The following is a 115,343-nucleotide window of genomic DNA, read 5'->3' as shown; positions in this document are numbered from 1 at the left end:
AGTAAAGCCTTTTTGGGAACGCATCCGAGAAATGTTACTCAACAGCCCCCGAACCTCATTCCAAGGCGCTGAATAAACGTCGCTCAAGCTATTTTGGCGTACGGCTTCACGAAACAAATGAATAAACTCTCGGCATTCCTCGCGCAGCTCTCCTTCCTTAAGCAGCCCCCGCCGATGGCTGGCCGTGATGACTTGCAGCCACTCTGTTAGTAGCTCAGCCCCATGCTGGTCGAGAATGTCATGAATTTTGCTACCCATTCCTCTTTACCACCCCATCTCCAGTGACAACTCCATTCCAGGTTTTAACCTAGCTCCTTGAAGCAGCGACTGAAGAATAACGAATAGGCCTGAACTAAAATTTGACTAAAATTTTGAGTCCTATCGTTTAGTCCTTGAAGAAGTGGCCTTCGTTAGGGGAACTAAGGTAGCTTGATGCAACATCAAGCCTCACTCATTATAGAGGAGCTAGGTTCCGCTCAGAGTGACCCTCGGTGCTAGAAATCTTAAGCTATTCCCTATAGACGATTTGTCTGTTTGGTAATTAGGCAGAAACTATACCTTTAAGTAGAATTAAGCCGCCTCTACTGTAAATTTTTGCGATCGCCACTTATTTGGCGTAGCGATCGCTTGGACACAGTTTTACTCAGGGGTTCACTATCCGAGCGATATTGTGGCGGGCTGAATGGTTTCCATGAAGTATTGGCTACGCAGGAATGAGCTTTAGCGTTGTTTGGAGGGTGGATTAGCGGCTGGAATAGATTCTAAAACTGGGGCTGGGTTGTTAACACCGTTACCGTTGCTCAAGCGCTCTTCTAGGTAGCACGCTAGGGAAACTAAAGCGGGCAGGGAGAAGTTAATGGCGATCAATCTAACTAAATGACCCGCTGTGACAATCTCAACATCGTGATGTAAGACCAGAGCAATCCAAATCATTTCTGGAGAGCCTCCCGGAGCCGTCACCAACAGGCAAGTGAGCCAATCCCAAGGCGTCAGCAACATGGCAATTCCTGCTGAGAGCAAGCCTGCGAAGAAGGTCAATGTCACAGGCACTAAAGCATAGGCAATCGTAGCACGGCTAAATTTGGGATTAAGTCCCCAATATTCCCCAATTGTGATCCCTAAAAGGATTTGACCGATCACCTTAAATAAAGGTGAAAAGCTGAAGTCCATTTGGGCAGTTAGTGGCAGAGCAGTAAACGAGAAATTTAGAGCTACACCCACCACAATTGAACCCAAAAAAGCAGCTACAGGAATCTTTAGTTTACCTGCCGCAGAAACAACCAAAGCTGTTAAATTGAGCACCAAAACTAGGAGAAGTAAGTAAGTTAAATTCAGCTTAAATAGGTCTTGAGTGAGAGTCGCGATCGCTGTATGAATGTCATAGGGATGGGAAACGTTAGCAATAAGCGGAATCGTTGAAATTAAAGTGGTGAAACGAATGAGCTGTACTAAAGAAACAAGGGCAGTGCTTTTGCCATAGTCTGCTGCTAGGCTCGCCATAATCCCAATGTTGCCAGGTACAGTGGCTAGGGTGGCAGTGAGTAAATCTGTTTTTTGTAACCGAGAATAGATATAAGCAATTAAGCCTCCGCTAGCTAACAAAAATAAAGCAAGAAAGACAAAAACTGGTAGCTGAGCTGTAATGGCTTCTAGGTTATGCGGCTGAATCGAAAAACCCACCGTCAAGCCGACAATCATTTGGCCCAGCTTTCTTAAGTTACGGTTAGGCTCTATGCGATCGCTGAATTTTGCCCGGTAAATATAAAAAGCTAGGGCTCCAGCGGCAATTCCGCCTAAAATCCAAGCTCCACCACCAATGCCTAAAGCAATAAACCCAAAGCCAGCCGCGAAAGCCAGAATCGTTTCAACTAAGACTAATGAATAAGTAACAATATTTTTAGTGGTTATATTAAATTTGGCAGCAATTACTTCTGTCACGAAGGCTCTCTTAACTTTATTTTTAAGCCTATCACTTCTCCCAAAAAGTGCTAAAGCCAAGAGATAGATTTATGAGGATTCAATGAGATTAAAATTTCATAAGCTCGCTTATTGCTTAACTAACATACTTGCTATATAAGTTACGCTGTCATTATGAACGGCGCGATCGTCCAACTTGAAGAATTATTAATGATTGATGACGGAAGAAGAATTATCGCAAGTTATTGAACAAGCTGCTATACACAGGATAACAAAGTTAGATCTCTCTCGGAGAGGCTTAACGTCTATACCTAATAGCTTTGTTCAGCTTCCTTATCTAAAAAGGCTCGATCTCAGTCGTAACCGTTTAACAGACCTACCTGAATCAATTTCTCAGTTATCTAGTCTAACTGAACTTTGCCTCGACAATAACCAACTGGTGACGTTGCCAGAAGTAATTACACAACTCTTTAATCTAAAAGTGCTTGATCTGAGCTATAACAAATTAACAAAATTGCCAGAGTCACTTCAAAAGCTATCCCTTATAACAGGTCTTTATCTAAATAATAATCAACTGGTTACATTACCAGAATCTATTAATCAACTCTCTAACTTAAGGCTGTTTAATCTCAGTCACAACCGATTGACGGCACTTCCAGAAGGAGTTATTCATTTTTTAGAACTCAAAGTACTTGATGCTAGCCATAATCAACTCACTTCACTACCAGAAGGGCTAGGTAAGATTCCTAAAGCAAGCTTGTTGCTGCCTAACTTGATTAGCCTCGACCTGAGACAAAATCAGCTGCCTATTCCCCCTGAAATTCTTAAGACAACAGATTAGCCTCTCACTATCATCAATTACTATCTACAACTCCAAGCAGGGCAGAAAAAACCGCTCAATGAGGCGAAAGTACTGTTGGTTGGGCAAGGCAGTGTAGGCAAAAGCTCTCTGGTTGATCGACTAATTTACAATCGCTACGATCCACACAAACCTAAGACCGAAGGTATCAATATTCAGAATTGGCAGATTCAAGTCAATGATCAGCCTATTCGATTAAATGTGTGGGACTTTGGTGGCCAAGAGATTATGCACGCTACTCATCAGTTTTTTCTCACAAAACGCAGTCTTTATCTACTAGTACTAGATGCGCGAGTAGATGAGCGGCAAAACGAGCTGGAGTACTGGCTGAAAATGATCCAGAGCTTTGGAAACGATTCTCCAGTTATCATCGTTGGCAACAAAACTGATCAACACCCTTTAGATCTAGATCGGCGGGGGCTTCAAAATAAGTACGCCAATATCGAGGAAATTATTGAGATTTCCTGTGCGACAGGAAATGGTGTAGAGCAGCTTCAAACTATCATAAGCAGAGAAATCAATAAGCTAGAACATGTATATGATTTACTCCCTTTAGCTTGGTTTGAAATCAAAACCTGTTTAGAAAAAATGGAGCAAGACTACATTCCATACAGTACATATGAGCACTTATGCCAAGAGGAGGAGATTACTGATACCCTAAGCCAAACTACACTCATTGAACTCTTACACCAGCTTGGTATTGTCTTGAACTTTCGCGATGACCCTCGTTTAGAAGATACTCATGTCTTAAATCCAGAGTGGGTTACAAACGGTGTGTACAAGATTTTGAATGACAACCTGCTGATCACTCAATATCGAGGCATGTTAGATCATACTCAGCTCAATCGGATATTAGACTGTAGCCAATATCCACGGAACAAGCAATTATTCATTGTTGATATGATGCGAAAGTTTGAGTTGTGCTTCCCTCTCGAAAATAACACTAATGATCGCTTCCTCATCCCTGATTTACTCCCCAAAGAGGAACCTGCTACAGGTGAATGGGATGACGCTCTGGCTTTTCAATACCACTACAATGTCCTCCCCGGTAGCATTATTTCTCGCTTTATTGTTCGTATGCACCACTTGGCAGATAAAAGAACGTGGTGGCGGAGCGGTATTGTACTGAAACACCGAGATAACCGCGCCTTAATTAGAAGCGATCGTGAAGATAAAAAGATTTTTATTTGGATCAGTGGTCCCCAAGCTACCCGTCGAGAACTCCTCGCCATGATCCGCTCTCAGTTTGATGCCATTTACCAAACTATCAGAGGCATCGTCGCTGACGAAAAAGTACCCTTGCCCGATTACCCAGAAATCGTGGTGGACTACGAAAACTTATTAGATCATGAGGAAATGGGAGAGCCTTTCATCATTCCTCCAGGATTGAAGGCCAAGGTTAGCGTTAAACAACTGCTCGATGGCATTGAACCTGAACCAGATCGGCAAAAGCGGCATTATACCTACGAAAGCGGCGATATAACAGAAATTGCTAAGCTACTGGCGTCTAGGCCTGTCAATATCAATAATCAAAATACTCAGGAGAATCAGAATTCTATGTCAAGCATCAACCAGTACGGTTCTGGTGACAATATCGCAGGTGACAAGGTCATGCATGATAAAATTGGCACTCAAATTAATAATTCGAACAACCTAGCTCAAGCTGCTACCGATATTAAGCAACTTCTCGATCAACTTTCGCAAGACTATCCAGGTAATACAGATATTGTAGGTGCTAAAGCCGTTGAAGAAATTAAGCGCAATCCTACAGTCAAACAACGATTAATGAATGCGCTCAAAGAGGCAGGGGCTACTGCATTAGAAGAAGCTGTTGATCATCCTGCAATCAAGATAGTGGTTGCAGGAGCAAAAGGACTTATGGATGCCTAATATTCATCCGAGAGCTACCTTTGTGGCTCCGAAGAGCTAGCGGTCCCAACTTCAAAGCCTGCCGGTTTGGTTGCTCCAGAATTGAATAGGCTGTCAAACCTTGTACCTCTAAAAGGCCAGAGGCTGACATAAACTGAACTGCTATCTTGGCTATTACTGATGCTGGCATCCTATGCAAAAATTCCTATATGCCAATCTGTCTACAGATAGAGAGCTCTAGCCCAATTTTGCTGGCTTATTTTTATCTTTGAAAGTTGATTTTAACCTTAGAGTGATATGAGGAATGGCTAGGAAGCCCGACAATACACCATAGGAAGGCTCTCACATTTCAACTTCTCACCCTCCTCTAAAGCGGTCAGCCAAAGGACTCAGCCAAAGCTATGAAAATGGGACAATGGATCGGCTTAATTGCCCTGCTAGTTTCGATGTACATCTTATGGCAGATCCGGCAGGTGCTGTTGCTGGTCTTTATGGCGGTGGTGTTTGCGACCGCTTTGAACCGTTTAGTGAGGCGATTGCGGCGATCGGGAGCGAAGCGAGGGTTTGCAGCTTTGTTAGCTATCACTTGTTTCGTAGTCTTCTTCATCGTCTTTGCTGCGGTGACCATTCCACCCTTCGTTGAGCAGTTTCAACAACTGACCGAACTAGTTCCACGAGGACTAGAACGCCTGCGGATCTGGGTAGAAGCTTTACGAACCCAGTTACCTGGTCAGCCGCTGAGATACTTGCCTAGCGTCAATGACTTGACCCGCCAAATTCAACCTTTTGCTAGCTGGGCCTTTAACAATTTCTTTTCACTATTCTCAAATTTCTTGGCGATTCTGTTGAACCTGCTACTGGTAATGGTTTTGACCATTATGCTACTGGTCAATCCTGCTCCCTATCGGCATGGATTTGTGCTGCTGTTTCCTTCGTTTTACCGCAGACGTGCCGATGAGATTCTGTCAAAGTGTGAAATCGCTCTAGTCAATTGGATGGGCGGCATTCTGATTAATATGGTGGTCATTGGTTTAGTCAGTGCTGTGGGTCTGTGGCTTTTACGAGTGCCCCTAGTGCTAGCCAACGCCGCGATCGCCGGACTCTTGGAAGCCATCCCTACCGTAGGCCCAACGCTGAGCTTGATTCCCCCAATGGCGATCGCGCTTTTGGATGCTCCTTGGAAAGCAGGAGCTGTATTAGCGTTCTATGTGGGGATTCAGCAGCTAGAGCAGTTTTTACTGGTGCCATTTGTCATGTCCAAACAGGTGGCAATCTTGCCTGCTGTGACGTTACTCTCGCAGGTAATTTTTGCCATCTTCTTTGGTTTCCTCGGCTTGTTCCTCGCCATTCCCTTAGTCATTGTGGGTCAGATTTGGGTAGAGGAAGTTTTAGTTAAGGACGTGCTTGACCAGTGGGGCGCAGAGTCTAAATCTAGTATGGCTTCAGCTCCTGTAGAAGTGGTTAATGGTCCAGCAGAAGTGATTGATCATGCGGCGGAGTCTTAAACTTCAGTTGCATGCAAACTCGTGTTTCAATTGTGATTCCAACCTTGAATGAGGCCAACAGTCTAGAGCGCACGTTGCGTCACTTGGCCTTGTTGCATCCCCCTGCCGCCGAAATCATCGTCGTAGATGGCGGCAGTGAAGATGAGACAGTTGCGATCGCTGAAGCAGTCGCAGTATCGGGTTGTATGCCTCCTGGGACGCAACTACACCTTCTAGAAACCGAGCAACGAGGGCGATCGCTGCAAATGAACTTCGGCGCGGAAGCGGCTACAGGAGATATCCTTTGCTTTCTCCATGCCGATACTTGGGTGCCAGACGACTTAGTTAAAGTCATGAGCCATACTTTGGAAGATGCCCAAATCGCCTGTGGTGGATTTGTTTGTTTATTGGCAGGACCGCAAACCACCCGCTGGGGCATCTCCTTACATCACTACCTCAAAACCTATTACGCACCACTATTATTTCGCCCCCGTCTCTTCTTTAAGGGATTACGTCTTTTGTTTGGCGACCAAGTTATGTTTTGTCGTCGCCAGGACTTTTGGGAATGTGGCGGCTTTGATCCAGCTTTACCCATCATGGAAGACGGTGATCTGTGTCTCAAATTAGTCCAGAAAGGACGTATCTGCATGGTCAACCGAGTCGTGCAAACTTCCGATCGCCGGGTAGCCCATTGGGGTTCACTGAAAGCCACTGCCATTTATTCCTACATTGGCTTTCTCTGGGGATTGGGTGTTTCAGCGACCTATCTCAAGAAGTTTTATGCCGATATCCGCTGATTCAGTTGCCAATCGTAATCCAGATATTGGATTGGAGTTTCAGCATCCAGAGGTCGATCTATTTGGAGATAACGACGGATGTAGTCTGGAATGGAAGGGGCCACCTGGAGAAAGTCTTGCCGATACCACTTGAAAATTTGACTGCAATATAGCGTTTGCGTTTGCGAGTCGTAGTGCACCTTATCCTCGTTGTTGATAAAACGGCTGACATCCGCCTCCAATTGCTCCTCCACGCGATCGGGCCAGTAAGCTTCATTGCGTAGTAAGGGACAACCAATCGAGGCACAAACCAAGGCAAAATGAATCCGGGGTTCCTGGAATTGCGATCGCAGAACTTTATGTTCAATATCTGCCAAGCTGTAGCGCTTCCCTGCCACCACATGAGCGGGACGAGAGAAAAACCACAGAAAAGCGGCCCAGTTCGGTAATCCCAAAATCTTCGGTTGAATCGATGGAATCGGGTAACGCTCTAAAATTCGCGCGATCGTAAAGGCATTGTAGAGATTAATCCACAATGCCAACTGCTGGTCTCGTGGCAACTCCAGACTGAAATCAGGAGATTGAAAAGTTGAGAGCCATTGATTGAGGGTATCTGGCTGTTCCTGCTGCCAAGTGCGATAGTCTACTCGGCCCTGATCATCCACATATTGCTTGAGTAGGGCATCCCAAGGTGCAAAAGCGATCGCGACCATAATCTCCTAGAGATCTATTACCTCTATAGGTTAAACCCTATGCTCTGGCTCCAAAGCACAAGCTTGGCAAGAGTTAACCGTCTCAATTTGCAGCGTCGTATGCTCAATGCCGAAAAAATCGTGCAATTCCTGAGCCATTTGAGCTAAGAACGCATCTCCAGGATGTCCTTGTGGCATCACTAAATGCGCCGTTAAAGCGGTCTCCGTCGTGCTCATGCCCCAAATATGTAAGTCATGAACTTGAGTCACCCCTACCCGCTCAGTTAAATAAGTCCACACCGCCTGCTCGTTAATCTGGGTGGGTACAGCATCCATGCTAAGGCTAAAAGCCTCCTTAAGTAATTGCCAAGTACTTGTAATGATGATTGCACTGACCACCAAACTAAAGGCAGGGTCTAACCAAAACCATTGAGTCAGCAGAATTGCTAACCCCGCCAACACCACACCCAAAGACACGATCGCGTCCGCCACCATATGTAGAAATGCTGCTCGAATATTGAGGTCATGCTTACGACCTGCTAAAAATAGAGCCGCTGTAGCACCATTAATCACAATTCCTAAGGCCGCTACCCCGATCATGGTGCTGCCTGCAACTTCCGGGAGCGGCGCTGAGCGAACCAAGCGGGCGATCGCCTCCCAAGCAATGCCACCTGTCACGACGAGTAAGAAAATTGCATTAAAGAACGCCGCTAAAACCGAAGAGCGCCGCCAACCATAGGTATACCGTCGCGAGGGTTTCCGCTGAGCTAAGAGACTTGCTCCCCAAGCCAAAGCTAAACCCAACACATCGCTTAAGTTGTGCCCCGCATCGGCAAGTAGAGAGACAGAATGGGCTAAAACTCCAAACACAGCCTCCGTTAGCACGAAGCCCAGATTTAAGCTGAGGCCAATGACAAAGGCGCGGTTATAGTTAGCCAGGCGATGATGATGGCCATGAGAGTGGTGATGACCGTGATGCCCCTGCTGCTGCTGATGGTCGCGATCGCGATGGCGGGAAGTATGCTCAGACATAGCACCATGATAAACATTCAGACTCTAGGAACCCACCCTAAACAGGACCCAGTTCGTAGGCGATTAGGATAACCAATTGGTTTTAAGGAAATGAGTCAGTCGTCCTTGCACTTGGCTCAGGCATGCTTCCGCGTCCCGTCGTAGATTTGCCAAATTCTCTGGGCTAGCATTATCAATGCCTTCCTTTGAGTAATTCAGTTTGGGCTGAATTCTCAAGTAGTGGTCGTCAGCGGTAATTTGCTGGGAGACGTAGGCATGAATGCCGGAAGGGGCATCCATCGTCACACCAATAATGCGGGCGTTCCAAGCCCAACGCAGTATCCCCCACTGTCTCGCTTCCACCCAAGGAATTGAGCCTTCAGGCTGCCCAGTGCCAATAGAGAGTACCTGAATATCTTGTGGCGCATGACCTAATCTTAGAGCTTCCGCGATCGCACAGGCAGTCGGATTATTGGCTCCCACTCCACCATCAATGGTAGAAAACTCACCGATCAGACGGTACGTAGAAGTAGCATCGGGCACCACAGACCAAGGCTGCGCCATAGTTGCCGTCTGGGTGGCAGCAGCATAGCGCTCGATTGAAGCTCTTTGCCCTTTTCCTGGCCCTGCCAAGATTTCAATTTGCATCTTGTAATAATCATCTGCATCTTGCCAGGGAGTCGCTGCTAAGGTAAGCGTCTGAGGAGTGGCACCTTTAGCAGTTCCGTCTGCCCGTACTAGGAGACGATGGGCAGGAAAGTAGGAGGGGGCGGAAGCAGAGCAAGCACAGATCTCCCATAAGGGCACGTTGGCATACCACTTGTCATGCCGCCAACTCTTGAACACCAGTGGCATGCGCCGAATTGTGTCGTAGGTCGTGACCAATAATTTTTGAGATTCGCCATTAGATTTCTGGGAAGAGCTGATTTGGCAGAATTTGCGATCGCCTAATTCTGTTTGCAGCACTTTCAGTAAGCCTGCATCAGAAAACTTGGGCACAGAGAGAGAAGGGGGGAAACTGGTCAAACCATATTGCGCGATTAATTTTAACCGCTGCGGCATCAAATAGCCCCACCAATCCCCATAGGGAAAGATAGTTTTGCCGCGCTCTTGATAAAGATTGATTAACCTCTCACTGCTAAAGCCTAAAGTTACACCAGCGGCCAAGAGTGAGCCTGTGGAAGTTCCAGCGATTAAATCAAAATGCTGGCTCAGAGGGCCGCCTAACTGCTGCTCCACTACTTGCAGAATGCGTGCTGCAATAACTCCCCGAATCCCGCCTCCATCTAAGCTGAGAATCCGAAATGTCATAAAAATTTCCCTTAAAAATCCTAAAATCTAATGGCAGAGTACTACCTGCCTAGCCTGTCAGAGTCCGGAAAGTGAGCCTTTAACTTTAGATTCACTCGCCGATCTCCGAAAGAACTTTAACTTACAATCAGGCAATATTTTGCAGTTCTGCTGTTTAGCGGGCTAAACCTATGATTCGGGTATGGCTCCAGCGTCTACTATTTGTCACCATGTCGGCTGCAACCCTAGCCTAGATGTCCACTCCATAACTGAGCGATCGCAACCGTTGCAGTATGAACTACAAAAAATGGGCAACTACTATGTCTTTGGCTACGGTAGCCCAGGCAATCATTTCTACGACTTCAAACTTCGAGTAAACTAGCTAAACCATATGTGTATCAACTGCTACTACGTCTTCGGAGGGGCAAATCTCCTTTCAACGGGGGATGTTCGAAAAAGAACATGTTCGCTAAGGCAGATGAGCAGCGAGTAGAAAGCAGGATAAGGTCAAGATCCAACAAAGAATATTAGAGCTAAGAGCGCAACGATCCTGTCAGAGGCTGGCTCCTGTTTTCTGTTGGCTAACTTTGTGGCTGACCGACTTAACGAAAATTATTTAACAAGTATAGTCATGCTTTCAACAAAACAACCTACTGCTCAGAACAATCGCTCCTATATTCTGCTGATCTGTGGAGCGGCGGCGCTGGGTGGCTTTTTATTCGGGTTCGATACTGCGGTCATCAATGGTGCGGTTGCGGCTTTGCAAGCTCACTTTCAAGCAAATAGTGTGTTGATCGGCTTAGCAGTTTCTTTGGCACTGTTAGGTTCTGCGATCGGAGCTTTCTTTGCAGGCCAAATCTCGGATCGCTTTGGTCGAGTCCGAGTCATGATCATTGCTTCAATATTATTCACAATTAGCGCGATCGGCTCTGGCTTACCATTCGGCATTTGGGATTTTATTTTTTGGCGAGTTTTAGGCGGTGTAGCTGTTGGCGCTGCCAGTGTGATTGCCCCAGCCTATATTGCTGAAGTCTCCCCGGCACATTTACGAGGGAGAATGGGCTCTTTGCAGCAGTTGGCAATTGTGGTCGGAATCTTTCTGGCTTTGCTTTCTGACTACTTTATTGCTGTTTCTGCGGGTTCTGCGACTGCCCCTTTCTGGTTTGGCATTGCTGCTTGGCGATGGATGTTTTGGACAGAAATTCCTCCCGCTATTCTGTATGGTGTGGCGGCATTAAGAATTCCAGAGTCTCCCCGTTACTTAGTGGCGCAGGGGCGAGAATCCGAAGCGGCGGCTGTCTTTGCCAAGGTAGATAGAACCATTGATGTAAGAACCAAAATTCAGGAAATTCGCGATACAGTGCTTCGCGATCGCACTGCGAAATTCTCTGATCTTTTGAGTCGTAGAGGTGGTTTAATTCCGATTGTTTGGTTGGGGATGGGATTGTCTATTTTCCAGCAGTTCGTGGGGATTAATGTCATCTTCTACTACAGCAGTGTCCTGTGGCGCTCGGTTGGGTTTAACGAGGCGAGTTCGCTCTGGATTACCGTGATCACTTCAGTCACCAACATCGTCACCACTCTAGTTGCGATCGCCTTTGTGGATAAATTTGGCCGCAAACCCCTATTGGTTTTGGGGTCCATTGGCATGACACTGACGCTAGGCGCAATGGCAACTGTCTTTAGCAATGCGGCGGTAGATCCAGCGGGCAATCCAGTACTGGCAGGCTCTCAGGGCATTATCGCGTTATTGGCCGCTAACCTATATGTGTTTTGCTTCGGCTTCTCTTGGGGGCCTGTGGTGTGGGTGCTACTGGGCGAAATGTTTAACAACCAGATTCGTGCGGTTGCCTTGGCAGCTTGTGCAACGATTCAGTGGGTAGCCAACTTTCTTGTTTCAACTACATTCCCACCCTTGCTAGAATCCTTTGGCTTGGGGACTGCGTACGCTCTCTATGCTACAGCAGCAGCCATGTCTTTCTTCTTTGTGCTCTTCCTAGTCAAAGAAACTAAAGGCATAGAACTAGAAGATATGTAATCACGCAGATACTACTCAAAGGAGCAGGCAAACGCAAAGAGATTTGAAATAATAGAAGTAGGGAACCATATGAATCGGCCCTGTCTACAACTTCAAACTTTTTCGATGCCTGAGGCCAACTGATGCAACGTTTAATTGCTGGCGTATTAGTAGTTTTGGGGTTAGAGCTATCCAGTGCTGCAGCGGTTCAGGCTCAGGCTGCCATTGATAGATTGGGAACTTTTAACTTTCCCAATACCAGAGACAGTCAACCTAACTACCCCAATAGTGCCCGAGTTTATTCTAATGGTGCCATCCGTTCTCCACGGGGCCAAGTGGCCTCTCCTGCCGCAACCATTAGACACAGTGACGGGTCTACGAGTTTCTATTATCGTGATGGAACTCAGATTAGGGTAGACAAAAAGGCGATCAGCCCCGTTGGCACTCCTTTGAGGTCAAGTGTGATCAATGAAGGAATGAGGAGATAGAGGGCGATCGCTCTATGTCTCAGGTGGCGCGTTCTGAAAGCATCCGATCGAATTGCGATTGCACCTAGAGGGCGGATCAGAGAGCCCAAAGCGATCGAGCAGGATAGCCACCCCAACTGCTAGAACCGCTCCAATGGACAGACCAACGGCAAGCAAGATCAGGTAAAGGCGCTTAAAACTTTGTTGAGTAGCGCGGAGCCGTTCTTGCTTCGCCTGTTCCGCTTCTGGTTCTACTAATGGGAGAGTTTCTGGTTCTACTAATGGAGGAGTAGGCGGAATAGGTGTTGGTGGTGGCATTTTCTGGCCTGAGCCATTATTGCCATTGAGATGAGAATCGGACGGGTCGAAGGGATGCTGGTTCATACCCCTGTCTTGCGTACTCCCTGATGTGGCATTGTCGATCACTAGCCTCAGTCTAAACCCTTTCAGCGATGCCATAATTAAACCCATTTCACCGGATCGAGTTGATAGTAGTGTTGTAACTGCTCGTAAAGGGTAGGATGCTTTTTCAACAATTGCTGGGGTTTTTCAAAAAAGGTTTCAGTTGCTACGGCAAAAAACTCAGCGGCATTCAGAGTGCCATAGCTATCCATCACCGTTTTGGCTCCTCGTTGCACATTCTGGCAGAGTTGTTGATACTCCTGCGTCATCACCTTTGCCCAGACTGCATAATCTAGATTTTTGGGCAAAAACGGTACTCCCTCGGCGTTGCCATCCTCTTGATCTAGCTGGTGAGCAAACTCATGCAGCACTACATTATGTCCGTCTCGCCAATTACTCGCGTCCCGCTGCACCTGCTCCCAAGACAACACCACTTGGTCACGGCTCCACGACTCCCCTAGCCGCGCGGCTCGTCTTTCCTCCACCACATAGTTACCCTCGATCGCAGTTTCATTCACAAAGTAAGTGCCGGGATACACCAGAATCGATCGCAACTTGAGAAAATAGGTCCCTCGCTCATTCAACAACAGCAAACAGGCCATTGCTGCGATCGCCACCTTCATCTCCTCTGTGACTTGCAACCCCCCACAGCCAATAAACTGCTTCTCTTTCAGAAAGACTTGGATATGTCCCTGTAACCGTCTCCTTTCACTTGCAAAAAGACGAGGATAAATAGGGAGATAATTCTCTACTACGGCATCCCAAAGCGGCGGAAATGGGCGTTGCTTGAGGCGATCGCGTCGTTGCTTGACTAAGAGCGGACTGGCAAAAATCCCAACCACAACGAGGCCGATCGCCAGAAGAAGAATAACTGCTGCAACCATGTACTGTCGCGATCGCTTTCTCTGCTGCGAAAGTCCTCCAAGTTAAGACAAATTTTCTGGGGTGCTTTGCGGCGTTCTGAAACGAGAGAAAAATCGCCACAGTTTCGCGATCGCCAATCCCAGAAATGTGATCACCACAATAATGGCAACAACTGGCAAAGTGATCGCTAAGATCGAGAGCGCGATCGCTATTACTAATTCCACTGTCGCTACGATTGGATTCGCTAAACCACCAGAAGTTGCAGTTGAGGTAGCTCGTAACAGATTCGTCAGGCTTTTGGTGATGCCTGCCGCTCCTCCTCCCGCTACCAGCGCTAAGGTCCATTGCGCTACTGGGTTTAGATCTGGAGCCAGTGAAGCTGTGACGATTGTACCTGCCAAGATTGCCGCTGGGGTTGCCACTACATCTAAAAGATGGTCAAACCAGGGGATGTAGTAGCCACCCACTTCTAGAGTTGAGGCGATCGCAAACACAGCTAAAGCCTGGGGACTTTCAATCCAGTCAAAGTCAGTGGGTAGGTTGGCATGACCCAGCACAGCCGCAGCACTGAGCGTCAGGAGGGGCACAAAGACTCGGAAGCCAGAAGCCGCACTCAAACTCACGCCTAATAAGATCTCGATTAAAGTGTTGAAATTCAAGAGCTGATCCACACGCTCCTCCCCTATTGCTGCATCTAGCCCCTAAATTTAGGATAACGTTTGCCCCATATCCCTAGCCTGAGTCTAAGGGTGGTTATCAGAACTATCTAGCTTTTAGGAAAGTGAATGTGAGCTTGTGTATCTATAAAGTCGGTAGAATCAGACCTCGTTTTAGAGATTCTTCCCGCTACTTGGGGATAACTACAGCCAAGGAGATGCTCACCTAACTTCTATGCTAGAACCTGAACAAGTTCTCCACATTCGCCAAGGAACGCCAACTGAAGCGCACTACCGACTGAAACAAAAACTGGGGCAAACGGCTGGACGGCAAACTTGGCTGGCAGAAGATTTAGCAGCGCAGCCTCCAGAACTAGTAGTGATCAAGCTCTTGGCATTTGGCGACCAAGTGCAGTGGGATGACCTAAAGTTGTTTGAGCGCGAAGCTCAGGTGTTGCGGCAACTCAAGCACTCGCAAATTCCCAAGTACCGCGATTATTTTTCCATTGACGATCGCCTGCTTTGGTTCGGCTTGGTGCAAGACCATATTTCTGGCGCTTCCTTGAAGCAACTAATCGCTGGAGGTCAACATTTCAGCGAGCGGCAAGTGCGGCAGATGGCGGCGAATCTGCTGCATTTATTGATTTATCTTCACGAACTCAGCCCTCCGGTATTACACCGTGACATCAAGCCCAGCAATTTGATTTTGGGCAAAGATAATTACATCTACCTAATTGATTTTGGTGCGGTTCAAGATAAAGCTGCGGCTGAAGGTAGCACGTTTACAGTTGTGGGAACTTACGGGTATGCCCCGATGGAGCAGTTTGGGGGCCGAGCCGTTGCTGCTTCTGACCTGTACGCGCTGGGAGCAACCCTAATTCACCTCCTCACAGGGGTATCCCCAGCAGAGTTACCTCAGAAAGATCTGCAAATTCAGTTTGCCGATCGCGTCAGCTTAGACCCTGACTTTGTCTGGTGGGTGGCTAAACTGGTACAGCCTGACGTAGCGAAACGGTTTCAAACGGCCCGACAAGCGCTAGGAGCTTTGCGATCGCTAGAAGCCAGTAAAGCCTCACCGCTCTCGATTTCCTCCCAACAGCCTGACCCATCTCGTGAGCGATCGCCAGCACTTCAAAGAGAGCGAGCAATAGTCCCACACTTCGACACCAGAATTCAGTTGCACCAAACTGCTGATGAGCTGCTGATTCAAGTCCCTGGGGCGAACCCTTGGAATTTACTCTACTTAATTCCGGTTGCCATTGGGCTAGCGATCTTCGGTCAGATATGGGCACCTGTGATGGCTAGTATGAGCTGGCAGTTTGGCAATACTCTCTTTTTCTTCTTACCAATCGTGCTGCTAATTGCTGCTTCGACCTATTGGGATTTTCTACCAACTTATGTGCAATTTACTCCAGAGAAATTTGCAATTTACAAATCTCCCTTTGGCTTCTCCTTGACAATGATTCAAGGCTCAAATGCAGAAATTCACAATATTTTTCATACCCTGAGAGCCTTCCGGGCGGGCAAGCAAACTTATGAAAAAAGGGTGGTCACGATCCAGACCTACAGTAGCGAAAGTTTCTTTGCTAAAGGATTTAGTTGGGACGAATGCAACTGGCTGGTGAAGGTGATTAAAGAATGGTTACGGATGACTTAATCCAGCTGACTCTTCACAATTTGTTAATTATCTTGTTTAGCATTTTGCTGTTATCCTACCTCTTCCTCAGGGCAGAATAGAAGTGTAAAGCTCGACACATTTTACTCTCGATAAAAACATCACGCGATCGCCCATCCCGCTTACTGTCGAGAGCCCCCCTCAACTCCCACATTCTGCCCGAAGGAAGGACAGCAAAATGGTTCAAAGTCTCAATACCACTGGTGTTAGCAAATTCACAGCAGGGGATTTAGATCGATTTGCCGAAGTGCTTAATCGAGATGGAATTTGTGTCATTCCCGAACTCTTCGATCGCGAGTTGGTCCAAGAGTGGGCAGCAGCATTTGATGCACTCTTTCGAGAGCGTCAGCAGCGGCCCGGTGGGTTAGCCCCTCGTGAGAAAAACCGTTATTATTTGACTCTGCCTTGGGTGCAACCCTTCGCAAATACGAAAGTATTTGCCAACCCCACGATTTTGGGTGTGCTCGATCGGGTCTTTTTTCAGGAATACCGCTTGGTGCAACTAGGAGCCGATACGCCCTTCCAAGACTCTGAATACCAAGAACTGCACCGGGATTTCCGTCCTCTCTTTACTGATCAGATTGTCACGCCACTCTATGCTCTAGCGGTTAACTTTCCCCTAGTCGAAGTGACGGAAGACAACGGCCCCTTCCAAATGGCTCGTGGCACCCACGTCATGCCCCGTGAAGAAGCATTGGTGAAGATTAGAGCAGGTGAGATTCCCGTTGAGTCTTTCCCCATGCAACTGGGTGATGTGATTATCCGATCGCCTTTGGCAATCCACCGGGGTTCACCCAACATCACTGCTCAACCCCGACCAATGGTAGTGATGGGTTATGTGATGCACTGGTTGCATACCCCTGTAATGGATTTGACGGTTCAGAAAGATTATTACGAGAGCCTACCGCAGCACCTCCAGGAAATGTTGCGCTGCAATGTGGTAGAGCAGCTACCAGAGAATAAGACCGAAACTTACATCAATTTTAAGTACTAAACCTTAATCCCAGAAGCTTACTCCAGATAGAGGATGATTGAACGCCGATCGCTAACGATCAAAGTTCCATCCTCTATTTTTTTGCTGCTTCATTTCCTGGTGATGAGGATGGATTGCAGTGCAAGGAGTGATGATGACTCAATCTGAAGCGAGATCTGGATTAGGCCCCCAAGCAAACGCAGAAAACACAACTTACACTAACCCCATTTATCCTCATTATTTTGCCGATCCATTTGTTTGGCAGCATCAAGGTATTTACTACGCGATCGGCACAGGGCCAGCAGAAGCCGCCGGAGAAGTAGAGGAAGCTGGGCAGAGACGAGTTTTTCCGCTATTGCGCTCTGACAACCTGATCAATTGGGAATTTGTGCAAAATGCCTTGGTACGGCCTGACCCCAGTTTGGGAAATAACTTCTGGGCACCGGAGGTCGCTTACTGCGACGGCACCTTCTATCTCTATTACTCGGCGGGGCATGAAGATAAAAACCACCAGTTACGAGTTGCTACCAGCCAAGATCCGCTAGGCGCATATCAAGATGTGGGCGAACCGTTGTTAGATCCGCAGTCCTGCCCGTTCGCGATCGACCCCCACGCCTTCCGTGATGACGATGGTCAATGGTACTTATTCTATGCCCAAGACTTTTTAGACACTAACGAAACTACTCGTGCTGGCACTGCCCTAATGGTCGATCGCTTGGAAAGCATGACCAAACTAGCAGGTGAAGGCAAAGTCGTCTTGCGGGCCAGATCCGATTGGCAAAGATTTCTCACCGATCGCCCCATGTATGGCGGCATCTACGATTGGCATACTCTAGAAGGCCCTTGTGTCCGGAAGTATGGCGATCGCTACTATTGCTTCTACAGTGGCGGGCGCTGGGAAACGGATAGCTACGGGGTGGATTATGGCGTGGCGGATCACGTGATGGGGCCATACTCAGATGTAGGCAATGAAGCAGGCCCAAGAGTTTTGCGATCGCATCCCGGTTACGTTCTCGGTCCGGGTCATAACTCAATCACGGTCGGTCCAGATAGCGAAACTGATTACATCGTTTACCACGCTTGGGATACAGGCATGCAAGCCCGCCGTATGTGCATTGACCCTATCAATTGGACAACCGAGGGGCCACGCTGTCCTGGCCCGACTTGGACACCACAAAGTATTGCTATTAGCTCCAAGTAGCTCAGTTAGATCGAAGGCTGGGGGTTGCGTTCCGCATACAGGTAGTCGCAGTAAAGTGCCCAGGCTGCACCGGATAGAGCGGCTAGAGATCCAGCGATCGCGGCAGTCGCTCCCCAACCTAGAGGGCCGAGCCAATTGATAAATTCTTTCAAAATTGCGGTGCTACCTTTCGCCACAATGTACGCAACGCCAGTTGCAGCCACGGTCACTAGTCCCACCTGGGTCAGCATTTCCATCAAATTGCTGTGGGACAAATCCTCTTCAAAGTAAATCTTCCAAATTCTGGTGTACATCAGCACGTCGGAAGTACTGAGCAGCACTTGTTTTGGCAGTTCTCCGCCGAAAGTCGGCACCGCCACTGCTGCACCGCTGCCCACGGCGTAACCCGCGATCGCCAGGGCTACATCCAACCGCTTTTTCTCTAGGTTGCTCACGCTGTTCTCTCCTTAGGGTTGTCTTAGAAGACCACTAGTAATTTTGGCAGTTCTGCGAGCTATCCTAGCTTGAGACCCTAATTCCTCCCCACCCAGACTTGCCTTGAACCCGATAGCTGCCCCTCTTGCCGATCGCCTGCGCCCCCGCACTTTAGATGAATTTGTCGGGCAGGAGCATATTGTTGGCCCCGGACGACTGCTGCGCCGTGCCATTCAAGCTGACCAGCTCGCGTCTGTGATTTTTGCGGGGCCACCAGGTACAGGCAAAACGACGCTGGCACGGGTGATCGCCAACAGCACTCAGGGGCACTTCATTTCGATTAATGCGGTGTTGGCAGGGGTGAAAGAAATCCGCGCAGCGGTGGAAACGGCTCAAGAACGGCGCGATCGCCACAATCAACGAACCATTTTGTTTGTGGATGAAGTGCATCGCTTCAATAAGTCGCAACAAGATGCACTGTTGCCTTGGGTAGAGAATGGCACCGTGATTCTGATTGGAGCCACGACCGAAAATCCTTACTTTGAAGTCAACAAAGCCCTCGTTAGCCGTTCTCGAATTTTTCAGCTCAAGTCGCTCACCGCGGCTGATTTAGTTGGAGTTGTGTACCAAGCGCTGACGGATGCCGAACGAGGCTATGGCGATCGCGCGATTCAGCTTGATCCAGAAGCGCTAGATCATCTCGTTAATGTGGCGAACGGAGATGCTCGCAGTCTCCTCAATGCGTTGGAACTTGCGGTTGAAACCACAACTCCTACTCCTACGGGCACAATTCACATTGATCTCGCAGTTGCCGAAGAGTCGATTCAGCAGCGAGCGGTTTTGTATGACAAAGAGGGAGACGCCCACTTTGATATCATCAGCGCCTTCATCAAAAGTCTGCGGGGCAGTGATCCAGATGCAGCCTTGTATTGGCTGGCTCGCATGGTCTACGCCGGGGAGGATCCGCGATTTATCTTTCGCCGCATGTTGATTTTAGCGAGTGAAGATGTGGGACTCGCAGATCCGGAGGCTGTCGCCAGAGTCAATGCCTGTGCCGCCACATTCGATCGCGTGGGCATGCCCGAAGGTCGCTACCCGTTAGCTCAGGCGGCTCTGTATTTGGCAACCGCCCCAAAATCTAACAGTGTGATGGGCTTTTTTGATGCCTTAGCTGCCGTGGAGCGAGAACGCGAAGCGGATGTGCCCTCCCATCTCAAGGATGCCAATCGAGATAAACACAGCTTTGGACATGGAGCTAACTACCTTTATCCTCATGCCTACCGCGATCATTGGGTGGCACAGCAATATCTACCAACGGCGCTGCAAGGCCAAGTATTCTACCAACCTTCGGAGCAAGGATTTGAAGCAGGCATTCGTACCCAAGTCGAGCGTCGTCGGGAAGCCCAACTGGCTGCGATCGCCGAAGGCTTAGATGTAACGGCTCCAGAAATTCTCACCTACAGCCCCACTAATAAAGCTCAAGAACGTTGGCTACAACGCACGCTATCTCAAACTGGAGAACGCTTAGCACAGGTCCGCGATCGCCTGTTTGAAATGGCTCAACCCCAGCGGCACCACACAATCCTAGAACTCAATGGTGGCAACGGTTTACTCACTTGGGAAGCACTGCGCCGAGTCCCAGAAGGTGGTGTCTACGTACAGGTGCCAACCTCAACAGACGTAGAACGCTTACAAGCTCAAGCAGAAGCTTTGCCAGAGTTGCTACGACCGACAATTCTGCAAGGCCCTGTGCAACAACTACCCGCTTTATTAACGGCTCAGGCACCCGAGATTAGGTTCGATCATATTGTGGGCCGCAACGTCTTAATGGTAGCAGTAAATAGACCTGGCCTAATTCGCATCTGCGTATCTCTCTTACAATCTGGAGGCAAAATCACACTAGCGGAAACAATGCCACGCCATAGCCAACGATTGTATCGATTGCTAGACCCGGCTCACGTTGAGCCTGATCTGTATCAACGATTAGTGACTGCTGAAGAAGCCATCTACGCAGACACAAGCGATCCTAAGATGAGTTGGGACCACACAGACCTGAAGCTTGACTTTGAGCAAGCAGGATGTAGAGCTCAAATCGAGACAATTCAAACGATCGCGGAAATGTATATCTCTGCCACTTTAATCGAGCGATGGTTTGCGATCGCAGCTCATCCGCCTACCTATGCCAATCACCTCAGCCATTACCTGTCAGAATTAGAGATAAATTGGGTCGGCAAGCTGTTTCAGCGCTACTTACAAGAGAAAACTATATCCTGGGTAAGCACAATTGCGTTTGTGCAGGCAGAGAAATCGCTTACTTGAAAGGCCTTTGGCGATCTAAACCGTTGTACATCATGGTCATCATGGGATCGGCCTCAGAGCGAGAGTTGGACTGATAGCGCTCTGCTTTAATGAATTTTTGGCTCAACATGAGACCCAGGAGCAAAGCCACCAACTGCAATTGCCAGGGTGCCAGAATAAGACCAAAAAGGACGCCTGTAATGGCTGCAACCGCTGATAAAATAGCGATCTCATCGCAGGATCGTTCGTAGATGAAAAATGCAGTAATTGCAATTCCCAAAGGAGCTAAGAACAACCAAGACATAGTCAATACGTTGTAAACACTGCTAGTTAAGGTGACTTAACTATTGAATCAAGTTAGCATAATATTTGTTAATCTCTCTCCGTACAACGAAATAAGTTTCAAGGTAGAAGCGGTCTAGAAACTCAAAACTCGCTCTCAGTCTGGAGGAAGGGCTTGTCGGCTTTACTAAACACTAAGAGCAACAATAACCCTTGTACTACTAAAAAATTTGTTACCAGGAAAAATGTCGCTTCCTCAATAGGTAGCCCAAATAAATGCAACCTAGTGGTATACACCTCTGATATGCTCCAAATGCCTTGGCCAATGGCAATGCGATCGGCTATCCAGAGGTACAAAGTGGGGACTAAAGTGGCGGTGAGCCAAAGACGTTTGCGAACCCAAAGCTGTGCTCCGCCCACCAACCATTGCAAGGCTAGGATCGGGCTAGCCCACACCAAAATCAGCCCCAGATAAACGCCAAAATCGCGTTGTAGTAACCAACCACCCGCGAGACCTAAACCTGCCCAGATAATCGCTCCTCCTATATTGGCTGCGGGAGAAGATTTGAGTTCGCTGGGTTCCTCGGTATGAGCTAACAACCGATATAGCCATAACCCGGTCAGAATCGGCTGTAGCACAAAAAATAAATACTCTTCGATGGGGACATAACCAACGGTACCCATTACGCGATCGCGGCCATAGTGCCACACATCGCGCCAAATTAGATAATTGTCCCAAGGTGTCGTGTAGATAAACGCTACAGCAGCAATCAAGAGCAGAGAGAGCGCAGCTTTACGACCTCCCACGCCTGCTAGGGGTTGCGGTTGCTGCAAGGCGAGCAACAAAATGGGCGGCAAGATAAAAATCAGGTGAAACAGTGAGTAAGTCATTTTTATGAAGTTATTTTTAAGGATTAGTCAAGCTCATAATAATTTTCAGCCAGGGGTATCAACAATAAATTCCAGCGGTAGAGCGGTCGTTCTATTAACGAATGCATTACCGAGTTTATTGCTGAGTTCCGGTCCTACATTAAGCGTGAAATGTTCTAGCAGCATCCTTCCAGAGGCTTGAATCGAATTAAATATCACTAGTTAAAATAAATCGCCAGTCGCTTTGCATCCCATGACTCACAACACTAGCGGTTGCACTAGGATATACTTCGAGCCTTGACAGTTCTGTGGCTAGAGCATCCTCTGTAGGAGCACAAAACATATGAGTGTATCCAGGTTGGGGAACTGCGATCGCCCCTACTTTGCCTTCTCCCCACTGCACATGGAGTAGAGGCAATATTTGGCCTGTGCTCTGCAAGCGGAGATCTTTAACTCCTTGGAGGGAGAGATAAGTAATAGGTCCACGATGCTTATTTAGTATCGGCTCTAGCTTCTGCATAGTCATGGCATCACAGCTATAGATACCAAGTGTCGTTGCCCGACAAAAAGCAATTTGATCAAATCGCTCTAGAACGCGAACCCAGCGACTGGCACTGCCATCTTCGGTATTCATGGAGATGGTGTATCCTGTAACACAAGTTGGCAACCCATCCGCGATCGCATGGCTAAGAATCCGCATCGAGAGCTGCTGTCTCTGGTAAAGGGGATGAACCTTCAAATCACACAGATACCAAGCTGGCTGCAAAGCTTCTGCCCGCCGAGTTTTTACCTGTCGTAAAACTCCTGCCCCCACAGCCGCTACGCGATCGCCATCCAGCGCCACATAGTAATTGACAGATCCTAAGCGGTCAAAAAAGGCGAAGTAATCCGATCCGTGGTCCAGTTGAAAAAAGTCATTTCCCAAAGGGTAGCTAGCTATCTGCTCAATAGCAGCAATACCAGATTGCCACAGTGGACGCTCCTCTAAGCTCAGGCGATGAAATTTCATAGTCGCACTCCTGCAACCACCTCTCGGTAAAAATAGGAGCGATCGCTAGCCAGTAATTCAGCGCTGAGCTGCCGATCAACTGCAACATGCTCAGCCATCATTGCCGCCAAATCATGATCACCGTTCAGACGCCTGCCCAGCAATATCCCTCCTGGTCGCAAATTTGTCGCTGCTGTAGATAGCATTTTGTGTAGATTAGGAATCGGCATCCAATCAGAAATATTGGAGAATTGAATCAAATCGTAAGCATCTTGCTGAATCAGCCTTAATAAGACTTCTGTAAAAGGCCCCAGATGCAGTGCCAACCGTGAAGTGCCTAACTGACGAATTGATTCTTGCACCGCAGCTTGGAGATAAGGCGGCACACCGTCGGAGCCAAGCGCATAGCGATCGCGCCATACCTGCGTCAAGAAGTAGTTCTGATTAGGGGCAAATCGTTGCAAAGCTTGAGCAAACACATTCGCAAAGTGCTCGCTAAAACTCCGATCCATAGAATAGCTCACCGCTGCGGGGCCAAAAGTCTGCATTAGTTTGTCTCGCTCGAATACAGCTGCAAACACAGCTGACCAGTGGGGATGAGCCATTGCCGCTTGGGGGTTATGAAGTGGGTCTATTCCCAGTTCAGCAAAGCGAGTTGCTAGCTCCCTAAAAAGTTGCTCAAACTTGCCAATTCGATTCACTCCAAAAGCGATCTGGTCCGGACGAGCATCCCAAAAGAGACGTGTTGCTTCAGGGAGGTGAGTCTGTAAGCGTTGGTATAGTTGGAGGCGATCGCTTGCTGCTGCCTCTAGTTCAGATATCCCTGCGGCATCAAAAAACTCAAGAGAATCGGATGCTGCTCCTAACAACTGTAATTGCTCTGGTAGAGAGAGATGTAATAAAGCTGTCAGTTTGAGTGTAACTAAATGCAGTTGAGCAGGGTTAAGATCGACCGCATCAATCTGCGCGATCGCGGGATGGGCTAACAAACTCAGCGCTGTACAGCCTCCAGAAGCAACCAACAAGATCCGTAATGGCCGTTCCTGCTGTTTCGCCAATCGCTCCACCAGTTGCCATTCAGTCAAAGGATCTTCTCGGACTTGGGAGAAAGCAATTTCAGAGGGAGGGCAGCAAATCGGCATATAGGCTCCAAAAATAATGTGCCCCTAATAGCAAGGCTTGAGCTAGAGACAGACGAGATCGAGCGTCTTGCCAACCAGGGCTCGCTAATTGCAATAAGTCATGAGCATGTTCAGTATCTAGCTTTTCATGTACGGCATAGTGCGATTGGCTACCTGGCGCAACCCATGCTCGCTGGGTCAGGGTTCGAGCGATCGCGGCACTAATGCCCACATACAGATATTCGATCATCCCTAGCATCGCTGCTCCTACCTCCGCAGGTTGGGTAAGACAGTAGTTCAGGATAGCCTGATTGAAAGCTAAAACAGAGGTAGGGCAGGGCTTTGTCAATCCAGTGCTGGTAGCCCCCAATGCCTGGAGATACTGCTGGAATGTGTATTTGTGAGACCGCCAGCGATCGCCATGCCCATGTTCTTCAGCTACATTCTCTGCGATCGCCAATCGCATTTCTAAACTGGGAATCCTAGCCAGGACGGCTGCTAGCGCCTGAGAGAAGGACTCTACAGCAAATCGGAACGGCAATTGGCTGTTGCAGAAAGCCTCTCGACTAGTCGCGGGGGCTACCATCCAGCAGAAATAGGGATGACGTTGGAAATCATATGCGGCTGCAACCTGGGCAACAGCAGCATCTAACGTGGTGAACTGGATCAGATCTTCGCAAACCAATATGGGTGCAGATGGTATTAGGGAAGACAGCGTTGACAGTTTGGTCGGTAGCTCTAGCATGACTGCTTTTCTCCTTGCGTTACCAGCGCGACGCTACCCACAGAAGTCCGACGAATACTAGCAACCACAAACTCGCGAACAAAAGCAAAGTATGAAGGGAGATAAGGTGCATCGCGAGATTCTAGTTCTGCGTGCAGCTCTTGGTGGAGTTGAGGAAGATGATACCAAGGGACAGCGGGATACAGATGATGTTCCAGGTGATAGTTTTCATTGCACATAAAGAAGCGAGTGACAGGATTGGTTAGAAGCGTTCTCGTGCCTCGGATTAAGTCAGTTTCATGTTCTAGTAAGGTGTGTTGGCTCATGCCTCGAATATTGACCATCCCATTGATCAATAACATGGGTATGAGCCAGCCATGTACCAGGAGCGATCGCGGGATAGGAGAAAGTACCACACCTGCAATCAGCAGTCCGAGCAATAGAACTTCTAACCCAATCCACAGGCGATCGCGACGATTTCCCTGCCAAAACCCCAACAGAGGAATTGCGACAATATAAACGGAATAACCCACTAATAAACGTCCCCAGTGCATCAAGAAGACTAACCAACTCCAATGGGTATAGTTTTTATAGTGGTCAGGATCACCCTGATCACCCAGATGCTTGTGATGTTTGAGATGCAATATCTTATAAGCGGCATAATTCTGCAAGACTGGCATCGCACAAACCATACTTAGCCCACGATTCCAATGGGGATGAGGAGACAGGACACTATGCACTCCTTCATGAGTAAACAAACTGATGCCATGCAGAGCAGCAGCAGCCAAAATATAGAGTGGCACACAGGCCCAGAGGCACCAAAAGCTACCCCAGTGAGTCGCCAAAACCCAAGCCGCAGCCGCAGCAAAGCTATAGAGGCCCATAAAGACCCATAAACGGCTATGGTGTGTTGTTTCTAGAACATGCAGCGATCGCAGCAGATCGAGAGCAATTTTAGGACGGTCGCGATCGCTCAACGGACTCTCTACCGTCAGTTCTGTAAAAGTTAATTTAGGTACTAATGACTCGACGGTCATAGAAAAGTCACATAAAGGGGTGGATTAATTTCTACTATGGCTGTCTTGAGAAGTTTTCTCTCACTTGCATGTGTAGGTTCATAGACTGAACAGCGGACAGAGGCGATCGCAGTCTCAACCTAGAACCATCAACTTCAGGGTTCTCTGCCAGCAGCAGGTTTGTCGTAAGATAGTCATTGGTGTATGTGAAACCAAAAGCCGCTTGAACAGCAACTCGACCATTCTTCAGCAAGCTGCCTTGGCAGTGCTTGAGCGCTCTCGTCAGCGTCCCACTCCTGAGCAGGTGGTTCAGGCACTGTTAGCTGTAGAAAAAGCGAACAAGCAGCAAAAAATTCGTTACTCCTTGAACGATATTACGGGTGACTGGCGGCTTTGCTTCATCACAGGTACTCGCAAAACTCGGCAGCGGGCTGGAGTCGTGCTAGGAGCAGGTCGCTACGTACCATCTTTGATCACGATCTCTCTAGCTTATGCCGCATCCCCTTTAGCTGCATCTCCTTCAACTGCGACAGATAACGCGTCCTACAGTGCATCTTTTGAGACAGGTAACGTCACCAACCGAGTTCAACTGGGTCAGCTTCAAATGGCACTGTCAGGCCCAACTAAGCTGTTGAGCAAAAACAACATCTTGGCGTTTGACTTCACAAGAATCACTTTGCAACTGTCTGAATTCTCCCTATATCAGGGTACAGTCCGCGGTGGAGAAACCAGTGAAGCTAAGTTTTATTCGGCGAGTGTGGGGGTGGAGAAGCAAGCTTTTTTCAACTACTTCTTAGTGCAAGAAGATATCATTGCAGCCAGAGGTCGAGGTGGGGGACTGGCTCTGTGGGGACGACAAGCATGAAGTCCTTTTTCATTACTTTTCTGTTGCTACTCGTGTTGTCACTCTTCCCTGTTTCACCAGTAGAGGCAAAATCGTTTTGTCGTTTGCTTAGCGATCGCACCATCTGTATCCTTAGCATCAAACGCAGCGCCAAGAATTACTGGGAATACAGAGCTGCTGTGAGTGTTGATGGAGTGGCTAGACCCACTGAAGTATATAACTGCCGCGATCGCCTGCGAGTTCGTCAAGATGGAAAAGTAGTGCCATTTGAGCCGGAAGGGGTAGGAGAAGTAATCTGTAATCTCATGCAACGATGAGAATGGAATTAGCGACATGAGGCGTGTAGGAGCACAATCAATGAACGACCAATTTTTGCTATCTGCCAATCACTGGCAAGATTGGGCGACAGTACTAGGTTACTTAGCTTTTACTCTCTTCATCGTCTGGCGTGTGCTTAGTCCTCGGTAGCCAGCGATCGCTTTCATGCGTTTTGCTCAGCAGGTACGGGATTCCCATCCCTTCTACGCTAATCCACCCTGTTTCTCAACTTAAAGGAAATATAAACTGGGAGAGCATTCAGTTTAGTGAAGCGATTCTCGTCTCTGTCCTATCACTCAAGTTACTAACCCACGTTGCTCCAGGAACTTCCTTATGCCTACCAGAGAAGACATCTTACAGAACTTTAATCCCAATGATATTGGCCTCGACAACGGTAACTTGTTGGGTCTCCCTTTCAACTACGAATCTGCCCAAACCATCGTATTCGGTGTGCCCTGGGAAGTGACGGTCTCGTATGGTGCGGGTACAGCCGCAGGCCCTCAGCGCGTCCTAGAAGCTTCTCGCCAACTAGATATCTACGATTTCGATCATCCAGAGGGTTGGCAGCAGGGCATCTTTATGGCTCCAATTCCAGAACATATTCAGCAGAAAAATGAGAGTCTACGGCAGGATGCCACTCGCATCATTGCCCACATGGAACAAGGAAGGCAGATTGAAGCTGATCCAGACTTGGCAGACCTACTGCAAACCGTGAATCAGGAATGTGAAGCGGTAAACCAATGGCTCTTTGAGCAAGCTAAAGCAGCAATGGCGCAAGGAAAGCAGGTCGCAGTGATTGGCGGCGATCACAGCGTTCCCTTGGGCTGCATTCAGGCCTTGGCTGAGCGTTATTCAGAGTTTGGCATCCTCCACATTGATGCTCATGCTGATTTGCGCCAAGCCTATGAAGGGTTTCAGTACTCCCATGCCTCCATTATGTTTAATGCCCTAAAAGTGCCTCAAGTCTCAAAGCTGGTTCAAGTAGGGATTCGTGACTTCTGCCATGATGAAGTTAGTTTAATTCAGCAGTCAGGCGGGCGAGTCTCCACCTACTACGACCCTCTACTGAAGCAAAAGCTTTATGCAGGCGTGCCTTGGCTAGAACTCTGCAAGCAAATGGTGGCCGAGCTGCCCCAACATGTTTACATTAGCTTTGATGCTGATGGCTTAGACCCCAAACTTTGTCCTCATACCGGAACTCCAGTGCCCGGTGGTCTGGAATTGGAACAGGCATTTTGCTTGTTCCGTGAAGTGGTCAATAGCGGTCGGAAAATTATTGGTTTTGATGTGTGTGAAGTGGGGGATGACGAATGGGATGGCAATGTTGGCGCTAGAGCTGTTTATAAGCTTTGTAACTTGATGGCCTTATCACGATCTGCTTTAGCTACCTCAGTGTGGGCTTAATGCTAGTTGGTCAAGAAAATTAACCGATTGAGCATACTAAGGCAAGCTTTGATTTTGCCACCTATTTTGAACAGGGGGTACGGGGTTGCCTTTTCAGACAGGATAAACCCCGACAACCTGTTCAAGTATTAAAAAGGATTGTTGTAGCAAAGAACATATAATCCAAAGTCCCACTCAGCGAGAGGGTACAGTGAGGTTTTGCCAGTCAACCTTGCCAGCATGGACTTTGACCGTCTCAATAGGGATATCCTCGGGAAGTAATGTTGTGAGAACCTCATCATTTAGGGATGTCAGCACAGCCAATCGATTCGCTTGTTGCTCGATGCTCTTCTCAAACAGATTACGCGCGACTCTAGCATTGCCAAACGTTGAGTTTCGGTTCGCATAAAGCTCTGCAAACATCGTTTGTAGTTTATCTTGCGTGGAAGGAGTCAAGTGAAAATGACTTTTGCCACACATCTTTTCAAAGATGGCAAGCAGTTCCTCCGGTTTGTAGTGGTTGAAATAAAAATAGCGATTGAAACGAGATTTCAAGCCAGGATTGGATTCAATAAAAGTGGTCATCTCATCGGTGTAGCCTGCCACAATAATCACTAGGCGATCGCGGTAGTCTTCCATGCGTTTCAGTAAAATATCGATCGCTTCCTGACCAAAGTCACGTCCTGCTTCTTTAGGCACTAGGGCATAAGCTTCATCAATAAATAGAACGCCATCTAACGCCGAGTTAATTAATTCATCTACTTTCTGAGCCGTTTGACCGACATAACCCGCAACTAAACCTGTGCGATCGGTTTCTATCAAATGTCCTTTTTTCAGAAATCCTAGACCGTGATAAATCCGCCCCATCAATCGCGCCACGGTAGTTTTGCCCGTTCCCGGTGGCCCACAAAACACGGCATGGAGTGACACTGAAGTTTGAGCTAAACCCCGCTCAGCTCGGACTTTCTGAATTTTGAGAAAGTTGGTCAGGGTTTTCACTTCTTCTTTAATATTTTCCATCCCAGTCAAATCATTGAGTTCAGCTAGTGCTTGCTCTAAAATCTCTTCTGGCTGCTCTGGGGCGGGAGTTGCAGCAGCTTGTGGCGCTACTCCAGAGTTTGTACCAGGATTTGATGTGGGACTTGGTGTGGTGGGAGCAATCTGAGAGACAGCTTGTAATCCTGCTTGATAACTCTCTAGTTTCTGATAGGAATGCAGCAGTTGCCAAATCAGAGACAAAGATTCCAAATCTTGTAAATCCACCGTGTCGTCTGCTTTGATGATGACTTGGGCAAACTTGTAGATGGCATTGATCACATCTCCTAGATAATTGGTGCCCTTTTCCTCATCCAGTTGATTCAAAATTGAGGGTAATATCAACTGCTCAGGTTTTTGGTCTTTGGTGAAATCTAAAAGAAGCTGCAACGTGATTTTTTGATACTGCAACTGCACTTCCGAGGAAGCTTCCCAAAGATTAACAGCAGCATTGAGTTTCTCTGCATCTTGCTTAACCAGAGCATAAACCACTAGATAGGCCATTAGTTCAGCAGAGCTTAACTTCCCAGTGCTACGGCCACAGAGCTGCACAATTTTGGCTAAATCGATCAAGATTGCATCCGCAAATCTAGCATCTACGCTTAGCAGTGGCGAGAGAGACTTATAGAGCAGATTAGCCTCTTTTCGCAGCAGTCGGAAATTCACAAAGTGTTTGAAATCCACAAAAGGCTCCTCTATGGCGATCGCGGGGCAGCTAGCAACGCTTCATGCTGCTGAATTTTAATCTGTTTGGCTTTGGGTGTCAGCTTCACTAGGAACGAATATCGCTCAGTTTTGAATTCGCTCACCATTAAATCTCACCCGGTTGGATGATCTATTTGGGTCGTGACGCCACCTAACAATCTTGCCTATTCTAGATGCATCAATTAATCATTCAACCTAACTCAGCGAATATTCATCCTTAGGAGGCACTTATGCTACATCATCTTTCTGTTTCCGTTAAAAACCCTCAGCACGTTGCCAGCGTCTTAGCAGAAGTTCTCCAGGGTCGGATGATGCCATTCCCTCCTAACCCTGGCAGCTACATTGTTTTCGCCGCTGATGAATTCGGGACTGGAATTGAGCTGTATCCTTTGGGCAGTGAACTAATTCCCGATGCTTGGGAAGGGCAGGCAGGCTTCCAACTCAACGAACAGCAGTCTTCTCAATACACGCCTGTCCATGCTGCTTTTTCTGTATCCCTCAGCTTAGAAGAGATCGAACGCATTGGTGAGCGGGAAGGCTGGCGGGTGCTTCCAGCCAACCGAGATGGCTTATTTGACGTAGTTGAGTTTTGGGTAGAAAACCGCTTGATGCTGGAATTCTTCACACCTGCGATGGCCCAAAAGTATATGGATGTCTTTAGCCCAGCAGGCATCGAACAGGCTGCCCAGCAATTTGTCACGACCGCAGAAGCCCGTCGATAATAAGTTTTTCTCAGGCGATCGCGTTTCGGTAGAAGGTCTGCATCTCTGTAAACCATTGCAGGCGCGAGTCATCCCAACTATAAAACATATGTCCACCTTGGAAATGTTTTAGCGTCAAGTTGGGGCGGATCTCAGGGTCGAGCTTCATGAGATCCGCTAGGTGATTGGACGCAAAGTAGGGAGTCACCAGATCAAAAAACCCGTGGGTGATATACACCTGCATATAAGGATTCAGTGTCATTCCTATACGCAAATCATCCACTGCACCAATAAATCCTTGTTTCAGTTCTCCTTTGAGATCAAACTGCCAAGCCTTAAAGGTTTCCAGATTCAGGAGGTGGTAGGTCAAATCTGTTTCCAGACCCAAGGTATCGCGCAAGTGGCTGTTGATTGCTCCTGTAAACAGGCGATCGAGTCCATCTAGCGTCGGGTCAATCCCTTGATAAACGGTGCGATCGGGGAAGGGATCGATCGCGGTGATTGAGGCATCATACAACCCTACAATCCGCTGGCGATCGCGCAACAGTTCTCTCGAAAAAACTTCAATATCAACCCGCCCAGCCTGTCTCTCCACCAAAGACAGCGGCAACCCAATCAAATTTGCGATCTGTTGATAGGCTGATTGGCGTTCCTCAGAAGTTAGCGCATCTCCCATCGCCAGTAGTGGAATCAGCGTCCTACGGGCAAAGAGTTCGGCTGCGACCATATGGGCAGATAGATCTCCGGGTTCCCCAGCCCACTGAGCGCGTCCATGATGAGCTGCTGCCGCGGCCAAGGAGGGTAGCAATGTGGCCCAAGAAGTGAGGTTGTAATCATTTCCACCCAGCAAGCTGAATTCTAAGGCGGGAGAGATTAAAATCGCTCCGGAAAGACCAATGCCAAACTCCTGTTGCAGTTTGCGAGCCAACTTAGCAACCCGAAAGCCACCATAACTTTCCCCTGCAATAAAGATAGGAGATAACCAGCGTTTGTGGCGTGAGAGAAATCTTTGGATAAACTCTCCCAACGCCTTTAAATCCCGCTCCACCTCCCAAAACTCTACTTCCTTGGGTTTCTCTGCTTCCGTGCTGCTAGGTGTCTCACTCGATTTGTCCTGCTTGTCTTTGTCAGCTGGCAAACTACGGCTAAATCCCGTTCCGATCGGATCAATAAACACCAAATCTGTAAAACTGAGCCAACTTTCGAGGTTGTCGACCAATCGCACCGGAGGTTTCGGCAAGCCACCATTGGCATCAAAATAGATCCGTTTTGGCCCTAGCGCACCCATGTGGAGATAGGCAGAAGCAGCCCCAGGTCCACCATTAAACACAAAAGTCAGAGGGCGAGTCGTTGCTTCATCTGTTTCAGCTAGATAGGCAACGTGGAACATTTCTGCCACAGGCTTTTCTTGGTCAAACAGCGTTTGCCACTCCGCTGAGGCGGTATAGCGAATCCGGCGATCGCTCAGCGTCAGGGCATGCTCGGTGATACTGGATTTGCGAGCGACGGGGGAATTAGGGGTGTCAGACATAAGTTCAGGTTGGGCAACAGCTTAGATAGAGGTAGTTCTTAAACTAACATTCAGAATAATTCCTGAAAATCGGCAATCATCACTGCCTCAAGTATCAAGAGAGAGATCAGACTAACCCAGGAAAGACGGTTGCATAACTGGCTTGGAGCACGTTGCCGTCCAAGCCTTAGGGCTAAGCTACAAATCTGTAGGATTGCAGCCAGGAGCAACAACCCTAGTAGCCATAGAAGTCCGGGACCAGGACCATAAAGCAAAAAGCCAGTGAAGCCCAGCGGTTTGACTCCCGGTGCCATCCCTAGAAGAATGAGGGAAAGAATCAGTAGACTGCCGACTAAAGCCAGCAACCAAAACAAAATCCTGATGACTAGATTCATAGGCTAAGTAGCACGTTATCTGGCAGCGCAACGATAGAGTTGGTAAGGCACACCAATACGATGGTAGTTTTCTTCATCGCGATCGCAAGCCACCGTCTCCCCTCCCGACTTAGCTTGGCTCGGTAAGCTGAGCTGCTCTGGAAATTCTCTTTGCCTCAAACCACTGCCAACAATCCACAAATTAGGTGGAGTGGAGACAGGCGGTTGCACGTTGGCTAAATTCTGCCAAAGTTGGCTGTAGGTGGGTTGGCGACTCAAGAAACCAAAGGAGATGTTTTGATTTAGTTCTGGAGAAGTGAGCGATTGCCGATGCACTTCCAAGTCGAAGCTTAACCCTAGAGCAACTTCCAAGAGTGTGTCATAACCTGTCACCACCATCAGAGGTTTAGTGGGTTCCAACATTAAATTCTGAGCTACCTGTTGCGGCTGGTAAGGTTTCTGAAAGATGAAACCCAGTCCTAAAAAGATACAGCTAAGGAGACCAACCACTAAGACGCTGATCTGGACTCGGTAAGCACTCCAGTAGTGAGGCCAGGACATTCTAGGAGGCAGAGAGCTGTTTTGAGATAGCTGGGTTAGGCTTGCTCCTAATAAAGCACAGACCGCTGGATAGTAGACAAAGTTATAGCGCGGCACTACCGTAATGTCTTTGCCTAACACATAGACAATCCCCAAAAATTCCAACAGCACACACAGAATAAAGCTGGTCAAAGTGATAGTTGCTAAATGAGTCTCTGGCTGTACCCAAAGCTGCTTCAAGCCTCGGATGACGTGGCGCATAAGCCAAATTGCAAACACCAACATCAACAAAGCCGCTGGAATAGCGATCCAGAGTGGCTGATTCTCCACAGGGAAGGAGATCACCATGATCAGCCAAGCCGCAGGTAGTTGATAGAGCGGTGCTAGCTTGTCGAGCCAACTGGATTGAAAGGGAGATAGCCAATCGATTTCTGGGCGGCCTGTGTGGCTGAGTAATGTGGGCAACCAAGGGAGATAGCTCAAAGCCACGCCAGAAATAGCTAGGGCGATCGCCCCCCAGTGATAGCGGGAGATTCTGGAACGTTGCCAAACTGCAATCCCCACTAAGGTAACGACTTGCCCGACAAACGCCAACAAGAAAAAGTAGTGGATATAGAAGCCAATGCCATTGACCAACATCCAACCGAGCCAAGGCAGCGGTCTGAGCCGTCGAGATTGCCACAAGTCTTGCTGCATTTGGACTAAACCCAACAATGCCAGCGTAATCAGCAACATTGGCAAGGTATAGTGACGGGCCTCCTGCGAGAGATACACCGCAAAAGGAGACACCCCCATCAAAGCTGCTGCCATCAAGCCTGCCTTGCGAGAAAAGGCAACACGATTTAGTCCATAAATAGCCACGATCGCTGCAACTCCAAACAACGCCGGGAGCGATCGCAGCTTCCACACCCAAGACTGGGCAAATGGGTTGATCCACTGCAACCAGCCATGCAGCAAGCAGAAGAACAGCGGCGGATGCACAGACTCAGTGCTAACAGTTTGGGCGATTTGCGGACAACTAACACCCGATTTGAGCGTGAAGACCTGATCCAGCACCGTATGGGAAAACAGCATATTTAGCGGCACATCGTAGTAGCTGCGACCAAAGCTAAAAATTGCCGTAATCACTTCATCCAGCCAGAGAGGTTTGGCATCCAAGTTCCAGAAGCGTAACGCTGTGCCCAAAGCGATCGCCCCGACCAAAGCCAAGTAGTGTAAACGTTTCATGCGCCCAAAATCTCGTCATCCACTGAAAAATCTACTGCCGCTGTGTCCCGACCGGAAACGAGATAATCTTGGTGAAACGAGTCTTTCAGCCCAGAAACAAGCTCGAACTTAGGGTGCCAGTTGAGTTCAGCGATCGCCTTCTGCACCGAGGCAAAGAAGTGTTGGGTCCGCAGGGGAAAGGCTTTGCGCTTACCGAAATCAAATTGTTTGGGGTCGTAATGCACAATCTCAACTGCATCCGCAGATTTTCCTGCAGCCACGGCACAAGCGCGAGCTAAGCCATCAAATGTAACATAGCGATCGCTGGAAATATTGTAGATTTGCCCGATCGCTGTCGGATTACCCAACACATTTGCCATTGCTTGAGCTAAGTCTTGCACATGCCCCAATTGCGTCAGGTGCAGACCATGACCCGGAATTGGAATCGGGCGATCGCGAACAATACGATCAAAAAACCAAGCTTCTAAGTCGTTGTAGTTTTGCGGGCCGTAGATATAGGTAGGACGAATTGCAGTAAAGGGCAATCCCTGCTCTGCTATATAAGCTTCTGTTTCGTGCTTTCCACGATGCCGACTTTTGGCGTCTACCACATCTCCTTCCATATGCGGCATCTGATCCGATTTCAAATACACTCCCGCAGAACTTATGTAGACGAAATGTTGTACTTTGTCTCGGAACAGATCTGCTAGCGGTTGAGTGTCGCTCAACTCCCGACCGTTGTTGTCAAAGATGGCATCAAACGTCTCTGCGGCTAATTTGTCTTTGAGTTGAGCAGAGTCTGTGCGATCGCCCTGAATCTGCTGCACACCCGCCACCGGAGCAGGTTTATTTCCCCGATTAAACAAAACTACTTCATGCCCTTGCTCAACCAAAATTTGGGTCAGGTAAACCCCAACAAATCGGGTGCCACCCATAATCAGAATTCGCATACCCAGACCTCCTCACAACCCAGCTTTATTATCTTAGGACCTGGGAGGGAAGAGGTAAAAGTTAGGAGTCAGAAGTTAGGGGTCAGAAGCTAGGAGCCAAAAATCAACAGTTAGTAAATAATAGTGAGGATTCAGGCTAAGGGCGATCACTGTGGAAAAGCGATCGCCCTTAGCCTGAATTTATAGCCTGCTCTATGCGTTTTGAAGTCTGCCTGTTTCAACCAGGCGATCGAGGGCAGCTTTGACATCTTGTTGGGGGTAATTGAGCTGGTAGGCAATCATTACGACACTCCAAACAGGACGCCGCCGGACTACATCAAAGACGCTTTGCTCTAAGTTAGTCATTGGAATTTCTCCTCTGCAAAACTTTGGGCTATCATTCTCCCTACGTTACCTTTGATGAGGCATTCAAAACTCCGTCAATGAGCGCAAATTTTGTCACCCAAAAAGCCTGATCACCAAGGTTAATCTACCTTAAGGAAGGAATAGGTCATAGATGGAGCTGCGTCACGGCAATTTTGCCAGAGAAACAGACATCGACATCACTACCTAGAGTGCGATCGCGCTTGGAGTATTCTCCTTTGTAAATTAGGGAGTCTCCCTCAACAGCATAATCAATCGGTAGTGGCTGCTTGCAGGAGTTGCAAAACACCACTTCTGGATCAGGATCACCGGGTTCTAAATGAGGGAGATTGACATTCCAAAAGCTGCCGAGCTCTAGGGGGCGATCGTGCAGCTGGGTTAAAACCTGAGCAGTCCAACGCGCGGCTGTATCCCAATCTACATTACGTCGTCCTTTGCGATAGTGAGATATAGCCACGCCTGGAATCCCATGCAATGCTGCTTCCCGCACTGCTGCGACCGTTCCAGAAATATATACATCTGCGCCCAAGTTGCCTCCAGCGTTGATCCCAGACAGGACAAATTGGACTTTGGGAAAGAGATGGCTGATCGCGACACGGACACAATCGGCAGGAGTGCCTCCGATCGCATACTCGGCGGGCGATCGCTGCTCAATATGAATGGGAATGGTAGTTGTGACCCGATGCCCACAACCAGACCATTCTAGTTTGGGAGCGACCAGCACACCTGTTCCATTCACGGCCTTTTGCAAAGCTCGAATTCCAGGGGCATCAATACCATCATCATTGGTGAGAATTAGGGTCATACTGGGTTACTTGCTGAATCAGTGCAGGCACAAGGGGAGTTCGCCTTATTCTAAGAGGGCGATCGCGTGATTAATCAAGTAGCTGCTCAATTAGAATGATGCTAGAGCCTGCTCCATCCTTTGAACCTGAGGCACGATGGATTTTAGTCAAGCGCTAGCTGCAAAACGAGACATCATTGTACAAACCTGGATTGAGACAGTTCGCCAGGATTTACAGATTCCGGCGGTTGACGATCTACCGCGATCGGCAATTCGGGATCATCTTCCTGATGTGCTTGTAGGCATGGTTAGCATTCTCTCCCAGACTCAAGATAATGATATTCAATCCATTGTTGAGAGAAGTTTAGAGCATGGGGTCTTACGGGCGGCTCAAGGTTTTGCACCTAATGAAATTGCTCGTGAGTATCACCTTCTACGTCGGGTCATCTTTGCTACTCTGGAAACCGATTTTCTCAAAGGAACGGTATCGGACGTAATACGGGCATATAGCTTAATTGACACCATGATTGACGAAGCGATTACCCAGTGCTTCAACAGTTATGTGGAAGAGCGCTTGTGTGAGTTGCACCAACTCCAAAGCCAAGCAGAACTCACAAACCAGGAACTCACTCGCTTAGTGAAAGCGAATCAAGACAATCTATCCCAACTAGCTCACGAGCTAAAAAACCCCCTCAATTCCATTATTGGCTACTCAGAGTTGATGTTGCGAGCGTCTCGCAAGGTGCCAGAGACACGGGACACCACGCCCCATGTAGAGCATATTGAGACTGTCGTTCGTAATGGTAGACAGCTACTACGACTGATCAATGATGCCCTCGAGATTTCCCGCTATGAGGCAGGCAAAATGGACCTGCATCCAGAACCCACTGAAGTACGTTCTGTGATTAAGGATGTGGTAGAGATGCTCAAGCCTTTGGCAGATACCAAAGCTCTAGAGCTTGTGGTTGATTGCGATCGTGCCCCTGCAACGGTGTATACAGATTCTCTACGCTTACAGCAAATTGTTACCAATCTCCTGAGTAATGCAATTCGCTACACCAAATCAGGCACGATTTGGCTCTCCTGTGAGACTTTAGGCGATCGCCAATGGTTGTTGGCAGTTAAAGACACCGGAATTGGGATTGCCCCAGAAGAGCAGTCATTGGTTTTTGATCCCTTTTACCGCGCTGAGAACAACGAGGTGCATGTGCCAGATAGTACTGGATTAGGCTTAGCGATCGTCTCCCAACTCGTCAATCTCATGCAAGGAAAAATTGAGCTGAAATCTCAGCTGGGAGTAGGCTCTACCTTTACAGTGACTTGGCCTCTAAAAATTCAAGCTTAGGGAGCATAAGGTCTATATTTAAGAATTGCTTTTTCCATGGAGCGCAAAAAAGCAATCCTCTACTAAACCATCACAAGTAGCTACTGCGAGGGACTCATTGTGTCTTTCAAACGTAAAAATGCATTAATTCTAGCCATTAACTCGTCATAGTCAATTGGTTTGCGGATGAAGTCGTTGGCTCCTAAGTCTAATCCTGCCGGAGCACTGGCACTCTCAGACGCGGTAATCAAAATCACTGGGATGAACGGTAAGCTTTTATTTTGCCGGATGCGCCGGGTTAGTTCATAACCATCCATACCAGGCATCATGGCATCGATCAGGGCTAAGGCAGGGGGTGACGCTTCTAAAAGAGCTAGAGCAGATTTACCATTTCTGGCACTATCAACCTCAAATCCTTCTTCAATCAAAATTGCTTCTAAAAGAGACAAATTATCGGGCATGTCATCAACAATTAAAATGCGTTTGGCTGGGGAGTGAGCTTGAGCAGGAGACATAAAACTATTTTTTAGGTGGAGGTGTTATGGCCCTTCATATTAGTGATTGAAGGATTAACTTACCTCCGTCTTAAGGTGATCCCAACTACTAAACACCTCAAACCAAAACCATTTCAGGCCGACACCAGATCTGTAGCAATCGCCCTCAGCTAACCTCGCTTGGCCCTTCATTCCAGCTACTCAGCTCGCTAAGGATAGAGAGGTAAGCTTAAACCTGAGGTAACTCGAAAGCTTAAGAAAGAGGATGCTGGAGGTGTAGTTTCCAGCTCCCCTGCTCTTAGACCTAGACTCAGCAAACCAGTAATGACCGCTGCTAGCAAGAGTTTTTCTGCCATTGCAGTAGCCCCTCAGCTCAATTTCATATCTTAAAGATACTCCTTTAAGTCGATGACAGAAATCCTCCAAGTAAATGACCCAACTGGGTGAGTCGGGAGCATTGAAGCGATCGCGCCTGACCGAACAAAAAAGCACCCAATTTCTATGCCAAATCTAGGCCCAATGAATAGTTTGTTCTACTAAAAATAGCAGCCATTCGTTATAGAAATATTTGCAGGCAGGGAGCAGAGATGGAAAGCGATCGCCAGCAAAATTAGACTGCGATGAACCATAACTAATAAATTAGAATTCTCTAACTATAAAAGCCCCAGTAATTTCTAGGGCTTTTATAGTTAGAACTTCAACAGATGCATGCTTCAAGCCTAACGGTTTTTATGGCTGTTCCGACCGCCTTCACGCCCAATTTCTGCCATGTGATCGCGGTCTTGGCTGACTGTTTCGCCACCTTTGCGCCCAGCTTCTCTAGCTTCTTCAGGGCTAAACTCATGAGCAGTGCCTTTCTCATGTGCAGCCTTGCCACCCATGCTAGCAATCTCACGTTGCTTGCTTTCGTCCATGGAGGCAAAACCCTGTTTCCCTTTCTCTTCCTTCTTTTTATTTGCCATAGAAAGACTCCTTGCTTCAGCGACTATTAAACTTTGTTGAAACCCAAAATCATTACAAGTGATTCACTTGTTGTCTCTAGCCTAAAAAAACAGATGTACCGCTTCCTCCGACTAAGGATTGATAATTAAGAATTAAAAGAGAAAATTTTTCCTTCTAATGACGGAGAGCCATAATCTAGCCCTTTAGACATAGAATTTGGCGTAAATCTAGCTCATTCAAGGTTATAGTAGCCAAGCATGAAAAGCTCACAGAATAAATGTAGTAGCAGTTCTTAATAAATTTTTTAATCAAGAACTTTCAGGAATTTTGATTAAAAAGTTGCGATCGCTCTTGCTCCTCCAAATCGCTAACTTTTTAGCTCACTTGCTCATGAGTTCCGTCTGCATTCTTTAATCTCTGTAACAATTGTTCATAATTTGTCTAAGCGGTGTATCGTGAAAACATTGGTTTAGAGATACGTGCGTATGAGACACTTCCTCATTAACATTCGCTGTTGGAGTGGTTTGCTTCAACGCCTGGTCCTATGCCTAGCGGTAGTTATGTTGGCTGTGCAGTTGGTGGCCTCACCTGCTAGCGCCACTGGAATTTATGAGATGCCTAGCTCGCCGCCACAAACGCAGCTTTTGGACCAAGCTGATGTCATCAGTCGCCTCAACGAAGGCAAAATTACTAAGGAATTAGAAGATTTATCGCAGCAAACTGGGAACGAAGTTCATTTGGTCGTGATCCGTCGCCTTGATTACGATGAAAGTCCAGAAGGGTTTACGAATAAGCTGTTTGAGAAGTGGTTTCCTACCCCTGAAGCCCAAGCCAATCAAACGCTTTTGGTGCTAGATAAAGTGACGAATCAGGCGGCAATCCGCACGGGTGACCAGGTAAAAGCGGTGATGTCGGATGCGATCGCGACTAGTATGGCCCAGGAAACATTGCTGGTGCCGTTGGTGCAGGGTGACAACTATAACCAGGCGTTTTTGGATGTGAGCGATCGCTTGGTAGCGGTGCTTTCGGGTCGGCCTGATCCGGGTCCACCTCAAGTTGTGGACAATGTACGGGTGGAAGGAACATTCGCCACGGCGGAGAAAACCGAGCAGGAGCGAGGCAATTCTTTGGTTTGGGTGGTTGGTTTGTTGGTTGCTGCCACTGTGATTCCAATGGCGACTTACTATTTCTACTTGTTTTTACAGTCTCGGGCATAGAACCAAGCCTTGGGGGCACTCGCCCCCAAACCCCGCTGAGGGACGGTTGCGTCCCCCAGACCCCCTCCAAACGAGCCTAGCTGTTAGCGTTTCGAGTTCTTGGGTTGCTACTTCTTAATCTCTGGTTCTTAGCTCTTGGCTTCTAACTCCTCACCTTTCACTCCCTTCATCCCTCATCCCTCATCCTTCTTCAGTCCTGCACATATTCCTCTCCGGAGAGCATGGCGGTTTCAGCTCGGACGAATTCTCGGCCTAGGTAGGCGGCGTGATCGAGCTTGGTGACGAGGCTGGGTTCTTTGGACTCAAAGAGTTGGATGCAGAGTTCTTTGGCACTTCTGGCACTGTAGATTTTGGTGTGAGTGCGTTCTACTTTTCCCCGGACTGGGATGACTTCGCCTGTTTCTGGGTCAACGGCTAGCCCGCGATCGTTGATGGTGTTGGTGTAGTGCTTGGCGCAAATCTGGTTGGCTTCGCGATCGATGTAGATGATGAAGTAGCCGCCAGGATCGAGGTCGATATAGCGGTTGGATAATTTGTTATCGAGGACGGTAACTGCTTCAACAATGGGATTCATGGGAATGCGATCTCTGGACAATTTCTCTGCACGTTGATTGTGACCTTGACTACATTCTACGAAGAGAGCAGCTCTCCTGCGAGTTGAGTTGTAAATGCTGGGTCTATCTTTCAATCTTGGCGCTGGAAGCGGCCTAACTGCTCTTCTCCTTGCCGCTCTGGGATGGAGTTGGCGACAGGGGCCAGCTCTAGAATTTGAAAACTAGGTCGAAAATACTGCTGAATCTGGACGGGTGTGATGCCAAAGGGAGGACCACCCGGACGGTCGTGGGTGAAGAACAGTGCTAGAAGTTGTCCTTGAGGTTTAAGCAAGGTGTGGACGAGTTGCACGTAGTCAGGTCGCTGTTCTGGGGCGATCGCGCAAAAGCAGGTATGCTCAATCACGTAGTCAAAACTACCAGGAAATTCGGTGGCTAAATCAAAAATGTTGCGCTGGAGGAACTGGGCTGGGTTCTGACTAGTTTGAGCTAGGGCGGTGGCGGCAGCGATCGCGGTTGGCGCGAAGTCAAACCCCATCACTTCAAAACCATGAGCCGCAAATAAAAGCGCATCATACCCCCGTCCACAACCAAGTACAGCAGTTCGGCCTGATTTAGGAGCAGGGGATGAGTTTAGCAACTTGGCAAACGGTGGTGCAGCTTGTCCAATATCCCAACGGTCTGTACCTTCGCGATACCGTTGCTGCCAATAATCTGCTTCTTGAACTGACACCATAAGTATGATTCTCTTCAACCTTACCTAGTTTAAACAAACTCTATGGTTGACTCGGCTTTGGCTCGACCCCATACGACAGTTGTGTTGGCAATGAGCGCAGATGGCAAAATTGCCGATGTAAGGCGATCGCCCGCTCGGTTTGGTTCGGCTGCGGACAAAGCTCATTTGGAAAAACAAGTGGCTCAAGCAGATGCAGTACTGTTTGGGGCGGGTACGTTGCGTGCTTATGGCACGACGCTGCGGGTATCTCATCCAGAACTGTTGGAGATGCGATCGCAGCAGGGCAAACCCGCCCAACCTGTACAAATAGTTTGCTCTCGCTCTGGTGAATTTGACCCCAACCTGCGCTTCTTTACTCAACCTGTACCCCGCTGGTTGCTCACGATTACCCTTGGAGCAAAGGCTTGGCAGGAGAGAGCTGAATTCGAGCGCATTCTGATAGCAGAGGCACCTGAGGCACCTGAGCAAACCTTGGACTGGGAGCAGGCTTTTCAGCAACTAGCCACGTTGGGAATTCAGCGTTTAGCGGTGCTGGGAGGTGGCGAGTTAGTTGGTTCCTTGATGGCTCTGGATTTGATTGATGAACTGTGGCTGACAGTTTGCCCCTTGATTCTGGGTGGAGCGATCGCGCCTAGCCCAGTGCAAGGTTTAGGTTTTTCGGCAGAATCAGCGCCCCGCTTAGAATTGCTCTCGGCGGAAGCTAACGGCCCCGAAGTTTTTCTCCACTATCGCCTGCAACGCTGAAAAGATTGAATTACGCTAGAGAGCGGATGGCCCTAACTCCAGCAATCATGGTCGAACAACTCCAGCCCCGGTATTCCCTCGCTTGGATCAACAAAGTTTCTGAAGTGCCCCAAGCCGAATGGGACGCATTAGCCATGCCCTTAAACACTCCATTTTTTGAGTGGGACTGGCTCAACAACATGGAAACCTCGGGCAGCGCTACCGCCAAAGCGGGATGGTTGCCCAATCACCTCACCGTTTGGCGCGATCGCCACCTGATCGCTGCTGCTCCGCTCTACATCAAGGGCCACAGCTACGGCGAGTTTGTCTTCGACCAGCAGTGGGCCGATTTAGCCCAGCGCTTAGGCATCAGTTACTACCCCAAACTCCTAGGGATGTCGCCCTTCACCCCTGCTGAAGGCTATCGCTTTCTGATTGCCCCTGGCGAGGATGAAGACGAAATCGTGGAAATGATGCTGGATGAGATCGATCACTTCTGCGATCGCAACCGCATCTCCGGTTGTCACTTTCTCTATGTCGATCCGGAATGGCGACCTGTTTTAGAACGTCACGGCTTCACCCCTTGGCTGCACCATAGCTTCATCTGGAGCAACCTTGGCTTCCAAAGCTTTGATGACTACCTCAATGTTTTTAATGCCAACCAGCGCCGCAACATCAAGCGAGAACGCAAAGCTGTTGAGAAAGCAGGTCTGACGCTGAAAACCTTTACTGGAGATGACATCCCCAACTCCCTATTCCCACTGATGTATACCTACTATGCCGATACCTGCGACAAATTCGGCTGGTGGGGTAGCAAATATCTAACCCGGCGGTTCTTTGAGCAACTCCAGCCCCACTACCGTCACCGAGTCGTTTTCGTCGCTGCCTACAGTGAACAAGACCCCCACCAACCGATGGGCATGTCCTTCTGTCTCACTAAAGGTGATCGGCTCTATGGACGCTACTGGGGCAGTCAGCAAGACATCGACTGTCTCCATTTCGATGCCTGCTACTACAGCCCCATTGAATGGGCGATCGCCAATGATATTCAAACTTTCGACCCTGGCGCGGGTGGTCGTCACAAAAAACGCCGAGGCTTCCCTGCCACGCCCAACCATAGCCTGCACCGCTTCTACGACAAGCGCCTCAGCCAAATCCTGCGATCGTACATCCGGGAAGTGAATGAGCTAGAGCAGCAGGAAATGGATGGCATCAACGAAGCCCTTCCTTTCAAGCAAGCCAATGCCAACTTAGATCAAATAGATGGTGTCCTTTAAAGAATTATTTGTCAGAAAGTGTTTATAAAAGAGCGTCAAGCAATGCTTGATTCCCATCTCCGCCAATTCTTCGTTAGTCGTCGTAGCATCAGCCGGATGAACACATGAATCATGCCTTCGTGATTCGCTGGTAAGCGTTCGTAGTCACGAGCCAGAATACGAGCGTTCTCTAACCATGTCCAAGTGCGCTCAACCACCCATCGTTTGGGTTCCACTTGAAAGCCTTCCGTCTCCTCAGCATGTTGGCTAATTTCTAGTTCCATTTAATGCTCCCCAAATGCTTGCTTGACCAGAGTTGCTAAACCACCCTGGTACCTTTTTTCTGCTAGAACTTTGGTAATCCTTTCGTAGAGCTCTAATACTCACAACAGCACCGCAGTGCCGCTTCGACAATAGTCTTTAAATCCTGTCATCTATTCTAGAGATAGACGTGATCGCGATGCTGCTAACTTTGTCGTGTCCAATCGCTCATCCAATAACTCTTTCAAGAATTAGCCTAGATAACAGTCGAGCATTGACCACCTATCCGTATTACCACAAAAAAGAAAATGAGTTCTACGATCGCTGGCTACAACTTGCTCGAAGTTCTCTATGAAGGGGCTATAACCTGCGTTTATCGAGCTAAAAGGGTATCTCAAAGTGATCTGGGATCAACGGTCATTATCAAAACCCTGAAAGCCGAATATCCAACGGTGAATCAGCTGAATCAGTTGAAGCATGAATATCAAATTCTACAAGACTTAGAAATTGAAGAAATTGTTAAGCCTTTAGCATTAGAAAACTACGGCAATGGCCTCGCTCTAATTCTGTCTGATTTTGACGGAGAATCATTAGCAAAAGCGATCGCCACTCGACCTTTTGAGTTAAAGAATTTTTTACAAACTGCAATTCATTTAGCTGCAATTTTGGCGCAGTTGCATCAGCAAAATATTGTTCACAAAGATATTAAGCCTTACAACATTCTAGTGAACCCAGCAACGGGTGAAGTCAGGCTGATTGATTTTGGGATTGCTACCCGTCTATCTAGAGAAAATTCAACGATTAGCAGCATTAATGGTTTGGAAGGCACGCTTTCCTATATGTCTCCCGAACAGACTGGGAGAATGAACCGCTCGATCGACTACCGCACTGACTTTTACTCTCTAGGTATTACTTTTTACGAGATGCTGACTGGGCAGTTGCCATTTCTAGGAACCGACGCGCTAGAAATCATTCACAGTCACATTGCCAAAACCCCCGTTCCACCTCATCTGGTCAATTCAGAAGTCCCAGAGGCACTGTCTAACATTGTCATGAAGTTGCTGGCTAAGACGGCAGAGGAGCGTTATCAAAGTACGCTGGGGCTGAAAGCCGACTTGGAGCTGTGTCAAGAGATGCTACAAACTGGCAAAATTTCTCTTTTCCAGGTGGGAGAGTTCGATTTATTTAGCCAGTTTTTGATCCCAGAGAAGCTGTATGGGCGCGATCGCGAAGTTAGTTTATTGATGAGTACGTTCGCTCGCATAGCGTATCCGCAGGACAATCACGTCAATGCTGGCAAAACAGAAGCTTTGTTAGTTACGGGCTACTCTGGCATTGGTAAATCGTCGTTGGTCAATGAAGTTCACAAACCGATCGTTAGCGCGAGAGGATATTTCATCTCTGGCAAATTTGACCAGTTCCAGCGCAATGTTCCTTACTCTGCCCTCATCAGCGCCTTTCAGTCACTGGTAAAACAACTGCTGACGGGAAGCGAAACCCAACTAGCACAATGGAAGACTAAACTTTTAGCTGCTTTGGGCAACAACGCTTCAGTCATGATTGATGTGGTTCCAGACGTGGAACGGATTATTGGCGAACAATCTCCTGCTCCGGAGTTAGCACCTACAGAAGCCCAAAACCGATTTAATTTGGTTTTCCAAAACTTTATTCGGGTGTTTTGTTCACCAGAGCATCCTTTAGTCCTGTTTCTTGATGATCTGCAATGGGCTGATGCTGCTACGCTGAAGCTGCTAGATGTGATCTTGACGGATGCAGAAACAGGTTATTTGTTTTTAATTGGCGCTTATCGAGATAACGAAGTAAGCCCTAGTCATCATTAAAGGATGACGCTGGAGACACTAAGCGCTAAAGCCGTTGTCATTCATGAGATTACTCTAGCTCCTTTGGCTCTTGCGGATATTTGTCATCTGATTGCGGATACGCTTCATAGTGATATCATGTCTGTTCTACCTTTAGCTGAATTAGTGATTCGCAAAACATCGGGCAATCCCTTCTTTGTGAATCAATTTCTCAAAACGCTATATCAGGAAAACCTGCTAACTTTCAATCCGCTCTCGAATCAGGGAAAAGCTGGCTGGCAGTGGGATATTACCCAAATTGAGGCGCTTGACATTACCGATAACGTCGTTGAATTGATGATTCAGAAGCTGCGAAAACTCCCTGAATCAACTCAACAAGTGTTGCAGTTAGCCGCATGCGTGGGCAACAAGTTTGACTTGCAAACGCTATCAATTATCTATAAGCGATCGCCAGCTGAAACCTATCAAGATCTAGAATCAGCGATCGCAGAAGGATTAGTATTACCTGCCTCTGAGTTAACCCCTGCCCCAGATCTGACAGATACACATCTAGTCAGCTTAGAATACAGGTTTCTCCATGACCGAGTGCAACAGGCAGCCTATGCCTTGATTGAGGATAGTTCTAAGCAAGCGACTCACTGGCAAATTGGTCATTTACTTTGGCAAAACATATCACCAGAAACATTATCAGAAAAGATATTTGAAATTGTTGATCACCTCAATTTAGGCATTGAGCTAGTTACAGATAAAGCGGAACAGATTGAGATTGCCAAACTTAATTTAATTGCTGGCCAAAAAGCTAAAGCAGCAACGGCCTATGCAGCGGCGATCGCGTATTTGCAATTTGGGCTGAAGTTGTTAGCCGAAGATAGCTGGAGCCACCAATACGACCTCACATTATCCCTGCATACCGAAGCAGCAGAGGCGGCATTTTTGGGCGGTGACTTTGAAAAAATGCAGAGATTGGCTGCGATCGTGCAAAACCGCGCCAAAACGTTGTTGGACAGCGTCAAAGTGTACGAAGTCCAGATTCAAGCTGATATGGGGCAGCAACAGCTACTAGCAGCACTGAACACAGGATTGCGAGTCTTAAAGCAGTTGGGGATAGAGTTTCCTGACGTACCAAATCCAGCGGATATTGGGCAGGCTCTAGGAGAAACTGCCGCAATTTTGAGCGGAACGCCAACTGAGGCATTAATTGATCTCCCTGCAATGAGCGATCCTCATCAACTCGCTGCGATCAGGATTTTGTCCAGTATCTTTTCTGCTTGCTATTCTGGCATGCCCTCACTGCTGCCTCTGACCGTATGCAAACAGGTCAATTTATCTGTGCAATACGGCAACGCTGCTGTATCCCCCTTTGCCTATGCTGTCTACAGTCTGCTGCTTTGTGGAGCGGTAGGAGAGATTGAGCGGGGCTATGAGTTCGGTCAATTAGCGTTACGGCTCGTGTCAAAGTTGAATGCCAAAGAAATCGCAGCCAAGACTTGCCATTTGGTCTATGCTGGCGTTCAACACTGGAAAGACCATGTCCGAACTACGTTAGAACCATTTCTGTCAACCTTCTCTAGTGGGCTGGAAACTGGAGATTTAGAATATGCTGGCTATGCCGTTATGGTGTGGAGCCATTACTCGTTTTTTGTGGGTCAGCCACTCGTACAGCTCGAACGAGAAATAGTTACCTACACAGATGCGCTTCGTAGCATCAGCCAAGAAACAGCGCTGAATAATACAAAGATTTGTTGGCAAGCCGTCTTAAACCTGATGGGAAACAGCCAAAATTTATGCCAGTTAAAGGGGAAAGCTTACGACGAAGCGAAAATGCTGCCACTACATCAGCAAACCAATAACCAACTGGCACTCCACTACTTATATTTGCACAAACTTGTGCTTTGTTATGGATTTGAAAATTACCGAGAAGCCCTGGAACATATCCCTCATATAGAGAGTTCTTTCGGAGCATCTACAGGACAACTCACGGTTGTAATCTTCTATTTTTATGATTCCTTAGTACGACTAGCTAGCTATTCTGAAGCTTCACAGGTTGAGCAACAAGATATACTTGAGCGCGTCCAAACCAATCAAGAAAAACTGCAGAACTGGGCACATCATGCCCCCATGAATCATCTGCACAAATACTATTTAGTAGAGGCAGAACGGCATCGCGTTTTAGGCAAGAACGTAGAAGCAATGGAACTATATGACAAAGCCATTGCTGCGGCCAAAGAAAATGAGTACATCAATGAAGAAGCTCTAGCTGGTGAACTAGCTGCTAAGTTCTATTTAGCCTGGGGTAGAGACGCGATCGCCCAACTCTACTTTCAAAAAGCGCACTACGCCTATCAAATCTGGGGCGCTCAAGCTAAAGTGAAGCATTTAGAAGAAAAATATCCTCAGTTTTTTACTAAAGCTGCCGCTAAAAGTGGCACAAACACAACCAGCCCTCAAAGGACAACCAATCATCTTGGAACGGATCACAACCTGGATTTAGCCACGGTCATGAAAGCTGCACAAGCGCTTTCGGGTGAGATCGTTTTCAGTAACCTGCTGACAACATTGATGCAAATTCTGCTGGAAAATGCGGGTGCAGAAACAGGGATACTCATTTTAGAGAAGGATGCACAACTCTTTATTGAAGCCACCGGGCAGGCGAATCAAAATGGATTAATTGTTCAGCAATCGATCGCGGTAGAGACCAGCCAGCAGATACCACTGTCTATCATCAATTATGTGCGGCAAACTCAGGAGAGTGTGGTTCTCAATGATGCAACTCGTGAGGGGATTTTTACCACCGATTGCTACATTCTCGATCACCAACCGAAATCTGTTTTGGGTGCGCCCATCGTGCATCAAGGTAAGCTGATCGGCATTCTTTACCTAGAAAACAATTTAACCACAGGTGCTTTTACAGCCGAGCGAGTTAAAGTTTTACAGCTTCTATCTTCACAGGCCGCGATCGCGATTGAGAATTCCCGCCTTTATCAAGATTTAGCCCTTGCGAATGCCGACTTAAAGCGATCCCACGAACAGTTAGAAAATTACAGCAAAACGCTAGAAGCAAAAGTCGAAGAACGGACGGTACAGCTACGCCAAGAGGCGCGCGATCGCCAGAAAGCAGAGCAAATTGCTCAGTCTGCCAACCAAGCCAAGAGTGAGTTTTTGGCCAACATGAGCCACGAACTGCGGACCCCGCTGAATGGCATTTTGGGATATACCCAGATTTTCCAGAAAGACCGAGAGTTATCCCAACAGCAACAGAATCGCATTGCCATCATTCATCAATGCGGAGAGCATCTACTCAACCTGATCAATGATGTTTTGGATCTATCTAAAATTGAAGCTCGCAAGATGGAACTGTATCCGAGAGAGTTTCATTTTGATGAGTTTTTACATAGCATTGCCGAGATTTGCAGAATTAAAGCAGAGCAAAAAGGGATTGCGTTAAGCTACCAAACTCTGTCTCCGCTCCCTAAAGTGATTCGAGCCGATGACAAACGCTTGCGTCAAGTCTTGCTAAATCTGCTGGGCAATGCGGTTAAATTCACCGAAACGGGAGCGATCGCTTTTAAGGTGGGTTATCACGAGCAGAAAATTCGCTTTCAAATTGCAGACTCTGGCATTGGCATTGCCTCAGATGAACTGGAGGAGATTTTTCAGCCGTTTCAACAAGTCGGTGAAAATAGCCGCAAAACAGAAGGAACCGGGTTAGGACTGGCGATCAGCGGTCAACTGGTAGAGATGATGGGCGGCACGCTTCAGGTCCAGAGTACGTTGGGAGTAGGCAGCACGTTCTGGTTTGATCTAGAACTACCAGAAACTCAGGCACCAATAGAGGCTGCAACTACCTCAAAGGGGGCGATCGCTGGGATCAAAGGCGACAAGCGGAAAATTTTAGTTGTAGACGACAAGCCCACAAATCGCGCTATCCTCGTCAATCTCTTGGAGCCGCTCGGATTTGAGGTGTTAGATGCGGTAGATGGTGAAGATGGACTGAATAAGGCGCAATCGTTTCAGCCCGATGCTATCCTGATCGACTTGGTGATGCCAAATTTGGATGGTTTTGAGGCCACCCGACGCCTTAGATTAATGCCAGTTCTCCAAGACACGATCGTGATTGCAGTTTCGGCTAGCGTTTTTGAATTCGATCAGCAACAGAGCCTTAAGGTAGGCTGCAACGATTTTCTACCAAAACCCATCCGAGAAGACGCGTTACTTCAGAAATTACAAGAACACTTAAAACTAGAATGGATTTACGAAAATGCCAACGAAACTGGAGCACCCTGGAAACAAGATCAGCCAGAAAATAACTTCATGATGTCCTCCTTAGCTGCGTCTGACTTCCCCACTCCGCCCGCCGAAGAACTGGCTATTTTCCTAGATTTAGTCATGCGAGGAGATTTACGAGCCATTGCCAGACGATCGACCCAATTAGAAGAGTCAGACCCGCAGTTGAGGCCGTTTACCACCCACTTGAGACAGCTAGCTAAAGAATTTAAGGGGCGGCAAATTCTGGAATTTTTAAACCAATTTTAATAAGAGGTATTCATGAATACAGGCACGGCTGAAGAAGATGTGATTTTAATTGTGGACGATATGCCCACAAATTTAGATGTGCTGCTCGACTTACTAGAGGCGGCGGGTTTCAAAGTGGTGATCGCTGAAGACGGAGAAAGAGCGATCGCTCTGGCAGAGTACGCGCCTCCTGATTTGATTTTGCTCGACGTTCTCATGCCTGGAATTGATGGCTTTGAAACCTGCCGCCGCTTGAAGGCAAACCCCGCTACCCAAGAGATCCCAGTTATTTTTCTCACGGCGGTTAGCGATAACGTAGATAAGGTTAAAGGCTTAAATCTAGGTGCAGTGGATTACATCACGAAACCGCTGCATCATGAAGAAGTTTTGGCCCGAGTCAATACTCATGTGCGGCTGCAAAACCTCACCAAGCGCTTAACAGCACAAAATGAGCGACTAGAGAAGGAGATTCAACAACGCCAACACCTGGAGGTAGAACATGAGCAAGCATTTAGAGCCTTACAGCGCAGTGAAGCTCGATTTAGATATCTGATCGAATCCAATGTGATTGGCGTGATTTTTAGCAAGCTAGACGGCAGTATTACAGACGCAAATGCTGCCTTTTTGCAAATGGTAGGGTACGATCGCGCTGACTTAGAAGCGGATAATATCAATTGGCAAGTGCTCACCCCTCCAGAATATAACCATTTCAGCCAAGTCGCAGTGGCAGAACTCGCCAGTTCGGGAGCGTTTAATGCCTTTGAGAAGGAGTACTTCCATAAAGATGGCTACCGGATTCCAGTGATGGTCGGTGGCGCTTTGCTGGATGAATCGCAAGAGGCGATCGTGACCTTTGTATTAGACCTGACACAACATAAGCAAGCAGCAGATAAAATCCGGGAACAGGCAGCGCTGCTCAACATCACCACGGATGCCATCCTCGTCCGAGATTTAGATAACAAAATTCAATATTGGAACAAGGGCGCAGAGCAGGTCTACGGCTGGAGCGCGGAAGAGGCGATCGCCCAAGACGCGAATCAGCTATTGTATCCCTCAGACTCGCTCGATCAACTCGAAAGTGCTCAAAGCAGCTTAAGAGCATCTGGCACCTGGCAAGGTGAACTGTATCAAGTCGATCGCCAAGGTCAAGAAATCATTGTGGCGAGCCGCTGGACCTTAATGCATGATGCTCAGGGAGAACCCCAATCGATCTTGACCGTCAATACCAACATCACGGAAAAGAAACAGCTCGAAAGTCAATTTCTGCGAACGCAACGACTGGAAAGTTTAGGAACTCTGGCGGGTGGCATTGCTCATGATCTCAACAACATTCTGACTCCCGTTCTCAGCACAGCCCAATTGTTACAGTTCAAGTTTCCTCATGCCGATCAGCAGAGTCAGCATTTATTTGAAATTATTGAAACCAATACCAGACGGGGAGCGGCTTTGGTGAAGCAAGTGCTGCAATTTGCGCGTGGGGTCGAGGGTAAACAGGCGATTGTGCAAGTGAAACACCTGATCCACGAAGTGAAGCAGATTGCTGAAAAGACATTTCCTAAATCCATTGAGCTGGTCATCGACGTGGAACCGGGACTGGGGCTGGTGTCTGGTGATGCCACGCACCTGCATCAAGTGCTCATGAACCTGGTCGTCAACGCCCGTGATGCCATGCCTCACGGCGGTACACTCACTATTTCTGCCAAAAACCTGTTTGTAGACGAACCCTATGCCCGACTGCATCTGGATGCCTCGGTGGGTTCCTACATTGGACTGATTGTGAAAGACACCGGAACTGGCATGTCACCGGATATTGTAGACAGAATTTTTGAACCTTTTTTTACTACTAAAGAGCTGGGCAAAGGCACAGGATTAGGGCTTTCTACGGTGAGGGGCATTGTTAAAAGTCATAGAGGATTCATAGATGTGTCTAGCAAGGTGGGTCAAGGAACTGAGTTCAAAGTATTCTTGCCAGCAGTAGAAGCATCTGTTCCCATTCAAGTAGAGCCTGCTAATCCAGCCAATGGCAATGCCGAATGGATTCTGGTGGTCGATGATGAAACAAAGATTTTAGAAACAACCAAAATGGCGCTGGAAGCTTATAACTATCATGTGCTAACAGCCCACGATGGCATTGAAGCGATTTCACTCTGCGCTCGCCACAAAGACCAGATTGCTGTCGCCCTAGTCGATATGATGATGCCATCAATGGATGGCCCCACCACCATTCAAACGCTGCAAAAAATTAATCCGCAGATTAAAGCGATCGCCGTCAGTGGTTTTGTCTCGAACGAGAAATTGCAGGGGGCAAACGGCATCCAGAACTTTATTGCCAAGCCATACACCATTCAAGAACTGCTACAAACGCTACAGGCTGTCCTCAGACAGCCCACCGAGAAACAAATAATGCAATATAATTTTATCGACTGACATTAATTCTTTAAACAGGAATTTTGAAGGGGTCAATTGCCTGCTAGAAGCTGAAATCTCTAAAACTCGTGAAATTGGACATTAATTCTTTAAAGGACAAATGGAGAATAGGGGATTCGAACCCCTGACCTCTGCGGTGCGATCGCAGCACTCTACCAACTGAGCTAATTCCCCAATAGCGCTCGGCTATTATAACAAGAAACTTAAACAAGCTCTAGAGAGATTGCTGATGAAATCGGGGTTAGAGAGATGTGGCTTGACTCAAGTTTGGTTGAGCATACAATTCTTGCACTCGGTCCAGCTCTAAATCAGATAGGTAGTCTACAGCCCAGTTTGCTTGCCGCTGCATCATATGAAACGGATAAGTATTAGCGACTCCTACGACGGACATTCCCGCTCGCTTCGCCGCCTGAATTCCTGCGGGAGTATCCTCGATCGCGAGACATTCAGAGGGTTGCAGATCCAGCTCCGGATATTGTTGATTGAGCCGTTCCACCGCTAAAAGATAACCGTCGGGTTCGGGTTTGCTTGCCGTAATCTCATCACCCGCGACGATCGCGCTGAAATATGGAGCCAGTTGGCTCTTCTGCAAAACCAACTCGATTTCAGCCTGTAAGGCTCCACTGACAACCGCAAGTTTGAGTTGCGCTGCTCGCAGGTTAAACATCAAGTCGGCTAAGCCTGGATAAAGCGGCAGTTTTTCTAAGGTTTCTAGGTGGCGTTGGTAGGCACGAGCTTTGCGAACCATTAAGTCCATCAGATACGGTTCTGTGACGACTCGGCCCCGACTGTTTAACAGCTCACTTAAACAAGCGCGATCGCTGCGTCCTAAGCAGACACGACTAAACTCTCCAGGGCCGAGCCGTAGATTTTCCTCAATCAGCAGTTGCTCAATCAGCTGCTCGTGAACTGCCTCATCGTTGATGATGACACCATTAAAATCAAACAGAACCGCCTTTAAAACCATACTTAGCTTACTCAAATGCGGGAGCTGGAAACCCTGTGTCAGGGACAGCAGAGTCATCAATCCTAACAGAGTTGGGATGGGGTCTAGCAGATTCAGGATCGTGCCCCGGAAGCGGCTTAATTCCCCAAGTGATTTGGTGTATCCACCACAGCTCTTGAGTCTGTACCGCGCCAAACCCCGCTGCCCCCATCCAGGCATCCACACTTCCAGTGGCATAAGCTTGCATATAGGGTTCTTCAAAGATTTGGGTCAACCATTCAGTTTGCCGCAGGGTGTTTTGGCTGCCATCCAGAATCAAAACTTCTCCACCAGGTTTTAGAAGCCGAGCCGCTTCCTGCAAAATGGCTCGTGAAACAGTCGGAGGAGTTTCATGAAACAGCAGAGAAGCGGTGACTAAATCAAAAGAGCCATCTAGCAAGCCTGTTTGCTCAGCGTTGGCATGAATAAACTTGATATTTAGCCCAGCCTGCTGCGCTTTATAGTCGGCCATGACTAGCATGTAGGGCGAAAAATCCAAGCCAATGACTTCAGCTTCTGGAAATGCTTGTTTGAGCAATAAAGTCGTTGAGCCTGTCCCACAACCTAAATCTAAGATGCGTCTGGGTTTGCCTTGCACAGTGGCGATCGCCGCTTGCCGAATTAAGGTTTCGTTGGGCAGCAAGACATACTGAGTGATCGGGTCATAAGAGACCGCCGCTCGGGGATTTAAATAGCCTTTTTCAACCCCATGAAAATTTTGAGTGCTGTAGTAAACAGGATAAACCAGGGTGGGGTTGCGGAAGCGATCGCTTTCTGTTTCCCAATCGATGCTGCGATAAAACTGCTCTAAGCCGTCACGATCAATAAACAACTGTAGAACAGGCGACAAAAATCGCTCAAAAATTGTATCCTTCCGAACTGCCATAGGAAGCTACCTAATAGGGTTCTTGCCAGCCGCCACAACCAAAAGGTAGGACCGCCTTAGTAACATTCTACTTTTATGAAGTTTAATGAATTAACTCACGTCATGCCACCGCTCACATCTCAACTTCTTACCAAGTGAGCAATAAACCTGACTCAGCCATAGCCCAGAACTGCTAAGGATGCCTCTAGCGAGCGATCCTGAAAAAAGCCTATTTTTGCTACGGTCTTGACGGTGCAGTTAGAGTGCGTCCCTAAACAGCAGTACTAGATAGCAATTGGGCACTCTCTAGCAAATGTGCAAGCTCCTAAAATTCCCAAGAACTAGCCATGCCTGCCCTCTTACCTGCCAACGAAGCAGAAAGGTTTGAAAGTCTGCTTCAGTACGCCATCCTGGATACTGAGGCTGAGGAATCCTTTGATGAACTCTGCCGCTTGGCTGCCTACATTTGTCAAACTCCCATCGCCTTAATCAGCCTGTCTGACAGTAACCGTCAATGGTTCAAAGCGAAGGTTGGTTTAGATGCTACAGAAGTCCCACGAGACGTTGCCTTTTGTAGCCATGCTGTTTTGCAATACGACATGTTTGTGGTGCCTGATACCCTCGCTGACGAACGCTTCGCCACCAATCCGCTGGTAGTCGCTGATCCTCATATCCGATTTTATGCTGGTTCTCCTCTACTCACTGCCAAGGGGCATGCCTTAGGCACTCTCTGCACTCTCGATCGCGTACCTAGGCAACTCAGCCCAGAGCAGTTGACAGCACTGCAATCGTTGGGCAATCAAGTCATGAGGCAACTGGAATTACGGCGCAATTTGGGGGCTTTAGCTCGAATTACACGCAAACGGCAAGAGGCAGAAGCGGCTCTATGGCAAAGTCGAGAGCAACTCCGAAATTTGGTTGAGCAAATCAATGATTGGGTTTGGGAAGCGGATATTAAGGCTGTTTTTTCTTACGTTAGTCCCAAAGTTTCTGCCATTTTAGGTTACGAACCCAATGAGGTGATTGGCAAAACCCTGGACCAGTTTATGCTTGAGGACGAAGCCAAGCGCTACACAACTTTAATCAGTTACTTCACAGCTCAACAAACGCCCTTTACTCAGCTAGAAACCACTCTAGTCCACAAAAATGGTCGGCTTGTGGTTTGCGAGAGTAGTGCTTCCCCGATCTTTGGTCAGCAAAACCAATTGGAAGGTTACCGGGGCGTGACTCGCGACATTACCGAACGCAAGCAAGCAGAACAACAAATTCGTAAAGCCCTGACGAAAGAAAAAGAACTAAGTGAACTTAAATCCCGCTTTATCAACACAGCCTCGCACGAATTTCGGACCCCACTCACTACCATCTTGGCCTCTGCTGAAGGCTTAGAGCACTACAGCCATAAATGGTCTGATGAAAAAAAGCTGACTTATCTCCACCGCATCCAATCAACGGTGCACCATCTCAATGGGCTTTTAAATGATGTTTTACTGATTGGCAAATCTACCGCAGGCAAGCTGGAGTATCAGCCAACGCCTCTAGATTTAGAAAAATTTTGCTATGAATTGGTGGAGGAAGTTCAGCTCAGTAGTCCTAATCACTTGATCAACTTCGTCAGTGATGGTTTGTGTCATTCAGCCTGTATGGATGAGAAGTTAGTGCGGCATATCTTGATCAACTTGCTATCAAACGCAGTTAAATATTCTCCCACAGGAGGTCAAGTCAATTTTCAGCTTTCTTGTCAAGATAGAATGGCTGCTTTTCAAGTTCAAGACTCAGGAATAGGAATTCCCCAGCAAGACCAAAAATGTTTGTTTGAATCTTTTCACCGAGCCACAAATGTAGGCAATATTCCAGGAACTGGCTTAGGGCTATCCATCGTCAAGCGAGCTGTAGAAACGCACAGGGGCACTGTTTCGGTTAATAGTACGGTTGGGCTAGGTACCACATTTACCGTGCTGCTACCACTTAATAAAGAGTAATAGAAAGGATAATAAACCATGAAAAAGATTTTAGTAATTGAAGATGAGCGAGATGTGCGAGATGTCATTCTGGACATCTTGGATGCAGAAGAATTTGATGCACTTGGAGCAGAAAATGGTTTGGTTGGAGTGCAATTGGCCCAAGAAAAAGCACCGGATCTGATCATTTGTGATGTGATGATGCCTGAACTGGATGGATTGGGTGTTTTGGCGGCATTGCGAAAGCACCCTGAAACAGCAGCGATCCCATTTGTGTTTTTGACGGCTAAAGCTAGTAAAGATGATTTTCGCCAAGGGATGGAACTGGGGGCCGATGATTATCTGACCAAGCCGTTCACGCGATCGCAGTTGCTCAAGACGATTTCTACTCGCCTGGAAAAGCAAGCAGTGGTAGATGAGAGAGTGCAGCAAAAACTTGAGGATGTACGCAGCACGATTACTCTGGCTCTACCTCATGAATTAATTACTCCTTTGAATGCGATCGCAGGCTTGTCGAGTGTGCTAATGAACGAGTGCAGCTTGATGGAGCAAGCTGAAATTGTAGAAGTAGCAGAAGACATTCACAACTCCACGCAAACTCTGCATCGGTTGGTGCAAAACTTTCTTTTATATGCTCAGTTGGAGCTATTAGTCAAAAGTCCAGAACGAATCAAGGCTCTCCGTAAAGGTATCACTCATTCTGTCAGTATGCTAGTTAGCGATTGGGTGACGCAAAAGGCCCAAGAGATGAATCGAGCCACTGATTTACAGTTAGAGCTGAAGGACGCAGTAGTTCAGGTTGCACAAGCCAAACTGAAAAAAATAGTAGATGAACTGGTTGACAATGCCTGTAAGTTCTCGCCCTCAGGGACTCCCATACGAATTCTTAGTAGATGCAATGAGCATACATTTATTCTCTACGTAATTGATCAGGGTCGAGGGATGACTCCAGAACAAATTGAGAATGTTGGCGCTTACGTACAATTTGAGCGCAAACTATATGAGCAAAAAGGTTCAGGGCTAGGGCTAGCCATTGCCAAACGCCTAGCAGAATTGCAGGGTGGAGAACTGGGGATCGAGAGTATTCCCGGTAAGCAAACGACTGTGCGAGTCGTTTTACCTTTGGCCCAAGACTAGGGTCAGTGTCTAGGCAACTTTTCGATAGATAACAGCCAAAGTCGGGGTCCTTCCTTAGCTAGACGATATTTAATCCCCTACTTGACTACAGTAAAAGAACTAAAACTAGTAACCTTTTTTACTGAAATATTAAGCGTTTTATGATTACCCAAGATATTATTCTGCTATTGCAAACCACGGCCACCCACTTACTTCATCAGCGCTCCGAAATAAGCTGCTCGAACCTCCCCTGCCATTGTGATAACCCAGGGCAAAAACTTCGGTGTGAGGAATGCCCTTATCTAGAAGCTTGCTTATCGCGCTCTAAACTTAGAGGCAGAACCTAGTCGTCTGCACTACATCAAGCTATGCACCGAGACTGTCCTTGGGGTAGATGCCATCAGGCAGCTTACTCAGCTACTTTCTTCAATAACTTCAAAAACTGTTGACCTTGTTTGAAGGCGAAGAGGAGCAGAGTGAATGTAGCAAAAGCCAAATTGACTTTCGGGAAGTTTGGTTGCAAGAACTGGCATTGAATTGGCATTGAAATCGACTTCAAAATTGAGTTATTAAGTTAAAGACGGGCTTCAATTTGTTTTAGCAAACACAACAGTCTTGCTTAGTTGTATCTAAAATCATTAGATGCAATTTAGCTATTTTTGCCTCCACTAATTTTTACCCCCACTAAAATTTTCAGTTTATGTATCTAGCGCTTTGGCCGGGAAAAGTTTATCCCCTCGGTTCTTATTGGGATGGAAAAGGTACCAACTTTGCCTTGTTCTCAGAAAACGCCACAGGAGTGGAGTTGTGCTTATTCGATCGCGATGACAAGGAAACTCGAATACACCTGACTGAAGTAAGCAACTTCGTTTGGCACGGGTATATCCCTGGCATTGGTCCTGGTCAGCGTTATGGCTTCCGAGTTCACGGTCCTTATTCTCCTCATGAAGGACACCGCTTCAACCCCAACAAGCTGTTGCTCGATCCTTATGCTAAGGCAATCGATGGTGACATCGGTAACGGACCCGAATTATTTGGCTACTCTTGGGAGTCTCCAGAAGCTGACCTCTCCTTCTCTGAGTTAGACAGCGCCCATTTAATCCCCAAATCAGTCGTTGTTGATGAATCTTTTGACTGGGAAGGCGATCGCCTGCTCCGGACTCCCTGGCATGAAACCATTATTTATGAAACACATGTCAAGGGTTTTACGAAACTGCATCCCGATATCCCAGAAGAGTTGCGTGGTACCTATGCTGGCATGGCTCACCCAGCCGCGATCGAGCATTTGCAGCGATTGGGCATTAGTGCAGTTGAGTTGATGCCTGTGCATCATTTTCTGTCGTATCCCGGTCACTTAGCAGATAAGGGCCTCAAGAACTACTGGGGCTACGACTCAGTCAACTACTTCGCTCCCCACTCTGGCTACAGCGCTGGTGGCAGTACAGGCCAGCAACTAAATGAGTTTAAGGAGATGGTGAAAGCGCTGCACCGCGCTGGGATTGAGGTAATCTTGGATGTGGTTTACAACCACACCGGAGAAGGAAATCATCTTGGTCCAACCCTATCCTTGCGTGGCATTGATAACAGCGTCTACTACCGTTTAGTAGATGATGATAAGCGCTACTACATGGACTTCACAGGTTGCGGTAACTCCCTGCATGTAGGTCAACCCCAAGTGCTGAAGCTGATCATGGATAGCTTGCGCTACTGGGTGTTGGAGATGCATGTGGACGGTTTCCGCTTTGATTTAGCATCTGCTTTGGCGAGAGAACTGTATGAAGTGAATAGCCTAGCTGCCTTCTTCGATATTATTCACCAAGATCCAGTCTTAGCTGATGTGAAGCTGATTGCAGAGCCTTGGGATATTGGGGATGGTGGCTATCAAGTGGGCAATTTCCCTGTCCTTTGGTCTGAGTGGAACGGCAAATATCGTGACACGGTGCGGGATTTCTGGCGCGGAGAGAACAGTATTTTAGGAGAGTTTGCCTACCGCTTTACTGGTAGCCCTGATCTCTATTTCCAGTTCAATGGCCGCCGCCCCAACGCCAGCATCAACTTTATTACCGCCCATGATGGTTTTCCCCTCAATGACTTAGTGAGCTACAACGAAAAGCATAACGAAGCCAACGGTGAGAATAGCCAAGATGGTGAGAGCCATAATCGTTCTTGGAACTGTGGCGCGGAGGGAGAAACAGATGATCCTGAAGTGTTGCAGTTGCGGGAACAGCAACGGCGGAATTTCTTATTGACGTTGATGCTCTCCCAAGGCATCCCAATGATGTTGGCAGGAGATGAGCTAGGCCGAACCCAGCAGGGCAATAACAATGCCTATTGCCAAGATAGTGAAATTTCTTGGACCAACTGGGAGTTGCAAGAAAAGAATGAAAATCTCTTGGACTTTGCTCGCGAGTTGATCTACTTCCGACGACAGCATCCAGTCTTCCGGCGACGCAAGTGGTTCCAAGGACAGGCCATTCACGGAACTGGCGTAAGTGATATCGTCTGGTTCAACCCGGATGGTACTGAGACAAGTGATGAGCAATGGGAGATTGGTTACGCTAAGGCGATCGGAGTATTCTTGGATGGTCGCCAGATCCCCAGTCCAGGCCCGCAAGGACAACGAATCAGTGATGACAGTTTCATCCTGTTCTTCAATGCTCACTACGAAATGATTGAGTTTGCCTTGCCTGAGGCATTTAGGCAAAAACAGTGGCAGTTGACAATTGACACCAAGGAACCACGCTTCATTCAAGAGGAAATTATCTTTAATGGAGAGCAGATGATCCCCGTCAATGCGCGCTCCAGTGTCGTTCTCCGCCTCTTGGGATAGTCTTTAGTCGCTGAACTGGAAAGCAACCTCCAAAACAACCAACGAAGCGATCGCCTAAGTCCATTACTAGCGATCGCTTTTTTGTGGCTTGCTCAAGAATTGCGATCGCTGCTTGAGGCTACTTCTGTTTTAGGCGTTGCTCAGCGGCTTGCAAATGTCTTTGAACCTCACTTGATCCAGGGAAGATCTGCAAGGCTTGCTGGAACTGCCGAATAGCTGCGGTTAAGTTACCTTGCTGCTCGAAGATCAGCCCTAAGCCATCATGGGCGATCGCTTTGGAGTAAGAGTCTTTAGCGACCTTCAGGGCTTCTTCATACACTGTGATTGCTTCTGTAAACTGCTGCTCTAAACGTAGGATTTCCCCTAACCACAGACGCGGTAAAATTTCTGTGGGTGCAAGCGCAATCATCTGGCGATAAGTGGCAACTGCTTCGCTCCGACGATTCTGGGATTTTTGTAGTTCCGCGAAATGATGAAGTACTTGAAAGTTGCTCGGATCAAGTTGAATGGCCTCCTGATAAAGAGCAAAAGCTGCATCGACTTGATCCTGTAGAACGAGTATTCTATCTAGCTTTTCGTAACTGGAAGCAATTTGATCAGGAGATGCTTGAGTCGTTCGCTGTAGCTCGATCAGACGGCGGTAAAGTGGCGTGGCTGCGGCGAATTGCTTCTGCTCAACTAAAACATCACCTAAGTAGCGATGCAGGGGCATACTCTCCGGATAGCGCTTTAGAAGTTCTCGATAGAAAGCGATCGCAGTTTCTAATTTGTTTTGGCGTCTTAAGCTCTCTTCAAAGCCGTTAATAGCAACATCAAAGTAATCAGAATCAGTTTCTAGCGTGATGGCTTGGCGATAAGCAGCTTCGGCCTCTGACCAGCGCTGCAAATCCATGCTCAGAAGGTTGGCTAGCTCCAAGTGAGCTTCTGCGTAGTTCTGATTCAGCTCAATAGCACGGCGGTACTGCTTGACTGCGATCTCTAGCTTTCCCTGCTGCCGATAGGTGCGCCCCAAACCGACATAGGTGGCTGGGTCGTCGGGAACCATTTGCAGCAACAGTTGGTAAACAGCGATCGCAGCTTGATCATTGCCAAAATCTTGAAATTGATCGGCGATGGCGCTCAGGTCAGTATAGAAAGGACGATAGTTAGGTGCTAGGGTTACAGCTTGGCGATAAGCCACGACTGCTTCTTCTGTAGATTTAAGTGCAGTAGGCCCGTTTTGCAAAAGTGCATCGCCTAATGACTTATAGGCAAGCGCTAGTTTGGGATTGAGGGCAATGGCGCGACGATAAGCTACGATCGCTTGTGGAGTTTTTCCTTCCCGAGACAGCAGCAGACCTAAGCCATAATAATCTGCGGCATTGCTAGGGCTTTTCTCGCTGTCTTGCAAAGCGTTGCCGAGTTCTTCATAAGGTCTGATCAGTAATGGATCAAAGGCGATCGCTTTGCGGTAGTTGACAATAGCTTCCTCTAACTTGCCTTGGTCATGGAGGATGATACCAATACCGTAATGACCAGTTGCTTCCTGGGGCTCTACTTCTACACTTTTACGGAAAGCTGCCATCGCCTCATCCAGCTGCTTTTGCCTGTAGAACAAATTGGCTAAGTTGTTGTAAGCTGTCCCATTCTTGGGGTTAAGTTGAATCGCTTGGCGATAACTGGCGATCGCCGCATCTATTTGTTTGTCAGCTTCAAGAGTATCCGCTAAATTTGTATGCACAATGGCATCTTTAGGATTCAGCTTGAGCGACTGGCGGAAGGCGGCGATCGCCTCTTCTGTTTGGTTTTGGTCGGCTAAGGCCACTCCCAGGTTGTTGTAAGCTGTGGCGTTTTGCGGATCGATCTTCAAAACTTGGCGGTGAGTTGCGATCGCCTCTGCCAATCTGCCCTGATCACGTAAGACTGCTCCTAGGCTAGTGTAAGCATTTATCAGCTGAGGGTTGAGCTGAATTGCTTGACGATAAGCGGCAACTGCCTGGTTAAACTGTTTTTGGTCATAAAGTGCGTCACCCAAATTCAGGTAGGCATCAGCATCACTGGGTTGCTGCTGAATCACTTGCCGCCAAATTCGTTCCGCTTCAAGGTACTGCTTGGCTTCCTGGGCTGCTTCTCCTTGCTTAAACAGTTGCTCCAGCGAAGGAGCCGCGATCGCCACATGAGGCGTAGCGGTTAGCAACAAAGACAACAGCAATCCGCTGAGCTTGGGCAGTCTGTTCATGGATCTCAAATTTCGTCACGGTGTCAGAATAGCTACATCCGTAACTTCGGCAATTTTGGAGAGTGACAAGTTAAATTTTCAGAAAATTGCTGAATTTCCCCTGAAGATACTTAATGAGGGGCATCAGTGGATTTGGTGGAAAATGGCTCAATTCGCCCTCATGGAGAAGATGTGATGAATAAGGAACTTCTGAGTTGGCTGGCTCCCACGGTAGCCCTCTTGTTGAGTTGTGGCGCAGCGATCGCAGTGGCTGAACCGCTATATGAATGCTCACCCGTATCCCCGACTCCACAGACTCAAAGCTCTACACCTCGGATTGAGTTTCGCTTGCAAAAGCCAGGTACAGAAGTACAACTGCAAGTCCAGCAACAAACGCTCGCTCGCCTGCTACTCCAGAAAACACAAATCAGCCAAACTGAAAAATCCATCGCTCTATACGAAAATCGGGCTGCCATAGAAAAAACCTACCAAGCGATCGCAGCTTTGTACGAACCCACACGTCTCCATAGCAGCCATATCAAATCTGCTGACACTGCGTCCACTTTCACCCCGCCTTCTCCGTGGCAATCTTTCACCGCTTTAGACATTAGCGTTGAATTTGACGATTCAGGTAGCGAAACCTTTTCTACATTGACAAAAGCGATCGCGGGAACGGGACGCACCTTGGGCATTTTCTTGAATGACCGATTGATCAGTGCGTCCCTCGTTGATGCGGTCTATGCCTCCAAGGGGATTACAGGTGGGCAAGCCATGATTAGCGGCAACTTTACCAATGCAGAAGTGCAGGAACTTGCGCCTTGGTTGGGGTTATCCTTAGAGCCAAAAGCCTCTAAACGTAAGTAATAAGCTACTTTCTGCAACTCAAATCATTTTTTCTGAGACCGCTTCTTCTCTGGTAAATTGCGAAGCGGAGTTTCTCGCCCTCGGTAAAACTGCTGCTCTAGCCTACCTAATCCCAGCCAGGCGGCTCCACTCACCAAGCTGGCGACCGCCACTGCCACCACACCAAACCCCGCTTCATTTCCTAGCGAAACGGCTAGCAATGGGGCAACGGTCCAGGCGATCGCTGCCAAGATGAGACAAGCTAACCTAATTCTTTGTAGTCGGGTCAAGGCCGCGCTGCAACTGGCGCATTTGATGGTGTGCGAATAGTAGCGATCAAGCAATTGTTCTTTGGGCAGTGCGGGGGGCAACGTCGCACCTGAAAACGGATCGGCGCTGTATCGGTTCACCCATTGCCGCAGCGCTGAGACAAAGCGATCGGCTCTGGTAGGCAAATAAAATGCTTTGGCAAAGTTGGCGCTCCCGCCTGCCTGCTCCAGATAGCGCTCTTGGTGATGCAGAAAGATTTGGTCATCTTCTAGCACATTGTTCTGTCCCAAGTGAGAATACCAACGGGGTGTCAGGCGAATAAAGAAACTGGGCAGTTTAGCAGAGAACTTGAAAGGGAATATCGCAAACAGCCGACATTCTCCTTTGCGGATTGGGGTAGCGTAAACCACCGTCAGCGTTCTGCCGAACTGCTTGGAAGTCAGGTCGTGCCACATCAACCCTGGGGCAATAAAGGTGGTGTCTTGGCGACCGAGTGTTCCCTTGCGTGGTCCTTCCTCCCACAATCCCTGAAAGCCTTGCTTGCCAGACTCCACAAGCTCCAAATCTACTGGGGCAGCGTTAGCGCGGTTGCCCACGGAGCGGTGGTGCGTATAAGGCACATGGCTGGCATCTAAGACGTTTTCCAACAAGGTCAGCGCGTCGTAAGGCAAATCTCTAAAGGTATTGAGGCAAACCCAGCCGTCTAATTCTTCTATTGGAGTTACGATTGGCACTGCGGTTTTGGTGGCGTTGTTTGGGTTGCCAGGATAAACAAACAACAACCCCTGACGGATTGTAGCGGGGAATGCCGTCACACAAGCCCGTTCCGAGGTTTCTGCAGTACCTCCGATCGCCTGTTGAGGAATGCGATCGCAGTGACCCGCTCCAGAAAACGCCCAACCGTGATAGGGGCACTCTAGCAAACCATCCTCAGCAATTCTGCCTTCGGAAAGCGGCGCTAAGCGGTGAGGACATTTATCTTCTAAAACTCGCCAAGATTCCGTCGCCTGCTCCCACCAGATGACTAAATCGATTTCCAGCAACGTAAATCTAGCTGGCTTGGTCTTATCTAAATCCTCTACATAGAACACCGGATACCAAGCTTCTTTGGCATCAAACCGAGATGGGTCAGGGCCACCCGCAGGCAATTCATGCGTTCCGCTATCTTGTTCTAGTACTCCGCTCTGGAGAGTGGCCACAGTTGCCCTACCTACAGTGGTTTCCAGCTCTGTGTCTGCGATCGCCTGCGCTTGAGTTAAAGACGCATCAGACATCACTCTTGGGGTTATCTCCATTTCTTTCCTTTCCGCACGGTTCCCTAGCACTTAACTCCTATGTTAAGAAGTTTTGAGCGTTGCTGGGAACAACTGTTTGGCAGATGGAAGAAACCTAACCCCCAGCCCCTTCCCTCCGAGGGAAGGGGAGAATTCAAAGCTCCTCTCCGCATTGGGGAGGGGTTTGGGGAGAGGTCTGCCAGGACTTCAGGGTTCAACTTTGTAAACGGTTGGCAGGAACTTGAAATTGGTAAGTATCGCCGTGGCTGAGGTATTCGATTTGGGTGTCTAGTCCTGCGGCAGCGATCGCCTGTTTAAACTCTTCTAAGGGAGATTTAAAGACGGTGTAGTCGTTGTAGTGGATGGGGATGGCGGTTTTAGGGGCGATCAAGCGCACCATTTCTACGCCTTGTTTGCCGTCCATTGTCACTAACACGCCAAACGCTCTAGTACCGCCTAAATGCAGCAGTGCCAAATCAATCTGAGAGTGTCGCTGGGGAATCTCCTTGATTTCTTCATAGACCAATGTATCGCCCGTAATATAGAGGCGAAAGAAAGCCTGTCCAGTACTATTTTGAAATTCTAATAAGCTACCCATCACCGGAGGCAGTAAAGCGGCTAAAGCTCCAGGTCCATGTCTTCCTGGCATGGCACTGATGCGGAGCTGCACCCCTCCTTTCTGAATAGTTATGGTTTCCCAAGTGTCTAAAGCATAGGTTGCTTGGAAGCCCTTCTTCTGCAACTTCTCAGTCGCGTGTTTGGTCGTGACAATAGGGACAGTTTTGTTCAGCTTTTGCTCAGCAATATGATCGAAGTGATCTTCGTGCATGTGGGAGAGTACGACCAGATCCAGCGGCGGTAACTCCTCAATCTCGATCGCAGGATTGGTGACTCGTTCAGAACGCAATCCATATCCTAAGTGAACGTGATCTCCCTGGTGCAAGAAGTTAGGGTCGGTCAGGATGGTGAACCCAGCATACCGAAGAATGACAGTCGCAGTACCAACAAAGAAAATGGAACCAGTCGCAATATCGGGGGTGTGGTTTTCGGCTGGCAAAACTAAGGTACTTGAGTCAGTCATACATCACCTGAGAGATAACCCAATGCTTCCAGTCGGCCTACTGGAATAGCATCAAGGAGATTAATTCGACAGTCGCGGAAGTTAGCGGTAGCGGAGACGAAAAAGCGAAAAAGCTTGGTGCTAAAGCTTGGCTTGGTAGCCAGCCTAAGGTTAGAGAGCGATCGCAATTAGCTGGACAAAAGAAATACGTGGTTGTACTTATTCAGCAGATTAGAAGCGATCGCTGAAGCTAACGTCTATCTAAAGAAAGCTTGGGTATATATCTAAAGAGCTGTAAAACAATCAAGCTGGTTTGTGGCTAAAGTCACAAAGTAGTCTTGGTTTTTGTAGAGGGGGCTTTAGCAAGCAACTGTATCGCTCTACACAGATTTCTGGCCTGTCCGCTGAGCCATCAGTTCGCCCTCAAGAGAGATTCAGTCAACGCTAAAGCAGATTAAACATAGATTAGTGAATTCAGAAACCAGCTTTCTGGTTAGACCTATCGAAACGATTTACGGTAATACCCAAGGCATCAAATCCAGCCAGCTCAAGCAGCTTCAGCGATTGTACGAACAGCGGCAACCGAGCGATCGCTTTTGTACTCCGGAGTTGGCTCAAGAATTAGCGGCTGTTAGCACAGCGATTCATCATCCTGTCTGTATGTACCTAAATCGCCGGGGACAGGTGTTGCGGGTGGCCGTGGGTACGCCAGCCCAAACTCAGCTATCCGAGCAGGAACTACCTCGACATAGTGCCGAGCGCTTGAGTGGAGTTCGGTGTCTGGCAACCCAGCTTAAAGCAACTCCTCCGGATGGCGCTAACCTAACAGCGATCGCTCGGCAGCGCTTAGATGCCCTGATTACGCTAATTTGTGCTCCCACTGATTCCAAGTCGAATTCCAAGTCGAAGGGTGCGATCGCGAAAAACGGAACTTCAGGCGAAATTCAATCTACTTATTTAGTGCATCTCGTTCCGGATCTGGATCAACCTTGGGAGATTTCTCCCCTTCCCCTCGCAGAGCTGATAGAGGAAGACTTTGGGGATTTAGTCGATGACTGGGAGAAAGAGTTTCACGCCGCTGGGTATGGAGCTTTCCAGTTTGAGGAAAAAGGAGATGACCAAGACAAGATTTTGCTCGTGGGGTTGATGACCGATGATCTGTCGCCTCAGCGCTTCCAGGATGGTTTAGAAGAACTGGTTCGTCTAGCCGAGAGTGCTGGAGGAACGGTTCTGGAAACCATGATTCAGAAGCGATCGCAACCGCATCCCCAAACGGTTGTAGGTCAGGGAAAAGTGGATGAAATTGCCCAACAAGCTCAAGCGATTGGAGCCAACTTAGTAGTGTTCGATCGCGATATCTCGGCTTCCCAGATTCGGAATTTGGAAGCCCAAATGAACCTACGAGTGGTAGACCGTACTGAACTGATTCTGGATATTTTTGCCCAACGCGCTCAGTCTCAAGCAGGTAAATTGCAGGTTGAACTTGCCCAGTTGGAATATATGTTGCCACGACTGCGAGGACGAGGGCAGGCGATGTCTAGGTTGGGAGGTGGTATTGGCACCAGAGGTCCAGGGGAGACTAAGCTAGAAACGGAGCGCCGGACGATTCAGCGGCGGATCAATCAATTGCAACAGGAAGTGAACCAGTTGCAAGCCCATCGTTCTCGCCTGCGCCAACAGCGCCAACATAACGAAATTCCGACCGTTGCTTTAGCAGGTTACACCAATGCCGGGAAGTCTACTCTGCTCAATACCTTGACTCACTCAGAAGTTTATACCGCTGACCAGTTATTTGCCACCCTCGACCCCACCACGCGACGGCTGACCATCACCGATGCTGAGACCCAATCTCAGCGATCGCTTCTGCTCACAGATACAGTGGGTTTTATCCATGAACTGCCGCCTCCCTTGATGGATGCCTTCCGAGCCACTTTGGAAGAAGTCACAGAAGCCGATGCGGTGCTGCATGTAGTCGATCTCTCCCATCCTGCTTGGGAAAGCCATATACAGTCAGTCCAAGAGGTGTTGGCAGATCTCCCAACCATTTCTGGTCCTACATTGTTGGTGTTTAACAAAGTGGATCAAGTGGAAAGCGAGGCTCTAGGGGCTGCTCAACAAACTTATCCGGATGCTGTCTTTATCTCAGCGACGCGAGGACTGGGTTTAGCAACACTCAAGCAACGCTTGGTGCACATCGCCACGCCTGCTGCGGATGCCAAGATGAACACAGAGTTCAGCGCCCCTTAATTTATCCGGTTTATGGCAGCGATCGCGCCTCGGTCGCGCCCCGGTTCAAACAGCCCAACCTAAGGAGTCTAACCCGCATCTTCAGCGGTGCTGTCTTCGGATGGTGCTTCTAATAATTGCCGACTCAACCAATGCAGGTTGAGAAACATTAGACTACCCAGCACCAAAAGCATCACTCCTAGCACCGTGCCATATCCTTTGGTATGCCACCAAAGCCGCTTCACGAGCGACGAACTTAACTGGTGCGCTTGCCCTAAAGGGGAAAAAGGGCTCCGAATAGAATTAACCGTCTGATTCGTCAATCTTCTTTGACCTAGACGAGTGTGACTATCAAATGCGATCGCCATGCCAATTACTCCTGTTAGCCCTACTGTCGAGCCAGCAATTTCGTATCACTTAATCTACGGTAAGTCGGTAGACTTGTGTGTATTTGGCAGTATTGCAGGCCAGAATCAGGAAAACAAGTTCAAATGTTACTTTTTCAGAATTTGCTTAGAAGTATTGGACTTCAGCTACGAGGCTCAAAGTCTAAGCAGCCTTCACAGGGGCCGTAGGGATGCACCGCACATCTAATATGCAGCGATCGCGCTGAGTAAATACAGTGAGGATTGCCTAGAGGTTTTTGCTTCGTGGCAGCAAGTCGTGCCCGGAATTGAGCATTTAACTCATCCGTGCGGGCTTTATGCTGCTGCCACTGCCACCAGAGATTTAGCAGGCTCAGCGGCAAGTAAAGCAGCGAGCTACCCACGACGATTCCGGTAAGCAGTCCGGGTGATCCTGCTTGCAAGGCCAAACAGAGATTGGCAAACATGATGCTGATCAAGCAGTAGTTGCTGTGCCGCATCAAGGTGCGAGTTGATTGTTGAAACAGAGACATGAAAGCCATGACCATGGCCTGGGTAGAGCTTGGCCCTGATTCAGAATAGCGCTTCTCTCAACAGTGACGGCAGTTTTGCTAGCCAGCGCCAAGGGAAGCAATGTCATCAATCAGGAGTGCGGGCTATTGTGGAGAATATGAAGTATCGTAACCTTTACTCTGGCCTGCAACGGCGCTTGCAGGAACTCTCCCAATCGCTGAATCTATTTCAATATGGTGGCCGTGCTGTGGAATTGGTCTGGTCAACCAATCACCGCTTGACCCTGGCTTTGGCCCTCTTTACCTTGGTTGCGGGGTTACTCCCTGGCGCGATCGCTTATGTCGGCAAGCTAATTATTGACAGTGTGGTTGCAGCGTCTCAATCGCAAGCTGTCGGCGATCGCTGGGACGCATTAGGTTATCTGGCTTTAGAGGCGATCGCCGTAGCGCTTTTGGCGGGCAGCAAGCAAGGTCTAACGCTCTGCCAATCCCTGCTGCGCGTGCTTCTAGGGCAGAAAGTGAATGTGCTGATTCTGAAGAAAGCACTGACGCTGGATTTGGCGCATTTCGAGGATTCCGAGTTTTACGACAAAATGACCCGCGCTCGCCGGGAAGCGTCTAGCCGCCCGTTAAGCTTGGTGGGGCGAACCTTTGGGCTAGTGCAGGACAGTTTAGCCCTGATTACCTACGGCGGTTTGCTGCTGAACTTCTCGATTGGGGCTGTCTTTGTCTTGATGTTAGCTGCTGTGCCTGCCTTTATTGCGGAGACACGCTTTGCGGGACAAGCGTTTCGGCTGTTTCGTTGGCGAGCCCCAGAAACGCGCGAACAAACCTATTTAGAAACCTTAATCGCTCGTGAAGACTTTGCCATGGAGGTGAAGCTGTTTCAGTTGGGGCCGCTGCTCTTGACCCGCTACCAAGAGATTTTCCATCGCCTTTATGATGAGGACCGTAGCTTAACCATTCGGCGCGGGCTTTGGGGCTACTTGCTCGGCTTGCTCAGTACGGCGGCTTTTTATGCGGCTTACACCTGGATTGTGATTGAGGCGATCGCAGGCCGTATCTCTCTGGGTGACTTAACCATGTATTTGGTGGTATTTCGCCAAGGTCAGACAACCTTTTCTTCAGCTCTCAGCTCTATCGGCGGCATGTTCGAGGATTCGCTTTATCTCTCTAATCTATATGAATTCTTAGAGCAAGAAATCCCTCAACCCTTTGGAGCCGCGACAAAAGGGCCAACTCCAGGCGATGGCATCCGCTTTGAAAATGTCTCCTTTATGTATCCGGGCAATGCTCAACCTGCTTTAACCAATATCTCTTTTCACCTCAAACCGGGGGAAAAGATGGCGATCGTGGGGGAAAATGGCTCTGGCAAAACCACGCTGATCAAGCTGCTCACTCGCCTCTATAGCCCTACCTCAGGCCGCATTCTCCTCGATGGCCTTGACCTAGAAGCTTGGGATATGGAAGTACTGCAACGTCGGATTGGCGTCATCTTTCAGAACTTTGTGCGTTATCAATTCACCGTAGGGGAAAATGTTGGGGTGGGGGACGTAGAACATATTACCGAATCGCCCCGCTGGGAAGAAGCCGCAAATAAAGGGATGGCGTTGCCCTTTATTGAAGAGATGACAGAGGGGTTCCAAACCCAGTTGGGCAAGTGGTTTAAAGGTGGGAGAGAGTTGTCAGGGGGGCAATGGCAAAAAATTGCTTTGTCGCGCGCCTTTATGCGAACAGGGGCTGATATTCTCGTTCTAGATGAACCCACGTCAGCGATGGATGCAGAAGCGGAAGTGCAAATTTTTAATCACTTTCGGACCGTGACGCAGCACCAAATGGCGATCTTGATTTCCCACCGTTTCTCTACAGTGCGGATGGCGGATTGGATTGTGGTGCTATCGGCTGGTGAGCTAATTGAGCAAGGCACCCATGAAGACTTAGTCCAAGCAGGCAAGCGTTATGCTCACTTGTTCTCTCTGCAAGCAGCGGGTTATCAGTAATGCTTTAGGGTCGCTATAGTGGTAGTAGCATCCTGGTCCTATTTGAGACCTTGGTGTGGCATAACTTCATTTTTTATGAATACCGAACTTCTCACTCGAAAGCCTTGGCTCGCTCTTAGTCTGCTCGGATTAGCCTACACAGTGCTGGGATGGCATCTATCTACTCACCATATCTTTTGGCTGGTGGGTACTTTTGTCATTGGTGTCACGCTAATTGCAGCTTGGAAGAACAATCCAATCTTGGAGTCCTTGGTTTGGCTGGGGACTCAGAAGTTGTTTGCCGTGGTTGGCATTACCCTGCTCGTGAGTGTGATAGTCGCTTTGGCATTGACCCAACCCATGTTATTAAACCTGATTTTTCTACCACTGGCGACGCTGGTATATTCTGAACTGGAAATGAAAGCGATCGGCTTGAAGGCCACTGATATCTTTTTGTGTTCGGTTACAACAGCTAGTCTAGGTTTAATCATCGGGGAAGCAATAGACTTGTGGATTATCCCGAGCATGCGATATTAAAGGCATCACCTTAAAGAAGTGTATTAAGTTACAACCTATTTCAGGGATCATGAGATCTTTGTAGCAAGTAGCATAAGAGGGGCGCTGAGCTAATGTCTCCTACCGAACCTATAGTGGCTGCACCGTTTAATCTCACCCTGGTATCAGGTCTGTCGGCTGTAGCACTGGTTCTGGTGCATCTTTTCTCTAGCAACCTACGTTTTCTTGAAGCTGTTCCTCGTAGCCGTTGGTTGTCGTTTGGCAGTGGTGTGTCGGTGGCCTATGTCTTTGTCCATGTTCTGCCAGATCTGAGTGCAGCTCAAGAAACTCTCCGCGAAACCTGGGGTAAAGGATGGACGTTTCTGGAGCACCATGTCTATTTGGTGGCGTTGGTAGGGTTAGCAGTTTTCTATGGATTGGAGCGAACTGCAAAAATTTCACGACGGCGTAACCGCGAATCTGGCCAAGGAGATGTGACGGAAACAGGTGTCTTCTGGCTGCATATGGGGTCGTTTGCCCTTTACAATGCCTTGATTGGTTATCTTCTGCTGCATCGAGAAGAAGCTGGGTTCGCCAGTTTGCTACTTTTTGCAGTGGCTATGGCTTTGCATTTTGTGGTTAATGACTATGGCCTGCGCGAGCATCACAAGAAGTACTATGACCAAGTGGGCCGTTGGATATTGGCCGCCTCTGTGATGGCTGGGTGGGTGATTGGCAGCGGCACTCAAGTTCCTCAAGCGGCGATCGCGGTTTTGTTTGCCTTCTTAGCGGGTGGCATTGTGCTGAATGTGTTGAAGGAAGAACTGCCAGACGACAGAGAAAGCCGGTTTTGGGCTTTTTTAGTTGGGGCCGCAGGTTATTCAGCTCTACTGTTGGCCTTATAGCTCGCTAGACCCGCTAAATGCTTACAGATGGGGATTGTGGGCTTCCTGGCAAGTGTATTTTTAGCATGTTTAATGTCTGTCGTTCACCTTAAGGAAGAGATTTGCGAATTCAGACAATTTTTTAAGCTACTTTTAAGAAACTCTGGCAAATAACAAGATTAGAACAAGGTCTAGACAAGAATTGCATCCGTCTGAAAAAGGCTAAGCATAATTACGGGTGGAGTTCAGGATAACCATCAAATTTTATGCCTAGACAAGGAATTTCATGGGGTCCTATCGTCTTTGTGGTAGCTACCCTTTTTGCCAGCGCAGGTTTAATTACTTGGGGATTGTCGTCTTCCCCGGACGTTCCTACCTCAAGTATTCGCAACCCTGCCGTACAGTCCGACGGTTAGGCAGGGTTGCGACTTGCTGCCATTCATCACCTATGTTTATCACTTATTAGATAGGTTGCTACAACTCAGTAAACTAGGAACTGCGATCCAAAATTGATACTGGGATGTTAGAGGCCCAACTGCCCCATGTAGATTTAACCCAATCAGGAGTGTGGCAGCAATTGCTCGTCAGTGCTCCACTTTGTTCTAGCGTGGTCGCTGGTTGGCAAGGCATTCACTTGGCACACCATCACCTGTCGGCCCATGAACTGCTTGATTGCTATTGTGCCCAGCACGTCATTACGATTTGCATGGGGCAGTTTGAGGTAGAGCTGAAGCGCGGGAGCCGTTGGCAACTAGAGCGATATAGACCTGGTGATATCGGTATCTTTCCAGCGAATCAGTCTCATCCTCAAGCTCGCTGCGATCGCGGAGCTGAGTTTATTCAGCTTTATCAGAGCCTCACTTTGTTGCTCAGGTCGCTGCTACATCCCTAGAGACAGGCTCAGTTGCCATCATGCCCCAACATAAAATTCGCGACCCTTTGATTCAACAAATTGGCCTCACACTCAAAACCGAGTTGGAATCTAGTGGCACAGATAGCCGCCTCTATGCCGATGCTATGGCGACAGCACTCTCAGCCCATCTGTTCCAGCGATACTCTACCCAGCGATCGCTCCTGAGAGAATACACAGGTGGCTTACCACCCCATAAGCTCAACCAAGCGATTACCTATATTCACGATCATTTAGACCAAGACTTACGATTAGTGGAAATCGCTGCGATCGTGCAAATGAGTCCGCATTACTTCGCCACTTTATTCAAGCAATCTACGGGCTTGGCTCCCCATCAGTTCGTAACCCAATGCCGGATTGAACGTGCCAAATGGTTGTTAGCCAAGCAAGAACTAACAATTTTAGAAATCTTGCTACAGCTTGGTTTCAAGAGCCAAAGTCACTTTACTAGAGTATTCCAGGAGCAAACTGGACTGACCCCCACAGCTTATCGGAGCCATAGCTAAAAGTCTTCGGAAGATTAGAACAGTTTTGGAAGAATTAGCCAGACAGAGCACCAAGGCGATCGCTAAACTTCGCCACTCCTTTAGAAATTTTGCCAGAGTGGTATCTCTATCCCACGTTTCAAATTTTCCGCATTGTCCCCAACAAATTCCTGGGTATACTGCTCAATGCCTCAATTCCTTTGGGACTAATGTTGATTCCCTTTATTGAGAACGTTAACAAGTTCCAAAACCCCTTCCGCCGTCCTGTAGCGACTACTATCTTTCTGCTTGGGACACTGATCACGCTGTGGCTAGGCATTGGAGCCACGCTGCCAATCGATCAGTCCATAACCTTAGGCCTGTTTTGAGAGTCTATCTGACGCTAGGCGCAATTTAGAGAAGTCGTTGTGTAGGGTGGCATATTTACAAGCTGTGCTCCAGCCCAGCTATTTGTGCCATGACCTCCGACAAACCTCTGCCTAAAGCACTCATCTGTGACTTAGATGGTACGCTCTGCAATATCTACCATCGACAACACTACATGCGCTCCCGACCCAAGAACTGGAAAGCTTTTTATCGAGCTTTAGGGAAAGACTTAGCTCATGAGTTTTGTCGAGATATTGTTCAGATGTACAAAGAGAGAGGATTTGCCATTTTGTTGGTTTCTGGGCGGCCTGCTGAATACAAACCAGAAACTGAAGCCTGGCTAGCCGATCATGAAGTGGAATATGATGCGCTCTGGATGAGAAGAACGGAAGATTCTAGACCAGACTTTATCGTCAAAAAGGAGATCTACGAACAATTCATTCAAGGTCGCTATAATGTCTTCTTTGTGCTTGACGATCGCGATCAGGTAGTGAAGATGTGGAGAAGACAAGGACTCACTTGTCTGCAAGTTGCGGAAGGGAATTTCTAATCAACTGCTTCATCGCCGCTTGCTCTACAAATCAGTAAATCAGCCCATGACAAGGCACAATCACTATCAGGAGATAGAGGCCATCAAGCTGTGGCGATCGCTACCGTAGAACTTAGTCAGTAGTAGAACAGTATAGTTCCGGGTACCTATGGCAGTAGCAGATAAAGAGAGTTCCAAACGGGCAGACTCCACCTCTGATCCGATGCAGGACGCGATCGCCACAGCCACTCGGATGGCGCAAGCAGCAACCGAAGTCTTGCAAGCCACAACAGGTAATGTCAGCACGACTACGGCAGCGATTGGTGAAACGATTGGTCCATCTGTGCAGCGATCGCTAGAGCAAACCACCGAAACTGTGGGCAAATTCGTCACTCCCATTGCAGAGAATCCATTGGTGAAATTTGCGGCCAAGGTTCCAGGAATTAATTTACTGATGGCGGCGCTCGGTCAAGTAGATGTTCAAAAGGCGCAGCGGGAAGTAGACCAACTGCGGCAAACCTATCCCTTAGAAACGCCAGAGCAATTGGCTCAGCGGATTATTTCGGATACTTCGCTGAAGGCAGGCGGCATTGGCCTACTGACCAATTTTATCCCTCCCTTAGCGCTAGCTCTGTTTGCGGTGGATATAGCGGCAGTCACCGCCCTCCAAGCTGAGATGATTTATCGCATTGCAGCAGTTTATGGCTTTCCGCTCACCGATCCGACCCGACGTGGTGAAGTGCTGGCGATTTTCGGTTTGTCAGTAGGTGGCTCTGGTGTCTTAAAGCTAGGTCTGAGCTTTGTGGAAATCTTGCCTCTGATTGGGCCTGTAGTGGGAGCATCGAGTGATGCTGCTTTGCTCTACACTTTAGGACAGCTCGCTTGCCGTTTCTATGAAGTCAAGCGCCAAGCGGCAACTCAGCCAGAAATGAGTGTTGCGAATCGTTAGCGCGATCGCTAAAGTCAACGTAGTGTTCTACTGACCGCCAAGGATTTTATGCCTATCTCTAAGCCAGAAGCCAAACAGCTCTTAGAACAGCTCATTTTTGAGGATACCTTGCCTCAAGACTGGGTACAGGATGTTTGGGGGTTGAGTCCGCTTCTGGGGGATAGTGCGGCTAAGTTGCTAGAAGCATTTGAATCGTTGATTGAGTATTGCCCAGAAGAGAAATTAGATAGTTTATTGCAAACCTTGGCTCCAGAGCAGCTTGAGTCAAGGTAATGGGTGTTCCTAGGTGGTAGAGTAAGCTCGCTGCCATACACCGCTACTCCTGGGCCTATGCAGGATCGACAATGACACCCATAAATAAAATTGCTCCAGTTTGCTGATCTCGAATAGCACAGAAGAACGGGCGATCGATAGTCAAAGTAGGAGGTAAACCTCTTTCCACATCGATCGCAGTCACAGCCGCCGCTTTCGCTCCTGCTTCGTTGACCTCAAAAAAAGTTTTGTGAGTAATTTGGCTAATAGCAGCGCTGTCCTTGCAGAGTTGCGAGAAATTAGCTGTTTCATCAAAGGCTTGCTTCATACCTAAGCTCACTAGAGCCTGCTTCAGTGCGGATTTCGTTTCATACTCTAGCTGAAAGCTAGGCATCGTAAGGTTGATCAAACGTTGAGTAATAGACTTTGGCGGAAACTGATCGAGCCATTTAGACCCACTCCCCGACCTCAAGCTCTCATAAAAACTGTTCACCTGAGCCAGAGAAGGAGGTGAAAAGATATCTAGACTGAGGCGTTTGTCCTTAAAGGGAATTCTGACTGCTTGAAAATCTTCACCTTGGTAACAGCAGTATTCATTAAACTGCCTCATCATGGGAACTTGCTTTTGACTGCTATCTAGGAGAGTAAACATCCCTGGCTGGGTCTGCGATGGGTCAAAGCGATCGCTCCAGTTACCTTTGAAGTAGATGGCGTTAAGTAAAACTAGAATTGTGGCTGGCCTAAGCTGCTGCACAATTTGCTGAATCTTGCCATGTGTTTGATCATTTGCCCATTGATTAATCGTTGTTGCTGCGTCAGGACGACTAAAGTCCAAATTCTGCACTTCTGCTTGATAAAACTCTTGAACTCGCTGTAAAAATTCAGACCGAAAGCGTAGATTTGGTGCCGCCCAAAGTGAATTTGCGATCGCCACTCGCACATCTGGCAAGCTTTCCAACTGCTTAATAAGCTCAGCATTGGCTTGATTCACCTCCTGGACGCTCATATTCTGCAAGCCCAAGGCGATCGCCATTTCTGCTTGGGTTTGGCCGACAGCGCCGTTGTAGAGCATAGAAAGCGCGATCGAAATGCTGAGTGGAGAGACAAAAATATTTTGGTTAGGCTGTTGCTTGAGCAGTTCCGAAAAAAGCTTGAAACCGAATTGATTATTAGCGGCGATCAATTTATCGGTAGCGGTTTTCATGGAATGTCGTGATTAAACAAATTAGGAACGCGATCGCTGCTCAGCTCGCCCTGCCAAACATTTCTGCCTCCTAGACAAACTATGAGTGAATAGTGCCATCGGGCATGATAGTCCCGGATAGATTAGCTCCCGTCAGCTTAACCATCAAACGATTATTGATCCCAACCCGGGCACCAGTGAGATCAGCGCCACTCAAATTAGCCCCACTCAAATCAGCCCCCATTAAGTTGGCTTCTCTCAGGTCGGCATAACTTAAATCAGCTTGCAATAAATTGGCGCGGAATAGTTTGGCGCGGAATAGTTTGGCGTGGCTGAGGTTGACGTTGTGCAGAAAAGCGTCGCTGAGGTCAGCGTTGCTTAAATTGGCATCGCTTAAGTTGCGATTGGCATAGTCTTTTTCTTTGAGGTTTGCCCCCTGGAAATCACTGCCACTCAGGTCAGGGCCTCGATATTTAGGAACTTGAGGCGTTTGATATTTGGGGACTTGATGGGTGGGTGTTTGGGTTGGGTAGGCAGGATAGTCAGATGCTTGAGGCTGAGGGTAGGGAGATTTAGGTTCTGGTGCAGGAGAAGTTTGAGTTTCGTAAGCCGCGTAGTAGGACGATCGCAAGTAAGGGTGCAGCGGGTAAGCAGCAGGCTTAGGTGGCTGAGCCGCAGGTTTAGGGGGTTGAGCCGCAGTAGGGGTTTGGTAAGTAGCCCTAGGGGGGTGATAAGTAGCCTTAGGTGGGGTGGCTTTTGGTGGTGGAGGTGGGGCAGGTGGTGGAGTGGGGGGAGTACTTTTGCTGGCGGTACTTTTACTGGCAGTTTGGTTTCGTTTGGCTCCGGCTTTGGCATGGCAAGACCGTAACAGGTCTCGCGCCTCATTAATTTCTTTCAGTTTTTCGTGGGCTTCGTGCTGCCGTTCAGAATCGTCTTGGGGCACGCGATCGGGATGCCACTGTCGAGCCAAGTCTTTGTAAGCTTGGTTGATTTCATCCAGAGATGCGCCTGGTTTTAGTCCCAGGACTCTGTAGCATCGGTTGAGCTCGTTGATCCGTACCATCCACTACCTCAGGCAACCAATTGTGCCGCCTACCCAAATGGGCAATGACCTTCAGACTGTGGCAGGCTGCACGGTTTTGTCTGTCCATTCTATCGCGGAGGAATTGCCCACTCCCTGCTTCGACGAGGGTGATTTAACAATGTTGGCGTTTTGTACCGTCCGTGACTCAGGGCAACCAGAAGTTAGGCAAGATACTTTGTCCCCAATTCCGGAGAGATTGATTTAGCGATCGCATGGTCTGAATATGAGGTTCATCGGGTTCTACAGGCAAAATTGTGGCGGGTGTGCCTCGTCGGAGTTGGGCAATCGCTAAGTTAGCTGCTTCTAATCCCGTCACATAGGCCTTCTCTTGAGACCAGGAGCCGTGGCGGGTTACCACCCAGTCACCGCTCATAAACAGGTTGCTGATACTGGTTTCTGCTGGCAACAGGTAGCGGTAGCTGCCAGGGGCAAAGTGAGTCACCGCTCTAGGCAGTCGTACCACACCGCTATCAATCACCTTGGCTTCGTGGAAGGCGGGAATGCAGGTGGCTAAGTCGCGCTGTACTAAGGGCACAATTTCTGTGTCACTCAAGGGCAGGAATTGGTTGGCGTGGTAAAAATCTGCTTCCACCACGGTTCCTGGCTCGTCTCGGAACTCATCGTGGAGTGCATTCAGGTCAAAGAACGTCCAGCCTGTGGTGGCTTGGAAGCCAAAGCAAGCATTGGAGGGGCGAGGAATCTCAATTTTGCGATCGAACCATAAGCGAGTCGCCATGACATCAATCGCGCTCAGGTTCATCAAATCGCGGAACTCTCGACGGTTGCGGAGCATGGGGCTGCCACTGACAATTTTCTGCATTCCCGTCACCCCCACGGCGAAGATCACCGCATCGGCATCAAATATTTCATCTCCGCAAACTACACCTGTGGCTTGGCCTCGGCTATCTAAACGCACATCGCTCACTCGTCGCTGGGTCAGCACTTTGCCGCCCGCTTGCTCAATCTGCTGCACCCAAGGTCGGAAGATCATCTCACCCACAGTGCCCCGACACCAAACCACATCGAAATCGGGTTGGTGGGCCAAGATGAAGTAATAAAGCATGCCCAAGGCTGCCGCTGCTGAACATTGCTCTCCCGGCGCAAATAGGCCCACCAGCAACATCGGTTCAAAGGATTCCCGGTAGAGTCGAGCAGAAACCCCAAAATCCTTGAAGAGTTCTCGCGCTGTCACAGAGTCGTAGCGTCGCCATGCAGCATCGGAGTTGTCGAAATCTATCAACGCATACAGTAGCGGCAAGGCTGAGAGGCGATCGCGCAAGGGTAAGCGCTTGAACTGCGTGTAGAGAAACGTACCAAGCGGTGTAGGTAGACGCGGCAGATCTTGAAAAATCGGTGACTCCACCTCTAGCCCCACGGGGGAATATTGCGAAGACCGAGTCCAGGGAGTGAAAGGCTTTAGTCCCAGTTGATCTACTAAAGAAAAAATATTGCGATAAGGATACCAGAAGCCATGAATTCCAGCCTCGATGGAGCGACCACCTGGCGTTTTCCAGCCTGCTACCAACCCACCTGGATAAGCACCTGCCTCCAACAGCGTTACATCATAGCCTTGCTTCGCCAAATGGTGAGCTGCCCCTAAACCAGCCCAACCAGCCCCCACAATCACTATCCGTGGCGATCGCTCGTCCATCACTCTTACATTCTTTACAACATCTTTTTTCAGGATGGCATCTTTTCGCTGGCTTTACTTTGCCCCAGGGGAAGAAGCGAGCCAAATTGACGCTAGAGAACTCACAGCCTCTGGCTTGTAAGGTGCACAAACAAAAAACAAAGATGTTATCTATGCCAAATCATCTTGGTTGGCTCCATCTCCACCAACAACCTCCCCTGCGAAATCACATACCGTACCGAGGCTCGACGACGAATTGCATCATAGCGATCGCTGGCCGCCAATACAATTAGATTTGCAGGCTTTCCCACCTCCACTCCATACTGATCTCCCAAACCCAGCGTTTTGGCTCCCTGCCAAGTCACCATGTCATAGCAGGCATCGATCTCTCCCATCCCCGTCATTTGGCAGACATGCACTGCCATAAACGCCACATCCAGCATGTTACCTGTGCCCAAGCTGTACCAAGGATCTTGCACGCAATCATGGCCCAAACTCACATTCAATCCTTGCTGCCACAACTCTTTCACCCTAGTGACCCCACGTCGTTTCGGGTAAGTATCTGTCCTGCCTTGCAGCGTGATGTTGATCAGCGGATTGGCAATAAAATTAAGTTGTGCCCGCTGAAGAAACCCCATCAGCTTGTAAGCATAGGCATTGTTATAAGACCCAAAGGCCGTGGTATGGCTGGCTGTTACCCGTGATCCCAACCCAGTGCGAATCGCGTATGCCGCCACAACTTCCAAAAACCGTGACTGATCATCATCAATCTCATCACAATGTATGTCAATCAAGCGATCGTACTGCTGTGCCCACTCAAACACCTGTTGTACCGATCGCACCCCATCTTCTCGCGTCAGTTCATAATGGGGAATCCCGCCCACTACATCTACACCGAGTTTCAGGGCTTCCTCCATCAACGCCTGATTCTGAGGGTTGCCGTAAATGCCATCCTGCGGAAATGCCACGACTTGCAGCGTGATCCAATCCTGCACTTCCTCCCGCACCGCCAGTAAAGCTTGCAACGCCGTTAAATTCGTTTCGCTGACATCGGCATGACTACGAACAAACAACACACCTTGCATTGCTTGTTGCTTTAGGGTGGCGATCGCGCGTTGTTTCACATCCTCTAAGGTCAAACTTTGCTTGCGATCGCGCCAAATTTCAATTCCTTCAAACAATGTGCCACTTTCATTCCAGCGAGGTTCTCCTGCTGTCAGAGCTGAATCTAGATGGATATGGGATTCTACAAAAGGAGGGCTCACCAACTGTCCCTGCATATCTAGTTCTTGCTGGGCTGTAGCCTCCAAGTGAGGTGCGATCGCCATAATCTTGCCTGCTTGGATGCCAACATCCACAGACTCTAAAGCATCTGGCGATCGCAATAGACGGCAATGACGCAGAATTAAATCGTAAGACTGTGAGGACATAAAGCAATCTGCCTAAGTAGAAGCAGTTCCTCACTGTATTAGCAGAAATTAACCCCAAAAAAATACCCCCGCATTGCAGGGGCATTGAGATTAAGTTGTGCCGATTAATCGGGATTAATTAGCTGAGAGCAACATGACTACGCTCGTAATTGCGCCGAAATGTCGGATGAATGTCACCTTGAATGTGATTCCAATAATCGCTTAGATGCGTGAACCCCGCTTCAGCCGCAGAGCGACTCAGTAGAGTTTGCTGGCGATTCTTGATCAGATGATGTTGCTGCGTCATTCGGGTGCGGGCTCTGTTCTCAGTCGATAAGCCAGTCGCTTTAATAGATTCAGCCAGAGGTGCTGCGACCACAGCCGTTTCATTGGCTACTGCGTCGTTCACATCTGGGCGATCGCTTGTGCGATAAGCCACACCACGGTATTTCAAGTCTAAGCTCGCTTGTTGAACGGGTGCTTTTTTGAAGTTACGAAAGCGCCAATCCAAACCCCGATACTTTCCGGTCTCTCCAGCAGTAGTTTCAACAGTAGGAGTGTTGGATTCGTATTTACTGCCACGATAGGTCAATTGCATGATTTTCGCCTCAAATTAGAACTGTAGTGATATGAGGCGCGTTCCTTCGGGATCACTCCCTACTTCCGTTTCTTGGCTGCTTTTAGTCGTCAATTACTAAACTCATCCAAAGAAATGAACGATTTCGTTTTCACTTCTGTATCTATTTTGACATTTTTAAGCGAAACTTGCTCCAACTAGAGGCAGATATTTCTTCAGGGTTTTCTGACAACTATTGCATTCAAGCTATTCATCAATCTGCCAAGCATCCTTCGTCAAGTCTTCATCGATAATTCGCTTCGGACGCACTACTAGAATCACTTGACCTAAGAGGGACAAGCTAGGAGCCTCGTCGAACCATTGCAACTCTAGCTGCTGGTCTTGAGCCACCACGAAATAGCTGTTGGCATTCCATTGGCGCTGGGCTCGGTCTACCACCACCAAAATCTCTTCTGGCTGGCCAGGCAGCGGCGCAGGTAAATGATTGCTGTCACATAGCAAGACCACTGGATCTTCTGCACCTAAGAGCACTTTCCAGCCTGGAACTGGAACCCAAGCCCCAGTCCCAGAAAATTGCACCATACGAAAGGCTCCAACCTCCTCGGTTAGCGGCACTGCTTGCAAATCGGCTAGGCTCAAGGGCAATTTACCCACGACAGGCAGTACCCGTGGCAGTTCTTCTTCGTTTTCTAACCGATAAATCGGTAAGCGAGGAGCAGAACGAGAGGAAGTGATGCTGAAATCGGTCAATAACTGCTCTAGTTTTTGCCGCGCTGCGACGCTGTTGACAAACCGCAATCCTTTGGCAATCAGGCGCGAACGGTCTTGCAAGTCGCTGTGTTGTCGGGCTAACTTCCAGCACTGGTAGGCGATCGCATCTCCTGGATGCTTAGTAAAACCCTCCGGTGGAGTGCTCCGAGGAGACAAATCTTTCATCGCTTTGGCTAAATCATGCGAATCATCAAGATCAATATTTTTCTCAACTACAAAGTCTGCTGCTGCAGCTCGCTCTGCCTGGTTCAGAATGCGAAACTCGTACAATATATCGCTACCTTTACGCTCAAAGTGTTGTCGGGTTGCCTCCGAGACTCCCGCATTCACCATCGAGGTGAAAACCTGCGACCCTACAATGACTTGATTTTGCTGAATTGGCTCAAATCCTGTTTCCTCAAAAATCTTTTGTGGGTTGAAACCTGCTTTTTGCAACTGCTGACAAGCTTGACCCCACTTTACCCAAGATCCTTCTTTGCGACGCAGCGATCGCAATAAGGTGTCTGTATCCAGAGCAGCTTGGGGATCTTGAGAATTTGGGTTGAAAGCATTTGAGGAGGTTTCAGTCATGGTTGAGGTAGGCAGCAGATCACTAAAGAACAGCAAGCAGTCTTTAATTCTAAGCCCTTCACGATTTCTATACTACTGGGGCAGATTGCCTTAGAAATCTATCTCAGCCCTGCCTCGCAAGCATTAGGGTTTCAAAAAGTTTTTAGATTGACTTGACGAATCTCTACAATCTAAGGCATAATTGTAAACGCGAAATATAAGGGGCTATAGCGCAGTTGGTAGCGCACTTCAATGGCATTGAAGGGGTCAGCGGTTCGAATCCGCTTAGCTCCATAGGTACATTTTTTGTCCGTTAAAGAGCTATTTTGGGACAACAAGCATTAATTGTCCAGAATTGCCACTTAATGCTTGTAACGGACCTTGGACACTTAGTGCTTTACCTGGACTCTGCAAATCCAAGCGACAATTCTGACTGTACTATAAGCTTAGCTTATTATCTCTTCTAGATCACTTGCTGAGGGTCTAGAGGTCTTTGTGAAAGCTTTACAGTTCCAAAATTATTGAGGTAGAGCTTCTCCTATTTGCTCGAAAAGATACAAACATTACCGAAATTAACTGTTGGGTAGATTTCTACCTTGAGTGTTAAATTCCAACTTTGCCTCTTTTATAGCTGCACGTACTTGCTTGTATCGTAAGTAACCAGGTTTGCTCATGAGTTGAGCTACCTGTCCTTCAGATGGATATAAGCCCTCACTATAAAGTTTTAGAACAGCTTGATTGATTTCTTTGCGACTTTGTTCAATTTCTCGATGATGACGAATTTTTTGAAACTGATCATACTTAGCGGAGATTGCTCGACACATTTCTGGAAAAAGCCTGAAGATTGTTTCTCTGTGAATCTCTAGGCGTCTCGCAACTTCTTCCATCGGTGGTGGTGGACACTCATGGTTGAGAAGAATAATCTCTAATTGCTGCTCCAGGTGATCTGTATCAATTACTCTGGGCTCAGCTCTTGGTTTAGAGTGTAAAGGTCCTAAGACCTTTACCGGAGTTAGACAAATGTCTTGTTCTGGTCTCTGAGTTAGGAAGTCTATTAAGGAGGAATTGAGGCGATAACAGATGTGTACCCACGTGTCTAGCTGTGGCAGATTTCTACCATTACACCAAAGCCAGACAGTATTTTTTGGTAGTTGAAGTTGGCGTGCAAACTCAGCTATATTTCCGTTAGACACAAGATTGATGTGTGCTCTAAAGGCTTGAGCAAAGCTATCCTTGGTAACAGGTGAGGTCAGATAAGGGGTAGAAGCGAGCAAATCCCCAACTGAATCAGCTATCCAAATTAATGCTTTTGATTCATCTTCGGAGAAGTTTTTGAGATTTTCAGCTAAGTTGCTAGGTAGTGAACCAAGCCATTCCTGGCATTTCGAGCAATAGCCTGGTCGCGAATTCCATGCTAGGGGAAGGTTCTTTTGATGACAGTAAGGGCAGCTTTCCAGTAGAAGACAGCGATGCGATGGACATGCTTTGACAACCTCTAAAGACCAGAGTAAAGGCTCATAAATTACATTCTTAGTTGTATACCAATTTTCATAGCAAACTGGGCACCAAGCGCGATCCCGCCGCAATAATTTCCTTGATGGCATCAACTCCGACCAAGGTGCCAACGTAAGTAAATGGAGATTTTTTTGTCCACTTAGCTTTTCTAAGGCAGACGCTAAATTTAAAGCCATTACTCCTGTGCTATTTAACGCTGCTGTGTGACTATAAATTTTATGTAAGTTACCACCATGCGTCCTAGCGATAATAGGTGCAACTTCCTTTTCCATAAGCATGCCTGGAGGAAGGCAGTGTGCTTCTGCCAATCGAACAGTAAGACTAATTAAGCTCTCTGTTAGCTGCGTTCCAATCCCTACAGGTTCTATGCAGAACAAACGGCTGCGGCAAAGATGTGAAGGCAGCTCTAAATCATGGTAAAGCTGGTTCGTTTTCATTGAAATAACATTTACCCGGAACCCATGTTGATCCCATTCAAGAGCTAAATTATTTCAGCTAACTAGTTTGCCTCTAGAGGCAAAGCTGATATAGCAATCCTAGATATTTTGTGGAAGATGCGTTCTCTAGACACACCTCTCACAAGACATACTTAATTTAGAAATGATTGAGGACTGCTGTATAAATATAAAAATGAACTGACTTCATATCCAAGAAAAGTTTATATGTTAAAAGCTTGCTAAATAATCTCATACTTGCTTGTCTCCAACGGGATCGCGTTTAGGCGATCGCTTGAACGGTTTCGTTTGTTTCTTTAATTTATTTTCCTGCTCTGGCTGAATTTCAGACATTTCTGACAAGTCCGAGCTTTTTAAGTTCGTACTGTTATTGAATTGAGCCAATGACCCCTCTGCGCCTTGCTCAAAACCTAGTCTGGCACGAAATGCTCTTCTCTTTTCTTTGCTTTTTATTAGTTTTGCCTCACCTCTTTCTGCTTCGTCAAGCATCTTTGCAAGTTCAAATTCAGGTTTGATTGTCTCCTCAAGATGAGTGAAACTTAATGTCTTTGCTTCTTCAGAGAGACAAAGATCATAGGCATTTGTTAGCCAGTTGATTAGTGTACCAATTTTGCCAATACTGCCTATGTAGCACAACTCAAAAAGCTTACTAGTCAATCGAGGTGTCTGTCGAAGGGGCATGCGCCGCAGTAGTTGTTCCAAAATTCGCTTGAATTCTGCTACATCCTCATCAGCTTCAACGAGGTAACGTGGGAAATGAATGATTCTGTCACGTTGGCTGAGTTGATCGTTTATTTCTAGAAAGTCAAGCATTTCATAAGTTCCAAATGCCGTCCAAGGTACCTTACTTTCATTGATGAACGATTTGGCACAGTGCATATGGGCTTCTATATCTTCGTTAGTGGCTGAGATGCCAATATGCTCAAACTCGTCTATTGCTAGAGTATAGGGTTTGCGGTGTAAGCAAACCTTCCGAGCCGCAAGGCGCAATGAGTCTTCTGTAGCCCTAGTAGCAACAATTAGTTTTCCATCTTTGTTGCGGCGAAGGCAATCCTCATCATAAGTAATTTTATTCTCGATACATGGTTCGTCTACTGCCAACAAAATTTCTTTGTAGAAAGGTCTCCATCTAAAGCCGCGATTAACAGCTGGAGCTTCAATGCAAATAATGGGATACCAGCTCAAATCAACTTCCATACGGGCTAAACTAGTCTCCAATATCTTTCTTTGCAGTAAAGCTAGCAGCGTAGATTTACCAACCCCTGATGGACCTATAACTAGAATTAAGCTCGCACCAGCAGGGTTACGAACAATCCGATAGAGGTGCTCAAACGTCTTCTTCAGGTTGCGATGCATTATTGTTTTGCCAGGATTTTTGAAGAATTCCAAGCGTTGATCAATGGATAAGTCAAGTAGTTCAATTGAAAAATCGTGTTCAGAAGCCATTACCAAACCTCCAAAGGCTCAAAGGGTTTAGCGTTGAGGTCAATATTGAGATCGAATTCATATTCATTATCAAATCCATCAGTGCTGAAATCCCCGTCATTCAACTCATGATTTGAGGTGGTGTCAGCTTGTGGAGTTGGGAGATTCAACAGTCTCAGTAGATGATTCGTCTCCGGTTCAATTTCACTTTCTTCAATTAGGGCATGGATAATCTGCCTTTCAACATCACGCCAATGCTGAATCGCTATCTTCTTCTTTGCATCGCGCCAAGCAGTGGAAAGGGCAGTTTCCGCCATTTCAACATGCTTAAAGAACTCAGCCAGTTTCTTGTCTGTGACATCTATGAAATCTCTACCCTGAAGCTTATTCAGCCTTCTAATCTCTTCAGCAGCAGTCAACATTTCTTTTTCCGAGCGTCCCGAAAGTATTTCAAGCTCACTTAAGCGTTTGGGACGACATCTAACCCACTCACCATCGACATAGGCATAAGCTACCGTAATATCAAAGGGATCAAACCGGACATCTACCTTAACAACCCTAGATCTTCGGCGGATTGTTTTGAAGGATTCATGCCAATACCAGATGTAGTGGATTTTCACACCCTTAGCAGTTACTTGCCTTTGCCCGCCTCGATCGCGAGGCTCTGGCATGCTCCAATACTTAAACTCCTCTGGGGAAATTAGTGTATGTCCTCTGAGTCCACTACGTTCCAAACCAATTCTAAAGGTATCGCGAGGGCTCATCCTGATGGCAGGATGAGGGGAAGTATCATAAATTTCATCGCAGTATATACGGAAGAAAAGGTATAGTCTTGCCAGTGTCCAAACAGCGTTGTTCTTAGGATCTACCTTCTTAGTAACTTGCCGCACTGATTTCATAATTTGAGTATTGCCCATTAAGTTGTGCCAAAACTCCTGATCGGCAATCCCAAATAAACATTCCATAACTGAACCATTCCTAGGCTTGGCTGACGGTCTCTGTTTCTTAGTAATTCGATAGTGAGCAAGAAGAACATCAAAATAGACGTTGTCAAATTCCGAGCCTCGATCCACTACGATAATTTGAGGAAGCCGTCTCCATTTATCAACGCAAATTCGCAGTACCATCATGACTGAGCGATAGCTCGGTGGATCAAATGTCATGTAATTGGCAAGAACTTTACGGGAATAAGCATCCATAAGGGTAATAACATAAGCTCGACCCATCTCAGCCTGTCCCCTGAGTTCCTTTGGATCGAGACCCAGGTAAAGCATGATTTCACTGAGTAACTCAACATCTACTAAAGTGCAATCCATGTGGCAAATTTGAAAAGGGCGACGACCATGCGCTGGTGTCTCCTCACGATATAGATACCAATGAAAATCCTCTTCTGAGTAGGCTGCTCTTGCTCCCATACGCTTTTCGATTTGTTCATGAATTGGGCGCTTATTTATAGCTAAACGGTATGATTCATAGCTTGGCGGTTTGTACCCTTTCTCGTGGCAGATAACTTTGAACATTCTGTAAGCATGGCGAACAGACTCTTGTTTTACAGTTTCGTAGTGATCTTCTACATGCTGTTCCATTAGGCGTTGAACTTCAGGCTCAATGCCATCACGTCGCCAGCCTCGATTTTGGTAATTTGGAAACAAGCCAACGATACCGTTACCAACAAGCTTCTCCGCCTTTAAATATTTAGAGAGCCATCGTCGCTGAGTCCGGTTAAGTTCTTTACGTGGTCTTTCCTCATTTAAAAATGGCTCCAGTTCTTTAACACGAGAGTAAGCTACTTCTTGATCCCGCTTACTTGCTCTTCTCCAAAATTCTTCAACTTCAGAAGAAGAAACCTCAGAGATTTGTAACAAGCCAATAATTTTCCCATCACGAGCTAGGGCTTCGAAGGCTTTATTGGTTAGGGTACTGCATTCACCGTCTGGCCTACTCAACGTGATGGAGGTTTCGCCAGTATTAATGATTGTCCAACTCACCCCATCCCAATCGATTATCTTACCTATAGTGATATCTAGTTTTCTGGAGTCTAAAACTGTTGGTGCTTCAACAAATGTTATTAACTTGTAGTGGTCATATGTATCCTGGTCGGCAAAAACCTTAACCTGTTCAGGCAAAAAAATGAGGTATTTCTCAAGATCTACAAAAACTTGACGTGTGACAATTAAAATATTTAGATCATCAGCAGTAGCCTCTCCCACATGTTGATATATTTCATTCAGAGTAATACCTGGCTCAGCCCTCACTAAGGCTTGAATACGACAAACTAGTACTTTTTTAACTTCCAGAGCTTTATGAGTGAAGTAGTCTTCTAGCCAAATAAAATTTTCAACGAAGATCCAGTTAATTTCAGCAGAGGAGCGAACAGCATAATAAAGCCCAAACTGCTGTGCATACTCTTGTCCAGGTGGACAGCTCCAAGCACTATTTACTTCTATTCTCGTCCAACGATTTGGGCTTTTCTCCGTTAGTCTGAGCAATTCCTGCTCAGTTTTGCATTCCTCCCAGCCAGCACTATTTCTCCGAATTACGAAAAAGTCCGGTGTATGAGGATGGCGATTACGCCTTCCTGACTTACTGAGGTATTCCAGATAGATTGTAGGAGGTTGGTCCCAGTACTCAAGGACATCATGATCAAATTCAAGTTTGTAAATCAGCGCCAACTCATTCTGATGTGACTCAAACTGAATGGTTCTCCCCATTTTGAGGCTAGGAAATCGACCTGAGACGCTCTTTTTCCCTCCATCAACTAAACGGGATGGCTCGGAAGAGCGAGTTTTCTGTATTTCGTTTATGGCTTCGTCACTGAGGCTAAGATGACAACACCAAGCCTCAAACTCAACATCATTCATCATGAGTATTATCCCTCCGAATTAGAACTTTTTGAAAGGTTGTACTCTACAGAAAAGTTTGAAATTTCCTGCATATCCTTTGCCTAGCAGACATCGCCAATCATTCCCCTTCTACTATTGATAATTGACCTAAACCTAATCACTTGTTTAGGTTGAATAGCTCTTTCTTGAAAAGCTTTAAATCTGAGACCTGTTGTTTTGATATTTCTACAAAAAAATTCGGTGTTGCTGAATAGAAGTATGATTTTAAAAAGTTTTGAACAGGTTTTCAGGGTTTACAGCATTTGACTCATACCTTGACTCAGCAACGCCGGAATTTCTAAAGGCTTAGTATTTCCATGACGTGCTTGGCAATCTCAAGATGCCCCTCAAGGTCTGTTGCAGTTGCAAGTTCTTTTTCGGATGCTGGCCCTAAGCGAACACCAAGCCAACCTATACATTGAGAACAGTGAGCAACACGCATTCTAGCTGTGAGTGGTCGCTGTGACTTATTACAGTGTGGACATCGAGACTGTAAGAGTTTGTGATGTTCAGGACAAATAGTGATAGCAGCAATTGACCAGAGAAGTGGTTCGTAAATGAGATGATTGATTGTACGCCATGCCTGAAAACATTCAGGGCACCAAGCTCGTAAATCCCTTGTTAGGTCACTATCCACTATTCTCGGCAAGATTTTGGAAGCTTCAAGAGGAATCACTAATGCTTCTAAATCTTCCCTCATTGTTATAGGCTTAAGTCCTTCAAGGTACTGCCAAGCTAGCAGCCCATACTCATTCAAATTTTTCCGAGAGGGTAGTTTGGGTAAATAAGATACCAGAACATTATTGCCATTCTCCTGCAATGCATAAGCCCCTCCAACACTAATACTGTAATTTTTCCGAAAGCTGGGCAGAATCTCTTTCTTTATGAGAATACCTGGAGAAACACAATGAGCTTCAGCTAGACGGCAAATATAGCTGATTAGGCCTTCAACATATGGGGTGCCAATCTTGAGCGGATCTAAGTGATAAAGTCTACTTCGCTTTGGGATAGTTGGAAGGTTTAACTTCTCAAAACTTATAACCATCTAGCTTGTTGCTACTATGAGGCCTCTTTCTATTTAACCTCTTTAATAGTACAGAAACAATTAAAAAAATATTGATTTCCAATATGATTCTTCTCGCAATTCGTCATAGAGACAAGACAGATTCCATTCAAAATGAAGCACAAATTGTTTTTATCTATAACATCACAAAATCAACAAAGAAAATATTGCTCCTTATTGTGATTCTATCGAAAATTGTCTTGTCTCAGAGACAAGACAATTTTCTGAAACTATTAGCAAAATTTAATTCAAGAGAAAGTGTTATCTTTCTGGCTTTTTCAGGTTTTCACCTTAATATTAGGAGAATTAGCAGCCTTAAACTCTATTTTGGTCTGCCATGAAAACTCTTCTCCAAACCCTCCTGCTCGAAACTCTACCGCACAGCCTTGATTCGGTACTATTTAACTACATCAATGTAGTACTACCTGCTGTAGAACAAGAGTTTGGAAGAGCATCTACGTTTTGTAGGACAAAAAGTTACTGGAAAACGCTAACGCAAGAGCAAAACCAAACGAGACAGTTGATCAGTAGTGATAAACATTTAAACCAAAGTCTACTGATTAATATCTTGAATAGCCTGCTAATCGTTTGGAGCTTAATCCCTCTTCTGAATGAAGAACTCGCACTATCTAAGGATGAGAAATGCTTACTCTGTGTGTGGTTTACCTTGCAGGGGTATAACAGTTGCTATTCAAGCAGAGTAACAGCTCCACTGCTTACTCCAGATATTAATCTAGGAGAAGTACTCAATCTGGATATGTTTTGGCCACAGTGGCGTGAGTACTTGCCAGAGATTGATTATCTCACTCAAATTACTCTTCAAAATTCAGACAATAATACCTCAGCTAAGAGAAATGGTTTCAGAGTCCCTGACCAGCGTCTGAGGCTCACTCTGCACCCGTTACTCTCATTTAGTACAATCGCCGCTCAACTCACTAGTCCTGTCGATATTGTTACTACATCGGCAGGTGATCGCTTGCCAGCGCTGCTGAAGGAATTGGGGATCGATCGCACTCTAATCTATCACCGTCTCCGTAACTGTACTGGACTGCTCACTAACAGCATCCATAATGCTGTCCTGAACTTCACTGAGAAGTTGAATTGGCAACCAATTCTATGCTTTACCGAAGGGGTTGTCTACCTTGCACCACGAGGTTTCAACTTACTCAATCGCATGGATCTCCAGCAATTTATATGGGAACAGATTAGTGACCAATTGGTGACCAACATGTTAGTGGGAGAGATTGGATTCAAGCGAGACGGAAAGGGATTAAAAGCAGCACCTCAAATCCTCGAACTCCTTTCTCCAGCCCAGTTGATTCAGGGTTTGCCTAGTATCGTTGAAGCCACGATTAAAAATGAAATCGATCCTGCAACACCTAAACGCCTCATGAATTTAAGTATCACTACATTAGAGCGGAAATTCCTGTCTCAAGGTGCAGATTTGAGAAGCGATCGCATTGCAGAATTTATCATTTTCTTGCAAAAGCAGTTTTTTAGAAGCAATTCAGAGTTCATTGCGTGGATTCTGGAACAATTGGGCATTCAATCTGCTATCACTTGGGAGCAAGCTCAGATTCATACAGGAGGAGTGAATTTGGGCTGGTATCATGCAGCCGCTTATTATGTCGCTAACAGCCCTCACTTAGATTTGAGATCTGTCACTAGAAAACTTCAAGAAATAGCTAGCCGGTTAACAATCTGGGCTGAGGAGAAAAAACTCTTTCCAGTTCTAACCAGTGCCACTCGTGAAGCCTTCGATCGCTACTTGGTTCAATATTTAGAGTTACCAGGATGGGATAGCCCAGAGTCATCCTTCGAACATGAATTGGCAACGTATATGGCTGCGAAGACAAAAGCTGCTAGACAACCGATTTGCTCCCTCAGCTCTGGTGAATTCGTCTCAGAAGCTCAAATGGCTTCAGTTGTCCCCTTTAAGCCCCAGCAGTATAGCAACAAAAATCCGTTAGGAGGGCGGCAACTGAAGCGAGGCATTTCTAAAATCTGGTCATTAGAGATGCTCTTACGGCAGGCATTCTGGTCATTTTCTCCAGGCAAACTGGAAGAGCGACAGCCCGTTTTTTTATATTTTTCTCCTACCTTTGCTCACGCTCCTCCGGTTACAAAAGTCATTCATATCCTGGCCAAGCAACTCGAACGAGTCAATCTATGGAAAATTCGCCGGTTCTGGCAGGAGCATGGGATGGATGCCAATGCTTTGCGCTTCTATCCCTGGTTGAAAAATGAGCTCAACTCTAACGAGGAGAGTCAGCACAACCTCACTTTCCTGGCAATGACTTACACCACTACAAAGGGGAAAAACAACGACAGATGCCTGGATTGAACCTGCATTTCTGGCGATCGCACTTCCACTGGTGCTAGGCATTAAAGTAACCGCTACCACCAGTTCTGCACCACCCTACAACAGAGATAGCGATAGCGAATTTCTAACAACAGTTCAGGTGGATGGACCCGCTAGCTTCTGGAACCTGTTAGATTTGCCAACCCGCATTCATCTGGAAGAGGAGAGAAAGGGACAGGTCAAACACCTGAGTGATTGGCTTAATCGTTTATTGATTGCTTACAGCGTTCATCTTGACTGTCGGTCGAAGCCTCCTGACCCTCGTTGGCAAGCTTTTCCTGGTACTGTACACGCAATTACAGACGATGTCTTAGCTATTTTTAGTCTTGCCCATGCATCTTTTCCAGTCCTTTCCGATGAAATAGTTCAAAGATACTGGAAATTTGCCCAGATTTGGACAGCAGGAAATCCGGCTATGAAACAACAACTTGACATAACTCAACGGTTAGTTCAGGAATATCGAGTGTTCTATCAAGTCCATGTAGCGAAATCAACCTACGCGATTCTCCTTCCCCTATCAAAGGTTTTAGAAGATATCCTGTCAACTCCCAGCGATTTACCGATCGAAACCCTAATATTGCAAACATCGGAACGATTACATGACGCTCTGAGACGGCAGGAGCCCAAGAGACGTCCTCTCGTCAAGGATCACTCTTTATCGATTGAAATTCGTGTCAATAACGAAATACAGGCAGTTCACCAGTTCGTAAGCACCTGTGTCAACGATTTATTTCTGGGGCAATACAAGGGCGATCGCGCCCTTCTGCAAGAACACCGCAGCCGGATTAAATCAGGTGCCGAGTTTGCTTACCGCTTATTGGCAATGGAGGAAACTAAACCCAAAACGAAAAAGCAGGAAGTTGAAGGAGCACAGTTATGAGTGTCTTAGAAAATCTGAAACCTCAATTCCATCCTGCTTTTCCCCGTTTGGCATCGGGGAAGTATGTTCACGTTTTCCTGGTACGTCACAGCCAATCATTTCCGGTCTTTCAAACGGATGGGGTGCTCAATACGGCCCGAACTCAAGCAGGCTTAAACTCTGAGGATGAAAAATCTAGGCAATTGATCAGCCGATTAGTTATGTTTAAGCGCAAGCAGGTGACACCAGAACGGCTGGTAGGACGGCAATTGTTGCGATCGCTAGGCTTAACCAGTGATGTAGAGGGCGAGACTGGCTTTTGCGAATACAACGGTCAGAAATCATGCAAAAGATGTCCAGATTGTATCCTTTATGGATTTGGCATTGGCGACAAAGGATCAGAGCGGTCTAAGGTTTACTCAGACTCCGGGTTCTCACTCAGTCCATATGAAGTCTCCCATCGCAGTTTCAATCTCGAACTGGGACGATGACCAATCACATTGTTGGTCTTGCCTTCTGTGATGGCGAAATCTTCAGCAACCTGCATTTCACTCAAGCACTCTATGATGCCTTGAACACAAAGGGTGATATTCACGTATCGATTGGGGAACTTCGGCAGGAAGCAGCAATAGTTGCAGAAACTTGTTTGAAGCAGGAGCCCGTTCGCAGCACCACAGTTTTTGGATTTGAGCTAGAACAACTTCTGGAAGAAGTCACTGGCATTTATCAGGACGAGGTGAAACTGCGAACCATTATGACTACCCTTTACCAGCAGACCCAGTCCTACTCCGAAAGTTATGGGGCTCTCTTTCCTGAACGGAAGAAAAAAGCAAGGCAAGGATCTTCTATTTGAGAGGTACTCGAATGGTTCTCTATCTATGCCATCTAACTCTCCACGACAATGTCTTCTTTGCCTCGCGTGAAATGGGCACCCTCTATGAGACGGAGAAATACCTTCATAACTGGGCACTTAGCTATGCCCTGTTCGAAGGCACCTACATTCCCAGACCTTACCGCTTGGAAGGTGCGATCGCTCAGCGCCCCGGCTACCTAGAGGCTGATAATGAGCAAAATTTACTCAGCTTGAATGAATCAGGTATCTACGTCTTCCCAGCTTTACCGATACGGTACTCTTATCAGGTCAACACCTTTAAAGTATCTCAAGCTGCTTATCATGAGAAGTCCAGACCATTAGGAGGGAAGGGGAACGATCGTAACTATCCTCTTAGCTACGGACGAGCAAAAGAACTAGCAGTAGGCAGCACCTACAAAACTTATATTATTGCTCCTGAAATCGTTCAGATTCCTCGTTGGATCAGGTTGGGTAAGTGGGCAGCCAAGATACGAGTGGAGACAAAATTGATTCCTGAAGTGAGGATCAACCAAGAATCAGGTGACTATACTTGCCAGCATCCCTTGAATCCTATAGATTTGCCCAGTTCAACTCGCTTACTGTCATACAACCGGATTGTTATGCCCCCTGTGAGCCTGTTAAGTCAAGCCCAACTATCCGGTGACTACTGGAAAATTGATCGACCGCTTGAGCACGAAGTACCAGCAAAATGGCGAGCCCTAGAAGAATTGCCAAACCAAATTTGCTTACCAAGCGGAATAGCATATGGAGCCAATTATGCCCCTGCTCTCTGTTGAGCCTGAAACGCTACAAACTCTGGTTATTCATTTGAGAGCTGCTAGGAGTGGACCTTTGCCCTCGGCCTGCAATCGAGCCATTCATGCCCAAGTCTTGGAGTGGTTTCGTCAGGGTGACCCAAACGTTTCTGAAGCAATTCACAAGAGCCAAGAGTCACCCTTTATTATCTCCGGATTAATGAGTAAACGCCAAGAAACGGAGGCAAAGGCAGGAAATGAATTCCACTTTCGGATTGGACTATTGAGTGGAAATCTTATGAAACCACTTCTAGAGGGGTTCCAAAAATTGGAAGACACACCATTCTCTTTGGCGGAATTCCCCTTTGTCATTCAAAGCATCAACATGTTGCCCAGCACTGATTTATGGGTTTGTTCATCTAGTTATACTTTGCTTGCTAAAACGCCGCTCATCTTGAACGAGCTGACATTGAAGTATCTTTCTCCAGTTAGCTTCAAGCTGAATACCGGGCAGGGAATTCAAGCCTTTCCTTTACTTGAAGCAGCATTTGGCAGCTTATATCGCCGATGGAATGCGTTTGCCCCAGAAAACCTAAAGCTTCCTAAAATTCATTGGAATGGGTGGGTTTCTGATTATGAGCTGAGAACCGAAAAGGTAAAAATCAAAAACTCAGTTGAACTTGGAGCAGTGGGTTGGGTTACATACCGATTTCCCGACCCAGAACAGGCAAAAGCCGCTACGATATTAGCTCATTTTGCCTTCTTTTCTGGCGTAGGGCGAAAAACAGCGATGGGAATGGGACAAACGAGATTGGATCAGATTGCCCCCAACATGATGCAATCTTTGGCAAGCTAAAGCGTGATTCAAAATCCCAGGAGCTATATCATAATTAGTAGAGCCCTTAGCGGATAAGGCTTTTCGGTTTTTAAGTTTGGATAGAAAAACGATGGTAAGTCATTTGAAAGCAGTATTTGACATTTCAATTCGAGGTTTGCCAAAATCGTTTCTAGAAACCTTTCACCAACTGTCTTTTTGAAGCCTCGGTTGCAAAGGCCATATCCCGGTTTACGGGACTGAAAGTTTGCAGACGCTGACGAGGCGCTGGAGCAGTTACGGAGTTGCAAAGGCCATATCCCGGTTTACGGGACTGAAAGAGTCTCTAGGATCGCTATCGATCACGCTATTTTCAAAGGCCATATCCCGGTTGAGAGGCTGTTTGCTCAGGGGTGATCTTTTGAGCAAGTCTTGGAGGTGATTATGCTTGCTTAGCACTCCGCTCTCTTTGAGCCTAATCTTCCAAGTCCTGTCGTAACCCTTATCCAGAAGAGATTTCTGCCCAGGATTAGTACTAACTTGAAGTACTACCTAAGAATTTAGGGATTTTCACTTCTACCGTTTCCCCTCATCACTAGTAGGCAACCCTTTCTTAACTAACCAATCGCGAATTGCCTCCTCCAATGCAGCAGCCTGTGTAATTTCCATGCGTACACAAGCTACCTCAAAGGCAATCTTCAAATCCTTAGGAATCCTTCCCCGAACCTCTCTACTTTCCTGTGCCATTTGATCCTACAGCTTGATTCGGCGTCAATTTTTACACAGCATTTCGCTAAAAACTCAATTTGCCACTATAGCTATTGCGTCGTTGCGTCATTGCGCTGTAGTATAGAGAGTGCCTACCCTACTTTCTGCTTGATTCATCGTCCGTCTTATGGACTCCATCGCTCTTGATGCCTTACCGGGAGACTTTCCACAGCAAGTCCCAATTCCCAAATTCCAACTTGGCGATCGCGTGCAGTGGCAACCCCAACCATCCCAAGACTTCGGCACCATCACAGGCCTTCAGTATGCCCCTGCTTCACAGTTAAAGATGTGGGCTTGGAAATATGTCATCTGGCTCGATCGCTATAGTCCTTCACGAGCCTGGGTCATGTCTGATACTGCTTGGGAAAGCGATTTGGAGCTACTGATTACCACCACTTGTCATCAAGGTAGCTTGGAGAAGGATCGGTCATGAGCTTGAGACAGTTGGGCAACCGAGAACAGACCCTGCTGAACCTTTACCGTAATTGTCAGCTAGGCATGACCCCCACGGACTTCTACGCTAAGTGGAATGTAACTCATGCTCAAATGGCTCAAATCTGCGGTTGCTCTGAGTCAACCGTCGATCGCTGGTTTCAACAAAGTCGAAGTAGCCAACTGCCGGAGTCAATTTACCTGAGGCGTTTAGCAGAGATAGATTTCCTATGGGAGTACTACGAGCAAATCCCAGAGGAATTGTGGCAGCGGCTGTGCAGGAACGAGCGCGATCGAACTTTATAAAATCCCCGCACGGTGCGGGTATGAATTTGCCCTTTCCACATCCAACATCTTTAATGAAGAGTTGGTAATACACCCACTCGATTCATTCGGCAACTTGCGAAACCACAAGTGCAAGCTCTCATGACAATCTGAGCTGTCATTCTGAGCCAGCTTGTCATTTCGATCTGAGCTGTCGTTTCGATCTGAGGTTTTGCTACAAGCCTAAATATCGAATGAGATCAGCTAATCATGCCAAAAAAGCGAACGCAACTACTTTAGCTGCCATTGTGCAGTTCGCAGTTCGGCGGTGTGGATCGTTACACGAAGCCGGAAGACGAACGAGGGTGAGCCGAGCGGCGATCGCCTCTATCTGCAACGGCAAAACTCAACTTCCTAGAAGGACAACTCTCAGGAAAATAGCACCTCACACAGTTAATGACTCAACTAACCAACCGTACTCTTGGTTGGATCTAGAGACGATCGCTCAAACCAGCTTGGGTGAATCTGCCTTGGAAGTTTTAAGCTCAACGGCTTCTTCCAGTCAGTCTGGCAAACAGCAGCAATTAGAGGAAATGCAACCTGTATTGGAAGAACTACGAGGTTCTATCCATGAACTGGCTGTTGTGCTCAAAACAATCTCGAATACGTTAAGCAGCCGACCATTTATAAGTTTTGGCAAGCCAGATAACAATACAAGTACTAGCAGCGCTAAACAACCTACTCTGGGTGAGCGCTGTGAAGAACGCAAACCGACATTTCAAGAGCAATCATGGCTGGCACTCGCGATCGCTGATGAAGATGCTCTGAAGTCACTCGTCCTAGGGTGCGAACCTCCTGCTGTATCTGCCACAGCAGAGTCGAGAATTCAAAAGATTGTGGCTCAAGTTGGCGTGCCTGTTCAGTATCCCCAGGCAGCAGACGCAGTGGTAACGGTTTACATCCAAGAAGACCTGACTACTACAGGCATTTCCTGTCAAAAAATACTAGTTGTCGCCCAAAATGAGAACCAAGGTTTTGGAGAAACATTGAAGCAAATTAACTACTTTCGGCAGGAACTGAATTGTGACAAAGTAATTTTAACTGCTGAAACAGTTCCTAAATTTGAAATCGAAGGTTTCGTCAATCAGGGCATTAGTGTTCTTATGGTGAGTAGAGAATACAAGGGTTGAAGTTTGCTCGTTTTAGGCATTTGGAGAAGATTTGTCGCACACAGGTATAAGGGCTTACGATTGAAGGCCCTACTTTTGTTGAAGGGATTTCTCGTAAATCCAAAACTCTTCTTCTGGGAGCAACTGATATCCAGCCTTTTGCAGTGCGTTGAGGATAGGCTCCCTCTTAGGAAAAAAGCCGCTGACAGCTTCATAGCCTTGCTGCCGTGCTAAGTGACACATCCCACTCAACATAACTGGCAAGCTGTCTTCCCTACCCTCAATACAACCAACCCATAGTGCCTCGTTAGAACTTTCTAGATGACTTTGAAGAAAGACACTTTGCAAGACTTTTTCGTGTTCGATCCCCCATACTAAGCCTTGGTTTAAGCGATCGCGGAGCACTTGAGCTGTCAAGGCTTGCCACTTGGCTCCTCGGCACACAAACAAGCGATTGGATTGAGACTGATGGACCAGAGACCTAGCTGCATCAAAGGATTCTAAGCCGAGCCGTGAGATTTGTGGTGTAGAGCTGTCTGTTGCATCGGCTCGATGCAAAATGTAGTTATCAATTTTGTGATAGCCTTGCTGCTTCATAAATGGATGTGCAGCTGTATTCCAAGTTGCGACGCAACAGCGGGTGATAGTCACACCAACTTGCTGCAAGTACTGAGAAATATGAGCTTCTAAAACTCTTGCCAGACCCAGTCGGCGATATTGAAGATCAACCCGTAAGCCTTCCCACCAGCCCTCTTGCTGCGACAGCTTCACAGCTCGTGCCATTGCTACCGGACGTTCCTGCAAAACTGCCACGAAAATCTGTCCAGAGGGATCAGCTAGCCACTTATCCCAAACTTCAGGAATATAGTCTTCTGCATCCTTCCAGGTGTGCTGGCAGAATTCCATCACTACTGGTTTGTCATCTGGTTGGGCTGGTCGTATGACAATATCGTTCACTGCATCAGTATTGGGCATTGTGCGATCGCCTCTTTAGGCTTTGATTTGCTCGCTATTTGTATGGTAGAGGGCTGTGGGATTGGTAGAGTAGAACTACCAGTTGAATGTAGAGTCGTATAGCCTCGATCTAACTGGAGGCTACCGATAGCGTATGACTGGTTGTTCAGAATTGATGGAGTAGGGAGCCAAAAAGTTGCGTTTTGATTTGTACTTGCAGGCGGAATTTCAAGAACAGTTAGACGCAATTGTGGGCGACATGCAGTTATGGCAAGGGCAAATTAGCCCTTGTGAAGGGGAAGAGGCGCTTCTCCGCAAATGTATACAGTGTTTTAGTCATACAACTCAGCGAGAAGCTCTACTTGTAGCGGGCGTCGATGGTAGTGGTGACTTTCCGATGCTAAGCTACGCTGACTCTTTTGTTTACATGTCGGTAGCTCAAGCGACTGTATATGCTGCTGATTTTGCTTATGGTTTACGTGAATTAGAAGATCCCTTGGGGCGATCGCTAGGGATTTCGTGGTTGCCTGAGCATAACGAAAGAGGGCCAGTCGCTTTTGAAAAGGCTTTGGAGCGAGCGGCAGGCTTGATGTCGTTAGGTTGGTCTTTAATGGATGTGATCCAAGAATCTGATTATCGTCAGCTTAAAGCTCAGGAGACTGGCAAGAAGAGCATAGGCAAACCTGGAAAGCTCTTTGAGGATTTGATCCGCCCTCATGCCAGTGACACGGGTAATGTTGCAATTCAATTGCGCTCGACCGCTGAGATGGGTGCAGCCTTTCGCCTGCTTGTTGGCAATCAGCCTTTGAACTATCTGCTGATGGACACTACCTTTGCTTTACCTTTGGTAACAAACCCGAAGAATTCTTTGTTTTATGAGCACCTAAAACGGCTTTGTTGCGTAAAAGCTCGTGGGCAAGACATTGGCTTCTTCACGCTCTCTAAATCGCATGGCTTGCCAGGAATGGAATTTTTGGAGCGAATTGCTGCCGAACTACAAGGTCTGGTAAAGGGGGATGTGGCAGAACACTGGTATTTAAGAGTCCCTGAACCAGATCAGGATCAATGGGCACTCTCAATGGCTCAAGGGCGACGCCTGCCACCACCGGGAGCCGTTTCGTATCTAGTTCGCTTTCATAAAAACACGCCCGTAATGCGTCTAGATATGGACCGAGCTTACTGGAAAACCTTTATCAAAGGCTCTAATGATAGCGAAACCCAACGCAACGAGTCTAGAGTTTTTGAGGATTTGGACTATGCTTCTCATGATCAGCGAGCTTTTGGCTACCCCTACCCAATTAAGGCAGCTCACGATCGCGCCTCCCTGACTCAAACTGAACGACTTACCTACCGTAAACAACTAATTGCTAAGGCGATCGCTGGAGGGATGAATCCAAACTTATTCCGAGATCCTTCAATGGCGACTGGTCATCGTTAACTTCCCTTCATAATCCTTACTTTTAGAAAAATGACCATTAGGATTGTGAATGCCCATTCGCAGAGTCCGCATCTTAGCTAAGTGAGCCTATGCCGCTTGTATTCGTTCATGGTATTGATATTTGCCATGAAGAGGAGATTGATCAGAACATACAGCTTCGTAACTCACTTTCAAGCCAGTACTTCTTGAAAGAACTCATTACTACGCTGCAAACTGCTCTCTGCAAGAAACCTCCTGAGCAGCTACCTTTATCATTCCATCTTGGTTTTCTAGAGGACACGCTACATCTGAGCTGGGTAACAGAGCTTACCGCATCTACTAGCACGGATGGCTGTTATTAGTATGGACAGCTTGATCAAGCAGCTGGGTAAGCGGTTTGGAGTCTTAGCTGAAAGCGACACTTACCAGCTAACAGTGGTGGCGGAGAATGCGGATGTGGCCGTGGGGGATTTATTTCTCCTACCAAGTCGTCGGGGAGGGCAAGAGCGCTTCTACATTTTTCGAACGACTCAATATGCCAATATCATGAACCGGGCATTAGAAATAGATGACATTGCCCGTAATAAATTGACGATGCCAGATTCTTATCTGAGCCAGAATTTGGCAGAGGAACTGCTGATTAAGTTGACAGGTATCGTGTTGGGTTATGCAGAGGCTAAAGAGAGGGAATGGACGTTTCACAAACCTCGTCGGTTGCCAGAACACCTATCTAATGTATTCCGGGTCGATCCTCAGCAGCCTGAGGTTGCAGAAGTGATGCGATCGCTGCTTGCCAGTCAACTTGGGGATGAAGGGCTTTATGTTGGGGACTTGTTAGCGGGAGAGCAAGCATTAGAAGGAGTCAAGGTATTTCTACCTGCTTATGCGTTGTCACACCATTTAGGAGTGTTTGGCAGGACGGGTGCTGGCAAGAGCAACTTGATGATGGTGCTGCTGAAAGCTGTGATGGACTATAACCAAGCAGCCACGCAGCAGAAGAGTCAAGAGGTGAACAAGCCTTTGGTGAGTATGCTGGCGATCGATCCTCATGATGAGTTCCGCTTTTGGCATGGGGCGATCGGAGGTAAGGACGGTGTTCATGGCATTGTGAAGGGCTACTCGTCGGAAGAGCGTAAGGCACTGGTAGAACCTTTCTATTACCTGACTGCACGGGAGGTTGGAGAGAAGGGTTTGGAACGGCAGGTCATGTTGTCGAGGGCAGATGTGCTACCGGATGACCTGAGCAGTATCAGTGAGTTTAGCGAGCAACAGGTGGCATTCGCTCAGCAGCAGTTTGCTCTATGGGGGGAACAGTGGATCGGGCGAGTGCTACTGGGAGATACGCAGGGTGGAGCAGGGGGCTTTGAAGGAAATGTGGATTTTCTGTCGGGGACAGTGGCAGCCGTTCAGCGCAGGCTGAGCTTTTTGCGGCGAGGGCAAACGAGGCTGTTTTTACCCTTTGACCCGGATGTGGGGTATGAGTATGAGTCGCTGTTGCCAGAGATTTTGTGTGCGTTGGAGCGGGGTCGAATTTTGATTGTGGATACGACCTTGATGGGGGAAATGGAGCAGTTTTTGCTGACGACAGTAGTGGCGCGATCGCTCTTTACATTGCGACGGACGTTACGGAGTGTGGCAAGGGTGGATGAGTTACCTCGCGCGATCCGTGAGGCATTTGGGAATGATGATGAGCAAGGGCAGGTGGGTCTGCGAACCTTAGCCGATGATTTGGTGCAACGGGTCGAGGATGGGCGGTTGCCCTATGGGGAGGGAGGTGTATTGAAAAGCCCAGATCAATTGCCCTATGTCAATGTGGTTGTAGAAGAGGCTCCGAGCGTGCTGAACCCACAACGGATGAAGTTCGGCTCCGTATTCCGGGATATTTCGCGGCAGGGGCGGAAGTTTGGCATTGGGCTGACAGTTGTGAGCCAGCAGGTGAGCGAGATTGATGATGGGGTGCTGTCGCAGATTAATACAGAACTGGTGATGGCACTGGGGAATGAGTTAGAACGGAAAGAGGCTGTTCGCAATGCCTCGGCAGATTTGTCGGGGTTTGAGCGGGAGTTACAGGTGATGGGGAAGGGACAGGTAATTGTCTCGGCTTCTTACAAAGATGTACCGTTGCCTGTGCAGGTGCCGGAATTCGATCAGATGGAATAATTATGCCAAGAGATAGGACAGGAAATCGCTATGAACAGCTTTTAGAAGCTTCTTTACTACATCTAGACTATACCCGCGACAGTGATATAGGACTGAACTATATTCGTCCATCAGTCCGTGGGCAGGTGATTATTCCTGGAACTTTTATTCAACCTGACATTGTAATCCGCCAAGACACAAGTATTCGAGCCATTTTATATGTGACGCATTGGAGTAACCGACGAAACTCAAATTTTAAGTTTTGGAGAACTTGGGAAGAGCTAGCTCAGCAAAAGTTAGCTATCGGAACAGATTTTGTAGCAATCAACTGTGTTTTTGAAGCTCTACCTCCTAACAGCAGCCCTTTTGATTACATCACTAGCGATGAACTACCTCCAGATCCATCACGAGATGACGGGATACCGATCTCATTTAATGGATGGTATGGAGCAATAAGTTGGTCACTAGTTGAATCTTTCGATGTTTCTTTGATTTTCCCAAACAGCTATGAACCTTGCAGTACACAGCTTGATTTGATAAATGGGCAGCATGATGTAATTACTAGCAATTTATTAGAACTAACCTTAGCCAGAACGGCAAAGCCCTATCTCACATCGCAATGGCAAACGCTTCAAACTATTCAAAGTCAAGCCATTGGAAATAACCTCATTAACCTTCAAGACACTCAAAGTCGCTATAGGATTGGATTACTTCATGTTTACCTATTTTATCGTCTTTTTCACTACCTTGTTCCCGATGGGGGACTAGATTTAGATGAGTTCGTAAACGCTCTGGTAAGTACCGATCAGAATCAGGTGAACTTGGATGCGCTGATTCAAGCTTCAGCTTTTGCACAAATTCCTCGACAGCAGTTGATTGAAGTTTTCTCCGAACTTTCTCAAGTTTATGTTCGCAAGAGCCAAGATGCCGAAACCTTCTGCACAATGACTAGCCTTCATAATCCAATTGCAGGAGGAAGCGTACACAGAATTCGTTTCAATCAAGACCTTCGGCTTTGTCTTCAAGACCTAGGACAGCATTTGAATGAACCAGGATTTGTAGATGCAATCCAAAGAGCCTTCGGACGTTTTGATGCAACCCTTGGTATTAATGAATGCTTCGAGGATCTCGCGAGCCAGCCGTTGGTTGTCTCTAAAGAGAATTTTATTCGTCAGACGTTTTTGACTGCCTTAACAACTGGAGACGAAGCTACTCTCGATAATTTGCTACAAACCCATGCTAAAGAGTTTAGTCCTGAAAGAAGCGCAGTCTCTACCCATCAGCAAAATTGGGTCTTTGAAATGCTGCTTTACCTGGCAGGCTTAACCAGTGATGAAGATATTCAGACCAAATTGAAAGAAAATTTTGAGGCGATCGCCCATCCACATCTTCTACAACCTCATGCACCTTATGGAGATGAGGCTAAGCTGAGCCGATACCTTCTTCAAGGCAGAAATATTTGTGGACATTGGTCTTCGAGAAGCTGCAGACAGACATTGACCGAAGTAGAATTCCGTACCTTTAGCTGGCGAACTGTTGCTAAATCTGTGCTTCAAGCTTTTCAAGAAAAGGGAAGAGTAATTCGTGGGCAGGAAGAGGTGATTAGAAGATATATTCAAACCAAATCTATGCGAATTATTGGTGCTGACCTTAATAGTTTTCATATCTTACTTGAGCATTATCTGGGAGATTTGTGTGCTTTTGCTTTTGACGAAAACGCTACCAGTAACACACGAAGTCAGAGAATTTGCCCTTCTTGGCAAACTGATGTAATTGGAAAAATTTGGAATGGAAGACCGTTAGAAACCTGGATGGAAGGACTTTCTCTTAACCGTCAGTGGATGATAAAAGCTCAGTCTGCTCCTAGTAATCCTGGTGATAAAACTAAAGAATTAGCAGGTCGGTGTCGTGCGCTTCGCCTAGCCTGGTCACACGGAACCGATCCACGCGATCGCTCACAGTGGTCATTCAGCCAACGTCCTCTCCCGAAACTTGCCATCGTTCTTGATGGCGATTGGGACGCAACCAAAAAGCGTAACCTCTATGAGGCAGGATGGGATTGGGTTGGCGATGTTTCTCAGCTTCACGAGCTTCGCCAGTTGATTCAAGCAACGTCATCCATTTGAATAAATTGCGTGTCACCCATTAACTAAACACTGAAGTTACAATCTGCCAAAGCTCTCAGTTCAACTTACTTTTACGAAAAGGCACCTTGAGTAAAGACTCAGTGAATTCGCTATGCCTTACCTCAATTTTTGCCTGTTAGTAGTGCTGATTAAGTTAAACCGGATTGAGGGAATTATTCAACAAGAAGATAACCTCCCCTCCTGCACTCTAGCTAGGCATCATGACGTTTACTTCACCTCAGCCAACTCAGGGGCTTGGGCTAATCCCCCTGGAAGAGTTCTACCGTGCTTACAGTACTTTCCGTAACCTTCCTAACGATGAGCAGGCTGAGGCGATCGCCCAACCTCCCAGTGAACCTCTCTTTATTGTGGCTGGACCCGGTACTGGCAAAACAACCTGTCTCACCGTCCGTATTCTCAAGCTAATTCTGGTGGACGGTGTCCCACCTAAAGCTATCCTTGCTACCACCTTTACAAAGAAAGCAGCAGCAGAATTGCGATCGCGCATCCTTGGTTGGGGCTTCCAACTACTTGAAGCACTCCAAACTGACTCTCAAATTCCTACCCAGGCTAAAGTCGAACTGGCCAAAGTAGACATCAATCAGGTTCTCACAGGGACGATCGATAGCCTCTGCGAGCGGATCTTGCGCGACTTCCGCGATCCTGGCACCCAACCTCCTATCCTTGCTGACGATTTCGTCTCCAAAACGCTTCTGCTCCAAGCAGGGCTATTCAAAGATCGCCGAGATCAAAACGGGGAGTTAGACGAATTCCTGCTAACTCTACAAGGCTCCCGTTGGAACTGGAATGTTGGCAAAAAGACTAACCTGCTTCAAGAAATTTGGGATCGTCGGTTTCAAGACCAGGTTGATTGGGGCAATTTTCTCACCAGCGGTTCATCCAATAGCGAACAAGTAGCCGTGGACCTCATTGGAGAGGCGATCGCAGATTACCAGCAGGAGTTGGGCGATCGGTTAATGGTCGATTTTGCTTTGCTAGAGCAGGAAGTTCTGAACCGCTTACGCCGGGGAAAACTGACCGAATTTTCTCAGCAAATTCAAGTTGTGCTGGTGGACGAGTACCAGGATACCAACCTACTCCAAGAAGGGATCTATTTTGAACTGGCCGAAGCCTGTGATGGGGCTATTACAGTTGTAGGCGACGATGACCAGAGCCTCTACCGCTTTAGGGGAGCGACCGTCGAACTGTTCAGCGACTTTGGCGATCGCTACGAAGCAGTGTTCTATCGCCAGCCAAGCACTATTTTCCTGAGGACTAACTACCGATCAACCCGAACTATCATTCAGTTCGTTAACAACTACGCAACACTTGATCCTGGCTATCAAGCTGTCAGAGTTCAAAACAAACCCACCCTTTTACACGGACCGAATGCCGATGTTGGCATTCCAGTTTTAGGAATGTTTCGACTAGACATGGATACTCTCGCCAACGATTTAGCAAGCTTTATCCACCGCATTTTTCGAGGCATTGGCTATACCCTTCCTGACGGCACCAGGATTGAGTGTAATGCCAATGGAGGAGATTTAGGCGACTGTGCCCTGCTTTGTAGCAGTCCAGCAGAATACAACACTAGCGGGAACCAACGTTTGCCGCTACTCCTACGAGAACAATTGCTGGGCAAGACCCCACCCATTAAAGTCTTCAATCCCAGAGGGCAAGATCTGACCGACATTGACGTTGTTGCTTATTTTGGTGGGCTATTACTGGAGTGCCTCGACCCAGGAGGAGCAATCGAAGCCAATACCAGTGGATTGAATGACAGCATCACGAACACCTTCGCAGATTGGCGTGATGCAGCTATCCGGCTGGTTAGTTCCGCCAGCGCACCAGCAGGACTTTTGGAGTTTGCTCAATGCTGGGCATTACGAGACCCACGGAGAGCAGGTTTTCGCTGGTCACCAAATGTTCCCGTTCTAGCACTCATTTATGGGCTGGTTCACTACTTCCCATTTCTCCATGACGATCCAGAGGGGCAGATATATCTAGAGGTTTTCACTCGCCAAGTTTCAGCTTGTCAGCAGGTAGGTAGTTTTTCTGGGAGGGTTGTAACCGACCCAGATGAACCAGGTTTGTCCGAAGCCTCCGTCAAAGAGCTACTGCGGTACTTCCTGGCACCGATCGCCTCTGGCACAGTTAAAGTCAACGAAGACCTAATGGAAGCGTTTCCGCGCGATCGCCTCAGCATTCTGTCTATTCACCAGTCAAAGGGTTTAGAGTTCCCGCTCACGATCGTCGATGTTGGCTCTGACTTTAAGAGCAACCACGCTGCACACCGATTCAAACGTTTTCCAGAGAGAGGCGGCACCCCGCACACAATGGAGGATTTGCTGCGCCCTCATACAGATTTGAATGCCCCCATTCGAGGAGGGCGCGATCGCACGTTTGACGATCTCTACCGCCAATTCTTTGTCGCCTATAGCCGTCCACAGGAGGTTCTACTTTTAGTTGGGCTAATGGCAACACTACCTGGTGGCAGAGTCCCAAACATAGCGACGGGATGGAATCGAAATGGAACCTGCCCTTGGGGTGGAAATCAACCCTTTCAAATGATTTGAGTGAGGTCTTATTACCTAGCTTTCGTGGAACTACACCACTAGCGTACGGCAAACCCGTTGGGGATTTAATTGAAAGCCGTATAGCTTTGACTGAATTTACATTAAATATTACAAGGTATAGGCCAGTATATGGAAAAGGTAGGGTTGGGCGAGGGCGAAGCTTGGTATCAAAGCGAACCGCTCACCACACGGTTAAAGAATTTAATTCGAGACTATCCAGAAGGGGTTGGCATCATTAAGGAGCTAATCCAAAACGCTGATGATGCGGGGGCAACTCGTGTAGAAATTGTCTTCGATTGGCGGACCCACAACTTTACCCAGCTACCCGACCCTTGCATGAAAGCTTTGATGGGGGCTGCCATGCTGGTCTATAACGACTCCATATTTACCGATCAAGACTTCCAAAACATCCAAAATTTAGGACATAGCGGTAAGCGAGAAACCCTCTGGAAAACAGGTAGGTTTGGAGTCGGCTTCAATTCTATTTATCACGTTACCGACTACCCAAGCTTTATTTCTCGCGATCGCATTGTCTTCTTTGACCCTCATGCCACTGCAATTCCGGGTGCGTCTTTAGGGCAACCAGGACGTAGCTGGCGATTCTCAGAAGAGGGATGGTGGGATTACCCGGATTTCATGAAGGTTTATGAGCCGGGGGGATTGCAACCAGACACACTAGCTTTTGAGGGAACACTCTTCCGTCTGCCTTTACGAACTACCACTCAAGCAAAGCAGAGCAAGATTCGGAATGAGCCATTTACCCAAGAGAATGTACGCCAACTGTTGATGGAGTTTGTCAAAGTTGGGGAGGAGATGCTGCTCTTTCTTAAATCGGTTCTTGCAATCCGGGTTAGCGAAATTAGTCCTGATGGCAGAAAAAGTACTTTACTTGGCATTTCAACCCAGAACGACCAAGAGGTAAAAGTTGAACGGAATAAGCTGCTTGCTCCCTTGCAGGGAGGGGCAGAGGCACTGCTCACCCTTTGCCAGAGTCATCCAAATGCTCTTCCCGCAGTTTCGTACCAACACATAATTCAGGTTGCCACTACTCAAAATCAGACAACTTCAACTTGGCGCGTCACCAGCTTGATCCGTGCAGAAGGCGAATTGCTCAAGTTAATGCGGGAACTGGCAACACAAGGTGAGAAAGCAGTTCCTTGGGCAGGAACCGCTGCCTTGATTTCTAGAACGAGTAATTTACAACCAAAAGGTTTTGTAGGTCGAGCCTACTGCTTTCTTCCACTGCCTCAGGAAACAGGGCTTCCTGTTCACATTAATGGCTTCTTTGATCTGGATTCGTCTCGGCGCGAGTTAACCAGCGATACGCTTACAGGTAGGGACGCAAAGCGAGTGCTTTGGAACCAACTGCTTGTGCGCCACGTCTTGTCGCACGCTTACGCCAATTTGATTCAGAGCTTAGTCGAAGATATTGGGGATACAGATCCTGCACGATTCTATAAGTTCTTCCCCACTCAAAGTTCAACCAAAGCTTTAGCAGAGTTGCCAATCTCTGTCATCAAGCTGCTCCACTCGAAAAGAGTTATTCGCTCCGCAATTGAGCATTCTACTGTTCACCAGAATGGCCAACGACAGAATGGTAAAACGAACTGGGTTACGCCTCAGACCATCAATATCCTTCCTAAAGGTTGGGCTCATCTACTCGAACCACTACGGTTAGATGGTGTTGACTTGCCTGATCCGACTTTGCCTCCTGAACTAGAAACTGCATTTAAGAGTGCCGGGATTCCCTTTAAAGTCTTTGAGCCAGAGGATTTGCGATCGCGACTGCTAACGAACAAACCTTTAGGAATGCCTGTGGAAAATGCTCCTAGAGCGTGTCTCCGGCAGCGAGATTGGGTGGTGAACCTGCTGCGTTACTGCTTAAGTGATGGTTGCCGCCATGTAAGGGGGTTGCCATTAGCAATTTTGGCAGATGGAAAGCTGCAAACCTTTGGATACAATCCGTCAGGCTTGATCTACCTTGTACCCAAGGACGAAGAGGAAATCCTGATGGATCACATCTTCATCGACCACCCTAACTGGTTCCTAGACCCAGATTTTGCACATCAGGTGAGGGCAAGTAGCGACTGGAAGGGTGTTTCCATGCTTACTCCCATAGAGGTAGCTAAACGGTTAAATGACTTAATTAATCCAGATGACGATGTTAAGGTCAAGTGGGAACCCAATGGAAAACAAATCCCTAATGTAGAGTGGCTAACAAAGGTTTACAGTTACCTTGCCGATCTTAAAAGTCTGCCACGCGATGAGTTTATAAAAGTACCATTAGTCCCCTGCAATAATGGTTTTTTGTATGTAGGCGGAAATGTCATAACGCCCCTGTGGTGTGGGTCTAATACATCAAGGGAAATGCTAGATACCCTACAGTACTTTGGCATTCCACTAATTGAGACGCAGAAATCTTTGCAGAGAGCTATCGCTACATTTCTCAGTCGTCATCCCAATCAACTAATTTATCAACTCACTGTTCCTGACTTAATTGATACATTAGAAGCTCAGAAAAAACTGCCTGCCTACAATTCAGATCTATACAAGGGATTGGTTAGTTTTCTATCCGATCGCAATTGGATGCATGGGGAAGGAAAGAATGACGACGATCGCAAACAAAAGCTGCGTCAGTTGCACATTTATCCAACTGTTGAGGATCAGCCAACGAATTTGAAGGATGTCTATATACCTGGTGGTTACATTCCTCCTAAAGTTGCTGGTTCTCTAAAGCTGCTCTGTTTAGGAGTCAGCGAAAATGGCCAGGAATGGAAAGCGTTTTATGATTTTCTGGGTATTCCTGTTCTAGATCATGCAACGATGATTCAAAATTTGCTGAAGGATTACGGTAATCTTCAGCTAAACCAGCAGCTAGAAGCTCTGGAGTGGATACGAGTCCACTTGAGCATTGCTCAAGATGAGTTAGAGAAACGCAATCGAGGTGTTGATCTGAAAAAACGAGTGCGAGAAGCACCTCTCATTCGCTGTACAGATGGTCAATTGAGAGCAGCAGTTACCATTTACGATCCCAGAACATACAGTTCAGTGCGGCAAGTGCTGGGAGACGGTGCTCATTCACCTGATATGGCAATCTACAAAAACACAGAGCACTGGCTTGACTTCTTTCGGGAGTTGAGGATTCTGATAACACCCAGCGCAAAAGACTTGCTGGCATATGTGGATCGGCAAATTCAGCAGGCAAAGAATGGGGTAACAAATGAAATTGCCAAGCATTTGACAGATATATTTAGTCACCTTGAGAAACATTGGGAACGCCTAGACAGAGAAAAGGTACTTAACGGAAAAACCTTAACTGAAGCATTGAAGATGCGGGCTTGGCTTCCTGTTGAACGAGATCCTGAAAGGCTTAAGCGATTTCCAGCATTTACGATTCCACAGAATAGGCTATATCACAGTTCCGAGGTCTACTTTAGTCCTTACGGATCTCTCGTAGCTAGTCAGAAGCCTCTGTTTCCCGTTAGTAAGCTGCCACCGAAAGAGTTTCAAACAGCGTTGGGATTTAGTACTTATCCTGACCAGCAATCCGTTGTTTCTCACTTCAAAACACTAATTGATTTATGGAGTACAACTCGTGGAGACGGTATTGATAACGAAGCTTTCCACAAGGCGGTGCAAAACATTTATGTCTACTTTCACAATACCTTCTGTAGCACTGGCTCTTCTGAAAAGGGGCAACAATGGTTACGAGATCAGCTAGACGGTTACGAATGCTTATGGGACTACGGACAATTTTGGTTGCCAGAGCATACATTTCAGAGGAAAATACCGTTTTTTGGCAAACGTAGACAGAAAATTCTGATTGATAAACCACAAATTCGCCAGGTTTATGAGCTATTGGGTCAGAAGAAATCGCCTGATATCAGCGACTATATAGCCTTTTTAGAAGAGGTAGCAGCAGACTGCAAAGGAAATCCTCTCAACGAAGATGATGTGAAGTGTGTCTACGAGGTTCTAAAGCTCCTAGCCCAGGATTTAGGAATAGAACAACGTTCTGCGGCTGATTACGACTTGCTACTTCTAACAGATAATAATTTACTGTTGCCACCCAATCAGATTCTTATCCCTGATGCACCCTGGCGACTTAATGCAATTGTTGGTCGCGAGCAAGTTAAAATTTTGCATCCTGAGGTACCACATAGTTTAGCAATTGATGCAGGTAGCCGTTCATTACTAAACGACGTGATTGAGATTCCAAATAGTATTGAGCCTACAAACGACCAGGATGCGAGTAAGCTTTGCCAAAAGTGGCAGAAATTGCTGCGATCGCCAGAATTTATTCAAGGTTTAGAGCGGCTCACTATAGATCAACATGGATTAGACAATACGGTGGAGTTGAGTTGGCTGCTAAGGGCAGAGGTCAAAGCGGCAGCAGCAATAGTTACCAAATTGCAACTAGACGGCTCTGACATTGCTTCAGGTCTGCAAGGAAACTATTTCTTTAAGCGAAACAGTTGCGTGTTCTACCTCAGCCACAAAAGCGAAAAATTGATGCGTAACTATCTCACTGATAGCCTCAATCAGCAGTTAGGTGACCTCAAGTTGGCTGATACGGCTCGTCTACAGACAATTATTGAAAGTCATCCATCCGAAATCGAACAATTGCTGGATGAGCTTCGAGTTAAACACCTTAAACGATCGCCTTTAGTGACAGCACCGTTTGAAGAAACGGATGAGGACGAAGTTGATGAAATTTTTGATGCTGATTTCTCAGACGAGTTTGCAACAGATAATGCAAATGAGGGCACTACAAGAGATAACAATGGGCGGGAGCTAGCAAGTGCTGCCCCAACTTCAACCTCTAATGGTCGTACTGAACAAGCAATCACTAAACCCTCTAATGGCAGTGTTCCACAACAACCCGTTCCTAAACGTACCCCTACTCCATCTACAGCCAATAGCTCTCCAGTAGTTTCATCCTCTGTTTCCCCAATCTCTACTCAGCCCACTGCCAATCCAATTATTAAGCCTGTAAAACCCACCCTAGTAGCCCCACAGAGAAGAGGCATTTTAGATGTAAAACCTGCTGCTCAGTCCGCTGATCAAGGTGATTCAGAGGGTGTTGAGCAAAATGATTCTGAAGAGAAGGATCGCCAGCCTAACTTAATTTCCTCCGTTTCCAGGAGAAACAATGTGATTCGGTTAGGGCGATCAGGCGGATCGCGGCGATCGCGAAGCACTGGCAAGCGACAATCCCAACCGAGAACAACATATTCGAGTCAGCAGTATCGAAATGGCGTCCGTGTTCGCTCTGGTCTGGAAGTCGATCCGAACAAAAATGCAGAAGCGGAATTGACAGAATCCGAAGCGAGAAAGATTGACCAGGCTGGAATGGCACGAGTGATGGAGTATGAGCGTCGGCATGGCCGCGACCCTCAGGATATGAATGAAATTGACCCTAACCACCCAGGTTACGATGTTGAGTCAAGGGATCAGCGATTGGGCGAGGTGCGCTATATCGAGGTCAAGTCTCTGCGGGGGATGTGGGACAGACGAGGTGTTTGTATGTCTCTAAAGCAGTTTGAAACAGGCAATGAGAAGCAAGATAGCTTCTGGTTGTATGTAGTGGAACAAGTCGAATCAGACGAGGCTAAAGTAACGCCCATTCAGAATCCGGTTGGGCTAGTAAGTGAGTTCTTCTACGACGATAGCTGGCGGCAATTGGCAGATGATGAAATGAGTGGGGTGGGCTAATGCAACTTTCTCAACGTCCTGCGGTTTATGCACTTCCTTCCTACAGCTTGACTGGCGATTTACTGGGCTTCTTGCGGTGTGGGCTTCAGTATCGATATACACGCATCGGCAAATTGCCTTCGACTCGTCCGGTGCAAGCGTGGTTTGGTCAGTTCATTCATGGAGTGTTAGAGGAGTCGTATCGTCGGTTTGATGAGTCTCGGAAGAGGGGAGCAATGAATTTGCCACCCTGGTCAGAGGAGACGATCGCCGGAATTTGTGAACTCATCAAGAAGCGGCTAGCAGCGCAACAGCTTTTCCCCTGGGGAGCAGACCTGGAGGAATTAGGATACGCCAGAGCTAAAGTGGCTGTGAATGAATTGGGACCACAATTGTTTCCTCTGATCCACCGAGCAGAGGTGCGGTTGACGGGGGCAAGAGCATTACCACTCGCCCAGATACCCCCTGAGTATAGATTCCGAGAAGCCGATCGCTACGAGATGATGGGCGTAATTGACGTTGTAACGAACGTCCAGCTTTACGACCCAGATTTGTGGGGGAATCTATTGGTGAAAGAGCTTCTGACAGATTTTAAGGCGCGATCGCTCAAGCCTCCTGGTGAGTTTGAGGTGATTATCGACTACAAGGGAATGCGTCGCCCATCGCAGAAGCCAATTGACCCCAGTAAGCCCAGCTTTTGGGACATTTATGGTTGGCAAGCTCAAACCTACGCTCACTTGCGGCAGGCACAGGAAGACAGTTTGCCTGTAATGGCTGGAGTGATTATTTACCTGAATGAGTTGCTGCCGACGAAGGGAGATCTGCGGCGACTGCGGGAGGAGATTGCAAACGGGGAGACTGATGTCGTGCCAGAACCGGGAAGTGAAACGGAACAGCTGCTGCGGGAGTGGAAGGATCGTAAGGGGGAGGAGCCTCCGATTTTGCCGTTTGAGTTTCGGCTAAAACGGGGTTTGCGAGTTCTACCAGTGGCAGAAGCAACCATTGCCCATGCCCTCCAGGAGTTTGACAGTGCCGTTGCCCGAATTGAAATTTGCCGAGGGAAGGAGTTGCAGCAGGGGCGGGTATTGTCCACCTGGGAGAAGAATGCGGAGGATGAGAGTACCTGTGCTGCCTGTGATGCGAGAACGTTTTGCCCTAGCTATACGGCAGAGACGGAGCCTAAGTTGCCAGGAGTGAGAACGTAAGACTTGCTGAATCAGCTTCAGCTAGAGGCGAAGTAACAATAGAAATTACTCGTCTCTATGGGATCTTCTGACCGACAGAGTAACTGATAGACCATCTAATTCTTCTCTTACAGCAGTTATTGCTTGAGTAAGCCACAGTTTGATAGTCTAAGTGAGTCTTGCAAGATGAGACGATGACCACTCATGCCTGCCCCATTGTCTGTTGATTTACGGCAACGAAT

At 47.5% G+C, this 115,343-nt stretch carries 96 protein-coding genes, 2 tRNA genes, 1 pseudogene and 1 riboswitch (1 of these 100 running past the window's edge); of the genes and pseudogenes, 52 read left to right on the top strand and 47 right to left on the bottom strand.

Features of this window, described 5'->3' with window-relative positions:
- On the bottom strand, positions 1 to 258 hold the start of the coding sequence (locus H6F72_RS20685; protein ID WP_190440149.1) for an STAS domain-containing protein. It extends 588 nt beyond the left edge of the window; the window shows 258 of its 846 coding nt (coding positions 1-258); its start codon is at positions 256 to 258; its stop codon lies off the left edge, out of view.
- Between the two features lie 462 nt (positions 259 to 720).
- Positions 721 to 1,938, bottom strand: a complete 1,218-nt coding sequence (locus H6F72_RS20680) for an AbrB family transcriptional regulator (RefSeq protein WP_190440147.1) — start codon at positions 1,936 to 1,938, stop codon at positions 721 to 723.
- Between the two features lie 196 nt (positions 1,939 to 2,134).
- Here H6F72_RS20680 and H6F72_RS20675 point away from each other — a divergent pair, with 196 nt between their 5' ends.
- The 4 genes from H6F72_RS20675 (at position 2,135) to H6F72_RS20660 (ending at position 6,926) form a co-directional block, all read left to right on the top strand.
- On the top strand, positions 2,135 to 2,758 hold the full coding sequence (locus tag H6F72_RS20675; protein ID WP_190440144.1) for a leucine-rich repeat domain-containing protein: 624 nt from the start codon (positions 2,135 to 2,137) through the stop codon (positions 2,756 to 2,758).
- Between the two features lie 9 nt (positions 2,759 to 2,767).
- Entirely contained in the window at positions 2,768 to 4,666 is a 1,899-nt protein-coding gene (locus H6F72_RS20670) for a COR domain-containing protein (RefSeq protein WP_348252425.1), read from the top strand.
- Positions 4,667 to 5,046: 380 nt separating this feature from the next.
- Positions 5,047 to 6,150: an AI-2E family transporter gene (locus H6F72_RS20665; protein ID WP_190440139.1), complete on the top strand. Its 1,104-nt coding sequence runs from the start codon at positions 5,047 to 5,049 to the stop codon at positions 6,148 to 6,150.
- Between the two features lie 11 nt (positions 6,151 to 6,161).
- The gene (locus H6F72_RS20660; protein WP_190440137.1) at positions 6,162 to 6,926 is read left to right on the top strand and encodes a TIGR04283 family arsenosugar biosynthesis glycosyltransferase; all 765 of its coding nucleotides are present in this window, start codon (positions 6,162 to 6,164) and stop codon (positions 6,924 to 6,926) included.
- On the opposite strand, the gene H6F72_RS20655 is transcribed toward H6F72_RS20660, so the two are convergent.
- The 3 genes from H6F72_RS20655 to H6F72_RS20645 form a co-directional block, all read right to left on the bottom strand.
- The gene (locus H6F72_RS20655; RefSeq protein WP_190440136.1) at positions 6,908 to 7,618 is read right to left on the bottom strand and encodes a DUF547 domain-containing protein; all 711 of its coding nucleotides are present in this window, start codon (positions 7,616 to 7,618) and stop codon (positions 6,908 to 6,910) included. The genes H6F72_RS20660 and H6F72_RS20655 overlap by 19 nt on opposite strands.
- Positions 7,619 to 7,648: 30 nt before the next feature.
- Positions 7,649 to 8,629, bottom strand: a complete 981-nt coding sequence (locus H6F72_RS20650; protein ID WP_190440134.1) for a cation diffusion facilitator family transporter — start codon at positions 8,627 to 8,629, stop codon at positions 7,649 to 7,651.
- Positions 8,630 to 8,692: 63 nt separating this feature from the next.
- Positions 8,693 to 9,919 (bottom strand): patatin-like phospholipase family protein, encoded by a 1,227-nt coding sequence (locus H6F72_RS20645; protein WP_190440132.1) that lies wholly within the window; start codon positions 9,917 to 9,919, stop codon positions 8,693 to 8,695.
- 181 nt (positions 9,920 to 10,100) lie between these two features.
- Between H6F72_RS20645 and H6F72_RS20640 the strand changes: the two genes are divergently transcribed.
- From H6F72_RS20640 to H6F72_RS20630, 3 genes are all read left to right on the top strand, one after another.
- Positions 10,101 to 10,280, top strand: coding sequence for a hypothetical protein (locus tag H6F72_RS20640; protein ID WP_190440131.1), 180 nt, complete (start codon positions 10,101 to 10,103; stop codon positions 10,278 to 10,280).
- Between the two features lie 249 nt (positions 10,281 to 10,529).
- The gene (locus tag H6F72_RS20635) at positions 10,530 to 11,936 is read left to right on the top strand and encodes a sugar porter family MFS transporter (protein WP_190440129.1); all 1,407 of its coding nucleotides are present in this window, start codon (positions 10,530 to 10,532) and stop codon (positions 11,934 to 11,936) included.
- A gap of 122 nt (positions 11,937 to 12,058) precedes the next feature.
- Positions 12,059 to 12,403 carry a hypothetical protein gene (locus H6F72_RS20630; protein WP_190440127.1) on the top strand — a complete coding sequence of 115 codons (345 nt, stop codon included), beginning with the start codon at positions 12,059 to 12,061 and terminating at the stop codon, positions 12,401 to 12,403.
- A gap of 12 nt (positions 12,404 to 12,415) precedes the next feature.
- On the opposite strand, the gene H6F72_RS20625 is transcribed toward H6F72_RS20630, so the two are convergent.
- The 3 genes from H6F72_RS20625 to H6F72_RS20615 all read right to left on the bottom strand — a co-directional run bounded on the left by H6F72_RS20625 (position 12,416) and on the right by H6F72_RS20615 (position 14,319).
- Positions 12,416 to 12,766, bottom strand: coding sequence for a hypothetical protein (locus H6F72_RS20625; protein WP_190440125.1), 351 nt, complete (start codon positions 12,764 to 12,766; stop codon positions 12,416 to 12,418).
- A gap of 77 nt (positions 12,767 to 12,843) precedes the next feature.
- Positions 12,844 to 13,668 carry a zinc-dependent peptidase gene (locus tag H6F72_RS20620; protein WP_190440123.1) on the bottom strand — a complete coding sequence of 275 codons (825 nt, stop codon included), beginning with the start codon at positions 13,666 to 13,668 and terminating at the stop codon, positions 12,844 to 12,846.
- 42 nt (positions 13,669 to 13,710) lie between these two features.
- Positions 13,711 to 14,319: a DUF4126 family protein gene (locus tag H6F72_RS20615; RefSeq protein WP_190440120.1), complete on the bottom strand. Its 609-nt coding sequence runs from the start codon at positions 14,317 to 14,319 to the stop codon at positions 13,711 to 13,713.
- A gap of 220 nt (positions 14,320 to 14,539) precedes the next feature.
- On the opposite strand from H6F72_RS20615, the gene H6F72_RS20610 reads away from it, so the two are divergent.
- The 3 genes from H6F72_RS20610 to H6F72_RS20600 all read left to right on the top strand — a co-directional run bounded on the left by H6F72_RS20610 (position 14,540) and on the right by H6F72_RS20600 (position 18,153).
- Complete coding sequence (locus H6F72_RS20610; protein WP_190440117.1) at positions 14,540 to 15,961, top strand: serine/threonine-protein kinase; 1,422 nt, start codon at positions 14,540 to 14,542, stop codon at positions 15,959 to 15,961.
- A gap of 196 nt (positions 15,962 to 16,157) precedes the next feature.
- Positions 16,158 to 16,973 carry a phytanoyl-CoA dioxygenase family protein gene (locus H6F72_RS20605; protein WP_190440114.1) on the top strand — a complete coding sequence of 272 codons (816 nt, stop codon included), beginning with the start codon at positions 16,158 to 16,160 and terminating at the stop codon, positions 16,971 to 16,973.
- 130 nt (positions 16,974 to 17,103) lie between these two features.
- Complete coding sequence (locus tag H6F72_RS20600; RefSeq protein ID WP_190440112.1) at positions 17,104 to 18,153, top strand: glycoside hydrolase family 43 protein; 1,050 nt, start codon at positions 17,104 to 17,106, stop codon at positions 18,151 to 18,153.
- A gap of 5 nt (positions 18,154 to 18,158) precedes the next feature.
- Here H6F72_RS20600 and H6F72_RS20595 read toward each other — a convergent pair whose 3' ends face one another.
- Positions 18,159 to 18,587 (bottom strand): hypothetical protein, encoded by a 429-nt coding sequence (locus tag H6F72_RS20595; RefSeq protein WP_190440110.1) that lies wholly within the window; start codon positions 18,585 to 18,587, stop codon positions 18,159 to 18,161.
- 103 nt (positions 18,588 to 18,690) lie between these two features.
- On the opposite strand from H6F72_RS20595, the gene H6F72_RS20590 reads away from it, so the two are divergent.
- A complete protein-coding gene (locus H6F72_RS20590) occupies positions 18,691 to 20,886 on the top strand; it encodes an AAA family ATPase (protein ID WP_190440108.1) in 2,196 nt (731 codons plus the stop codon).
- On the opposite strand, the gene H6F72_RS20585 is transcribed toward H6F72_RS20590, so the two are convergent.
- From H6F72_RS20585 to H6F72_RS20560, 6 genes are all read right to left on the bottom strand, one after another.
- A complete protein-coding gene (locus tag H6F72_RS20585; RefSeq protein WP_190440107.1) occupies positions 20,879 to 21,169 on the bottom strand; it encodes a hypothetical protein in 291 nt (96 codons plus the stop codon). The genes H6F72_RS20590 and H6F72_RS20585 overlap by 8 nt on opposite strands.
- 122 nt (positions 21,170 to 21,291) lie before the next feature.
- A complete protein-coding gene (locus H6F72_RS20580) occupies positions 21,292 to 22,038 on the bottom strand; it encodes a lycopene cyclase domain-containing protein (protein ID WP_190440106.1) in 747 nt (248 codons plus the stop codon).
- Positions 22,039 to 22,225: 187 nt separating this feature from the next.
- A complete protein-coding gene (locus H6F72_RS20575; protein ID WP_190440105.1) occupies positions 22,226 to 23,026 on the bottom strand; it encodes a hypothetical protein in 801 nt (266 codons plus the stop codon).
- Entirely contained in the window at positions 23,023 to 24,147 is a 1,125-nt protein-coding gene (locus H6F72_RS20570; protein WP_190440104.1) for a DUF3419 family protein, read from the bottom strand. Before H6F72_RS20570 ends, H6F72_RS20575 begins: the two co-directional genes overlap by 4 nt.
- Positions 24,122 to 24,871, bottom strand: a complete 750-nt coding sequence (locus tag H6F72_RS20565; RefSeq protein ID WP_190440102.1) for an iron-containing redox enzyme family protein — start codon at positions 24,869 to 24,871, stop codon at positions 24,122 to 24,124. Before H6F72_RS20565 ends, H6F72_RS20570 begins: the two co-directional genes overlap by 26 nt.
- Positions 24,865 to 25,887: a fatty acid desaturase gene (locus tag H6F72_RS20560; RefSeq protein WP_190440099.1), complete on the bottom strand. Its 1,023-nt coding sequence runs from the start codon at positions 25,885 to 25,887 to the stop codon at positions 24,865 to 24,867. Before H6F72_RS20560 ends, H6F72_RS20565 begins: the two co-directional genes overlap by 7 nt.
- A gap of 202 nt (positions 25,888 to 26,089) precedes the next feature.
- On the opposite strand from H6F72_RS20560, the gene H6F72_RS20555 reads away from it, so the two are divergent.
- The 3 genes from H6F72_RS20555 to H6F72_RS20545 all read left to right on the top strand — a co-directional run bounded on the left by H6F72_RS20555 (position 26,090) and on the right by H6F72_RS20545 (position 28,432).
- On the top strand, positions 26,090 to 26,731 hold the full coding sequence (locus H6F72_RS20555) for a hypothetical protein (protein ID WP_242017049.1): 642 nt from the start codon (positions 26,090 to 26,092) through the stop codon (positions 26,729 to 26,731).
- Positions 26,728 to 27,027, top strand: coding sequence for a hypothetical protein (locus H6F72_RS20550; protein ID WP_190440096.1), 300 nt, complete (start codon positions 26,728 to 26,730; stop codon positions 27,025 to 27,027). Before H6F72_RS20555 ends, H6F72_RS20550 begins: the two co-directional genes overlap by 4 nt.
- Before the next feature lie 334 nt (positions 27,028 to 27,361).
- Complete coding sequence (locus H6F72_RS20545) at positions 27,362 to 28,432, top strand: agmatinase family protein (RefSeq protein WP_190440093.1); 1,071 nt, start codon at positions 27,362 to 27,364, stop codon at positions 28,430 to 28,432.
- Between the two features lie 174 nt (positions 28,433 to 28,606).
- On the opposite strand, the gene H6F72_RS31195 is transcribed toward H6F72_RS20545, so the two are convergent.
- Entirely contained in the window at positions 28,607 to 30,130 is a 1,524-nt protein-coding gene (locus H6F72_RS31195; RefSeq protein WP_199299216.1) for an AAA family ATPase, read from the bottom strand.
- A 251-nt stretch (positions 30,131 to 30,381) separates the two neighbouring features.
- Here H6F72_RS31195 and H6F72_RS20535 point away from each other — a divergent pair, with 251 nt between their 5' ends.
- Positions 30,382 to 30,873: a hypothetical protein gene (locus tag H6F72_RS20535; RefSeq protein ID WP_190440090.1), complete on the top strand. Its 492-nt coding sequence runs from the start codon at positions 30,382 to 30,384 to the stop codon at positions 30,871 to 30,873.
- Between the two features lie 10 nt (positions 30,874 to 30,883).
- Here the strand turns inward: H6F72_RS20535 and H6F72_RS20530 are convergent, their stop codons facing one another.
- The 6 genes from H6F72_RS20530 to surE all read right to left on the bottom strand — a co-directional run bounded on the left by H6F72_RS20530 (position 30,884) and on the right by surE (position 36,600).
- A complete protein-coding gene (locus tag H6F72_RS20530; RefSeq protein WP_190440088.1) occupies positions 30,884 to 32,383 on the bottom strand; it encodes a S10 family peptidase in 1,500 nt (499 codons plus the stop codon).
- Between the two features lie 50 nt (positions 32,384 to 32,433).
- The gene (locus tag H6F72_RS20525; RefSeq protein ID WP_190440085.1) at positions 32,434 to 32,757 is read right to left on the bottom strand and encodes a hypothetical protein; all 324 of its coding nucleotides are present in this window, start codon (positions 32,755 to 32,757) and stop codon (positions 32,434 to 32,436) included.
- A 15-nt stretch (positions 32,758 to 32,772) separates the two neighbouring features.
- On the bottom strand, positions 32,773 to 34,503 hold the full coding sequence (locus H6F72_RS20520; RefSeq protein ID WP_190440082.1) for a glycosyltransferase family 39 protein: 1,731 nt from the start codon (positions 34,501 to 34,503) through the stop codon (positions 32,773 to 32,775).
- Positions 34,500 to 35,432 carry an NAD-dependent epimerase/dehydratase family protein gene (locus H6F72_RS20515; protein WP_190440079.1) on the bottom strand — a complete coding sequence of 311 codons (933 nt, stop codon included), beginning with the start codon at positions 35,430 to 35,432 and terminating at the stop codon, positions 34,500 to 34,502. Before H6F72_RS20515 ends, H6F72_RS20520 begins: the two co-directional genes overlap by 4 nt.
- Before the next feature lie 192 nt (positions 35,433 to 35,624).
- Positions 35,625 to 35,777, bottom strand: coding sequence for a hypothetical protein (locus tag H6F72_RS20510; protein ID WP_190440076.1), 153 nt, complete (start codon positions 35,775 to 35,777; stop codon positions 35,625 to 35,627).
- A gap of 145 nt (positions 35,778 to 35,922) precedes the next feature.
- Positions 35,923 to 36,600: a 5'/3'-nucleotidase SurE gene (surE, locus tag H6F72_RS20505; RefSeq protein WP_190440072.1), complete on the bottom strand. Its 678-nt coding sequence runs from the start codon at positions 36,598 to 36,600 to the stop codon at positions 35,923 to 35,925.
- A 136-nt stretch (positions 36,601 to 36,736) separates the two neighbouring features.
- Here surE and H6F72_RS20500 point away from each other — a divergent pair, with 136 nt between their 5' ends.
- Positions 36,737 to 37,924 carry a HAMP domain-containing sensor histidine kinase gene (locus H6F72_RS20500; RefSeq protein WP_190440070.1) on the top strand — a complete coding sequence of 396 codons (1,188 nt, stop codon included), beginning with the start codon at positions 36,737 to 36,739 and terminating at the stop codon, positions 37,922 to 37,924.
- An 80-nt stretch (positions 37,925 to 38,004) separates the two neighbouring features.
- Here the strand turns inward: H6F72_RS20500 and H6F72_RS20495 are convergent, their stop codons facing one another.
- Both H6F72_RS20495 and H6F72_RS20490 read right to left on the bottom strand, forming a co-directional pair.
- Positions 38,005 to 38,418: a response regulator transcription factor gene (locus H6F72_RS20495; protein WP_190440068.1), complete on the bottom strand. Its 414-nt coding sequence runs from the start codon at positions 38,416 to 38,418 to the stop codon at positions 38,005 to 38,007.
- A gap of 698 nt (positions 38,419 to 39,116) precedes the next feature.
- Positions 39,117 to 39,359: a KGG domain-containing protein gene (locus H6F72_RS20490; RefSeq protein ID WP_190440066.1), complete on the bottom strand. Its 243-nt coding sequence runs from the start codon at positions 39,357 to 39,359 to the stop codon at positions 39,117 to 39,119.
- A gap of 540 nt (positions 39,360 to 39,899) precedes the next feature.
- On the opposite strand from H6F72_RS20490, the gene psb32 reads away from it, so the two are divergent.
- Entirely contained in the window at positions 39,900 to 40,556 is a 657-nt protein-coding gene (psb32, locus tag H6F72_RS20485; protein ID WP_242017048.1) for a photosystem II repair protein Psb32, read from the top strand.
- A 190-nt stretch (positions 40,557 to 40,746) separates the two neighbouring features.
- Here the strand turns inward: psb32 and H6F72_RS20480 are convergent, their stop codons facing one another.
- Together H6F72_RS20480 and H6F72_RS20475 are read right to left on the bottom strand one after the other, a co-directional pair.
- On the bottom strand, positions 40,747 to 41,130 hold the full coding sequence (locus H6F72_RS20480) for a DUF4346 domain-containing protein (protein WP_190440062.1): 384 nt from the start codon (positions 41,128 to 41,130) through the stop codon (positions 40,747 to 40,749).
- Positions 41,131 to 41,240: 110 nt separating this feature from the next.
- Positions 41,241 to 41,843: a methyltransferase domain-containing protein gene (locus H6F72_RS20475; RefSeq protein ID WP_190440060.1), complete on the bottom strand. Its 603-nt coding sequence runs from the start codon at positions 41,841 to 41,843 to the stop codon at positions 41,241 to 41,243.
- 42 nt (positions 41,844 to 41,885) lie between these two features.
- Here H6F72_RS20475 and H6F72_RS20470 point away from each other — a divergent pair, with 42 nt between their 5' ends.
- Together H6F72_RS20470 and H6F72_RS20465 are read left to right on the top strand one after the other, a co-directional pair.
- Positions 41,886 to 42,587, top strand: a complete 702-nt coding sequence (locus H6F72_RS20470) for a RibD family protein (RefSeq protein ID WP_190440058.1) — start codon at positions 41,886 to 41,888, stop codon at positions 42,585 to 42,587.
- 26 nt (positions 42,588 to 42,613) lie between these two features.
- Positions 42,614 to 43,843, top strand: coding sequence for a GNAT family N-acetyltransferase (locus H6F72_RS20465; RefSeq protein ID WP_370527544.1), 1,230 nt, complete (start codon positions 42,614 to 42,616; stop codon positions 43,841 to 43,843).
- A gap of 35 nt (positions 43,844 to 43,878) precedes the next feature.
- On the opposite strand, the gene H6F72_RS20460 is transcribed toward H6F72_RS20465, so the two are convergent.
- On the bottom strand, positions 43,879 to 44,106 hold the full coding sequence (locus H6F72_RS20460) for a transposase (protein ID WP_190440055.1): 228 nt from the start codon (positions 44,104 to 44,106) through the stop codon (positions 43,879 to 43,881).
- Between the two features lie 285 nt (positions 44,107 to 44,391).
- Here H6F72_RS20460 and H6F72_RS29750 point away from each other — a divergent pair, with 285 nt between their 5' ends.
- From H6F72_RS29750 to H6F72_RS20450, 3 genes are read left to right on the top strand one after another with little or no spacing between them, the layout of a single operon-like run.
- On the top strand, positions 44,392 to 45,924 hold the full coding sequence (locus H6F72_RS29750) for an AAA family ATPase (protein ID WP_199299215.1): 1,533 nt from the start codon (positions 44,392 to 44,394) through the stop codon (positions 45,922 to 45,924).
- Between the two features lie 3 nt (positions 45,925 to 45,927).
- Positions 45,928 to 50,436 (top strand): ATP-binding protein, encoded by a 4,509-nt coding sequence (locus tag H6F72_RS20455; protein ID WP_199299214.1) that lies wholly within the window; start codon positions 45,928 to 45,930, stop codon positions 50,434 to 50,436.
- Positions 50,437 to 50,448: 12 nt separating this feature from the next.
- Positions 50,449 to 52,842 carry a response regulator gene (locus H6F72_RS20450; protein ID WP_190440052.1) on the top strand — a complete coding sequence of 798 codons (2,394 nt, stop codon included), beginning with the start codon at positions 50,449 to 50,451 and terminating at the stop codon, positions 52,840 to 52,842.
- 101 nt (positions 52,843 to 52,943) lie between these two features.
- On the opposite strand, the gene H6F72_RS20445 is transcribed toward H6F72_RS20450, so the two are convergent.
- From H6F72_RS20445 to H6F72_RS20435, 3 genes are all read right to left on the bottom strand, one after another.
- A tRNA-Ala gene (locus H6F72_RS20445) sits at positions 52,944 to 53,016 on the bottom strand.
- Positions 53,017 to 53,083: 67 nt separating this feature from the next.
- The gene (locus H6F72_RS20440) at positions 53,084 to 53,809 is read right to left on the bottom strand and encodes an HAD family phosphatase (protein ID WP_190440050.1); all 726 of its coding nucleotides are present in this window, start codon (positions 53,807 to 53,809) and stop codon (positions 53,084 to 53,086) included.
- 7 nt (positions 53,810 to 53,816) lie between these two features.
- Positions 53,817 to 54,713, bottom strand: coding sequence for a class I SAM-dependent methyltransferase (locus tag H6F72_RS20435; protein WP_190440047.1), 897 nt, complete (start codon positions 54,711 to 54,713; stop codon positions 53,817 to 53,819).
- A gap of 326 nt (positions 54,714 to 55,039) precedes the next feature.
- On the opposite strand from H6F72_RS20435, the gene H6F72_RS20430 reads away from it, so the two are divergent.
- The 3 genes from H6F72_RS20430 (at position 55,040) to glgX (ending at position 60,596) form a co-directional block, all read left to right on the top strand.
- Positions 55,040 to 56,671 (top strand): ATP-binding protein, encoded by a 1,632-nt coding sequence (locus H6F72_RS20430; protein WP_190440044.1) that lies wholly within the window; start codon positions 55,040 to 55,042, stop codon positions 56,669 to 56,671.
- An 18-nt stretch (positions 56,672 to 56,689) separates the two neighbouring features.
- Complete coding sequence (locus tag H6F72_RS20425; RefSeq protein WP_190440040.1) at positions 56,690 to 57,787, top strand: response regulator; 1,098 nt, start codon at positions 56,690 to 56,692, stop codon at positions 57,785 to 57,787.
- A 679-nt stretch (positions 57,788 to 58,466) separates the two neighbouring features.
- A complete protein-coding gene (gene glgX / locus H6F72_RS20420) occupies positions 58,467 to 60,596 on the top strand; it encodes a glycogen debranching protein GlgX (RefSeq protein WP_190440035.1) in 2,130 nt (709 codons plus the stop codon).
- A gap of 118 nt (positions 60,597 to 60,714) precedes the next feature.
- On the opposite strand, the gene H6F72_RS20415 is transcribed toward glgX, so the two are convergent.
- Positions 60,715 to 62,814: a tetratricopeptide repeat protein gene (locus H6F72_RS20415; protein ID WP_190440031.1), complete on the bottom strand. Its 2,100-nt coding sequence runs from the start codon at positions 62,812 to 62,814 to the stop codon at positions 60,715 to 60,717.
- 126 nt (positions 62,815 to 62,940) lie between these two features.
- Here H6F72_RS20415 and H6F72_RS20410 point away from each other — a divergent pair, with 126 nt between their 5' ends.
- Positions 62,941 to 63,657 (top strand): hypothetical protein, encoded by a 717-nt coding sequence (locus H6F72_RS20410; protein ID WP_190440027.1) that lies wholly within the window; start codon positions 62,941 to 62,943, stop codon positions 63,655 to 63,657.
- Between the two features lie 23 nt (positions 63,658 to 63,680).
- Here H6F72_RS20410 and H6F72_RS20405 read toward each other — a convergent pair whose 3' ends face one another.
- Positions 63,681 to 65,180 (bottom strand): Rieske 2Fe-2S domain-containing protein, encoded by a 1,500-nt coding sequence (locus tag H6F72_RS20405; protein ID WP_190440023.1) that lies wholly within the window; start codon positions 65,178 to 65,180, stop codon positions 63,681 to 63,683.
- Positions 65,181 to 65,394: 214 nt separating this feature from the next.
- A complete protein-coding gene (locus tag H6F72_RS20400) occupies positions 65,395 to 66,261 on the bottom strand; it encodes an MBL fold metallo-hydrolase (RefSeq protein ID WP_190440007.1) in 867 nt (288 codons plus the stop codon).
- A 447-nt stretch (positions 66,262 to 66,708) separates the two neighbouring features.
- Here H6F72_RS20400 and hflX point away from each other — a divergent pair, with 447 nt between their 5' ends.
- Entirely contained in the window at positions 66,709 to 68,487 is a 1,779-nt protein-coding gene (gene hflX, locus H6F72_RS20395) for a GTPase HflX (protein WP_348252398.1), read from the top strand.
- Positions 68,488 to 68,555: 68 nt separating this feature from the next.
- On the opposite strand, the gene H6F72_RS20390 is transcribed toward hflX, so the two are convergent.
- Both H6F72_RS20390 and H6F72_RS20385 read right to left on the bottom strand, forming a co-directional pair.
- Positions 68,556 to 68,834 (bottom strand): hypothetical protein, encoded by a 279-nt coding sequence (locus H6F72_RS20390; RefSeq protein WP_190440003.1) that lies wholly within the window; start codon positions 68,832 to 68,834, stop codon positions 68,556 to 68,558.
- A 161-nt stretch (positions 68,835 to 68,995) separates the two neighbouring features.
- A complete protein-coding gene (locus tag H6F72_RS20385) occupies positions 68,996 to 69,373 on the bottom strand; it encodes a DUF6464 family protein (protein WP_190440000.1) in 378 nt (125 codons plus the stop codon).
- Between the two features lie 20 nt (positions 69,374 to 69,393).
- Between H6F72_RS20385 and H6F72_RS20380 the strand changes: the two genes are divergently transcribed.
- The 9 genes and pseudogenes from H6F72_RS20380 to H6F72_RS20340 all read left to right on the top strand — a co-directional run bounded on the left by H6F72_RS20380 (position 69,394) and on the right by H6F72_RS20340 (position 76,213).
- Positions 69,394 to 71,343 carry an ABC transporter ATP-binding protein gene (locus H6F72_RS20380; RefSeq protein WP_242017047.1) on the top strand — a complete coding sequence of 650 codons (1,950 nt, stop codon included), beginning with the start codon at positions 69,394 to 69,396 and terminating at the stop codon, positions 71,341 to 71,343.
- A 75-nt stretch (positions 71,344 to 71,418) separates the two neighbouring features.
- On the top strand, positions 71,419 to 71,859 hold the full coding sequence (locus H6F72_RS20375; RefSeq protein ID WP_190439996.1) for a hypothetical protein: 441 nt from the start codon (positions 71,419 to 71,421) through the stop codon (positions 71,857 to 71,859).
- A 92-nt stretch (positions 71,860 to 71,951) separates the two neighbouring features.
- The gene (locus H6F72_RS20370) at positions 71,952 to 72,722 is read left to right on the top strand and encodes a hypothetical protein (protein ID WP_190439994.1); all 771 of its coding nucleotides are present in this window, start codon (positions 71,952 to 71,954) and stop codon (positions 72,720 to 72,722) included.
- A 499-nt stretch (positions 72,723 to 73,221) separates the two neighbouring features.
- Positions 73,222 to 73,593 carry a hypothetical protein gene (locus H6F72_RS20365; protein ID WP_190439992.1) on the top strand — a complete coding sequence of 124 codons (372 nt, stop codon included), beginning with the start codon at positions 73,222 to 73,224 and terminating at the stop codon, positions 73,591 to 73,593.
- Between the two features lie 20 nt (positions 73,594 to 73,613).
- Positions 73,614 to 74,117 (top strand): AraC family transcriptional regulator, encoded by a 504-nt coding sequence (locus H6F72_RS20360; protein WP_190439990.1) that lies wholly within the window; start codon positions 73,614 to 73,616, stop codon positions 74,115 to 74,117.
- A 68-nt stretch (positions 74,118 to 74,185) separates the two neighbouring features.
- Positions 74,186 to 74,464: pseudogene (petD, locus tag H6F72_RS20355) on the top strand (cytochrome b6-f complex subunit IV); the annotation flags it as partial.
- An 89-nt stretch (positions 74,465 to 74,553) separates the two neighbouring features.
- The gene (locus tag H6F72_RS20350) at positions 74,554 to 75,012 is read left to right on the top strand and encodes an HAD family acid phosphatase (protein WP_190439989.1); all 459 of its coding nucleotides are present in this window, start codon (positions 74,554 to 74,556) and stop codon (positions 75,010 to 75,012) included.
- Between the two features lie 148 nt (positions 75,013 to 75,160).
- Positions 75,161 to 75,940, top strand: a complete 780-nt coding sequence (locus H6F72_RS20345; RefSeq protein WP_242017046.1) for an EcsC family protein — start codon at positions 75,161 to 75,163, stop codon at positions 75,938 to 75,940.
- 48 nt (positions 75,941 to 75,988) lie between these two features.
- Complete coding sequence (locus H6F72_RS20340; RefSeq protein ID WP_190439987.1) at positions 75,989 to 76,213, top strand: hypothetical protein; 225 nt, start codon at positions 75,989 to 75,991, stop codon at positions 76,211 to 76,213.
- Positions 76,214 to 76,268: 55 nt separating this feature from the next.
- Here the strand turns inward: H6F72_RS20340 and H6F72_RS20335 are convergent, their stop codons facing one another.
- The 6 genes from H6F72_RS20335 to H6F72_RS20310 all read right to left on the bottom strand — a co-directional run bounded on the left by H6F72_RS20335 (position 76,269) and on the right by H6F72_RS20310 (position 83,416).
- Positions 76,269 to 77,396, bottom strand: a complete 1,128-nt coding sequence (locus H6F72_RS20335; RefSeq protein WP_190439986.1) for a serpin family protein — start codon at positions 77,394 to 77,396, stop codon at positions 76,269 to 76,271.
- A gap of 79 nt (positions 77,397 to 77,475) precedes the next feature.
- Entirely contained in the window at positions 77,476 to 78,438 is a 963-nt protein-coding gene (locus H6F72_RS20330) for a pentapeptide repeat-containing protein (RefSeq protein WP_190439985.1), read from the bottom strand.
- Between the two features lie 166 nt (positions 78,439 to 78,604).
- Positions 78,605 to 80,110, bottom strand: coding sequence for an FAD-dependent oxidoreductase (locus H6F72_RS20325; protein ID WP_190439983.1), 1,506 nt, complete (start codon positions 80,108 to 80,110; stop codon positions 78,605 to 78,607).
- 146 nt (positions 80,111 to 80,256) lie between these two features.
- The gene (codA, locus tag H6F72_RS20320) at positions 80,257 to 81,519 is read right to left on the bottom strand and encodes a cytosine deaminase (protein ID WP_190439982.1); all 1,263 of its coding nucleotides are present in this window, start codon (positions 81,517 to 81,519) and stop codon (positions 80,257 to 80,259) included.
- A 118-nt stretch (positions 81,520 to 81,637) separates the two neighbouring features.
- Positions 81,638 to 82,096 (bottom strand): DUF4278 domain-containing protein, encoded by a 459-nt coding sequence (locus H6F72_RS20315; protein WP_190439980.1) that lies wholly within the window; start codon positions 82,094 to 82,096, stop codon positions 81,638 to 81,640.
- A 35-nt stretch (positions 82,097 to 82,131) separates the two neighbouring features.
- Positions 82,132 to 82,219: riboswitch (Glutamine riboswitch) on the bottom strand.
- Between the two features lie 102 nt (positions 82,220 to 82,321).
- Positions 82,322 to 83,416, bottom strand: coding sequence for a RuBisCO accumulation factor 1 (locus tag H6F72_RS20310; protein WP_190439978.1), 1,095 nt, complete (start codon positions 83,414 to 83,416; stop codon positions 82,322 to 82,324).
- Between the two features lie 200 nt (positions 83,417 to 83,616).
- On the opposite strand from H6F72_RS20310, the gene H6F72_RS20305 reads away from it, so the two are divergent.
- Positions 83,617 to 83,689, top strand: a tRNA-Ala gene (locus H6F72_RS20305).
- A 278-nt stretch (positions 83,690 to 83,967) separates the two neighbouring features.
- On the opposite strand, the gene H6F72_RS20300 is transcribed toward H6F72_RS20305, so the two are convergent.
- From H6F72_RS20300 to H6F72_RS20285, 4 genes are all read right to left on the bottom strand, one after another.
- Positions 83,968 to 85,347, bottom strand: coding sequence for a TniQ family protein (locus tag H6F72_RS20300; RefSeq protein WP_190439976.1), 1,380 nt, complete (start codon positions 85,345 to 85,347; stop codon positions 83,968 to 83,970).
- 249 nt (positions 85,348 to 85,596) lie between these two features.
- Complete coding sequence (locus tag H6F72_RS20295; RefSeq protein ID WP_190439973.1) at positions 85,597 to 86,811, bottom strand: TniB family NTP-binding protein; 1,215 nt, start codon at positions 86,809 to 86,811, stop codon at positions 85,597 to 85,599.
- A complete protein-coding gene (locus H6F72_RS20290; protein WP_190439970.1) occupies positions 86,811 to 89,654 on the bottom strand; it encodes a Mu transposase C-terminal domain-containing protein in 2,844 nt (947 codons plus the stop codon). The genes H6F72_RS20295 and H6F72_RS20290 overlap by 1 nt, the downstream gene beginning before the upstream one ends.
- 316 nt (positions 89,655 to 89,970) lie before the next feature.
- Positions 89,971 to 90,717: a TniQ family protein gene (locus H6F72_RS20285; RefSeq protein ID WP_190439967.1), complete on the bottom strand. Its 747-nt coding sequence runs from the start codon at positions 90,715 to 90,717 to the stop codon at positions 89,971 to 89,973.
- A 355-nt stretch (positions 90,718 to 91,072) separates the two neighbouring features.
- On the opposite strand from H6F72_RS20285, the gene cas10d (H6F72_RS30355) reads away from it, so the two are divergent.
- From cas10d (H6F72_RS30355) to cas6, 6 genes are read left to right on the top strand one after another with little or no spacing between them, the layout of a single operon-like run.
- Positions 91,073 to 93,079 (top strand): type I-D CRISPR-associated protein Cas10d/Csc3, encoded by a 2,007-nt coding sequence (gene cas10d, locus H6F72_RS30355; RefSeq protein ID WP_199299213.1) that lies wholly within the window; start codon positions 91,073 to 91,075, stop codon positions 93,077 to 93,079.
- Positions 93,075 to 93,977, top strand: a complete 903-nt coding sequence (gene cas10d, locus H6F72_RS30835; protein WP_348252422.1) for a type I-D CRISPR-associated protein Cas10d/Csc3 — start codon at positions 93,075 to 93,077, stop codon at positions 93,975 to 93,977. Before cas10d (H6F72_RS30355) ends, cas10d (H6F72_RS30835) begins: the two co-directional genes overlap by 5 nt.
- Positions 93,974 to 94,447, top strand: coding sequence for a type I-D CRISPR-associated protein Cas7/Csc2 (gene cas7d / locus H6F72_RS30350; protein ID WP_242017045.1), 474 nt, complete (start codon positions 93,974 to 93,976; stop codon positions 94,445 to 94,447). Before cas10d (H6F72_RS30835) ends, cas7d begins: the two co-directional genes overlap by 4 nt.
- Positions 94,444 to 94,809, top strand: a complete 366-nt coding sequence (locus tag H6F72_RS30345; RefSeq protein WP_242017044.1) for a hypothetical protein — start codon at positions 94,444 to 94,446, stop codon at positions 94,807 to 94,809. Before cas7d ends, H6F72_RS30345 begins: the two co-directional genes overlap by 4 nt.
- A gap of 11 nt (positions 94,810 to 94,820) precedes the next feature.
- Positions 94,821 to 95,606 (top strand): type I-D CRISPR-associated protein Cas5/Csc1, encoded by a 786-nt coding sequence (cas5d, locus tag H6F72_RS20270; protein WP_190439964.1) that lies wholly within the window; start codon positions 94,821 to 94,823, stop codon positions 95,604 to 95,606.
- On the top strand, positions 95,587 to 96,420 hold the full coding sequence (cas6, locus tag H6F72_RS20265) for a CRISPR-associated endoribonuclease Cas6 (protein ID WP_199299212.1): 834 nt from the start codon (positions 95,587 to 95,589) through the stop codon (positions 96,418 to 96,420). Before cas5d ends, cas6 begins: the two co-directional genes overlap by 20 nt.
- 534 nt (positions 96,421 to 96,954) lie before the next feature.
- Here the strand turns inward: cas6 and H6F72_RS29975 are convergent.
- Positions 96,955 to 97,125: a hypothetical protein gene (locus tag H6F72_RS29975; RefSeq protein ID WP_206755452.1), complete on the bottom strand. Its 171-nt coding sequence runs from the start codon at positions 97,123 to 97,125 to the stop codon at positions 96,955 to 96,957.
- A gap of 148 nt (positions 97,126 to 97,273) precedes the next feature.
- Between H6F72_RS29975 and H6F72_RS20260 the strand changes: the two genes are divergently transcribed.
- The 3 genes from H6F72_RS20260 to H6F72_RS20250 all read left to right on the top strand — a co-directional run bounded on the left by H6F72_RS20260 (position 97,274) and on the right by H6F72_RS20250 (position 99,032).
- Positions 97,274 to 97,579 (top strand): hypothetical protein, encoded by a 306-nt coding sequence (locus H6F72_RS20260; protein WP_190439958.1) that lies wholly within the window; start codon positions 97,274 to 97,276, stop codon positions 97,577 to 97,579.
- Positions 97,576 to 97,884, top strand: a complete 309-nt coding sequence (locus H6F72_RS20255) for a helix-turn-helix domain-containing protein (protein ID WP_190439956.1) — start codon at positions 97,576 to 97,578, stop codon at positions 97,882 to 97,884. The genes H6F72_RS20260 and H6F72_RS20255 overlap by 4 nt, the downstream gene beginning before the upstream one ends.
- A 212-nt stretch (positions 97,885 to 98,096) precedes the next feature.
- Complete coding sequence (locus tag H6F72_RS20250) at positions 98,097 to 99,032, top strand: helix-turn-helix domain-containing protein (RefSeq protein WP_190439953.1); 936 nt, start codon at positions 98,097 to 98,099, stop codon at positions 99,030 to 99,032.
- A gap of 69 nt (positions 99,033 to 99,101) precedes the next feature.
- On the opposite strand, the gene H6F72_RS20245 is transcribed toward H6F72_RS20250, so the two are convergent.
- Positions 99,102 to 99,986: a GNAT family N-acetyltransferase gene (locus H6F72_RS20245; protein ID WP_190439951.1), complete on the bottom strand. Its 885-nt coding sequence runs from the start codon at positions 99,984 to 99,986 to the stop codon at positions 99,102 to 99,104.
- Between the two features lie 175 nt (positions 99,987 to 100,161).
- Between H6F72_RS20245 and H6F72_RS20240 the strand changes: the two genes are divergently transcribed.
- The 6 genes from H6F72_RS20240 to H6F72_RS20215 all read left to right on the top strand — a co-directional run bounded on the left by H6F72_RS20240 (position 100,162) and on the right by H6F72_RS20215 (position 115,122).
- Positions 100,162 to 101,403, top strand: coding sequence for a hypothetical protein (locus H6F72_RS20240; RefSeq protein WP_190439949.1), 1,242 nt, complete (start codon positions 100,162 to 100,164; stop codon positions 101,401 to 101,403).
- A gap of 327 nt (positions 101,404 to 101,730) precedes the next feature.
- Positions 101,731 to 103,542, top strand: a complete 1,812-nt coding sequence (locus tag H6F72_RS20235; protein ID WP_199299211.1) for an ATP-binding protein — start codon at positions 101,731 to 101,733, stop codon at positions 103,540 to 103,542.
- Between the two features lie 2 nt (positions 103,543 to 103,544).
- Positions 103,545 to 105,647 (top strand): hypothetical protein, encoded by a 2,103-nt coding sequence (locus tag H6F72_RS20230; protein WP_190439945.1) that lies wholly within the window; start codon positions 103,545 to 103,547, stop codon positions 105,645 to 105,647.
- 221 nt (positions 105,648 to 105,868) lie between these two features.
- Positions 105,869 to 108,223, top strand: coding sequence for an ATP-dependent helicase (locus tag H6F72_RS20225; protein ID WP_190439940.1), 2,355 nt, complete (start codon positions 105,869 to 105,871; stop codon positions 108,221 to 108,223).
- A 129-nt stretch (positions 108,224 to 108,352) separates the two neighbouring features.
- Positions 108,353 to 113,938, top strand: coding sequence for a sacsin N-terminal ATP-binding-like domain-containing protein (locus tag H6F72_RS20220; protein WP_190439937.1), 5,586 nt, complete (start codon positions 108,353 to 108,355; stop codon positions 113,936 to 113,938).
- Positions 113,938 to 115,122, top strand: coding sequence for a PD-(D/E)XK nuclease family protein (locus H6F72_RS20215; RefSeq protein WP_190439934.1), 1,185 nt, complete (start codon positions 113,938 to 113,940; stop codon positions 115,120 to 115,122). Before H6F72_RS20220 ends, H6F72_RS20215 begins: the two co-directional genes overlap by 1 nt.
- Positions 115,123 to 115,343 lie beyond the last annotated feature (221 nt).

Source organism: Trichocoleus sp. FACHB-46, from assembly GCF_014695385.1.
Taxonomy (GTDB): domain Bacteria; phylum Cyanobacteriota; class Cyanobacteriia; order FACHB-46; family FACHB-46; genus Trichocoleus.
The sequence above is the reverse complement of the archived record's forward strand: the minus strand, read 5'-3'. Positions and strand labels throughout refer to the sequence as shown.

Coding starts and splice junctions, on each gene's coding strand:
- H6F72_RS20675 (WP_190440144.1), top strand. CDS start 2,135: ATGACGGAAGAAGAATTATCGCAAGTTATTGAACAAGCTGCTATACAC.
- H6F72_RS20665 (WP_190440139.1), top strand. CDS start 5,047: ATGAAAATGGGACAATGGATCGGCTTAATTGCCCTGCTAGTTTCGATG.
- H6F72_RS20660 (WP_190440137.1), top strand. CDS start 6,162: ATGCAAACTCGTGTTTCAATTGTGATTCCAACCTTGAATGAGGCCAAC.
- H6F72_RS20655 (WP_190440136.1), bottom strand. CDS start 7,618: ATGGTCGCGATCGCTTTTGCACCTTGGGATGCCCTACTCAAGCAATAT.
- H6F72_RS20650 (WP_190440134.1), bottom strand. CDS start 8,629: ATGTCTGAGCATACTTCCCGCCATCGCGATCGCGACCATCAGCAGCAG.
- H6F72_RS20645 (WP_190440132.1), bottom strand. CDS start 9,919: ATGACATTTCGGATTCTCAGCTTAGATGGAGGCGGGATTCGGGGAGTT.
- H6F72_RS20640 (WP_190440131.1), top strand. CDS start 10,101: ATGGCTCCAGCGTCTACTATTTGTCACCATGTCGGCTGCAACCCTAGC.
- H6F72_RS20635 (WP_190440129.1), top strand. CDS start 10,530: ATGCTTTCAACAAAACAACCTACTGCTCAGAACAATCGCTCCTATATT.
- H6F72_RS20630 (WP_190440127.1), top strand. CDS start 12,059: ATGCAACGTTTAATTGCTGGCGTATTAGTAGTTTTGGGGTTAGAGCTA.
- H6F72_RS20625 (WP_190440125.1), bottom strand. CDS start 12,766: ATGAACCAGCATCCCTTCGACCCGTCCGATTCTCATCTCAATGGCAAT.
- H6F72_RS20620 (WP_190440123.1), bottom strand. CDS start 13,668: ATGGTTGCAGCAGTTATTCTTCTTCTGGCGATCGGCCTCGTTGTGGTT.
- H6F72_RS20610 (WP_190440117.1), top strand. CDS start 14,540: ATGCTAGAACCTGAACAAGTTCTCCACATTCGCCAAGGAACGCCAACT.
- H6F72_RS20605 (WP_190440114.1), top strand. CDS start 16,158: ATGGTTCAAAGTCTCAATACCACTGGTGTTAGCAAATTCACAGCAGGG.
- H6F72_RS20600 (WP_190440112.1), top strand. CDS start 17,104: ATGATGACTCAATCTGAAGCGAGATCTGGATTAGGCCCCCAAGCAAAC.
- H6F72_RS20585 (WP_190440107.1), bottom strand. CDS start 21,169: ATGTCTTGGTTGTTCTTAGCTCCTTTGGGAATTGCAATTACTGCATTT.
- H6F72_RS20580 (WP_190440106.1), bottom strand. CDS start 22,038: ATGACTTACTCACTGTTTCACCTGATTTTTATCTTGCCGCCCATTTTG.
- H6F72_RS20575 (WP_190440105.1), bottom strand. CDS start 23,026: ATGAAATTTCATCGCCTGAGCTTAGAGGAGCGTCCACTGTGGCAATCT.
- H6F72_RS20570 (WP_190440104.1), bottom strand. CDS start 24,147: ATGCCGATTTGCTGCCCTCCCTCTGAAATTGCTTTCTCCCAAGTCCGA.
- H6F72_RS20565 (WP_190440102.1), bottom strand. CDS start 24,871: ATGCTAGAGCTACCGACCAAACTGTCAACGCTGTCTTCCCTAATACCA.
- H6F72_RS20560 (WP_190440099.1), bottom strand. CDS start 25,887: ATGACCGTCGAGTCATTAGTACCTAAATTAACTTTTACAGAACTGACG.
- H6F72_RS20550 (WP_190440096.1), top strand. CDS start 26,728: ATGAAGTCCTTTTTCATTACTTTTCTGTTGCTACTCGTGTTGTCACTC.
- H6F72_RS20545 (WP_190440093.1), top strand. CDS start 27,362: ATGCCTACCAGAGAAGACATCTTACAGAACTTTAATCCCAATGATATT.
- H6F72_RS20535 (WP_190440090.1), top strand. CDS start 30,382: ATGCTACATCATCTTTCTGTTTCCGTTAAAAACCCTCAGCACGTTGCC.
- H6F72_RS20530 (WP_190440088.1), bottom strand. CDS start 32,383: ATGTCTGACACCCCTAATTCCCCCGTCGCTCGCAAATCCAGTATCACC.
- H6F72_RS20525 (WP_190440085.1), bottom strand. CDS start 32,757: ATGAATCTAGTCATCAGGATTTTGTTTTGGTTGCTGGCTTTAGTCGGC.
- H6F72_RS20520 (WP_190440082.1), bottom strand. CDS start 34,503: ATGAAACGTTTACACTACTTGGCTTTGGTCGGGGCGATCGCTTTGGGC.
- H6F72_RS20515 (WP_190440079.1), bottom strand. CDS start 35,432: ATGCGAATTCTGATTATGGGTGGCACCCGATTTGTTGGGGTTTACCTG.
- H6F72_RS20510 (WP_190440076.1), bottom strand. CDS start 35,777: ATGACTAACTTAGAGCAAAGCGTCTTTGATGTAGTCCGGCGGCGTCCT.
- surE (WP_190440072.1), bottom strand. CDS start 36,600: ATGACCCTAATTCTCACCAATGATGATGGTATTGATGCCCCTGGAATT.
- H6F72_RS20500 (WP_190440070.1), top strand. CDS start 36,737: ATGGATTTTAGTCAAGCGCTAGCTGCAAAACGAGACATCATTGTACAA.
- H6F72_RS20495 (WP_190440068.1), bottom strand. CDS start 38,418: ATGTCTCCTGCTCAAGCTCACTCCCCAGCCAAACGCATTTTAATTGTT.
- H6F72_RS20490 (WP_190440066.1), bottom strand. CDS start 39,359: ATGGCAAATAAAAAGAAGGAAGAGAAAGGGAAACAGGGTTTTGCCTCC.
- psb32 (WP_242017048.1), top strand. CDS start 39,900: ATGTTGGCTGTGCAGTTGGTGGCCTCACCTGCTAGCGCCACTGGAATT.
- H6F72_RS20480 (WP_190440062.1), bottom strand. CDS start 41,130: ATGAATCCCATTGTTGAAGCAGTTACCGTCCTCGATAACAAATTATCC.
- H6F72_RS20475 (WP_190440060.1), bottom strand. CDS start 41,843: ATGGTGTCAGTTCAAGAAGCAGATTATTGGCAGCAACGGTATCGCGAA.
- H6F72_RS20470 (WP_190440058.1), top strand. CDS start 41,886: ATGGTTGACTCGGCTTTGGCTCGACCCCATACGACAGTTGTGTTGGCA.
- H6F72_RS20465 (WP_370527544.1), top strand. CDS start 42,614: ATGGCCCTAACTCCAGCAATCATGGTCGAACAACTCCAGCCCCGGTAT.
- H6F72_RS20460 (WP_190440055.1), bottom strand. CDS start 44,106: ATGGAACTAGAAATTAGCCAACATGCTGAGGAGACGGAAGGCTTTCAA.
- H6F72_RS29750 (WP_199299215.1), top strand. CDS start 44,392: ATGAGTTCTACGATCGCTGGCTACAACTTGCTCGAAGTTCTCTATGAA.
- H6F72_RS20455 (WP_199299214.1), top strand. CDS start 45,928: ATGACGCTGGAGACACTAAGCGCTAAAGCCGTTGTCATTCATGAGATT.
- H6F72_RS20450 (WP_190440052.1), top strand. CDS start 50,449: ATGAATACAGGCACGGCTGAAGAAGATGTGATTTTAATTGTGGACGAT.
- H6F72_RS20440 (WP_190440050.1), bottom strand. CDS start 53,809: ATGGTTTTAAAGGCGGTTCTGTTTGATTTTAATGGTGTCATCATCAAC.
- H6F72_RS20435 (WP_190440047.1), bottom strand. CDS start 54,713: ATGGCAGTTCGGAAGGATACAATTTTTGAGCGATTTTTGTCGCCTGTT.
- H6F72_RS20430 (WP_190440044.1), top strand. CDS start 55,040: ATGCCTGCCCTCTTACCTGCCAACGAAGCAGAAAGGTTTGAAAGTCTG.
- H6F72_RS20425 (WP_190440040.1), top strand. CDS start 56,690: ATGAAAAAGATTTTAGTAATTGAAGATGAGCGAGATGTGCGAGATGTC.
- glgX (WP_190440035.1), top strand. CDS start 58,467: ATGTATCTAGCGCTTTGGCCGGGAAAAGTTTATCCCCTCGGTTCTTAT.
- H6F72_RS20415 (WP_190440031.1), bottom strand. CDS start 62,814: ATGAACAGACTGCCCAAGCTCAGCGGATTGCTGTTGTCTTTGTTGCTA.
- H6F72_RS20405 (WP_190440023.1), bottom strand. CDS start 65,180: ATGTCTGATGCGTCTTTAACTCAAGCGCAGGCGATCGCAGACACAGAG.
- H6F72_RS20400 (WP_190440007.1), bottom strand. CDS start 66,261: ATGACTGACTCAAGTACCTTAGTTTTGCCAGCCGAAAACCACACCCCC.
- H6F72_RS20390 (WP_190440003.1), bottom strand. CDS start 68,834: ATGGCGATCGCATTTGATAGTCACACTCGTCTAGGTCAAAGAAGATTG.
- H6F72_RS20385 (WP_190440000.1), bottom strand. CDS start 69,373: ATGGCTTTCATGTCTCTGTTTCAACAATCAACTCGCACCTTGATGCGG.
- H6F72_RS20375 (WP_190439996.1), top strand. CDS start 71,419: ATGAATACCGAACTTCTCACTCGAAAGCCTTGGCTCGCTCTTAGTCTG.
- H6F72_RS20370 (WP_190439994.1), top strand. CDS start 71,952: ATGTCTCCTACCGAACCTATAGTGGCTGCACCGTTTAATCTCACCCTG.
- H6F72_RS20365 (WP_190439992.1), top strand. CDS start 73,222: ATGTTAGAGGCCCAACTGCCCCATGTAGATTTAACCCAATCAGGAGTG.
- H6F72_RS20360 (WP_190439990.1), top strand. CDS start 73,614: ATGCCCCAACATAAAATTCGCGACCCTTTGATTCAACAAATTGGCCTC.
- H6F72_RS20350 (WP_190439989.1), top strand. CDS start 74,554: ATGACCTCCGACAAACCTCTGCCTAAAGCACTCATCTGTGACTTAGAT.
- H6F72_RS20345 (WP_242017046.1), top strand. CDS start 75,161: ATGGCAGTAGCAGATAAAGAGAGTTCCAAACGGGCAGACTCCACCTCT.
- H6F72_RS20340 (WP_190439987.1), top strand. CDS start 75,989: ATGCCTATCTCTAAGCCAGAAGCCAAACAGCTCTTAGAACAGCTCATT.
- H6F72_RS20335 (WP_190439986.1), bottom strand. CDS start 77,396: ATGAAAACCGCTACCGATAAATTGATCGCCGCTAATAATCAATTCGGT.
- H6F72_RS20330 (WP_190439985.1), bottom strand. CDS start 78,438: ATGGTACGGATCAACGAGCTCAACCGATGCTACAGAGTCCTGGGACTA.
- H6F72_RS20325 (WP_190439983.1), bottom strand. CDS start 80,110: ATGGACGAGCGATCGCCACGGATAGTGATTGTGGGGGCTGGTTGGGCT.
- codA (WP_190439982.1), bottom strand. CDS start 81,519: ATGTCCTCACAGTCTTACGATTTAATTCTGCGTCATTGCCGTCTATTG.
- H6F72_RS20315 (WP_190439980.1), bottom strand. CDS start 82,096: ATGCAATTGACCTATCGTGGCAGTAAATACGAATCCAACACTCCTACT.
- H6F72_RS20310 (WP_190439978.1), bottom strand. CDS start 83,416: ATGACTGAAACCTCCTCAAATGCTTTCAACCCAAATTCTCAAGATCCC.
- H6F72_RS20300 (WP_190439976.1), bottom strand. CDS start 85,347: ATGAAAACGAACCAGCTTTACCATGATTTAGAGCTGCCTTCACATCTT.
- H6F72_RS20295 (WP_190439973.1), bottom strand. CDS start 86,811: ATGGCTTCTGAACACGATTTTTCAATTGAACTACTTGACTTATCCATT.
- H6F72_RS20290 (WP_190439970.1), bottom strand. CDS start 89,654: ATGATGAATGATGTTGAGTTTGAGGCTTGGTGTTGTCATCTTAGCCTC.
- H6F72_RS20285 (WP_190439967.1), bottom strand. CDS start 90,717: ATGGTTATAAGTTTTGAGAAGTTAAACCTTCCAACTATCCCAAAGCGA.
- cas10d (WP_199299213.1), top strand. CDS start 91,073: ATGAAAACTCTTCTCCAAACCCTCCTGCTCGAAACTCTACCGCACAGC.
- cas7d (WP_242017045.1), top strand. CDS start 93,974: ATGAGTGTCTTAGAAAATCTGAAACCTCAATTCCATCCTGCTTTTCCC.
- H6F72_RS30345 (WP_242017044.1), top strand. CDS start 94,444: ATGACCAATCACATTGTTGGTCTTGCCTTCTGTGATGGCGAAATCTTC.
- cas5d (WP_190439964.1), top strand. CDS start 94,821: ATGGTTCTCTATCTATGCCATCTAACTCTCCACGACAATGTCTTCTTT.
- cas6 (WP_199299212.1), top strand. CDS start 95,587: ATGCCCCTGCTCTCTGTTGAGCCTGAAACGCTACAAACTCTGGTTATT.
- H6F72_RS29975 (WP_206755452.1), bottom strand. CDS start 97,125: ATGGCACAGGAAAGTAGAGAGGTTCGGGGAAGGATTCCTAAGGATTTG.
- H6F72_RS20260 (WP_190439958.1), top strand. CDS start 97,274: ATGGACTCCATCGCTCTTGATGCCTTACCGGGAGACTTTCCACAGCAA.
- H6F72_RS20255 (WP_190439956.1), top strand. CDS start 97,576: ATGAGCTTGAGACAGTTGGGCAACCGAGAACAGACCCTGCTGAACCTT.
- H6F72_RS20250 (WP_190439953.1), top strand. CDS start 98,097: ATGAGATCAGCTAATCATGCCAAAAAAGCGAACGCAACTACTTTAGCT.
- H6F72_RS20245 (WP_190439951.1), bottom strand. CDS start 99,986: ATGCCCAATACTGATGCAGTGAACGATATTGTCATACGACCAGCCCAA.
- H6F72_RS20235 (WP_199299211.1), top strand. CDS start 101,731: ATGGCTGTTATTAGTATGGACAGCTTGATCAAGCAGCTGGGTAAGCGG.
- H6F72_RS20230 (WP_190439945.1), top strand. CDS start 103,545: ATGCCAAGAGATAGGACAGGAAATCGCTATGAACAGCTTTTAGAAGCT.
- H6F72_RS20225 (WP_190439940.1), top strand. CDS start 105,869: ATGACGTTTACTTCACCTCAGCCAACTCAGGGGCTTGGGCTAATCCCC.
- H6F72_RS20220 (WP_190439937.1), top strand. CDS start 108,353: ATGGAAAAGGTAGGGTTGGGCGAGGGCGAAGCTTGGTATCAAAGCGAA.
- H6F72_RS20215 (WP_190439934.1), top strand. CDS start 113,938: ATGCAACTTTCTCAACGTCCTGCGGTTTATGCACTTCCTTCCTACAGC.